This window comes from Candidatus Kapaibacterium sp. (assembly GCA_023957315.1).
In the GTDB taxonomy this organism is placed as follows: Bacteria; Bacteroidota; Ignavibacteria; order Kapaibacteriales; family UBA2268; genus PGYU01.
On sequence record JAMLHE010000013.1, the window covers coordinates 1 to 93,824 of the forward strand.

Genomic DNA, 93,824 nt, shown 5'->3' on the forward strand with positions numbered 1-93,824 from the left:
TCCGAACTAGTATGGGTTGAAAACCGTTTAGATGAACTGTGGATAGGGGTGAAAGGCCAATCAAACTCGGTTATAGCTCGTACTCCCCGAAATGTATTTAGGTACAGCCTCGCATTAGTGTTCCGGAGGTAGGGCTCTGATAGGGTTAGGGCCATTACAGTGGTACCGACCCCTGACAAACCACAAATGCCGGAAACATGATGTGCGGGAGTGAGGCCGTGAGAGATAAGTTTCACGGCCGAGAGGGAAACAACCCAGACCAACAACTAAGGTCCCCAAGTAAATGCTAACAGATAAAGGATGTTGAGTTGCTGAGACAGCCAGGATGTTGGCTTAGAAGCAGCCATTCATTTAAAGAGTGCGTAATAGCTCACTGGTCGAGCGATTCAGCGCCGATAATTTCCGGGACTAAGCATTTCACCGAAGTTTTGGGCTCATTTAATTATGAGCGGTAGGGGAGCATTCTATAGGCGTTGAAGGTGTGATGTGAGTCATGTTGGAGCGTATAGAAGAGCAAATGTTGGCATAAGTAACGATAATTATGATGAGAATTCATAACGCCGAAAGTCTAAGGTTTCCTTGAGCTCTGTTCGTCAACTCAGGGTTAGCCGGCCCCTAAGGTGAGGCCGAAAGGCGTAGTCGATGGGAATCAGGTAAAATTATAATATTCCTGAGCCACCAAATCAATAAAAGTGACGCAAGTAAAAGTTATTGCGGGGTTAATGGCTATCCCCGTAATGAGCAAGCTTGCCGAGAAAAGCGAGATTTGGTGACCGTACCGCAAACCGACACAGGTAGACGGGTTGAATATACTAAGGCGCGCGAGTGAGTCGCGGTTAAGGAACTCGGCAAATTAACCCCGTAACTTCGGGAGAAGGGGTACTCTGGCAACAGAGTCGCAGTGAAATGGCCCAGGCGACTGTTTAACAAAAACACAGCACAATGCTAACTCGTAAAGAGGACGTATATTGTGTGACACCTGCCCGGTGCCGGAAGGTTAAAAGGAGGGGTTAGCGTAAGCGAAGCTCCGAATTGAAGCCCCGGTAAACGGCGGCCGTAACTATAACGGTCCTAAGGTAGCGAAATTCCTTGTCGGGTAAGTTCCGACCTGCACGAATGGTGTAACGATCTGGGCACTGTCTCAACCGCGAGCTCGGTGAACTTGTGGTACCGGTGAAGACGCCGGTTACCCGCACTGGGACGGAGAGACCCCGTGCACCTTTACTATAACCTAATATTGGGTTTGGCTATAACATGCGTAGGATAGGTGGGAGGCTTTGAAGCAGTGCTTGCGGGCATTGTGGAGCCACCGGTGAAATACCACCCTTGTTATAGCTGAATTCTAACCCGGCGAAGTGGATTCGCGGGAACAGTGTTAGGCGGGTAGTTTGACTGGGGCGGTCGCCTCCTAAAGAGTAACGGAGGCTTACAAAGGTCACCTCAGCACGGTTGGTAATCGTGCTAAGAGTATAAAGGCAGAAGGTGGCTTGACTGTGAGACTTACAAGTCGAGCAGGTGCGAAAGCAGGTCTTAGTGATCCGGCGGTTCCGTGTGGAAGGGCCGTCGCTCAAAGGATAAAAGGTACGCCGGGGATAACAGGCTGATCTTGCCCAAGAGTTCACATCGACGGCAAGGTTTGGCACCTCGATGTCGGCTCATCGCATCCTGGGGCTGGAGAAGGTCCCAAGGGTTTGGCTGTTCGCCAATTAAAGCGGTACGTGAGCTGGGTTCAGAACGTCGTGAGACAGTTCGGTCCCTATCCAGTGTGGGCGTAAGATACTTGAGGGGACCCGCTCTTAGTACGAGAGGACCGGAGTGACCGGACCTACGGTGTATCTGTTGTCACGCCAGTGGCATTGCAGAGTAGCCATGTCCGGACAGGATAAGCGCTGAAAGCATCTCAAGCGCGAAACCTACCCCAAGATTAGGTATCTCTAAGGATCCAAGTAGATGACTTGGTTGATAGGCTTTAGGTGTAAGCGTAGCAATACGTTCAGCCGAGAAGTACTAATAATCCATGGGCTTACCGAATTAATGAGTTGTTATACTCATCGCTCGAATGCGTTTGACGATTTTTCCTTCCTCAGCCAAATTAATTTTTTGCTTGGTGCTTTTGCCGCGGTGGGTACACCTCTTCCCATTCCGAACAGAGAAGTTAAGCACCGTTGGGCTGATGGTACTGCATGGGCGACTGTGTGGGAGAGTAAGTCGGTGCCAAGCTAATATAAAAAAACCCTGTATGATTCATTTCATGCAGGGTTTTTTTTGTTGGTGTAATTGAGATAAAAATATCTATATTTGTAGAACTTGTTTTTCAAATATTCTATACTTAAAATCTATATGGAAAATTTAATTATCATTGCATTGTTTGGCATATTAATAGTGCTAATAATCATTCTTGTTTTATTAATATTGAATTTCAAAGCTATAATGGCTAGTAATCGAGAAATCAAAGAATCAATATCTAAAGTTGTTGAGACTTTAAATGAAGTAACAAAAATTGATTAAATCAATATAATCTGATGATTGATATAATAAAATATTATAAGGATTGTGTTTTTGCGGATTCGACTGACTCTATAATAGCAAGGGTCGGAAATAATAACGGCAATCCGTTAGAATATATTAGATTGGAAAGTACCGAGCTTATATTTGAAAGGGAACAGCCCGGCTTAAATGATAACGAAATGGAACAAGTGCAATTATTTATTAGTAATGTGATACATGCTAATAATCAACAAATTGACTTTTGGTATGGATATCCAATTGTTTTTTTCTCAAAGAACAACAAAGATTACATTCTCCCATTATTTTATATCCCACTTAGTTACAGTAATGATTTTACTCCGTCTTTTGTACCAACAGAAAAGATAAGATTGAATCAATCATGTTTAGACATATTACAAATTGATGTTGAAATCGCTCGAAATCTTGCTGAATCATTCGGTTTATTCGCAGAGACAAATACCCCACAAAGCTTTTCATTATTTGCCCATCAATTTAACCAAAATTTTGAGGATATTCCTTTAAATGTGCGTCAAAACCCAAGTATTTGGTTTCAGCAAATTATTATTCGTTCGGAAAAGTCTAATTATACAAGAGGATTGATTGAAGAACTTGATATTTTATCTAGGAAAGATAAAGAGCAATTTAATAAATCTTGCCTTTCCAGCTTTTTTGGTCAATATGCACCTGAAGAATGTGAAAAGAATCAAACTGAAGATATTTATGAAATTTTTAGTTTGAATGAATCGCAAAGAAAAGCTGTCACTTTGTCATTAAAAGAAAGAATTACAGTTATACCAGGTCCCCCTGGCACAGGGAAATCACAAGTTGTAGCTTCAATAATAGCTAACGCTTTTTTGAAAAAGCAGAAAGTTCTATTCGCAAGCAAAAATCATAAAGCTGTCAGAGTAGTCGAAGAAAAATTAAATAATTTGTTGAATAATAAATTGCTTTTAAGGCTGGGTAATAGAGATAATAATGGTAATGAGCTATTACCTGATTTTATTCAATATCTTAATTGGTTAGATAATCCAAACCATGGGAACGAATTTAATAATGATATTTCACAATTGAATAAAGAATATAAAAATTTGATTGAGGAACGAAAAAAAATTGAATCACAATATCATAATCTTTTAGATATTAAAAGAGATGTACTGAATTATTCTATTACAATCAAACGCGATGAAAATTTCCGAAGTATTTTTGAGAAGTTAAACAAAAATACTGTAGTTCGAGGGCAGCTTTTAAATCGAAATATTAAAAAAATTGCGAATTACATACGAATGATGTCAAAAGTTAACCAATTTGCAAAATTTGAAGACTTAATCAATAGATTAACAGAGATTAATAAACAGATAGTAGAGACATCTGTACTAATTTTGAAATGCGAATATAATCAGTTACCCCAAATAGTCATTGCGAATGGTAATCTACAAATACTTCATAATCTGATTAATATTCAAAATAGTATTTTGAACGGTAATTTGAATTCACAAGAATGGGGACATTTAGTTAATCAAAGAGATGCCTACTATCTTCAAACCCCCCTTTTGTTTCCTGCATTTAGCGTTACCAATTTAAGTATTAAGGGGCAATTCCCGCTTGAAGCCGGTTGCTTTGACTTAGTAATTATTGATGAAGCGAGTCAATGCGATATTGCTTCAGTTATTCCTCTTTTGTATAGAGCAAAAAGGTGTGTCATTCTCGGGGATAAAATGCAACTGAAACATATCCCAAATATGCCAAATACTTTATCAGTTCGATATCTTTTGAAATATAATTTAGAATCAAGGTTCGATTTTTGCGAATCTTCCCTTTACGATTTTGCTTTATCAAGTGTAAAAGAAGATTCGAAAATTACGCTTAATGAGCATTTCAGGTCACACATTGATATCATAACATTTTCAAATAAACATTGGTATTCAAATCAATTAATGGTCTCGACAAATTATAACAATCTTGTTAGTCAAGAAAAAATTGGAATTGAATGGGTAGATGTACAAGGGGAAGTACGAAATGAAAATGGAACAAGTGCTTTTAATCAAAATGAAATTAACAAAGTCGTTCAGGTGGCTAATAGCTACTTGAACAATTCGGATTTTCACGGTGATATTGGGATTGTTTCTCCATTTAGGACGCAAGCAAATAAAATTAGAATAAGTTTGCCTCCAAACAATGCAAGATGTTTAATTGATACAGTTGTAAAATTTCAGGGCGATGAAAAAGATATTATTATTTTTTCACCGGTATTAAGTAATCCTATCCCGCATAACGTATCTTGGTATTTGAAGGAAACATGGCATTTGTTGAATGTCGCTATTACAAGGGCAAAATCGAAATTAATAATTGTCGGAGATAAGCAAGCTTGTTTGAATTCCGGAATAGAACATTACGTTGATATCGCCAATTATGTTGACAATTTGCAAAATGGTACAAACCCATATTTACAAGATGATACTTTAAATGAATCAGAATATGAAAAAATGCTTAGAATTGCTATGCGTCAAAATAATATAATTCCACATCAGCAATATTGGATTGGTCCTTATAGAGTAGATTTTGCTTTTCCCGAACCTGTGAAATTAGTCGTGGAAGTTGATGGATTGCAGCACAGAGAAAATGAAAATTTTGATATGATTAGAGATTACAGATTAAGAAATCTTGGTTGGGAAGTTTTAAGATTCTGGACCTTCGAAATTCGGGACGATTTGCAAAATTGTATAGAAAAAATCAAAGAACATCTACTACGAATTAATCATTGATGTAGTCTTTGTTTTTTTCCCTCACACCCTCAACCGTCCCCGGAAACCACGAGAACCGTAGTAGGATTCGGCACCATTGTGATACATGAAGACTTGGTCGTAGCGACGGTCACAGAAGATGGCGCCGCCCAGATTGCGGATTTCGGGCGGAGTAAGCACCCAACTCGAAGTTTTCGTGTCGAAATTTCCGAGCAACTGAAGCTCGCGATACTGCTCCTCCGTCAAGATTTCGAAGCCCATTTCCGCCGCCATCGAAAGAGCATCATTTTTGGGCTTGTGCTCCTTCCGCGAATCCAGCGCCCGGCGGTCGTAACAAATGCTGCGACGCCCCTTGGGACTTTCCGGCGAACAATCCACGAAAATGAATTCGCCCGACTTTTTATCATGCCCGATGACATCCGGCTCGCCACCGCTTTGTTCCATCTCATTGAGCGACCACAACTTTTCGGCATTGCCCTCCAACTTCGCCAGAACGTCAGCCCATTTCAGCCCCGAATGTCGCTTCATATTCTTCTCGAAACGTTCTTTCAAAGTCTTGAGCAATTCGTCCCTTTGCTCGTGCGACAAAACCTTCGCATTTATTTTAGTCATCACACATTTTCCTATCTTTTCAAAAATACTAACTCAGCCAAAAGTGGCTAACTCAAATATAAGGAAAAAATTGTGATTTATCGTTCCGTTGTAAATACTCTAATTCTCTCGTCGTTTACGCAAAGTTATGATGTCCATTCGTAGGTATTTTTATCAATAGGCAATTCAGAAGCCTTAGATAGCTTAGAATAACCATAAACTAAAACTACTATCACCGCAAGTGCCATAAAAAGGAAAGCAAGAATATAAAGGGCTTTGTTCTCTATTATATTAACAGATACATTGAGGGTTAAATGAAAAAGTGATGCGATAAGCAAACTACCTCTTGAATTGTTGCAAGCCCAAGTTACTAAAACAGTAAAAGAAACACCTATGATTGCATAAGCCAAAAAAGGAATTTCCTCAAATCCTATACCTGCAAACCAAAGCGGAGAATGCCATAAAACCCATATTAATCCAAGTAAAATACTTGCTCTTAAGGCGCTCGTCCTCGATTGCAACCTTGGCAATGCAAACCCACGCCAGCCAAGCTCTTCACCCATCGCTCCGGTAATCGTAATCATAATCATCAATGCAATCAAGCCGACAGGATCATACATGATGTCATTTACAGGAGCAACGCCAAATAAAAGCTTATAAATAAAAATGCTCATTGCCGCTAAGATTAAAGGAAAAGTGGTAACAATATACCAAAAAGCAGAAACTTTAAATTTGAGCCATCCTTTCAATAGCTCCGTGATTCCACCATTGCGTTTCAGTACTATTGCTAAAACTAAAAATGCAGCAATATTAGGAACCCAGGAACCTATGATGAGAAAAGGTTCAACCGGTATTTCCAAATCAATCCAACCATAGTTTTTAGCTATTGCAACACTTATTAGTCCCCATGCAAGTATGAAGGCAATAATAAAGAAGCTTATTAAGGGCTTATTGTTAGAAGATTTCGTTTCCATAACACATTCCTATTAGTTTATATTAATTCCTTGTTAAAAAATTTATTCACCAATATCTTAGAATTCTTATTGCCACATTAAAACTTGTAGTTTGTGAATCAAAATATTACTATTTACTATATCACCTTCTCCAACTTAACTAATTTATCTACAAACTCACAATTAATAATTTGCAAAAATAAAATATTTGTTAAATATTACCAAACAAAAAAGCCCAATACAATTTTGCATCAGGCTTTATATTTAAAACAAACTTGTGTCCCGTCTGTGTTACAAAGACGAGAGCGTTACACAGTTGCCTTCATTATATTTTCGAATCTTGTGTTGCTAATAGGGTGGTGACTTATGATTTTGCCCTCGTTTAAAATGCAAAATGTTCCAAAAGCGCAGGGCGATTGTTGGACAGATTCTGCATCATCCATTTCAATCAATGTGGGCTTGAGATTCATATTTTTCGCTGTCTGAATTATTGAATCAACATTTTTGACGGAATATGGGCATTGTGGCGACCGAGTAATTATCAAACCATCGGCATAATTATCAGTTGAATTAATTTTAAATTTTGGATTTTCATATTTATTATTAAATTTGAGTGCTAAAAGTTCAAAATCTGGTGCCGCCGCTTCGACTGAAGAAAATCCCTTTTTAATAAAAATATCTTTATTTGCCATAAATGAACCTTTGCGAGTAATAACAGCGACTCCTTTCATCTTCTGAGTTTTAGAATCATTTATGCATTCATCAATTAGTGCTGAGGCATATCCTAAGCCTTTGAACGCTTTTTTGAATCCTACGAAAATGCAATGGATAAACATATATCCCGTGGCGTCAACCGGGCGGTGAGCGTATTCGCCCGGAATGTATTCGAGCATTCCTTGGTATCCACCTGATTCGGTGATTATTGCCTTTATCCGCAAACCTTTGGGATAATATTTGGAGACCCACTCAACTTTTCGTTGTAATTCTAAATGTTTGTTTATATCTTTGTAACCACAAACACCATATTGAGCAATGTTTTCCGGTGTGAGGTCAATAATCTCAAAATCTTTATTATTTAATTCCATAGTTTTCATCTACATCTTATCAATAAATATCAACAAAATTAAGTAAATTTCAATTATCTGCAAAATCAATAGCCTTTATTACTCTTTGCAATTCATCTTGATTGTCCAAATTTATGATTATTAGATTTTCAAGTTTGCCATTTAACTTCAGTTGCTCAATTTCAGATTGTAGAGGGGAATCATCAAACCATAAGAAGTCATTTGTCATATCAATTGCTTCTGTCTTTAGCGTAGTCCAAGTGGTCGCTTTTATCGTAGAAATCATTTCCATTATATTCTCATCAAGGAATTTGGATAAATGCTCAAGCACTTTCCTAGATTCACCTTTGCAATGCGTCGTAAGCCAATAGCAATCAAAGGATTTAGTGAGATAATCCAGAAATTCGTGCAAACCGTCTGCCTGCCGCGTATTTCGTTTAGTTAAGATGACGCCATCAATATCAATATATGCTTTTATCATTGTTTATATATCAACCTTTCACTTCGCCCTGTGGAAAAAAATGATTATTTGCCCCACAGATTAAACAAACACCGCGATGAACACATAACAAATGACCGCACGAGCCGCAAGTCCACTTCTCTTTTTCTTGCAAAATAAATTCACTTAGCCCTATTTCGCTAATTGTCCTCAGGTTTTGAATTGGGCTTTCTCCGTATTTGGTGATATATCGCTTGTCTAAATCTTTAATTCGTCGGCAAGGAAATTTTTCGCATGTATTACATAGCAAATTTTCATCACCATCCTTTTCCGGACAAGATTTTATACTACAAACTGTGCAATGATAGGGTTTATTCCCGGTGCTTAAACACCCGACGCACTTATTTTTCTCTCTTTGGAAACCCATACAGAGGTCGCAGATTACTCCGCACGGGGCGATGCTTGCGTTTTTCATATCTACCTATCTACCTATCTACCTATCTACCTATCTACATCTTCTCAATAAATGACTTTACAAACTTACAAAAAAACTTGGAATAACAATAAACCACCAACCTACTTCTTCCTAAGCGTTGTAATATACTTAGAAAACCTGGTCTTTCGCTTCTTAATCCATTTGCCGATATGATGGTCATCTTCATCTTTGTTGCTATAATTCTGCTCACCTAACAACATCGAAAAGGGTTTGAGTTCGGTGTATTCGTCGCATACCACTTTCAGCATGGCAGTTAAAGGCAAAAACAGAATCATACCCGCTATTCCCCAAACCGAAGCACCAATAATGATGCTTAAAATTGAGCTGAATGCGTTAAGTTTCAGATTGCCGCCCACGATTTTCGGCGTCAGGAAATTACCCTCGACAAACTGCACAAACCAAAAGTAAATAGCGATGGAAATTGGCATCCAAATCGATTCATACGATATTAAAGCATATAAGATTGGAATTGACGAACCCAAAAAAGTGCCGACATAAGGGATAATTGCTAAGACTGCGGCTAAAAACCCAAATAGGAAGGGGCTGTCAATGCCAATTATCCACAGCCCGAGACTGTTCATAAACCCCAAAATCAGTACAATTATCATCATCCCGAAAAGGTATTGCTGCCCAACCTGCTGAACATTTTTGAACATTTTCAAAGCCCTATCCCTGTTCTCCGGCGCATAGAAACTGACCATCGCCCGCACAATGCCTTTCTTGTAAATCAGTATCAGGAAGGTGTAAATGATTGCCGACAATATGCCGAAAACGATACTTGCCGTGCTATTGAAAGTTTGGCTTAGCAATGCTCCGGACGACTCGGTAATCCAAACCTTGAACTTCTCTAATAGCTCATCCTTTTCCAGATGCTGAAAAAAGCCAATGTCCTTATTGATGAATACAGTGGCATCGGCAAAGATATTGAGGATTTTTTCTTTAAAATTGCTTAAGTTTTCCGAGAGTTGGATGATTTGAGTAGAGAAGAGAAAAGCGGCACCACCAATAATCAGGAACACACCCGTAATCGAGAGCAAAGCCGACACAATTTCGCTCGTGCCCCACGATTCGAGCTTCTTGGCTACCGGATAGAGTATGAACGCCAACAAGAAGGCAAAAGCGATTGGAATCAGCACTTCTCTTGCCACAATCAAAATCGTAAACAAGCCAATCACTGAGGCTACGACATAGAATAGCTTTTGAAAAGATATATTCATAATCAATTTAGTTTAAATTTATATAATCAGTCCCAAAAATTTGCAAAGAATTTGTTAGCTCTTCCCACACTTTTATCAAAGACCAAATTCTAAGTGAACTATTGTAATGGGGTTTGGGGGGGGATCCTTTCAAGGTTCATATATTTTATGGAGTTTGTATTATTTGAATCATTGTCTTAATAGAGCTGTCTAATTCAGTTTCTTTGAATTGCAAATTGTTATTATTTTCAGGATGATGTATAGTATTTCTTATGTAAGTCATTAGCGTTATATCATACGGAGTACTTACTTGTCCATTATGTAGCTTTTTCCATTGTTTAGATTTCGTCTGGCCTTTACTTATAAAGAATTTTTCAATATTTGCCTCTGTTAACGCTGCGTTCTTTTCTTGTAAATATCCGTAAAGTTCATTGTGAAACTCAAAGGTTGGCAAGTTATATGCTTGAAAGTTAATTTCACCCCATGATGGACTCCAAGGAAATAATCCAAAGTTATTACCCGTGTTTTCAATTTTTATATTGCCTGTATCCTTTTTTGTAATTAGCACTTCAATATTCTGATTAGCAATACTATTCTTAAAAAAATAAGGAGAGTGTGTTGATACAAATACTTGATTATTCATAGAAAGTCCAATCAAATAATTTAGGAATTTGTTTTGCAGTGTCGGATGTAAATGCAACTCCGGCTCATCTATAATGACAATAAAATTTTCTTTTGACAAGGAGGCTAATGTTTCAAGAAATAAGAGTGAAATTATCATTTCAATTCCTGAACCAAGTTGAGAAACAGGTACTTCTAATTCGTCTAATTTTTGATTGAGATATGCAGTGTCAAATGGTGCATTCCCATCAAAAAATGAAATGCCTATTTTTTCTATACCTAAATTTTCAAGCTTGTTATTTAAACTTATGAACGTCTTCTCTATTGACTTTTCGTCGACTTTCTGGATAATTTCATTTTCAATTGATTGTTTTCTTGTAATAAAATTATCTAGAAGTGGGGTGATTTGTTTTTCACTTTCTTTTCTTAATTCCTTTATAAACCGCCAATTAAAATCATCATAAACAGATGAAATTGAAGAATTAAAACCTTTTTGGATTTGCTTTTCTCGATTTTTACCATAGTAATAGCTTCGTGGCAGCCCTTCAGTTTCAATAGGAAAGTTTAAAAGTCTATTATCAAATTTGAATTTTGTTTTATTTTTCCTAACAATTTCCCAACCTTGTTCATTAATTCTCGGTCTAACTGGAACAACTATATGTTCAACTACCACAATATCAGAAAATGCTTTGCCACTGCCAGCTCTGTCACGTTTTTTTACTTTCAAATAAACTTTATTGCATTCAATTTCCTGTTTTTGAAAACCGTCAGGCAATATTGCTTTAAAAGGTGTTTGAAACTCTAATGTAATTTCAATCGGATTGTCTTGTCCTTTGTAGAAGTCAGTATGCTTAATTCGACCTGATAAAAAACTTGGAGATAGAGCAAAATTCACTGCTTCTAAAATTGAAGTTTTTGAAGTCCCATTATTACCAATCAACATTGAAAGATTTTTCAACTTAAACGCTGGTAAGTCCTCAATACCTCTGAAATGTTTAATTGAAACTGTTTCTATTTTCATAACCTATCCATTTGATTGTAAGAGTGCTTAATAATTATATTAATTACAAAAGTGACCTATTATTAAGCAAATTATTGTAATTAAAGTTTTTTATTTCCTACTTCGCTCTTTTTCATTATTTCTTCAATCGTAATAATGAGTTCATTTATATTATATCCTTTCATAACATAGATTAATGTGCAATTGTTTTCTTTGCAAAGCCGTTCTTTTCTTTGATCACGTTCTACAGATTTTTTGTATGCCTCATGACCACCAAAAAAGTCAATTGGTTCATAATGCTGTTGCCCCTGATATTCGATAGCAATGTTGTGTTTGGGAAAATAAATATCTATATGTTGACGACCAAGCCAATTGGGTGAAGCATGATGAATAACTTCATCTTTAACAAAATAGTTAGTGAGCAAATAGAATAGTTCTGTTTCACTAATCCAACCTTCTCCTACTTTGGGCATTCCAATAGCTTCTCTGTATAAGTCCTCACCTTGTTTTAAGATTAATCTACATTGATTAAAAATAGCCTTTTCGACAACGTGAGGTAATGGATTTTGATAGCCTGATTTTAATTGGTTGTCATCAATTGTTTTGTAGTGCTCATATTCAGCCATGGAGAAAAAAAAATCTTTGTAATAGTCTCGACTATATTCGTAAAAATTTCCTGTGTCTTGACTTTTCAATTCATCTAAAAATGATTCATTGCTATTAATACCATCCATTTTATTAATATTAATAGGTAAACCATTTTGGAGAAATAAGTCAAAAAATCTAATTCCTTTATCTAACTTATATCGTTTCAGCCGTTCTTCTGCAAACGGTATAATATTGTTTATATTCTTTTGCCCAAACTCAGTTAAATGCCTAAACCCAGCGAGCTTGATAATCAGCTCTGCATCTAATAGTTCACGATTTAGCTTTTTCTCGTACTCAATGATTTTTTTAACATTCAAATGATTGTCCTGTGAAATTATTTTCCAAGCATTTTCAAAATCACCTGATGTTTCCAATTTTGTGATTAATGCAGAATCTGTATATCGTGATGTATTAGGATAATATTTTGCAAGTGCTTTTAAATGATTTTGTAATTCATTAGTCGGTAAACTATGACTTGAGAGTAAATCGTACAAGAGTATGAATGAATAATTATCATTACCCTTAAGATCAATATACTTTCCTTCTAGGAAATGATTCTTGAAATCATTATAGAAGTTTAATTGTTCTGGATTTGCATCAAGAATATCGCTGTAAGAATAAATGTACTTATTATTCCAAGATGGAACTTCTTCTTGAAAATCATAGTATCCCATTTCACTCTTAGGGATATGATTTTCAATTGTATTACTATCATTCCAAAACTTGATTATACCCTTTACCGTCACTTTGGTAAGGTCAATATCCTTTTCGACACTTTTGGGCAGAAATAAGTCACCACCAACATACTCTAAACAACCTAAACTTTTGATTTTGGTATCTCTTAAACTTAATTTTCCTCCCACTTTTTTTAATGAACCCAAATCTTCTATATTCGAATATCTCAAAATCAAATCTTCACCAACATATTCTAAGTTATCTAATGATTTGAGGTTCGAGAAAGACGAAAGTGAAGTAATAAAAAAACTGTTCTTGACAAATTTCAAACAGCCCAAATTCTCAATAATAGAATCGTTCAATCCGAGAGTACCATTTATTTTTTCAATGTAGCCCAGTGATGAAATTTCATCTCCTTTGATGATAATATCTGAATAGATTACATTTGCTTTTGTTATCTTTTCTAATTCGCGAATAGTAAATATTTCTAAAGGCTTATTGTACATTGTTCGACGTTCTAAATTCCCACTTCACTTATCTACATCCCTTCAATAAATGATATTACAAACTTACAAAAAAACTTGGAATAACAAAAAAAATACTACTCCGGCACCCAGACGGAGACGGAGCCGCCTTTGCAGCGGAATTCTCCCCAGCCGGCTTTGTTGGTGGTGATTGTGCCTTCGATTTGCTTGGTGATGTCTATATAGGCGGTGTCGGGGGAGCCGGTTTCCATGTTTTTGAAGCCGTCGTCGCCATTGCTGATTAGAACTGCCATTCCACGCTGTTTGGCGTTTTGCCCGATGCGTGTCCAACCGATGCAGTTTGGGTGGTCGAAATAATCGTACTGGTCACCGTATGCGTGCTCTTTGCGGACTGATAGGAAGCGGTCGATGAGCCACTGGTGGGATTCCATCCATATTTCGTACTCATTTCCGTCGGTGCCTCTGTCCTTGTAATTGGCGCCATAGTAATCGGCTGCAAATACGCAGGGATAGCCGTCGCGCCGTAACAGTATGAGCGCGTATGCGATGGGTTTGAACCAGGCTTCGACGACGGATTCGAGGAATTGCAGTTGCTGCGTGTCGTGATTGTTGACAAATGTCACTGCAAGCGTGGGGTGCTCTTGCACTAGTGTGTCGTCGAAAATGGTCTGCAGATTGAAGTCTTTGCCTTGTTTGCCGGCAGCCGCAAAATTATAATGCAGATGCACATCAAAAAGCATCATGCTTCCGTCGGTCTCTTTGATGAAGTGCTCTAAGGCTTCGCTGATATTCGACCAATACTCGCCCACTGCAAAGAGCTTTCGCCCGCTGTGCTTGCGGATATGGTCCAGCCACTCGTGAAAAAATTCGGAATCCACATGTTTTGTGGCATCAAAGCGGAACCCGTCCACTCCCGTCGTTTTCAAGTACCACTGCCCCCAATAAAAGAGCTCTTTCCGGACATCGGGATTATCGAAGTCGAGATTGCATCCCATCAGGTAGTCGAAATTGCCCAAAGTCAAGTCCACGCTATCATTGAAGGATTTTCCTTCAAAGAGGTAAATCGCATCATTTCTATCATCAAGCTCGTTATGGTCAATAGCGTTAAAATGCCACCAATGCCACTTTAGCGTTGAATATTTATCGCCTCGCCCGGGAAAATTATACTGCGTCCAAGCGCGAATTTCTTGACATTCACCTATTGCTTCTTTTCTGTTCCGGGGATTGAATGGGATGGCTTTGAAGACTTCGGCTTCATCGGCACCAAGCTTATGATTGAAGACCACGTCGGCATACACCTGCATACCCGCTTTCTGGGCTGCTTTTATGCCCGCGAGATATTCGTCGCGAGTGCCGTATTTGGTACGAATGGAATCCTTTTGGTCGAATTCGCCCAAGTCAAAGAGGTCATAGACACCATAGCCGACATCCATTCCGCCTGCTGCACCTTTGTATGCGGGGGGAAGCCACAAGGCAGTAAAGCCAGCCTCGGCGAGCTTTTTAGAATCGTCCGCGAGTTGTTTCCACAAAGTCCCATCACCGGGGGTGTACCAGTGGAAATACTGCATCATTGCACCATTATTCGTTGACATATTTGCTTTATAGTAATTAGTGATTTTCGCTTGTGCTTATCATCTAACTACACGCTTTTACAATGATATAATTGTGGTGGGGAGTCTCGTCAGGTGTTACACCTGACGGGGAGAAGATAATTTTAGTCGAACTCATCCTTAATTCGAGCTAAAAAGGTCGGATTGCTTATTCTGTCTGCAAGTAGAATGGCAAGTCCTTTTATTTTATTCGCCTCTTTCAAGTTATTTTCTGATTTATAAATGTCATAAACCGTTTTGAAACAACTCATATAGTTTGTGTTTTGATAATTCACATTTACCTGATTTGGGTCTGTTGAAAAATTATAAAAAATATAGTCTAACATGAAAATTTCTTGATATAGCAGTCTGTTTTTCTCGGCAAGGTCAAGTTTAGTTGTTGAGTAACGAAAAGCGAGTCCTGACACATAAAGTTGTTTTTCAAAATCATTGTATAGGTGGTTGAATAATGTCATTCCCAAGTATATTGGCTTATTTTCATTGTAATTAATAAGTATGTGGGTAAGAACTTTTTCCCAATTTAACCGATACTCGTCAATGTTTATTTCGCCTAAGTCTAAGGCTTTAACTTTTAACTTATTGAGGATAAATTCTCTATAGTTATCAAGTAGCAGAAAATCAATGTTAATCACAGTAACATCACTTCGTATATTCATCGCATCTTGTAGCATCCATGCCGGATACGTATCATTGTCATGTTGGGTGAATAGAATTGCATTGCTATCAAGTGACATCAAAACATTATAGTTGTAGTTTAAAAGCTGATTAGAAATATAATTGGTTTTATACCACTCTTGATTTGTTTTTTTTCTCAATGTACTATCCACGCTACTTTCAGCATATGAAATTACACTTGAATGAATACCTTCAAAATTTGGATTCATCTTGTAGGCTTTCATGAGGTTATCATAATTACCAGTCCCAATTCCTTGTGTTAAATAGGATAAATAATAATAGGTGAATGTCTGCGGAATGTATTGTTTCATCAAACGTACTACATCACCTCCTTCCATTAAATAGGGCGATTCATTAACAAAATCGGAGCGCCAATCTGCTGTCCCGTGAGCATTTCTGCATGCACGAAAGTAATTGTACCAATTATTCTCTGATAAGCTGTCAAGTTTTAATTCTTTTGCCCAAAGTTCTGCTTGTTCAACATAATAAGCATGTGGTTTTGATTCACGGGCAAATGAAACTTGCTGTTCAGGAATATTTTGCCCATAAGTCCAAGAAGGGGTTAGTAAATAAATAAAAATTATAAGTATGCTTTTTATTTTCATATGTGTTCGTCTTCTTATATATATTCATTACAATTTCATTAACGCAATAGTTTATTCATTATTGAATACATTTGATGTTATATCATTTTTTGTTCCCGTTAGGTGTTACACCTGACGGGACTACTAAATAGATTTCTCGCCAATTACTAACTTTTTCAGGAATTGCACAAATAAATCATTGTCGTTCAGCGAGGGCACCATGTCAAGTTTTTCGCCGCCATGACTTTGGAATAATTCGTCGTAATCTATGCCGAGCTCGACAATTGTTTCGAGGCAATCTGTGGTGAAGGATGGCGCTACGATTAATCCGCGTTTTTTGCCTTGCTTGGCATATTCGATTATTACTTCGTCCGAAAATGGTTTCAGCCATTTATTTGTCAGACGCGACTGAAAAGAGGTGATGCTTTTTTCGGGTGCAATGCCGGTTTTCTTGAGTAGCAATCGCGTAGTTTCGAAGCAACAAGCTTTGTAGCAATATTGTCCATGCTCGGGGAATTCGTTTTGGCAATTGCAACTACTTTCCGGGATTTCAGGGTGAACGCGGTTTATGTGCGATAGTGGTAATCCGTGATATGTGAAAATAACAAAATCGTATTCGGCGACATTAAATGTTGAAATATTTTCGGCAAAGCAATTTATGAAATCCGGGTGGTTGTAAAATTGTGATATTACATTTATTTTCGGAATTACGTCGCGATTGGCTAAGCTCTTGTAAATTAATTCGATTACCGTTCCTGTAGTCGAAGACGCATATTGAGGAAAAAGGGGAATAAAAATTACTTCGGAATATTTTTGCAATTCATTGGATTTAATTAATTTTTCGAGACTCGGATTTTGGTAACGCATTCCAATATGTACATCGTAGGATTCCCCGAGTTCTTTGCGTAATTTATCAGCTAAGTTTTCGGTCAAATAAAGTAGTGGCGAACCTTTTTCATCCCACACTTTTTTATATAATTTAGATGATTTTGGCGAACGAAACGGAACAATTATAAAATTAACTAACAATTTCCTGGAGAGCCAAGGCAAATCTATTACTCTGCCGTCGCCCAAAAATTCGTGCAAATATTTCGCAACATCGAAAACCTTTGTCGAATCGGGCGTGCCCACATTTACCAAAACTACTGCTTTTTTGCTCATTATTTTATCTCTTTAATTAATTTATCTGCAATTTGTCTGCCCTGTGCTATTCTATCTGCCATCCCAATTCCGCTTCTGATATTTCCTGCCAAAATTAATCCTTTAAATTCGTTTTCTATTCGAGCGATTTGCTCAAATCTCAGTTGTGATGATGCTTCGTATTGCGGAATTGCTCTTTCGTAACGGAAAATCTTGAGTAAATCCGGCTCCGGAGTGCTATGCCCAAGCATATCCGCTATTTCGGATTTAACGATTTGTGTTATTTCGCTGTCGGACTTTTCGATTATATCGGGGCGTCGCTCGCCTCCCATAAAAGCTGATATTAATGCTCCACCTTTTGGGGCGCGGTCATGGAAAAGAGACGAAATAAATAATAATCCCAAAATATCACGTTTTTCGACCGAGGGCACTAATCCGCCAAATGCTTTTAATTTAATTCCTTGCCAATTTTTATATCCGGCGATAAGCTGCACAACTTTTGTATATTTAAGATTTGCGATGTCAGAAATATCTATTTCAGGATGATTTCTGAATATGTTTATTAGCGATGCTGCACCTGTTGTAGTGACTATATTATCGGCTAATATTTCATTTTGTTCGCCATTAATATCATAATTAATCTTATATGGCTGATTTTTGGGATTAATTTCTAAATTATTGATATTTAATAATATATTTTTATTGCCGATTTTATTTTCAAGTGCATCAATAAGTTTTTGCATACCCAATTCCATCGAAAAGATTTCCCGTGAGACTTTTTGTATGCTTGGGTTTTTGGGTTCAAATTTCTTTTTTATTGCACCGCGAATAAAGCTGCCATAATTTTGCTCCAAATTGTACAATTTTGGAAGTGCATGGCGAGTAACAAGCTTATAAGGATTCCCCGCGTAAATGCCGGAAATAAATGGGTCAACAGCATAATCCAAAAAGCTTTTCCCAAGCCTTCGGAGAACTAAATCCGCTACGGTTTCATCGGGATTTTTCCCTTTTGGCAAAAATGGTTCGGTGAGTAGTTTTAATTTATCTCCCAAACTGAACAATTTCGTTTTGATTCCCGCCGGAATTGTTGTTGGCAAAGAATGCCATTTGCCCTTTTTCCAAATCCATCTATCGTTTGAGTTGGGGTTAGCAATTTCGAGATTACAGTCTTTCTTTAGCTCGTCGAATAATTCCACAGCTTCGATTGAAGATATTATGCCTGAGTTAGGACCTGTCTCGAATACGAAGCCGTCTTCGGTGATTGTTTGGATTACACCTCCAACTCGTTTATTCGATTCCAAAAGTAGAAAACGGACACCGGCTTTTTTGAGATAGTATGCCAAAGTCAAGCCTGTCAAGCCGCCCCCGATTACTACAACATCATATTTCTGACTTTTTTCCATATCAGACAGATCTCGAATATTTACCATGACCTGATTCGAAACATGGGTCTAAAACCGCTGCAACATTACGAATAAAAATGACTCCCAGGTCGGTAATTTCGATTATGCCGTCGTGAATGCGAATGATACCGTCATCTATGAAATGTGCTAATTTGTCAGAATCGAAATTAATTAAGGATTTTATTTCATCGGCACTGATACTCAAATTCATGGCAATTTTGTCGAAATCTAATCTTTTGTTGCACATGAAATAGTTGATGACTTCGCGAATTACGATTTCGTTAGCACTCAAATTATAGCCTTTGATAACCGCAAATTCACCTGATTGGATGCTTTCGATATACTCTTTCGTCGTTTTAATATTTTGGATATACGACTTCTCTAATTGCGAAATTCCCGAAACTCCGAAGGCGTAAACTTGCCCGGTAGTGCGTCGGGTACAATATCCCTGAAAATTACGGTGCAAATCATGATTAACGCCGGCTTCGTATAATTCATCGCTTTCGAGCACAAAATGGTCTAATCCGATTTGCTTATAACCGGATAATGATAGTTCTTTGGATGCCCTCAGAAACATTTCCATTTTTTCAATCGGGTCAGGAAGTCCAATTTTTTCGAGATAATTTTGGCTTTTATTTACCCAAGGCACATGTGCATAGGAAAATGTGACTAATCTTTCGGGGCGAAGTTCGGCAGCTTGTCTGATTGTATCGACAAATCCGTTAACTGTTTGCCCGGGCAATCCGTATATGAAATCGAGATTGACCCCAATTTTGGGATTTGATGATTTCAAATAGCTGAATAATTCGTCAAGCGGGATTTTCGAAGGGTCGCGATTTGAATACTCTAATACCTTTTCGTCGAAATCCTGAATCCCAAAGCTGAATCTGTTGAATCCGGCTTGAATTAAAATATCGAGATATTCATATTCAATATATGCAGGATTGCATTCGATGGCTATTTCGGCATTTTCGATAAAATCAAATTTTTCTCTTAATTTGTCAACTATTTGTACCAAATATTCTGCCTCGATGGCATTTGGAGTGCCGCCGCCAAAATGAATTTGAGAAATTTTCCGATTCGAATCCAGATGCTTTGATGTCATCTCAATTTCCGAGATTACAGCATTAATGTAATCGGTAATTGGGTCTTTTCTCTTGAGCAAAATCGCATTGCAGCCGCAAAAATGGCACATCTTCTTGCAAAATGGAATGTGCACATAAACTGATATATTTTCCGGTTTCCAATTATTTGATTCTTTCAGCGCTGAGATATAATCAATACCGGTGAAGTTGTCTGCGAACTTGGTCGCCGGCGGATAAGATGTATATCTCGGAACCGGTTCTCTATATTTATCATAAAGTTGTTGCATCTTTTTCGGTTTCTTCTAAGTGATTTCTAAATATCAATATTACTACAAAAGTAAGTATTACAAGTCCGGTCTCGATATAAAACAATGTTCTATATCCGTACATATCTGCAAGTCTGCCGCTTTGGGTTGCTATTATAAGGCTGCTCAGATGTGTAATTACAATTTGAACCGTAAAGTCTGTGCCTTCTTTGCCCGGGCGAACTCTATCCATTGACGAAGTATAGATTAAAACTGTGGATACTCCATAAGCCATCCATAGAACTATGATTCCAAAATAGATGAAATAGCTGTGAACGGGTTGGAAAGTGATACAAACGAAAAATAGACTGATGAACATGCTTATTGACAAAAACATCAGATAAACTTTCAGTCTGTTAACTCGTTTGATTATCCATCCTGCTCCCACAGCCGAAAGTGCCGCTACCAAAGTGCCGACAATTCCTACTGAAACGCCGATTTCCTTAGCATTGAAACCCATATCAACCAAATATGGTTTGAGCATCGCCAATATGCCTACGATTCCTGAATAGTAAAGAATCAAAACCAACACATGCCCCAAAATTTTCTTTTGTTTGAAAAAAGCAGGGATATCTTTAATAGATGCTGTGGACCGTTCAGTTTTTACTATCTGCCCGTTTTTCTTGAAAAAGAACAATGGCACTAATGCAATTACAACGAAAATCGCCAATCCGAATAATAAGAGTTGCCAACCGTAGTAATGATAAACTATCAGAAGGAATCCGCTGCCTACTAAAGTGCCGACAAAACTGCCGGCACTTTGCATACTATTTCCAAATCCTCGTTCCGATTTTTTCAGCAGCAATATTGCATACGCATCTGTAGCTATGTCCTGTGTGGCAGATGCTACAAATGCAATAACAACGAAAATGATGATAAGAGTGAAATCATACTGCAAACTCAGAAAACCGATTCCGAAAATTATTGCCGCATAGAGGAATTCGGAAATGAATATCCAACGCCTATAGTCAGCCGTAGTGTTCGAGTATCTGTCAATCGAAGGCGCCCACAAAAATTTTGCTATCCATGGCAACTTAACCAACTGAATCAACGCAATTGATTCGAGTGAATAATTTTCTTGACGCATAATCACCGGGACTATCGTCGAGAAAAAGCTCATCGGAATTGCTTGAGCAATGTATAATGAAAATAAAACAGAATATTTTTGGAAATTACTTTTTTCTATCATTAAAATTTAGCCGATATCTTGACTCCGAGCCTCTGCGGCTTGCCGTGTTGGACAAAATTTCCTAATTGCGCCGCTTCGAAGTAAAATGCCCAATAATCTTGGTTGAGTATGTTTCTGAACCACAAATCAACATCTATAACATCGGTGATGAGTGAGATAGTTCCGTCCAATAATCCGTAAGAATCCTGAAATGTGGTGTTCGCTTCAGTCCAGTAGTGTTTGCCTGTCATTCTATACAAAGCGTTAATTCTCAATCCTTTGAAAAAGCCATCTCCCAAAACGAAAGTTTTCGAAGCGTGCATTGACATTGTAAATTGAGGAACATAAGGTATGTAATTACCACTATGATTACGAGCAGTATCCACAATATAAGAATCAAACCTTGCATCGGTATAGCCGAATGTCAGTGATGTCTCAAACCTATCGAATGGGGTAGCCCTCATGCTGAGTTCTACGCCTTTGCTTGTCGAGCTTCCTGCATTTTTCAACATCGAACCTCTGCCACTTGGCACGGTTTGGTATATCTGTTGATTGCTCCAGTCAATATAAAATAATGCAAAATCGGTGTATAAATTACCATCAAAGAGATTGAGCTTAATGCCTGCTTCATAATTTATACTGTGTTCAGGGTCGAAAGTTAAATCTTCGGGACGCTCAAATGTAGTGTTAAATCCGCCGGTTTTGTAACCCTTAGAAATCGTGGTATAAACTTGCGTAAAATAACTGAACTCGTATTTAATCGAAAACTTTGGCATTATTTGGAATGAAGTCAATTCAGGGTATAATGTATCGGCTAATTGTCTTAATGTATTATTCGCATCTACTCTGGCTTTGTAAGTTAATTCGTCATATTCGTAATCAGCCCTTATGCCGGCGGTTATAGATAAATTTTTCAACAACACATCGTAAAGTGTTGATTGGTGGAACAATGCTCCACCAAGGATGTCATGGTAATATTCGCGATTAGTGAGCGAATTGTTGGAATATACCTTGATGTCAACAAAATTGTCAAATCCTTGATAAAATCCATATGCTCCAACAAGCCATTCATATGTTGACCGTTCCTTGGATTTTAGTATAATCTCTTGCGAAAACATCTTATGCTCTTGCTTTTGGACCACAAAGAACATTGATTTGTCGCTAAAATCTTGGTCAATTGCATTATTGTCATTCATTAACTGTAACGACGATGTGGAAATTAACTCGATTTTGCTTGAATTTACTTTGAATATGAAAGCATTTGAAAACAAATCTCTGTCATATGTACTGCGCTCGTTGTAGTTTATATCAGCAATTACACCGCTTGCGTTGTCAAACTTGGCATAAGGATATGCCCCTTGTTTGCTCGTCTCGAAGCTTGTAATATTTTCGAAGACGAAGTAATCTGTTGGTTCATGAATCAATCTGAGCCTTGAGCCAATAGATTCAATGTCGTCCACTTTGCTGTCGTTGAATTTATTGACGAAAAATCCATCTTCGCTCAAATAATTCATGCTGATTGAGTAACCGAAAGTGCGACTTAATGCTCCGTAGTGATTTGCTCCGGCATTGAGCAAGCCATAGCTGCCGGCATTCAAAGACAATTCAGTCCCTTGGGTTTTAAGAGGCGACTTTGTAAAGACATTTATAATACCACCCATCGTATTGCGACCGTACAAGGTTCCTTGTGGTCCGCGTAATACCTCAATTCGCTCTACATCAAATAAGTCGAAGTCAAACGCAGCCTTCTCGAAAAAAGGAACATGGTCAACATTCAGCCCAACAGATGGCGAATTAATGCGGCTCCCGATTCCGCGTATATAAACAGGGGAAGTCAGCTTTGAGCCATATTCAGGCATGAAAAAATTTGGGGCTATCGAAGTGATATCCTTCAAGCTTCTGATGCCATTATCACTAATCATATTTGCCTCGATTAATGTTATCGAGCTCGGTAGAAGTAGGATTGACATAGCATCCTTAGGTGCCATGATTGTTACATCTTCGATTAGGTATCTTTTAATCTCTGTACTATCAATCTCCTTAGATGTTTGAGCTAATGAGAATGAATTTATCATAAGTAACAGTGACAAAATTGTTGCGATATTGCAAGCTGTATTCATATATTTCCTCTATAAAAATCATAAAAATTAATTAAAATTATTACATATAACACAAACGTAAAAATAAGCTATTTACCTCAATCGTGCAAGTTGATTTTTGTATAGCCAACTCAGAAATGTTTAAAATATAATATACTTATGAAATAGAATTCTGTAATGCCCGATTAGGTCGAGCGTTTGAGCCAAATGTCTCCCGAAGCGACGTCTGACAAATTACATTGCCGGATAGTTATGTGACACTTGAACCCAATATTTGCTCCTTAACAAAATCATAGCATTTTCAAAATTTGATGAATTTTTTGTCCCGTCAGTTGTTACAACTAACTGAAGATCTTTTCAAGTCAGTTGTTACACCTGACGGAATAGAAATGGCTAAGGAAATGAGTATATTTCTTAAAATATTTCTCTTGTTTCAAATAAATTTCGTACTTTTATCAAGTTTGATGTTACTGATTTTTTAATGGACATAACTTATGAAATGGATTTTATATATAGCAATTATGATGATGGTGATTTCTTGCAAAGTCAATCACCATTCTCAGAAAAATGATTCAGTTCTTGACAAGCCTCGAGTTGACAAAATCATCTTCCTCAATCTGAACTTCAGTTATGATTCTTTGCTTATGAGTACAAAAGCCGAACTGATTGACTACAAAATCGTCGAAGGCAAATTGAAATCGGAGTTTACAAGCTTTGTAAATTTCGAAGGGACAGCTTTGCGAATAGCGTTTTACGATGATTCGGCAAATTTGTTAAAATCCATAATTATTAATAATCCGCTCTTTCAAAATGCTGAACATTTCGTTGAAAGTGGTGAAATTTCAAGAACGTTTGTGAGATTACCGGAAACCGAATTTTCGCTCAGAACACAATTGCCCAATACTTGTTCATTCATTACTGTAAGCGAAGCGGGCGATACAGACCAGATAAATGGAAATATTCTATTGAAAATAGCAGTTGGAGATTAATAAAATGAAAATGCTAATTAATTTGTTGATTTTTATAACATTTGGCACAATCAACGCTCAAAATTTCCAAGTTGACACATTGTTCATGAACGGCAGCATCGATGCGCGGATTAATATTGTTATACTCGGCGATGGTTATTTGGAGAGTGAATTGCCGGATTTTGATAAACATGCTAATAATTTTATTAATTATATGTTTACCGATAGACCCTTTCTGGAATATAAATCATATTTTAACGCTTTTACTATCAGAGTGCCATCGAATGTTTCGGGAGCTGCTATGAGTCCGAAAAATCTTATTGATAATTATTTCGGCTCTACATTTGGCTACGCCGGAATTGACCGTCTGCTTGTACCGACGCAAGCTTCAAAGGTTATGAGTGTTTTGGCAGATAATTTCCCTCAATATGACCAAGTAATTATGCTCGTTAATTCTACTAAATATGGTGGCTCAGGCGGTTGGATTGCTACTTCGTCTGTTCATCAAAGTGCGGGCGAAGTTGTTTTGCACGAAATTGGTCATTCCTTTGCCGGATTAGCTGATGAATACTATGCAGGAGACCAATATGCAAGAGAGCGAGTAAATATGACTCGAGAAACTTCTCCCGGGAAAGTTAAATGGAAAAATTGGTATGGTGATGAAGGTATTGGGATTTATCAGCACTGTTGTGGCGGGAAATCTGCAGAATGGTACAAACCTCATGAAAATTGCAAAATGCGAAGTTTGAGCAAAGAATTTTGCTCGGTTTGCCTCGAAACAATTATAGCCCGAATCCATAAACTTACTAATGCAATAGAATTGTATTCACCAACTTCTACGACTTTAGAACCTGATAATTACCCAATCAATTTTGAATTACAATTGATTTCGCCCGAACCTAATTCATTGAAAATTGAATGGCTTGTAAATTCGAATATTTATGAAATCAATAATAATCAAATCAGTTTGCAGCGGAGTGATTTATTAGACGGAAATAATACAATTGCTGTCTATGTAAGAGATACGACAGAGTTTATTCGGATTGACGATTATGAAAACATAAATATAAGTGCTGTAATTTGGTCATTGAACAATGATTTGACCGATGTCGAATATATTAATTCTGAACAATATAAAATCAATGTCAGTATTTTCCCGAATCCTACGAGCGATGTTTTATGGTTGAAATTTGGCGAGATTCCGACTAGAAATCTTCAAATTAATTTGCAAGATATACTCGGCAGAACTTTGCAAAGCATTAATACTCAAGATTTACAATCCAATGATTTTATGTTTGATTTGTCAGAATATGCTGAAGCGGTTTATATGCTGAGTATCGTTGAAAATGGTCACCCAATTATAGTTAAGAAAATTATTAAAAAGTGAATGAGATAAAAAATAATATTTTGCTCTTTCCCAAAAAACTATTACGTTTGTGTAGCTTTTAAATATATTATTGAAATAAAATGAAACAATGGTACGAATTGCTTTTCGAGAACTACGGAAATCAATACGAAAAAGAAAACTTTACCCAAGGTACCTCAGGTGAATGTGATTTTATTGAGCAAGAGATGAATAATGCAAAAAATCTCAAAATTTTAGATGTCGGATGCGGTACCGGACGACATTCCATCGAATTAACTCGGCGTGGGTACAACGTGACAGGGATTGATTTGTCGGAATCAATGCTCGAAAAAGCGCGCGAGAATGCTTTGAATGCTAATCTTGAGATTGACTTTGTCAATTGTGATGCTCGTGATTTGCCTTTTGATGCAGAATTTGACCTAGCAATTATGCTTTGCGAAGGTGGCTTTCCGCTCATGGAGACTGATGAGATGAATTTCGAAATCCTGAAAAATGTCGCTAAATCACTTAATAGTAAGGGTAAATTTATTTTTACTACATTGAACGGTTTATTCCCACTATTCCACTCTGTACGTGATTTTCAAGCGTCACAAAGCCTCGAAGGTAACGCTTCTTATAGCAAGAACTCATTCGATTTGATGACATTTCGCGACCATAATATCACCGAATTGGTTGATGACGCGGGCAAAACAATGACCTTGGATTGCAACGAGCGCTATTACGTCCCAAGCGAGATTACTTGGTTGCTCAAATCTTTGGGCTTCACGAAAATCGAAATATTTGGTGCAAAGCTGGGCGCTTACTCCAGAAATGACAAATTAAGCACCGAAGATTTTGAGATGCTGGTTGTGGCTGAGAAGTAGGGGTTTGGGTTTCGGCTGTGAATAAAAAAATTCAACCCCTTTCGGGGTTGGATATTTACTTTCGACTTTTCCACCAGCTTCATAGGTGGTTATTGATATTTAACCCTTTCAGGGTTTTTAATCTTTTAATGATTTCGCAGTTTTTTGAAAATCATATTTTAGTTTGTCTTTGTTTTCTGCTAATGTCCAACTCATAACCTTGTAGAAATGAGTTTTCGTTTCAACTACTGTTATTAGCATGTAGAAGGCGTTTGCTTCATCATTCCATTCCAATTCTAATTGTGCACAAGGATTGCCATTTGAATTGAACGTAGTAGCTTTGCTTGTTTTGCGATTTTCAGAATCAACCATATAAGCAACTATGAATTGGTCGAGAAAATCTGCAGCATCAACAAATTTGATTCCAATGCTTTCGAGTTGTGCTTTTTCATCTTCAATAACCATTGTATATGCTTCACGCTGAATATTTTGGTATTGCATTGAAGCAACATCATTCAACGTATAAGTTTTTGTCATATAGTCAGGTATATCAAGCGTGTAGCAATGACCACCCTTTTGAGTGCTGTATGATTGAGCCATAATAGTTGATGGCAAAATGATGATAAACACAAGTAAAAATATATTTTTCAATGCGCAACTCCTATTCAAAAATTATAAAAATTACAATGGCAAATATAATAAAACAATTGAATCTATAAAATTAAAATTTAATAATTTATAACTTTAAATTAAGAATCTAATTGCTTGAGCATCCACAATTCCCTTTTTCCGATTTGCAAAATTGGACGTAAAGTGGCGAGTGCAGTTTTGCCTATGCTGCGTTTGAGATATTCATATTCTGTGATTTTATCTTGCAATTCCGGGTCGTGCGGTCTCTGAACTGATTGTTCTTTGAGCATGAGATAGCTTTTAAATTGGATTGAAAGCTCAAGATTGAGGCGAATAAAACAAATTATATCAAATATTATAAATTGTGAAAATTTGCTCTTAATTTGTTCGATAAATTGTCCTAATGAGGTGTTCTTCAAATCACCGGAATTAAGCATTTCGAGGAATTTCAAATCCGTATCAAATTCGCTCCCAATCCATGACTTGATGTAGCGGTCACTAAGTTGAAACAGTAATGTAGCGCCGCTTGTGAAAATAATTATTACTAAAGCCGCTTGAAGTTCGGGGCTTATCAAAAAGGAATTATACATAATATGAATAGCAATTGCAGTTGTTAACGCAATTAAAGAGGATAAAACAATATCTTTCTTGCGAATATCATTTAGATATAATAATATTGTAGCCGCTAAGCCTGTAGAAGCAGCGTGCATAATTGCAGTTCCAAATCCTCGTACTATTTGCTGCATAAACGTTGGTTCGGGTATTTTAATATAATAATAGTAGATATTCTCGGTAAATGCAAATCCACTGCCTATTATGAAACCATATATCATAGTATCTGTCAGAAATCCTGCTTGATTGCGGCGATATAATATGAAGAATATAGAAAATTTCAGGATTTCTTCAATTATTGGTATTATAAAATTAATATGTGGCTGCACCGGTAAATTAGTTACTGATGCAGCGGAGTTTATAGGATATGCAAGAACTGCAAGCACAGCACTTATTAGAAATATTATTATCGCATATTTCGATTTTATTAATTTGAAACTATCCAAATAAATCAAGATAATAGTAAATAATATTACCGGTAATATTGCAATTAGTATTAACATATTAAAATTTTAGTGAAATCATGAATTCATCATTCGGTTTTGAAAAACCGCTAAATGCCCGTGCATATCCGAATGATAGATATGTCTTGAGTAAATAGAATGTTGAAATTTCGAAATCTATTTGTGCACCCAAATTATAGAATTTGTTTACCGATTTAATACTCTCATTTGCAGTAGCGAGTGCCATTGCGAATAGCGAGAGACGTGCATAAGTAGCATAAAAAGGTAGAAATCCAAATTCTCTGAATCGTACAGGAGCCAGATTTAGCTCAAATGTTCCTTTTGCAAAAGTATTACCGGGTATTGAATTTATCTTAACTCCCGGAAAGCTCGTATTTTGGCGGTATCTGCTAATTTCATTATTATCAAGATAATTATTGCCAAATGCTCCAAAATAAAAATAATTAAACGGGCTATCATCACTCCCGAAGGATTTTCCGCCATGAGCTCTAAGCCATAGTGATGAATTTCTCCATGGCATCAAAAAACCATATGATGCATTGGTAAAAACTTTGAAAAAATTCAATTGGTCCACATAATCATTGGTCATATCAAAATTCAAATCATAACCGGCTTCGTCTTCAACTGCTCCCAAAGACTTTCTCAATACATTATATTTCAGATTAAATGCCAAATGAAATAATTTATCAGTTTCTGTATTTATATTTTGATATTGTGGCAATGTTTTGAGATTGAAAAAAGCTCCTCCAAGAATGGAATATTCAAATTGTTCCGGTTTTCGATTTTGTATGATATAATCATGATATTTAATTGTAATAAATTGTCCTTCGCGGCTTCTTTTTGTAGGTCCAAATAAATCATAGAAATCGGTTTTATTGTGTGCAACGGTTAATTCCCAGAACCAATATTTCAACTTCAGATACAAATGTAGGCGTTCATTTTCGGGAATTAATTGATTATATGAGTATGAAATATTTAAGTCCGTTGTGCTTAAAAAAACTTTGTCCATTAGTTTAGCCCGGAATCCAAACGAAGGGAAATCTTTGTAGCCTTCTACAATTGGAATTATTGATGCAAGGCGTTGACTTGTAAATGGTTCGTAAATGCTTTCAGTAACGCCAATTGAATCCAAATTTATCGCAGAAATTGATGGTAAATTCCATTGCTTTAATTGAGGGTTTTTCTCAAGAACGTCCATGCCCAAAAATTTAATCGAATTAGCATTAACATTATTATCTTCTTTCAAAATAACCGGTAGCATACCATTCAGGGTATAACTATACGCAAGGAGTGAATCATTTCCGATTGGTATTGGTCTAAAATAACCGCGTTCAGTATTGCTTATAACTTCAATATCTTTACTTTCAATATTTATTTTGAAAATGTTCGAAACACCTGTCAAATATGAAGTGCCGTATAAATACTTACCATCTTCGGAAAATACAAAATTACTTCCGGAATTTCCTTCAAATGCATAAATAACTTCAAAATTATTATTTCCTTGAATTATATCTTTCAAAAGGAATAAAACTAATTTCTGATTCCCGTCAGTTGTGGAATATGTTGCGGATAAATAATTCCCGTCTCTTGAAATGTCGAGGTCAAATAAATTATTCCCAAATGGTAGTGTATAAAATTCTTCTATTTTGTCATAGGGTGGTAAAAGTCGCGATAATATGCTTCTGCCATTATAAACTCTGATTCCCCAAAGTGATTTATCTGCTTTGTTGAAAGCGAAATCTCCAAATCTTTGAAAATCCAATTTTTTAATAATTTTTCCATTATCTCTCGAAATTAGCACTAAATCACGATAATTATTATTATTTTCGGTCATAAAAATTGTACGGGAATCTTCATCATAAGTAATTGCAGTTACAAAATGCAACCTTGGAGACATCACTGGTGCGATTTTGCGTATATCACCTGTACCCAGATTAATTTCTGCTAAATGTGCTAATTGTCCCGGATAATTAATTGCCAAAATAATTGAATTGCTGTTTTTATCATAAAACTGCCTCGAAGCAGAGCCGAGCGGTATATCAGTAATTTCTCTATGTGTAGTTATTTCATTTTCTAAAATTCGATTAAGATTCTCATTTTGGTAATTATTTTCAAAATCAATCCAATTTTTCCATTCTGAAATTAAATCATTACCATAAACATTTTTGAATTGTGTGGCAAAAAAGCGGCTACTCGAATCACTTCGGTTATAAAATTCGAGTAGTTTATCAACTCCATGTCTATCCGCAAGATAACTTATAAACCGTGCCCCATAAAGATAGGCATTTGCTCCCACTTTAAAATCTACTGTTGTGCCCTCTGTTTCGAGCCCAACAGGCAAATAGAAATAAGCACTATCCAAGACCATCGTTCTGAAAACCATCTCGTCATATCCTCCGAGAGCTCTTCCGTATCCGCCATTCATGAAGGTTTCAGCAAAAATAGCAATTCCTTCCAGGTACCATCGTGGGCTGTACCATCGCGGTGTTGCCAAATAACTGTAAATCATGGAAAGTGGGTTGCTATTGTCATTAATCGGCTTACCGAAGAAAATTGTTCTAAAAAAAGAATCACTTTTCTCGGCTTTGTCGCATACAACTATATGATTTAATTCATGTGTTGCGAGCCACTGCATTCGTTCATTTGCGGGCATAATTTCATAAATGTTATCAAATGGATTAATACCCAAAGTGACAAAATTATGAGGCAATGTTATCGCACCACCGTTACCGTAATCGCTGAAATCATGCACGAAAACGGATATTATCTCCTTAGAATCATAATCAAACAGCTTTCTATTCATTTCATAGCCATTTATGAATGACTTGGCTGTATGTGGAATCAAATATGAATAACCGCGTCCATAATAGATAAAATCAAAATTTCCGACTTTGTAGCTGTAAATGTCAATATTTTCACTGCCCTTGCAAATAGTTGGTTGTAAAGGATTGATAATAAAAAAACAAAAAATACTGTACAATATCCATCTGCGGTTTTTCATTTATCCTTAAGTTTATCCAAAATAATTTAACAAACTTATTAATTTATATTTGCAAATTTCAACCATGTAAAGTATAACATTTCAATCAAATAAAAAAGCGATTTTAATCAAGTAGAAAATCTGTAATGTGTGTGATAAGAATCTCCGGTCTAATCCTATCAATCGGATGAATGACATTGGGCAGAACAGCCAAAGTGGCGTTTTTAAGTCTGCGATAAACTGAAATGCTTTCTTCGATACTTACCATCACATCTTTGTCGCCAACCATGATTTGTACCGGACATTTGATATCACTATAATCTTCAATTTTGAGAGCCTGATTTTCTCCAAGTTCAAGCATCATTTTCGCTGTGGCGTTGACAACATTTTCCCAATTCTGTTCGCCGTATTTGTCTATCAAAGTTTGGACAAAGGCAGGGATTTTGTCTTTCATTTTTTGAGGTTTCAACATTGACGCTTCCAATGCAGCACTATCCGGATTCCAATTGAACTTTGTACCGAGAGTCATGATTTTGCCAATTCGTCCGGGATATATTTTCTCGTGGTGCAAAGCAACGTAACCACCCATACTGTATCCGAAAATGGCAATTTCATCTGGTGGTGTGTCTTCAAGGTGCTTTGTAATATAATTGCCTAAGTCGCCCGAAAATTGCTCTATTGTAAATGGATGAACAGGGTGAGTGCCATCATGACCCAAGAAATCAAATCTATGTATGTGGAACTGCTCTGAGAGCCCGGAAGCAAGAGTGTCGAATTGCTTATGATTGCCCAAAGCACCGTGTAAAAGTATCAAATTTTTCATCTATATTTAAAATTAGTTTATCAATTTAGCTTTGACTAAAATACGCAAATCCAAAGTTTTTTGCAACTAAATTTTGGTAAATATTTATATAGAAACTTCACACAATCTTAATATTTTTGTGTAAATTCATAGATATTTTGTTATTTTTGCACTAAATTTATGAAAAAAATGAAATATGATGAAAGTTAGAAACTTCCGAAACCTGATAGTTATTTCACAATTATATATCACTTTTATATTTATCTGTACCGCTTTTCGTTTGATTTTATTCATTTCGGAAATTGACAGATTGCACAGCATATCCTCAAGTTTCCCCAATATTTTATTGGCATTTATGCAGGGTGTGCGATTCGATATAGTGATTGCAGGATATATTTTGCTTCTCCCATTCTTAGTGCTGACGGTTATGTCCGTTATTAACCGAAGAAGTGTCATTGTTGATATAGTGTTGCGTTCATTTGTGTTCTTGGCTTTCAGCTTAGTATTTCTAATTTGTGCTTCCGATATACCCTATTTTGGTCAGTTTTTCCAAAGATTTTCTGTTGGTGCTTTCCAATGGGCGGATAGTCTCAGTTTTGTAAGCTCAATGATATTACAAGAACCGAAGTACTTCCTATACGCAATTCCGTTCCTTGCTTCAACTATAACTTTGTATTATATATTAAGAAACATCTTTAATTATAAATTTGAATCGAAACCGGAAAGAGGGTATTTCATAAAATCAATCATTGGAATTTTGGCTCTTTTGCTGATTATTGTCGGTATTCGTGGTCGGATTCACCACAAGGCGCCAATATCCGTTGGTACTGCTTATTTTTGTGACGATGCGTTTTTGAATCAACTCGGTCTTAATCCTACTTTTACTTTATTACGGAGTTATCTCGACCAACTTGATGAGCGAAATTCAACAATAGAGCTGATGGATGATGATTTAGCTATCAATAAGGTTCGGTCTGACATGAAAATTCAAACACTATTTAAGAGTTCGCCGATTGCACGCTTAGTAAATTATGACTCAACCAAATCAGCTAAAATGAACGTTGTAATTGTTATCATGGAGAGTATGTCTGCCGCTAAAATGAGACGACACGGTAATGACAAAGAGCTCACACCATTTTTAGACAGTATCTCAAATCACGGTTATTATTTCGAAAATGTTTACACATCAGGTATTCATACTTTCAGTGGCATATTTAGTACCTTATTTTCCATGCCTACAATTTACAGAAAGCATCCCATGAAAGAGGCTGTAATCAAAAAATACAATGGAATGGCGACAAGTTTAAAATTGCATGGCTATTCAACAGCTTATTTCACAACGCACGATGGACAATTTGACAATGTTGAGGGTTTTTTGCGACATAATGATTTTGATTATGTTATTACTGAGCACGATTTTCCCGGACATGAAGTAAAATCTACTTTAGGTGTTCCTGATGATGTTATGTTCAAATATTCAATATCCAAATTAGATAATCTGCATTCTGAAAGAAAACCATTCTTCGCCACATTCATGACTTCGAGTGACCATGGTCCATACTATGTTCCTGAGTATTTTCATGCCAAAAGTAAAGATATTAAGTTGCAATGCGTTGAGTATGCAGATTGGTCACTCAGGCAATTTATTAAGCTCGCATCCGAGAAAGAATGGTTTGAAAACACATTGTTTGTGTTTGTTGCAGACCACGGAGCCCCTCTCAGAGCTGATTATGATATATCTCTTGATTATCATCACACGCCACTTTTATTTTACTCGCCCAAAAATATCACAAATCACAATTCTTATACTCAATTGGGCAGCCAAATTGATGTGTTCCCGACGGTGATGGGATTACTCAAATTACCATATCTTAACAATAGTTTAGGCATTGATTTACTTTCGGAAGAGAGACCATTTACAATTCTGAATAATGATGACAAGATTGGAGTTATCAATCACGAATACCTTTTGATTTTGAAAAAGGATATTAGGACCTTGTTCAGATACAGCCAAAATGACAAGAAAAACTGTTGTGATGAGGAAAACCAATTGGCAGATGAGATGGAGCTATACGCAAGGTCGCAATTGCAAACTTACCAATATCTGCTGAAAACTAATAAATTGTACATCAATAAAGAAGCAGCACCTACTACTGAACTGAATTTGAAAATTAAATAGAAATTAAAGTCCAACAGAATTGAAATCGGATTTGATTCTTCCTAAGACATCCGAATAAAGTTGTTCGCCGAAAATTTTGTTATCTTTTATATCTTCTACTTCCACTACAGTTTTTTCTACATAAAAGACTATTTTGTTTTCATTTTCCGGGTCGGATTTGGCTATAAGTCTTGATTTGACAAATGAATTGTTCCCTTCATTTTGGTAATACCAACTTGTAACTATATAGCCCGGAAGCCCTTCTTCAATTCTTAGATCATTTGAGCGGATGGCTTTCTTTATAATCGAATATGCTTTGGTAAAAGATGCTCCCGAACCGATTTGTGATTCTGATTGCTTAATTGCATTATTATCATCTGGCAAGAACATTACATCGAGAATAGTCGTCAAAGTTTTGATGTTTTGCGGTTCGCTTTTCGATAGAATTAACTTGTAGCTAATTAACTCCGCTTCAGATGTATTTGCATCTAACGCATTCGAAATTTCTTGGTTGGAAACGTTTTGGGTATTTAGCTGTGTAAACAAAAACCAACCCGATAATAAGATAAATACCGTCGCCAATGGATATTTCAGCAGCTTAAGCCCGGAAAATGATTTGGATTTGGAATCAATTTCCGATTGATGCAAGCCATTCAACCCCATCTCAAGCTCATGTTGAAGTCGCGTTTTTGGTTCAACACTTGCTAAGCTTTCATCATCATTCTGCAAACTCGTTAAATACGAGCTGATGAGTTCTTGCTTATTTCCAGATTCGACTTTTTTCGTTGTCATATTATCTACCCTCTACGGATTTAGACGAACATCTGTAAAATCTAATTTTGTTTTTTCATCTATACTTACAATAAAAATAGTAAAAAAATTTGAATAAACAAACTATCTTTCTTGCGCCCTAACTTTTATTTTAACTTGAATACCTCCGTTTACAGATTTATTTGCAAGTATTGCCTGCTCGATATGTGGGTTGAACGGCACAGCATCATCTTTGAAAGGCAGTATAGTACCATATATTCCAATATCTGTATCATCTGTACCGTAATCTTTGCCTGCTGAATCATCTTTAAGGTGATAATCTGCTGTAAACGAATGATTACTATTTTGAGCGTGCATCTCAAGATGATTATGAATATTCTCATTCGTCAGTGAGTTTGCATCAACATTATCAGTTGAACTGATTTGTGTATATGTCGTTAATAGATTATTATAAGTTCTGTTGCTGTTGGAAGTGTTAAAGAAATAACTCTGTAAATGAAATAGGTTATTTGATAAATTATTGTTGTGTGAATTATCCAATCTGCTTGTAACAGAATTCAAGAATAGGCAGTTATTTATGATTGAGTTGTTGAGATGCCTGAATGTATAAAAGGTTTGGCTACCTGTTACAAAAGTGCTAATACACCTAGATATGGAAAAATTAGTCAATTTCTTTGTTGCCGTGCCCGATATTTCATTAAAAATACATTCATCAATCATCCATCCGTCAATATTGGCATCTGATTCAATTTTTGTGAAATAGCAACGCCAAACAACGATATCATCTGCTGCACCATTCAATATAGCAAACTTCATTCCAATAAATGCTGTGCCATCGCCACCTGCGACAACTTTTATGGTGTTGCTAATTGAAGTAGGCTCTGTAGCTACGACTCCCATAGGATTATATCCTGCACCGATGAATTGCAACTTTTTATCAATTACTGTTGCTGAATTACAAAATGAGAATACTCCACCAGAAAGATATACTACAGCATCAGGCGAGGCTTCGTTTATGGCTTGGTCTAAGCATGTTGTATAATAAACCGTAATATCTTCACCTTCTTGGACGACGATACACTCTTGAGCGTTCAAACTTAATGCAGTTAAAGCAACAATAAGTGCTATAAAAAAAACTGTGGTTTTCATTTTAGACTCCTTAATAAATTGATGGTTTAATTTCCTTGATAAAATAAAGTTGATGATTTGATTAAATAAATCTGATAGCCTTGCCCCGGAAGCATATTTTCAATATCGTTTATGCCGAACTCCGGATAGAAAATCTGTCCTAAATTGTTTTTTGCGATTATCAATGCTTCATCGTCAGTCAGTGACATCATTGCTGTTTCGATGTTTTGCGGGGTCGTTCTGAAGTATGATATGATGTTCCATCCTGTATTCAATTCAATCGGGTTATCTTCAGGCACAATCTTAAAACCTTCAAGACTCAATGTCGCAGCATTAGTCATGTAAACTTGATAACCTTCTAATATGTTCCAGTTACCGATGTCGTTTATGCCGAATTCCGGATAATAAATCTGCCCCAGATTGTTCTTAACTATGACAACATCGTCTTCAATTGGCATTAGCATGCTTGCAATGTCGGCATCCTGTGGATTGATAAATGTGGATATTATATTCCATCCGGCTGAAAGAGATATGTCCTGATTAGCAAGTCCCGTTATAAAGTTCCACTCCTCAGACCACAGGCTAATGTCAGCACCCTTGATGGAGCGTACCCGCCAAAAATATTTGTAGCCAAAATTCAAATTTAACAATTCAAATTCTACAATATCATCTGTCAACTCTTCGATGTCGTCTATATCTACAATCGTCGAACTGAAATCTGATTTTGTCGAAACTTGCAATTGATATTTTTCAATTGCGGCTTGGTCAGCCCATTGAAGATTGAATTGTGTAAGCGATTCGTTGTGATTGTCAGCAGGGGCTATCAAATACGGCGCTGCTATGCCATATTCATCGAAGAAGAATTCTTGCGAAATTGGAACACTCCAAATTCCATTTTGGTCCATAAATTGAATCCCAAACATGTGATTTTGTTGCTCTTCGATTGCAGGTATCTGTAAGTTATTGGCGAAATCAATTTCTACCATTGGGCTTTTAAATTCGGCATATGTCGTACTTGCACTATCATTGTTAAACCAATAGCGATATGCTTTTATAGTATTGCCCCCGGATATAGCTTGAGACCCTATATTATAAAAATATCTTGTCAGTGGTGTGCTCCAGTATCCGGCTTTATCTTTAAATCTAATTGTTATGGCATTAATTCCTTGTGGGAGTGAGTCAACTTCAAAAGTCTCGTCCAGCAAGAAAAGCTCGACACCTGCAAAGTTTGCCGTTGTAACATTTGCCGTATCATTGCCGAACCAATATTGGTATGATACAATTTCATTGTCTGTAACTAAATTCTCTGTACCGGTATTATAAAAATATCTTGTCAAGGGGATGCTCCACAATTCACCGGAATCCTTGAATCGAACTGTAAAAGAGTTTAGTCCATGAGTTAGATTCGAAAAATCAATTTTGTCGTCGAGGAAAAAGAATTCCTCACCTGCTATGTTTACAGTGTCTCCGTTTGTATAATCATTGCCGAACCAATATTGGTAAGTGACAATTTGATTGGTTGCCGGCAAGCTTTGGGTTCGGTAGAACATCCTTGTCAGAGGAATGCTATACATATTGGCATTTGTTTTGAACCGGACAGTCACAAAATGCAGTCCTAAAGGCAATCCTGTCACATCGATATTTCCATCCCATATAAAGAAGTTAGTTTCTGTGATGTTTACTTTTATTTTGTTGGTAATCACTCCATCTAACCAATATTCGTAACTACTCAATTGACCGTAATCATCAGGTAAATAGTAAAAATTTCGAGATAGAATTTTCCAATTGTCAGCTGTATCTCTAAACATAAAATTCAATCTATGGACACCTACGTTCAGGTTGGCAACTTCGACATCAATAATAGTATCTATAACAAGAAGTTCGACAGGCTCATCGAGAATCGTTTCAACCGCCGAATCAAAGTCATCATCAAACCAATATAACCATTTATCAATATGATTTGCATTTGTATTAGCAACAATGATGAGTAACAACAAGCATAATAGAATTCTTTTCATAATTTCTCCGTTTCAATTTGAAGAATGATTTATCTAATTTTGATTTATTTGCTTTGTGCTTCGATTTTCAGTTTTACTTTGATTCCACCATTTAAAGATTTGTTAGCAACTACAGCTTCCTGAATATGTGGGTTGAAAGGCAAGGCATTGTCTTTGAAGGGGTCGTCAGTGCCGTAAACACCAACGTCATACCCGTCTGTGCCATATTCTTTTCCTGCCGATTCGTCTTTCAGATTATAATTGTTACTAAAAGAAAAAGGTGTGTTATTGCCAGAGCCGTAACTCACAAAATGGTTTGCTGCACTTTGATTTATAAGTGTGTTGGAATCAACATTGTTGGATGAACTTAAAGAATTAAAATTGGTAAGTATGCAATTAAATGTAAAATTATCTGAACAGAAATAGTAAAAATATCCTACATGAGCGGAAAAGATATTATTTGATATTATGTTATCATACAGTCTATCGAATCTGATGTAGGGGTCGCCGAGAAAAGCATTGTTGTTGATTTGAGAGGAATTGACATATCTAAGAGAATACGTGTTCGTACTATGAAAAGTATTGATAAAATTTTTCATAATAATGAAATAAGATGATTTGAATGCTGATGAATTTATCCCATCAAAAATACTTTCCTCTATCAGCCAATTATTAATGTGTGCTTGTGGCACCAAAGTCGTAAAGTTGCATCTCGAGATTGTAATATCGTCAACAGTAGCTTGTAACTCATTAAATTTTAGCCCCGTGAGAATAGTACCTTCAGCACCGGGTCGAAGCTTCAAATTTCCGTTGATTTTTGTTCGATTTGTTGCTGTTGTTGCGACGGGATAAACTCCGGCTCCAAAAATAGTCAGCTTCTTGTCAACCACTGTAGCCCCATCACAGAAGGAAAAGTTTCCGCCGGAGATATAGATAGTTGAGCCATCGAGAGCATCATTAAAAGCATCATCCAAGCAACTATCGTAATAGATTGTCATATCTTCGCCGTTCTGGACAATTATGCACTCTTGTGAATTTGCATTGATTACACTAATATATGTTAGTAAAATCAAAAGTCTTAGAAATATTTTCATCATATACCTCGAAAAATTTGTAATTAAAGACTAATCTATCGGTTTGAAGTCAGGAAATTGGATTACCTAAGACCCTATAAATCATATTTCGTCTGAAATAAAAATTAAAATGTCAAATCAAACATGATTCTAAAATATATAAATATTGGTAAATAAAAAAAATATTTTTGATTTCTTGAAAAATTATAAGCATTTGAAATGTTGATAATTAGCCAATTTGATATAAATATATTTATTGTGAATTTATTCTATTTTAAAATGAATAAAAATCACTTAATAAATAACCCTGACTATATTAAACGATATTAATTTCACAAGCAAGTATAAAATATTAAGAAAAATTAATTTGCACAGTAGTATTTTTTTTTTTAAGTTTACATATCACTTTCAAAACATTTTTTTAGGAGCTAATTATGAAGAATTTCCTACAAATTGTACTTTTGGTTATCTTTGTCGGTATAATACATATATCGGCGCAAGTCCCCAACCAAATCAGTTGGCAAGGTGTACTCACAGACGCTCAAGGCGATGCCTTGCAAGGACAAAACGAAATAATTATCAGAATTTTTTCGAGCGATGACAATGTTAACGACTTAATACCACTTTGGACAGAGACTTATAATTTGAATTTAATGGACGGATTGGTCAATTTAGCTTTAGGAGATAATCCGGGCAATCCAATAAATTTGAATTTCAACCAAGCATTATGGCTTGAAATAGTGGTCAATGGCGGCAATCCACTCAATAGAATAAAATTGACCTCAGTGCCATACAGTATTATGTCTAAAGATGTCGAAGATGGTGCTGTAGTACGTTCTTTAGGCAAAGATGAGCAATTGAAAGACGATATCAAATTGGTGGAAGGCAAAAATGTTATCATCGAAGACAATATGCCAAACGAAAATGACATTAGGATATCCGCACTACCCGAACTGAAAATTGAACAGAACATTGATAATAGTACGAGTATATTTATCTGGAATCCGGTTACGAATATTTACAATATATGGATTATAGTTTTCCCAACCGGTGAAGTATGGTGGTTCCGTGAACTAATAATCTACGAAACGCTAATTATCAAACATGAGGAAAGCGAGCGTAGTGTTGAAATTACGGCTGGTGAAGGTATCACTCTCCGTGGTCCCGACGGAGAAATAACAGGCAGATGGAATACAGACGGAACATCTGAACATATGGGCGAAGAGACATTCCATGGTGGGATTAAAATTCCTTTAGTGGGTGGTGGCGAAATCCTAATTGATGACGAAGGTATAACAATTTATGATGCAGAGGGTAACGTGGTAACTGATTTTGCACCTGACGGCACTTCATATCATAGTGGTCTCGAAACTTTTGAAGGAGGGATTGAAGTTCCATTAGCTGGTGATGGAAAAATCCTAATCGGTGACCAAGGAATAAAAATTTACGATGCTGAGGGGAACGTGCTTACAGAATTCGCACCGGACGGCACTTCTTTGCATAAAGGGCTCGAAACTTTTGAAGGTGGGATTAGTGTTCCTCTCTTGAGCGGTGGTAGATTTGATATTGATAAATGGGGATTTAACGTATATGATGTTGACGGATTCTTAAAAGGTGGACTTATACATTCTGAAGAAGGAGTCTCTTTCGGAGTACTTAGCTCTAATGGCTACATCACTATGGATGAACAAGGGTTGACTATTAAGGATAATAATTCTAATGTGATAACACAATTCAAAATGGACGGAACTTCATTTCATAGTGGTAAGGAAACTTTTGAAGGTGGGATTGAAGTTCCTCTCTCAAACGGAGGCAAATTAGAAATTCATGAATCTGGAGTTTCTGTTTACGATGCTGAAGATAATTACAAAGGCGGGATTTTGCAAGATGAGCAGAAGACATACGTGGGTGTCAAAAGTGATGAGGGGAAAATATGGATGGGAGAAGACGGTTTAACATTATGGAATGCTGATGATGAAATAGTCGGTTCTTGGAATTTCGACGGCACTTCTTTTCATAGAGGTAAGGAAACTTTTGCCGGAGGAATTGATGTCCCTCTCACAGATGGAGGGAAAATGCAATTTAATATCGGAAGTACACCTTTACAACTATCTGGTTTGGGCGGAAACGATGTCTTAACTGTATCGCAAAATGGTGCCACTGAACAATCCGGTATAGGTACTTTTAAAGCAGGAATTGAAGTGCCTCTAACAGATGGTGGGACAATTCAAATTCATCCCGGTTCTACACCTTTATTAATAAATGGTTCGGACGGAGACGATGTCCTAAGTGTATCAAGTGATACTAATGGCACGAGCCTTAATATATTAAATGACCTTGGTAGTCTGAAATTTGGTTCAACGGGAATTGTAGTTTCTAATACTGATGCGATAGTAGCAACAGTTAACTATGACGGTTCTGCTTCATTCGGCGGACCTGTTACCATAGGAGATAAGGTGACGATTCTTAATAGTGATGGTGATAAAAAGTTTGAGTTTGACAATAGTGCACTTTGGATATTTAATACTACGGGTACTTGCACAAATTTGATGGGGCAGGATGGCAGTACTGTGCAATTGGGCTTAGCACAATTCTGGGGCGGTTTCCAAGTTGCAAACGGAAATACACAATTGAAAAACACTACTATTACAGGAACTTTGTCAACATCAGGCGCATTAACAGTGAATAGCAGTGCATCACTTAGCGGAAATTGCTCTGTCGGGGGTAATCTTACTGTTATAGGCGATTTAAACGTTACCGGCAACAAGAATTTCCGAATTGACCATCCCGACGACCCGTATAATAAGTATCTGTTTCATGCTTCTATCGAATCAGACGAAGTGTTGAACCAATATTCCGGAAATGTTATTACAGATGCGAATGGTGTAGCAATTGTCACTTTGCCGGATTACGTCGAAAAAATCAATATTGATTTCCGATACCAATTGACTGTAATTGGTGATTTTGCTCAAGCAATAATCTCGAAAAAAATTCAAAATAATCAATTTGAAATCAGAACAGATAAAGCAAACATGGAAGTGAGTTGGATGATTACTGCCAAACGTAACGATTCCGTCCTACAATACAGACCTTTCCAAGCAGTTCGTGATAAAAGTCCTGCTGATAGAGGTAAATTACTTTTTGATTTGAACAAATTATCTAATTTAGGAGATTAAAATGAAAAATCTATTTTTAATATTTGTATTATTTGCATCTGTATCGATACTACAAAGCCAAGATTATATAATCAAAAAGCATGTTTTCGGCTCAAGTGCCCAAACGGCATCAAATTCTGAACATGTTTTCAAAAGCACTGTTGGGCAATCAACTGCCGGATATGCTGAAAATGAAGACATCAAGCTATTTTCGGGCTTCTGGAAAGAGACACTCTCAACCATAAATTTGCATTCTGTGAATCTAATAGCAGGCTGGAACATAATTTCCACCTACCTCACTCCGATTAATGCATCAATTGAGATGATATTTTCGCAAATTGTGGACGATATTGTAATAGTCAAAAATAATATCGGTCAAATCTATTATCCGGAATTTGGCATCAATGATATTGGCAATTGGAGCATTTACGAAGGGTACCAAGTATATACAAGCCAATCTATAACACTTGAGATTTTGGGGGCAGTTATTTCCCCTCAAGATACGCCAATTGATTTAGGCATCGGGTGGAGTATTGTGCCCTACTTACGTTCCGGACAGATGAATATCGAAGATGCTATGGTTACTTTGACCGATGACGAAGCTCTTGTCATTGCCAAGAATAATCTCGGGCAGATATATTACCCGGCTTTCGGTATCAACGACATCGGGAATATGCTCGCGGGGCAAGGCTATCAGATTTATTTGATTAAAACTGGAACTCTGACATACCCGTAAAATTGAGCAAAGTCAGTTTGTGCATTTAACTAAGCTTTTACTTTTTGCGGAAAAGCTTAGTTATTGTTGTGCTGATTTCATCATAATCTTTCAGGGGAACTGAAACTGAAGTTGAAATGAAAGTATCTTCCGTCGAATCTATAAAAACAGATTGCTTCGGATAAATGACTATGAAACTATTCTTGCTTGATAGCTCGTTGAGGTATTCAGGTATTTTGTTCATTTGGCTATTGTACGAAATTCCGTTTTTACGGCTGAATACGATAATCAGATTATCATCAAACTTTAAGTCTCCTGTAATGATAGGGAAATTCCTCCAATCATTCATCGTAATGAATTCTGAAGATATTGGATGCAGCTTATTGATATTGCGAATGTAATTTAAGGTGACATCATGAGCATAGAATACTAATTTGGAGCCTGTATTCCGAGCGATGTTCCAAATTTTGATTAGCCAAAATGGAAAACCAATTTCCTTTTCGGCATTTCTGGGAATTACAATCAGATGGCGTTTAATAGTGTTCAGTGGTTGAACGGCATTATAAATTAAAGTTGTAGTATTGCAAGATTTTAGTATTTCTTCGGTTAGTTCTCCTAAAAAAGAATGTGTCAATCCCGTTTGTTTGTGTAATCCTATAATCAAATCGGTGATTTTCTTTTCTTTAACGACGTTTGTGATTCCGTTTACGATATCGAGGTCATATCTCAGAATCTGCTTGAAGACGCTATCAGTCGAAGAAGCACATATAGCTGCTTTTTCTAAAATTTTCTTAGCTCTCCTCTCCGCAAACTCATCAGATAAAGAATTTGCAATCACATTCAAGCCATACAATGGTGTTAAACTTTTCTTTGATTTTATTGTTACGCTAAGATTGATTAACTCGTTTGCATTTTCAATATTATTCATAGGAATCAAAATGCTTTCATCTAAACTATTCAATTTTGTGTCGCTTTCTGTCAATTCTTGTAATGCTAAATTCTGTGCACCCTTTTGAGTATATAGCGAAGCAATAGTCGAAGTTACTAATATCATCAAAATCGTGCCATTAAGTACGCTATCATTCAAAAGTCTGATTGGCGCTCCGGAAGTATCGTAGCCTAAAATTATATTATAACCAACCAATACTGCCGCAAGAACTGCTGAAGCTTTAGAATTACTTAGTCCAAAAATCAATCGTCGTTCATCAAGACTATATTTGAATGATTTTTGTGCAAGCCATGCAGCTAAAAACTTGCCTGTTGTAGCAATTACCGTCATAGTTACAGCAACAAAAATCGTATCAAAATCTTTGATAAAGGCTCTGAAATCCACCAACATCCCAACTCCGATTAAAAAGAAGGGGATAAAGAGAGCATTGCCGGCGAATTCAATCCTATTCATCAATGCTGAGGTTTGAGGAATCAAACGATTAAGTGCCAATCCGGCTAAAAACGCACCAATTATTGCTTCAACTCCTGCTACTTCAGCTAAGAACGCTGCTAAAAACACTAAACCAAGCACAAAAATGTATTGGGATATATTATCAGTATAGTTCTTGAAAAACCATCTTCCAAGTATTGGAAATCCAATCATTACAATCAAAGCAAAAATCGAAATGGACACTGCGAGTTGAATCCAAAAGTTCTCATCTAAAGTACCGGTAGTCATATTAACAATTACGGCAAGCACCAATAGGGCTAAGGTGTCTGTAATTATCGTTCCGCCAATTGTGATTGTAACAGCCCGATTTTTAATAACTCCAAATTGCCCAAGAATGGGATAAGTCAATATAGTGTGCGAGGCGAACATACTCGCTAAGAGGACAGATGTAGGTAAAGAAAAATTTAAAATATAAAAACCTGTCACAGTACCCAAAACCATTGGTATCAAAAAAGTATAGAGACCGAATATTATACTTTTGTTACTGTTTCGCTTGAAATCGCCCAAGTCAATTTCCAAACAAGCAAGAAACATGATATAAAGTAATCCTACCGTCCCAAACAAAGTTATACTACTATCACGCAGCATTAGATTTAGTCCGTTAGGACCAATAAGAGCACCGGCGATAATAAGACCGATTAGGTGTGGAATTTTCAGCTTGTTGAAAAGTATGGGCGCGAAGAGTATGATGAACAATATCAACGCAAATATCAAAACCGGATTACTCAACGGCAAGCTTAATTCTAAAAGCTTTTGGGGCATATTATATAATGTTTATTACTGTTGTCAAAATTAGCCCCTATATAGTTGAATTTTATTTCAATATTTGTATATTAATTTTTTCATAATTTCATTTGACAAAGTTAATGATAAAAGTTTTAATTTGCAAATTGATTGCTCGGAGAATTTTTTTAATTTAATTTTGACATAAATTTTTCTTTAAAAATCCAAAAATATGTTTATTTTTACATTATGGGATATAATGATAATAATACTGCTGTTGTGCTTTTGAGCGGAGGAATGGATTCCGCAGTTTGTGCGGCTTTAACTGTTTACGAAGGTTATCAACCTGCTGTTCTTCATTTGAATTACGGGCAGCGAACTCAAAAGCGAGAACTCAAAGCTTTTCACGAAGTCGCTGACCATTATGAAATTAACAAACGCTTGATTGTAGATGTTTCGTACTTGTCGCAAATTGGCGGCTCGAGCTTGACAGATACATCAATCGAAATCGAAAAAGCCAAATTTGATAAAGACCATATTCCCAATACATATGTGCCGTTCCGCAATGGGAATATTATAGCAATTGCCGTTAGTTGGGCAGAAGTAATCGGCGCCCGAGCGATTATAATTGGTGCAATGGAGCAAGATTCCAGTGGCTATCCCGATTGCCGTTCGACTTTCTTCGATGCGATAAATTTGGCAATAAAATTGGGCACCAAACCCGAAACTGAAATCCGCGTGCTCACCCCGATTATTGACATGACAAAATCCGAAATTATCAAACGTGGCACTGAATTGGGCGTACCTTTCGAGAAAACTTGGAGTTGCTACAAAAATTCTGATTTGGCTTGTGGTGTATGCGAATCTTGTGCTTTACGTCTGAAAGGATTTGCCGGAGCCGGTTATCGCGACCCTATCAAATACGAACCGAAGAGCTAATTAAAAAGCGTACCGAATCCCGAATCCACCACCGATTCCAATATAGCTTGTTCCGCTTGGATTTCGGTCTATGAACTTAGTATCATCTGACACTTCTGAGGTCTGATAATGCAATCCAAGTTCAATATTCAAAACAAGTCTATCCATAACTTTGTGCTCTAATCCACCGATCAGTCCAAAATTATAAATTCGGTTCATATCCTTATTGATAACTTTTGTAATAAGGTCATTTTCGCGAATGAATTTGAAAGTCCTATCTTCAATATACCAAAAAGATACAGTCGGTGCCACGTAGTATCTGGTGTTTTCGGTTTTGTGCAAGTTAAACTGATATTGAATTCCCAAACTTGCGTAAAAATCCAAGTCATCAGGCGGAGCGTCTGATTGATAATAAGTAAAGAATGTGAATGCCCAAGCATTGTGTGGGGAAGTTTCGACTTGGTAATTCAAGCCAATCCCGGAAATTGTTGAGAGCGCGATGCCGAATTGGTGCTTAGGGTATGAGCGCTTTTGACTCATCGAATCATAAGTTGAAAAAAACATCAATATAATTATGGCAATCAAAAACTTTCTAAGCATCGAATTCACTACGTTAAAAACTATTGTCACGAAAATAGATACTAAATATTGATATTACTTGTCTTGTAATTCATTTATCCTTAACTCTTTTTATTGCAATTTTGCTTATTTTCGAGTTGAAAATAATTTAAATTTGCGAATTGAGGTTTGAATGAATAAAACGTTGATACTAATTGCAATAATTCTTATGATTTCATGTGCCGAACTGTTGAGCCAAACAGGCGGAGTGAAAGGTGTACTCAGGTCTGCCGAAGACGATAGCCCGATTATCGGCGCTTCCGTTATGGTGCAAGGCACTACAATGGGCACTCGAACCAATACTTTGGGCGAATACACTTTAGAGGGAATTCCTCAAGGCAATCACCAAATTCTTTTCAGGTCAATCGGCTATAAAGAGACGATAATTGAAGTGGTTGTAAAAGCTCAATCTATGGCTTTAGTTAATGTGAGACTCGAACCCGCTGAAATCATGAGCGAAACTGTACAGGTAATAGCGTCCAGAGCTGAATTCCGCGAAACTCCTGTTGCATTCTCGAATGTTTCTAAGCAAGATTTGGAGCTAAATCCGGGAACAATGGAAATACCGCTAATTTTGAGCGAAACACCAAGTCTTTATTCATCGGAAGGTGGCGGCGGTTTCGGCGATTCACGTATGAATTTGCGCGGATTCAAGCAAAACAACGTGGCTGTTATGGTGAATGGGGTGCCCGTAAATGATATGGAAAACGGTTGGGTATATTGGAGCAATTGGAACGCACTCCGTGATGCGAGTGCTTCTATTCAGGTCCAACGCGGACTTGGTGCAAGCCGTATAGCTAATCCCTCTGTTGGCGGTACTGTCAATATCATTTCAGATGCCGCTGACAACAGACGCGGTGTCAAATTGAAGCAAGAATACGGTAGCTCAGAATTTCTTAAATCTACGATTGTTGCAAATTCCGGTAAAATGAATGATTTCGCAGTTACCTTTATGGGCTCGCGTACTACCGGAAACGGAGTTATAGACAAAACCTGGATTGATGATTGGTCATATTATCTTGCTTTGAGTTACGATGTGAACAAAAATCATAAATTGGACTTCTATTTAGTCGGAACACCCCAACAACACGGGCAACGTTCCTTCAAGCAAGGAATGGCAGTGTTCGACAAAGATTTCGCACTGAAAAACGGCATGAATGAAGAGTTTGTAATCATCGAAAATGAACGCGGAATCACTTATAATGAAAATTGGGGAAGGATTGCAAATCCGGGCAAAGAATATTATAACGGCGAAATTCATGATGCAAGATTCGAAGATATGCTAATGACACGTCAAAACTATTATCATAAACCGCAGATGAATCTCAATTGGCTTTGGACACCGAATGAATCTTTCAGCTTAACAAATGTGTTCTATGTTTCATTAGGCTCCGGTGGTGGTGTCGGCAATCAAAGAGTCGGAGGTACGAGTTTCCCGCTTGATTCAAATCGCCAAACGGATTTGCAGGGAGTTTATGAATTTAATTCCGGCAATAGCCGTATTGACCCGAATTACGACCCAACACGCAAGAAATCAAATTACATTCTGACAAATAGCGTAAACGAACACTTTTGGATAGGTTACCTCGGGACTGCAGATTTTACAATCTCGGAAAACAGCAAATTCCAGGGAGGCATTGACTTCAGATACTACGAAGGCTATCACTGGCGCGAAATTAGGAATTTATTAGGCGGTGATTATTACATTGATATGGCTGATTCGACAGTTGATTACAGAGCCAATCCTCAAGCTGCTGTCAAAGGTCTGGGCGATAAGATTGGCTATCACAACGATGGAATCATTCGCCAAGCCGGCACATTTTTGCAATATGAATATAAAAAACGAAATCTGACTACATATGCTAACGTAACAACTTCGCTGAATAGCCAAAAAAGATTAGATTATTTCCGCCGCCCGGATATGCCCGGCTCTAACGAAAGTGATTGGCAGAACTTTTTGGGATTTACAGTGAAAACAGGTGCAAATTACAATCTGAGCAAGATTTTCAATGTTTACGGCAATGTTGGCTATTACAGTTTACCTCCACATTTAAATAATATTTTCAGGCTCGACAATACTGTTTATAATTCTGTCGGAAATGAAGAAGTGATGGGATTTGAATTAGGTGTCGGTACTTGGACACGAGAATTAAAAACGAATTTGAATCTCTACTATACAATTTGGAATAATCAGACTTTACGGTATAGACGATTTGACGAAAACGATAATGAATTCAATTTCACTCTTCCGGGACTTGATGCTTTGCATATGGGAGCCGAATTTGATATGGAATGGAGACCGATTAGAGATTTGAGATTGCGTGGCATGGTTTCGATTGGGAATTGGACTTGGACAAGCGATATTATTGGGGAATATTCTCCTGAGCAATCACCAAATACTATATTTCCCGTTGAAGCATATTTGGACGGGATTAAAGTTGGTGACGCTGCACAAACTTCGTTTTCTTTTTCAGCGACTTATTATCCAATTCGTCGGAGTTCGATTAGTTTGAGCTATCGCCACTTTTCAAACTATTTTGCTGATTTCGACCCCGAATTCAGAACTGCTGCACAAAAGGGCATTCAACCTTGGGAGCTTCCTTCTTATGGCATATTTAACTTGTTTACGCGATTCACGATTCCAATGCGAGCTATTGTTGGTGTCACTTTGATGGCAAACGTGCTGAACATGCTGGACACAAAATACATTGCCGATGCAGATGACGCCAGAATCAATTCCGGTGGCGACCCCGCAGATAGAGCAAGAGTGTATTTCGGACGCCCGCGAACATTTGTTATAGGTGTCGAGCTCGAATTCAGATAGTCCTGTTTTTATCGTTTCCGGCTCAAACTTATCGGCATAAGCCCTGAGCTATAACTGAGCATTTGCCAAATATAAGCAAAGGCATCTGTCATGTCGTCGTGATTTGAGTTAGGGAATGCGGTCAATTCATGCTCGAAATCGCTCAACCATGCCGCATTTGCTTTGAAGAATACTTTGCCCGATTCGACAAGTGCCGACATCGGTATAGCGCGGCTGAATTTGTCCCTGTCAGGTCTCAATTCCTTTACGGGCAAACCCATTTCTCTTGCATTTTGAATCAATGCCGTTTGATATTGCACAGATTCAATCCCAATCAATGTCAGATTGTGGGATTGGTAAATATTTTTGATTAAATCAATATGCTTGTTGGGTGCGATTCGCTCTGCAATAACGTCCACAATAAAAATGTCTCGCTCGGGCGAAACAGCAAATATGATTACAGCCGTAAAATCCGAACGCTCGTTAGTACTTATTGCTAAATCTATTGTTGCATATTTCGTGCAACTCGTCTTGATGACCCTTTCTAATGTGTTGTTTTTGATGAAGAAATTAGCGTCATCGGTGAAGTAATTGAATTTTGTGCGTTTGAATATTCCATCGCCCATCGGAGTTGGGTTTTGCATATAAAGCGACGAAAACCAATAAGCTCCAATTGATTCTTTGATTTTCAGCAATTGCTCTTTCGAGAATCGCTCTTCCCAAAGTGCATCGCTAATTTCCCTACCGATAGAATCCTTTTCTTGAGCAATTGCCGGAAGTGAAATCAATTTCCATTCATCAGGATTATTCATCAGCAATCGTCCTGTCAAATCGTCCTCGTGCCATCGTGTCATCACAAGTATGATGCACCCGCCGGGTTCAATCCTTGTGAAAACCGTAGAACGAAACCAATCCCATAGCAAATCTCGTTGGTGTTTGCTGTTGGCTTCCGCATCATTTTTAATCGGGTCGTCAATAATTAGCAAATCGGCGCCGCGTCCGGTGAGAGCACCACCGGCACCAACGCAAATCATTCCTCCGTGAGTGTCTTTCAATCTGAAAATATTTGCTGCAAACGATGATTTATCGGTTGATATGCCGAATCTTTCGCCAAAATTCTCAACCAAATCCCTCACTTTTCTGCCCCAGCTTGTGGCAAATTGAGATTCATAGGTAGTGAGAATAACCGTTTTGTCGGGATGATTTACCAAAAACCAAAAGGGCAAATATTTGGAGATTAATTCCGATTTGCCATGTCTCGGAGGCATATTCACAATCATTTTGCCATTTCCCGCGGCAATCATCTTCGTTAATTCTGCATCCAAGAATTGAATATGCTTTGGCAAAGCGAAATTAGGTTCAAGATTGTATGCCAACCATGCCGGACTCAGCTTCGGGTCGAATATTCTTTTGTAATCTATCATTAAAAGCACAAAAATCGGACGGAAATAGCCCAAATACAAATCATTGATTTGAAATTCATTACTAATAATTGTACTTCTCGATTCAGAATAATTTAGAATTTTGCTGTAAAATACGTACTTTTAAATTTGGATATTTCATTACTTGAATTTTTATATATTCGTCATAGAATTTGATTCTAAGAGCTAATAATGCAAGATAATAAAGACAGTAAGATACAAGAACTCGAGGCAATTGTAGATAATTTTGCGGATTCATTGGCGGAAAGCTTGTTTCACGCTACCCAGATATTGTCCAAAATTGTCGAAACGACAGAAAGATACTACGACGGCAGCCACTCTCGATTTGTCGCCGATAGGTCTGCTCTTGTAGCTACGGAATTGGGGATGAATGAAGCCGATGTAACGACTATTAAGATTGCGGCACAACTACATGACATTGGCAAAGTTGGAATGCCGGACACTTTGTTGTTCAAATATCAAAACGAAATGAGCGACAAGGAATTAAACCAATACAGACAACATCCGGAACTCGGTTATAATATTTTGAAACTTCACCCGAATTTTAGTGAGATTGCCCAGATTATACTTCAGCATCACGAAAAGATAGATGGAAGCGGGTTCCCAAGATTTCTGACACGTGATTCAATTCACATTGGCGCCAAAATAATTGGAGTGGTTAGTTATTATCACAACCAACTTCATTTACGGCAAAGAGCCAAAGGGGAGAATTTTCAAGGTTCAGTCCAATACAGTAGCACTTCGGCATTTTTGACTTCTACTCGAGAAAGATATAACTCCGCGATGAATTACCTAAACCGTAAAGCCGGAGTATTGTATGATAAGAAAATTGTTTCAATTTTTACCGGAATAATCGAAGCAGAACGTCGTGAAATGGGGCTTAGGTCTATCATGAGATTGCCTATTAACGCAATCGAGCCGGGCATGGTTTTTGCCGAAGATTATTTCACTTCTTTTGGCATGCTGATTGCTGCCAAGGGTGAAAGTACAACGAAGGAATCAATCAGAGCGCTTAGCAAATTTTTTGATTCAGGGGAATTGCCACATAGAATGTTAGTAATGAAATAGATAAAGTAGAAATACCATGAGAATTGGAAATTTGACTGATGAACAAATGCACGAAATTGATTTTTCGGGGTTAACTGTGCTTATCGTTGATGATGATGAGACTTTTAGGAAATTCCTCGAAAAAGTAATAAGCAAGTTCTTGAAAGCGGAAGTAGTCCATGCCTCAAATCCTAAAGATGCCTTCGAAATTATGGAGAAGAGCGTACCGGATTTGATGATTTTGGATTTGCAGATGCCTGTCATGGACGGCATGACTGCACTTCATTATATCCGAACTAATGATTCGACTTCAGATTTGCCCGTCATTATTTGCACAGCGCTGGGCTTTGAATCATTGATTGTCAGACTGTCGCATCAAAAAATTGCATCATTCATTGTCAAACCCGTCACTTTCGAAATCATTCTCGAAAAGATTTATAATGTTTTAGTTAATTTAAAATCAAAAGTTAGAAATGATGATTGATGCTGCTAAAATTAATTCAATTGCCAATATTCCAAATATTATTCTTGTTTTTGGCGATGAAGAAATGCTGATTGAGGAATTCCGCAATAAATTACTTAATATATTAGTTGATGACGAAAATAAGAAATTTAATACTGATATTTTAGATGCTTCAAATACCGAATTGATGAAAATTATTGAAATCGCCAGAGCTTACCCTATGATGAGCGATTACCGAGTTATTGTTGTCAAAAATTTCGAAAAATTATTTTCCGGCAGAGCATCAAAAAAAATCGAAGAAAATTCCCCAATAAATAAATTAATTGACAATCCGCCACCTACGACTTATCTAATAATGGAAGCCAAAATTGATTCGGCAAGCGGAATTTCCAAAGGCTCAAAAAATGGTGTGCTTTCAGCTGCCGGGCAAAAGAAATTAGCTTCCGTCAAATTCCCATTTAAAAGATTTATTAACGAAGCGGCTTGGATTGAATTTCCGCGAATTTACGAAAGTGCATATCCGAGATGGATTATCGAAAGAGTGAAATTTCGCGGAAAAATTATTAACGAGAAGGGCGCTGAATTGATTGCAGCTCGTGCTAAACGTAATTTACGCGATATTAATTCGGAAATTGAGAAATTAATGATTTATGCCAACGATAAAAGTAATATCTCACTCGAAGACGTCTTATTTGTAACGGGTTACAATCATGACTATAATGTGTTTGAATTGCAAAATCAAATTGGCAGAAAAAATATTGGGAAATCAATCGAAATATTGACCAGATTGCTCGCCGATGACCGTCAAGAAATGCTGATTTTGAGCATCTTGACAAGATTCTTTGTGATAATGTTCAAATATAGCGAACTAAAAACAAAGGGCATGAACGAGTACAGTTTGGCAAGCGCATTAGGCGTATATCCCGGGCAATTGGGCGATTATTCCGTTGCCGCAGAAAAATACTCGCTGAATGAAATTACAAATGCACTAAAAGTGCTGTGCGATACTGACGAAATGCTCAAATCCGGTAAGGGCGAGAGCATCACAACAATGATTATGATGATTGATTCGATTATTAATGCAAATAACAAAACTGAAGCAGGTGTGCGATGAAAAAAACTGAAATCTTAGTGCTCGGTTCGGGATTAGCGGGATGTATTGCGGCTTTGGCAGCGGCTGATTACGGTCGCGAAGTGACAATTGTGACCAAAGAAGACGATTTGTTGAGCGGAAATACGCCTTGGGCTCAAGGTGGAATTATCTACAAAGGTGTTCGCGACACTCCCAAAAAGCTAAAAGCCGACATCATGGCTGCGGGCGACGGGCATTGTTGGGAAACTGCAGTCAATCAATTATGCGAGTTGGGTCCAAAATTAATCGAAAAATATCTATTCGACCGCTTGAATGTAGATTTCGACCGCGATAAAGAAGGCAAAGTCCATCTAACTGCCGAAGGAGCGCATTCGGAGCCACGTATTATTCATTCAAAAGATAGTACCGGACAATCGATTCACGAAGCTGTCATTCGCGAAGTTAAAAAAAATCCGCATATTAAAATACTGACAAATCAGACAGTTGTTGATTTGCTGACTTTGTCGCATCATTCGACAAATACATTGGATATTTACAAAAAGCCTGCTTGTTTTGGGGCTTACGTTATTGATAACACTTCTTCAAAACTATATCCGATATATGCCAATGAGACTATTCTTGCTCTCGGCGGTGTTGGTCAAATTTATCTCCATTCAACAAATCCGGCAGAAACAACCGGCGATGGCATTGGAGTGGCATGGCGAGCAGGTGCTCGGTGCTTTAATTTGCAATTTATTCAGTTCCACCCGACGACATTTTACAATCAACGAGATAGATTCCTAATCTCCGAAGCTGTTCGTGGTGAAGGTGGCATATTGATTGACAAATCCGGCAAAGAATTCATGAAAGATTTTCACGAATCGGGCTCATTGGCGCCGCGTGATATCGTTGCCCGTGCCATTCATCAAACTATGCTCGAAACGCATCATCCATGCGTTTACTTGGATATTAGCTCCAAAGATTCGACTTGGGTGAAGGACAGATTTCCGTCAATTTACAAGCATTGCCTCACAGGCGGTGTGGATATGACAAGCGAGCCTATTCCTGTCGTTCCGGCAGCACACTACCTTTGTGGTGGTGTTGGAGTTAGCCTCAAAGGCAAAACCTCTCTCCAAAGGCTTTATGCAGTGGGCGAAGTGTCTTGCACCGGCGTTCATGGCGCTAACAGGCTTGCTTCTACGTCATTGCTCGAATGCGTCGTTTGGGGGCATATTGCGGGTTCGCAAGCGGCTCTGAATAGCGAGGATAATGATTATTTCCCCGATATTTACGATTGGAAGGAAGAAACTGAATTCATTGACCCTGCTTTGATTTCGCAAGATTGGCTGACGATTAAAAATACTATGTGGAATTATGTCGGATTGGTTCGCACAAGGCAAAGATTGCTCCGTGCCACAACAATATTGCGACATTTGCAAACCGAAATTGAGCAATTTTACCAAAAAGCGAGAATGACCAAAAAAATCATCGAATTGCGTAATGGTGTCCAAACTGCAATTGCCGTAACATCAGCCACTTTGGAAACCAGAGTTAGCAAAGGCACGCATTATATCACCGATTAAAATATTTTTTGCTCTCGACACTCAATATTCTTTATGATTGAAATTCATAACATATCGAAAAGCTTCGGACCAAAAGTTGTCCTTCAGGGAGTCAATTTGACTATTCCCGAGGGCGATTCTATTTGCATTATCGGCAAATCAGGCTCAGGCAAAAGCGTATTGCTCAAGCATATCGTCGGTTTGCTCTCGTCGGACGAAGGCTACGTCAAGGTGGATGGCGAGCGTATGGACCAGCTCACAAAATGGCAGCTTTTCATTCTTCGCCGCACAATGGGATTCGTATTCCAAGGAGCGGCATTATTTGACTCGCTGACTGTTTTCGAAAATGTGATTCTGGGGCTTTACGAACATGGCGAGCGCGATATCGAAACCCTCGAAAATGAGGCTAAGCGAGTGCTATCGGCAGTGCAGCTATTGCCCGAAATAAACAGTATCGGCGATTATGAATTTTCGCGAGAGTGGAATATATTGAAAAATATCAAGCCGTCCGATTTATCGGGTGGTATGAAAAAGCGCGTCGGTGTGGCTCGTGCACTTGTTGGCAATCCCAAATATATTTTCTACGACGAGCCGACCACCGGGCTTGACCCCGTGACTTCCGAGCAGATTGACTTGCTGATAGCAGATTTGACCAACAAATTGAATGTGACTTCAGTTGTCATCACTCACGATATGTTTTCGGTGTTCAAAATTGCGAAATCGGTGGCAATGCTCCACGATGGAAAAGTAAGATTTTCAGGTACGGCAGAAGAATTACAAAAATCGGAAGACCCCGTAGTAATCGAATTTATCAGTAGGTTTATGTAAAATGGCAAATATAGAAGCAGTTAGAGAGCGTAAGCAAAGGCTCATCACGTCCAATCGTAAAGCAAGGTTCGAGTACGAAGTGGTCAGTACGCTCGAATGTGGAATCGTATTGACCGGCACGGAAGTGAAATCATTGCGTACCGGACGATGCAGTTTGCAGGATTCGTACGCAGCTATCGAAGTAAACGAATTGATTATTTACAACATGCACATCAACGAATATGACCACGGCAATCGCCAAAATCACATACCCAAGCGTGACCGTAAGTTGCTTGTTCATGAGCGAGAATTGAATAAATTGCGTAATGCCGTCAACGAGAAAAGCATGACTCTTGTGCCGCTTTCGATTTACTTTTCCGGGCATCTTGTCAAAGTGGAGCTTGCATTAGTGCGGGCAAAACGCAAATATGACAAACGCGAAACCACCAAAAAACGCGAAACAGAACGCGAAATCAGGCGCAGTTTTAAGAGATGAGAAGGCTCTAAGCAAGATAGAGAGAGAAAGAACAAGAATTTTAGGACAAAATAGAAAAAAAGTAAAATATTTTCAATTTATATTTGGAAATAAGAAATTTTTTATATATTAGCAATGTACAATCATTCAAAATGGAAATTTGATGTTGAAAATTTGTAAAATAGGGATTTCTACAGAGCTACAGAGCTACAGAGCTACAGAGCTACAGAGCTACAGAGCTACAGAGCTACAGAGCTACAGAGCTACAGAGGAGCGACGAGATGCTAAAATCTTATTGTATCCTATTGCACAGAACTTTTCCACATTCAAATACACTTGAAACACACAAGAATCATAGTCTCAGTTTAATAACCAAACTCTCGCAAAGTTCATTGACATACTATAAATCGTATTCGCTCATAAACAAGCGAGGTCGGATATGATTGTCAGCTAAGCACCTGAAGCACGGGGAGCTTTTGGGGGTGACTTATACCCACCGCGGGAAATTTTATATTTATTGGTTTTTAAAAAATTTTATTAATAATTATGGAAATTAATCTATGAAAAAGAAAAATAATTATATGCTAATAGTAACAATGTTAGCTTTTGCTTCGATTTTGTTTTTTGTGCCAAAAAACTCAAATTCGCAAACAAATTGTGCATGGGAATGTGATCAAGGTCAATGGATACCTGCAGAACCTGGTTTGGCCATGTATTATGTTTCAGGTTATACATTAATAGGGCATGAAGATTGTATAGGTTGTGAAATCCGCGTTTATTATAGATATCGGCAAGAAATATGCTCAGATGGCACAACACAAATTCAATACGCAATTAAAAAAATAACATTAACCGACTGTGTAGGTTGTTATATGGTTGATGGGCTTATTGATTTAGCAGTTTCTAGTTTTGTAAGACAAATGATTTCAACACATGGCCATCCTGGGATTAATGAGCTTGTAACTTTTAGTATGGGTACTTGTTGGAAAGGAGAATGGCATTTGATACACCCATCTATGCCCCCTGAATATATTTGGGAGCCTTGTGCGGAGGATTGTTGCAAATACGAATATTTACTTATTTCTGAAGGAGGAATTTGGCCACCAACTATAATTCAAACCGTTCATGTTCCTTATACTGATTGTTCTTTTACTAATGACCCTGATTGTAGATTGGCTTGTAAAATGCAAGGTTGGTTAGAAAAGAAAGGTATCGAAGATAACTCTATTGATATGGGGCGCAGTCATGTTTTTCCTAATCCATCTGAAGGTTCTCCAACCATTTCATTTACCAATAGTGAAACGGGAATATTCGATATCCAAATTATAAATTCACAAGGCAAATTAGTAAGAAAGTTTCAATTTCAAAAAAATTCAGAGCAAATTGAATTTGCCATTGATTTAGAAGGATTAGCAAATGGACGATATGGATACATAATAACACACAACGGAAATATTAATTCAGAAGGTAGCATCAATTTGAATAAATAATTTTTAAATAACAATAAGGGGCGACTTTTATGTAGCTCCTTAATTAAAGGACTTGATATGAAACTCATTTATTTATGTATATTTGGTATTGCTGTACAAATATTGTTCCTTAAAATGAAAGCTAAAGCTGATGATTACAACTATATTCACAACCCGGTATTGCATTCAAATTTGTTGCCCGACTCAACCGATGCACCGTACGCAACGCGGGAAATAATCAGAATAAATGAAACTTCTCTTATCGCAGCATTAACCACTTCAATGCCATTTGATTATTATTATAATATTTTCTTACGTAGCGATAATAATGGTCAATCGTGGTATGAAATTAATAAATGGTCGAACGATTATCATGCAGGAATAAATACAATTATCTGGGGTATGGATTATAATAATAATGGAGTAATATTAGTAGCGCACACACACCACGAAGCTAAAGGTACTCCAATCGGAAGAATCTATAAAATGAATTTGCAAGATTATTCACTTGATACCCTATATACGGGATATTCAATGTATAACCCAAAAGTTAAATTTTTAACAGATTCGCTTGTTTATATTGTTTCACATTATGGAGCTATTTACTCAGAAGACTGTGGCAATACTTGGAATGAAGTTAAGGTTGTGGACCAAAATAACAAGCAACTTACAAATTTCTATGCATTTCAAATTATTGACAAAAACCATTTATATTTTACAATAAATGTAATTGAAAATGAAGAAAGGAAAGACTATTTTATTCGTACTACTGATGGGGGTGTATCATGGGAAACGACCGAAATGCCGGTTAGAATTGATGTCGTTGAATTTATTGACACAAAAATTGGTTGGATAGGAGCCAGAAAATCTAGAAGTCCAATTGGTGGTGACATTGCAGATTTTTCATTTCATCTTTATAAGACAGAGGATGGAGGCGATACCTGGATAAATAAAGTTGACTCCTCTTTTTATTTCGCCACAACAAATTTCAGACTCCCAAATGGTTTTGGATATATTAAATTTTATAATGAGAATGTTGGAATATTTTCATCTTTTACTCCAAAATATATGCCAAGCAGCTATACATTGGACGGTGGTAAGACTTGGAAAAGATATTCACTTTCGCATACAATCACTGGATTCTTTTATTTAAATGAATTGGAAATTTTGTTATTGCCTTTTATTAACGTAGATTTATATAATTTAAAGATAGACCCGACTTCTGTCGAGTATGATAATTCAAATTTCGAACATTTGATGATTTTCCCAAATCCTGCTACAGACTATATTACGATCCAAACTTCGGAAGTTTCCGATGTTAAAATCATCAATACTCTTGGTGAATGTGTAATGACCGTAGAGACACTGGATGCCGTGCCTCTACAAAGAATTAATGTGTCGCATCTGCCTCTTGGCATGTATTTCATTAAAATAGGAAAACAAATTCAGAAATTTATAAAGTTGTAGATATAGTTACCTCTGGTGTAACTCAAGACGAGACAAAATAAAATTGCAGATATTTTAATCAAGAGTAAAACCTGACGGACAAAATAAATTAAAGATAAATAGGAGAAATCAAATGAAAATATTTTTATTAACAATTATGGCAATGCTGTTATCAATACAATGCTTGGAAGCAGATAATGATACTTATATTCATAAACCTATCGCTTATTCCAAACTTCTGCCGGACTCTGTCAATGCCGATTACGAAGTGAGAGATATAATCAGAATTGACGAATCAACACTTCTCGCAGCTATAAGCACCCAAGCAGGGGTTCCGTATTATTTTAATATTTTCATCCAAAGTAATGACAATGGTCAATCATGGTTCGAAGTTATTAAATGGTCGGACGCCTGGTCTGCAGGAGAGAACCGAAGAATTAACAGCATGGATTATAACCAAAATGGTGTAATAATAGTCGCCAATAATTCGAGTGGGATGGGGCCCAATATTGGCTGTATATACAAAATTAACTTCAACGATTATACATTGGATACGATATGTACAGGGTATCAAATAAACTCACCGGAAGTTAAGTTCATTACTGATTCATTAGTTTATATTTTTTACAACCATGGATTGATAAAGTCAAACGATTGTGGCAATACTTGGGAGCAGGTCTTGATTAAGGACAATAATGGAGTTGTGCATCCTATGAGGGAATTCCAAATTATTGACAAAGACCATTTATATTTCTCTAGCGATATGGGACAAAAGCAATCTAATTTCATACGGACGACTGATGGCGGTCATACATGGAATACGAGCGAACTTCCGGCGAGAGTTAGTGCCATGAATTTTATTGATTCCGAGTATGGTTGGATTGCAGGTTGGAAGGCTAACAGCGAGCTCGGCGGCACAATTGCGGACTATTCGTATCATATATTCAAAACTGAAGATGGTGGACAAAGCTGGGAGAGTATTTTAGATTCAAATTATTATTATGATACCCCCAATTTCAAACTTCACGATTTTCGATGGATTAAATTTATTAATGAAAATGTGGGTATTTATTATTTAAATCAGAATTCACTTTTTCCTGATAGTTACACATTAGATGGCGGAAAAACTTGGAAATTATGGGAATCGTTCACACAATTAACAGGTATTTTCTTTTTGAATGAATTTGAAATTTTACTTACACCCAGATACGACTTAAATGTTTATAATCTAAAAATAGACCCGACTTCCGTCGAGACTGATTATTCAAATTTAGACAATTTGATGATTCACCCCAACCCGGCAACGGAATATATTGAAATCCAAACTTCGGAAGTTTCGGAGATTAGCATTTTGAATTTGCTTGGAGAAATTGTGTCATCAATCAATTTGGAATCACAAAGCAATAGAATTGATGTTTCATCTTTAGCACACGGAATGTATTTTATCAAAATCGGAAACAAAGTACAGAAATTTATAAAGTTATAGTTTATCCTCCCGTCAGGTGTAACACCTGACGGGACTATTCTTTGTTGTCTCTCCATTCGACAGGCTCAGGGAACGAAAATATAAAAATTCTTTTACATATTTTTCCAATCAAAGTACAACTTTATCGTATAATATTTATATTAGTATGTATAAATATGTAGAAGTTAAATACTTTTTGAGGTGAATTATGATTAAGAGAATTCTTTTACCTTTAGATGGCTCTGAATATAGCAAGAAGGCGCTCGAACTTGCGATATGGCTCGCTAAGTACCACGATGCAGAATTGACCGGCATGGTAATCTTAGATGTGCCCGGCATAAAATACTCCTTTGGTTCAATTCCGCTGGGTGCCACTTACTACACCAAATTGCTAAGCGATTCGCGTTTGATAACTGCAAAAGAACGGATTAACGGGCTAATCCATAATTTTAATGCCAAATGTGAAAAGCACTCCGTTCGTTACGCTGACTACAAAATCGAAGGCGTCCCGAGCGATGCCATTCTCGACGCATCTAAATATTACGATGTGATGATAGTCGGCAAACGGACTTTCTTTGAGTTTGATAGCGAGGAAACCGATGGTCAATCATTCGAGAAGCTCTTGGATTACTCAATTACACCCGTGATTGCAGTCCCTAAGGAGCTAAATTTAGAAAAACATACGAATGAAGCACGTAAGTATCTTATAATGTTCGATGCAAGTCTCCCGTCATGCCGTGCCTTGCAAAGGTTTGCTCAAATGGCTGTTACGGGCAATATCGAAGTCAAACTTTTTATGTCGCATGATGACGAAGACTACCGGAATCATGAGCTAAGTCAGGCAAAAGATTTGCTCAATGCTCATGGATTTGATAGGGTTACTGCCGAAGGTTCGGACATTGACATCAAAAAGCTGTTCACACCGGAAGAAATGAAAGAATATGACGGCGTAGTGCTGGGTTCTAATTCAAAAAGCACTCTTGCCACATTTTTCACCGGCAGCTTCACTCGCTACGTTATCGAAAACAGCAAGAGAGTCGTATTTATCGGGCAGTAAATAGATATTTTGCGAATAGAAAAGTAGCTGTTACCTCACCCCGACCCTCTCCGAATGTGAGGGCGGAAGACAAACAAAAATACCCAGAAAGCCTTTCCCCCTCTTGCAAGAGGGGGATTTTGTTTTTATGAATTTTTGATTGAGTGAAAAAATAAAATGATTCGGCACTAAATTATTTTTTTGTCGATGTACTTTGAATTGATGATTCGCAAAGTACCCATGTAATCCATCTTGAATTGCAGAAAATCGCCAACTTTGTACTTATTTTCATTATCACCAAGGTCAATCACCAACATATCCGAGCTTGCACCTACGAAGCTCATATCGGGGTCAATCGGAGTAATGTGGCGCTCATCAACGTCGAGCAAACCAATATCAATTATTGCTCGGTAGGACTTTTGCCCCACCAAATCTTGGTTGAATTCAAAGCTGTGCCCGTCAACATTTGTCCCGAAATCACCCATTGGCACAACAGGTTTTTCGATTAATTCGATAATTTCGGCATAAAGTCTGAAAACGTCGTTGTTCATTTTATTCAGTGGCTTGTCGTTATAGACATCTGTCCCGAGAAATAAGGTTTCGCCTACGCGAAAATGATTGATACCTTTGGGTAGTAATTTCTGAAAAATCAACGGTATTGTAACTGATGAGCCGCCCGAGACAAATGGCAATGCACGGTTGAATTTTGCTTCAATCAATTGCTTGTACAAACTGAGCTGAATCAGCTTGTCCGGATTTGGCAGCACTCCGTACAAACACGATAAATTGGTGCCGATTCCGACAACTTCGATGTTTTTGAGCTTGAATACATTTGAATAGAAGTTTACAAAATCATCGCCCATGACGCCTTCACGTAGCTCGCCAAGTTCAATCATTATGATGATTTTATGTGTTTTCTGCTGTTTTTGGGCTTCTTCGGATAGCAAGCGTATTGTTTCAATCTGAGTGTTCATGCTGATATCGGCATATTTGACAACGCTGTTTACTACGTTGCTTGCAGGGGGCTTTATGTAAACCGTTTCAATCTCGGGATTGATAGATTTGACCATTCTCAGATTTGAAATTCGCGAATCGCAAACTTGTTTGATATTCAGCTTCAGCAGGACTGCAAGATAATCTTTGATACCGCATAGCATCTTAGTCACAACAGACCATTGTATGCCGTTTTTGTTGAATAATTTTTCGAGATAATCGAAATTATGTTTCAACTTTTTTGAATCTAAAGTAACATAAGCCATTTTATTTTATCAGTCTCATTTCTAAATATTTACTCGTAAACCCAAGTTTTTCATAGAGATACCTTGCAGGATTTTCCGGTTCGACATGTAGTGCAATATTGCCTTTTGCAGCATTGATAGCTTCAGTCATCAATTTCTTGCCGACGCCCTTGCCTCGCATATTTTTGTGCGTAGCGATGTAAACGAGAATGTTTTCGGGGATATAACCCTCCATGCCCGTTTCGTTGACCACGACAGCGCATGACATTTCTGTACCTTCGCGGCTCACCATAACAAATCCACCCGGAGATAGGCTCTCTTTGATGGCATAGTTGATAGCTTTTTCGATGTCAACTTTCTTGTCACCGAATTGGTCTAAATTGTGAAACAAGAAATCAACAATTTCTTGCTTTTCAGCCACTGATGGCTTCATTTCGGAGTTAAATAATTTCGTTTCAGTCATAATAAATACTCTCACAAATTAATAATATTATCTAAACAAATAGCATATAATATAATTTCCGACACTAATAAAAAATTTATAAATATCAAAATTATGTATATGAAAATGAATAGATTACTAAAATACGCATAATAATTGGATTAACCAAATAATTCACGAATAATCATCATAATTATCGCAAATTAATTGTCAAATAATCCCTATTTATAGTATATTTCAGCGATTATTTGGAGCAATATTTTTAAGAATATTATCTGTTGAATATTGTTAGATTCGTTCCAAATTCTGCCTTGTTAACTCGCCTTTGGTGTCACCTGTGTTGAGCGTAGTCGCCGGCTCGAACAACATTAAGGCAACCTCTTTCTCAGCGACGGGGCGATGCTCGATTCCACGCGGAACAATCAGGAATTCATCTTTTTTGATTGTCACTGTCTTGTCGCGAAATTCCATCTTCAGCTCTCCATCGAGAACGTAGAAGAGTTCGTCCTCATTTTCGTGCTTGTGCCAGACGAATTCGCCTAATAGCTTTGCGAGCTTGACATGTTGCCCGTTCAATTCGCCTACGATTCGCGGATTGTAATAATCGTCGAACTTCGCAAGTTTTTCAAATATATTAACTTTATTCATATTTTACTCTATTTTGAAAATTGCTTAGTAAAATAATGCAATATAAGTGATTATTGCAAATTATGAAAAATAAAAAAAAAGGAGAGCGTTGCCCTCCTTCTTGTGGTTATTATCATGATTTCAAGTTAAATTTATTCTATTACAATTCTTTGCAAAGTCTGCTCGCCGTAATGCGTTTGGGCTACGAGCAAATACATTCCGGGAGTTAACTTTGCCAAATTGAAATTCTCGCGGAATTCACCTTTGCGAATTAGAGTTTCAGGCGAAAGTGTCAGCAATAATTTCCCGGTTAGGTCATGAATCGTGAGTTTCACTTTTCTATCTTCTTTCAGTTGGAAATTGACAGAAACCGGACCGTTTGTAGGATTTGGGTAAACCAACATGTTTTCGATTGCTCCGCTGCACGAGCGCCAAACGTCCATTATAGTTTCGGAGCCTGTTTCGGGAGCCGCTTTGCAAATATCTTCACTGCTGTTAATCGCTTCAATTTCGGCTTCGAGACGCGATTTGATGTTATCGGGTACTACTTCGAGTAGTTCATCTGTAGGTTCAAACCAGAAGATTATATCTGCGCCGCCACCCGGGACATCAAATCGGACAGGAATTAATTTATTGACAGTCAATTCAGACAGCATTTTGAGGCGTCCGTCAAGATGGAAATAATTCTCTTTGGGCAAAGTTTCTTGTTTAGTCATAGTACTTTCCGGCAACATAATTTGTATTCTTTGCGATGTGTTTAATTCCGCACTATCTAATAAATCAATTTTCGAACCACTATTTTGCCGCTTAATTATGATTCTTTTATCAATATTATTGCTACTATCAGATTTATCTAAATCAATTTGAATTCTCTTGGTGGTCAATAATGAATCAACATCTATATTATCAGAATTATTCATATGTATAGATAATTTATTTATATCTATCTTAAATTTACCTAAATTATCTGTATCACCAAGATGAGATAAGAATGAATCAATGGATGCAGGAGACATCTGTTTCAAAATCTCTAAATCGAAATCAGCTAAATCATCAATTCTTTCTGTATAAAGTACTTGATTTTGACTACCTTCATTCCATTTAGGATAATTACTATCATTTTTGTTTAGAAACGCTATTTTCACATTTCCATTAGCCGAAGTAATTAGTTTAGGTACTAATTTATGGTCAGAATCATTAGACTCAGCGTTGGATAGGAATTGCGTTTTCATATCCGGAGCTATCGCAACTTTCATCTTGCCACTTGTAACTTCATAATTATTAGTTTCCGAGTCAAATTTAATATTATATAATTCTAAATATTCATACGGCAAAGTAATTGCATTGATTCCGTTAATTTTGTCTGTTGATTTGGGCAAATCAACTTTATCATCAACATTGTATGTATTTATAGCGACATCATCGTGCTTAACTTGACGTCTATTGATGTCTTTATTTTCATCGTCGGGTAGTTTTTCTATCACATCGGGGGTGGATTTTGCAGTTGATATTTCAACCGAGGCTTGCTTATTTTCGGACACTTGTTTATCAGAATCAATTACATTGAATAGTACCAATCCCGAAATAACAAGAGCTGCCATTGAACTTAAAATAGTCATTTTATTTACTCCGTAATTAAAAATACCTGTACTCACCGGATTTACGGTACTTGTGTTAATGAGTTCGCGAACCTCATTATCGTTCAAAACCGGTTCCAGATTTCGAGCTTTATCAAAAATATTATCAATATTTGTATATTTGTTATTCATATTATATACCTATTTTCATTAATTTATCATTATTTTTTGAAAATTCGCTTCGTTCAGTTGAGTAATTCTTGTTCATTTTATGTGTAATTCTATCATTCATCAATTCGCTTAATTTCTCTCGCCCTCTTTTCAATCTGGATTTGACTCCCGAAATTGTTCCACCTTGAATTTCTTTGATTTCTTCGATTGTAAATCCTGAAATTTCGTACAAAATGATTGCTTCCTTCATCTTTTCAGGCAATTTGTCCAAAGTGTCATATAGCACTTTTATATCGTGAGAAATATCGGGCATCGGGTCGTGATTGATTAAGTTATCTGTTGCCATATCATCCAATTCCTCAAAATTCTTCATTTTAGACTTACGCTTACGATGCAATCTCACCGCTATAGTAAAGATGTAACTACTGAAAGCCTCTTTGTTCTTAATCTTGTCAAAATTTTCGTACGCAGCCAACACAGTATCGCTAACCAAGTCTCGCGCATTCTCAGCATTGCGAGTGATGGCTCTCGCAAAACCCGAGAGCTTGAATTTCACTCGGTCATAATAAATCATGAACTCGTTTTGTTTACTGTCTATCAAATCAATTTCCAAATTTTGTTCTCTACTCATAATATAAGTGTCACAAATTCTAAAAAAGTTTCACGCAATCAGTAAAAAATCTCAAAATACTTTTACTAAGAGCTATTTCAATGAATTAGAATCCTGTTACTATTCATAAAATGATTAGACTCATTTCTTCAAAACAAATTTTTCAAAAATTCTTTCAAGCAAAATATTTTTTCATGCCCTCTAATAATATAAGTGGTGCAATTCCGTAAAAAGTTTCATGTAGTTTATAATTTAATAAAGTTAATATGAAATTTACAAAATATGCCTTTTTTACTCTGATTTTAGCTTTCGTAGCTTGTTCATCGGTTGATTCGGGCTCGCAGAAGAAGAATTTGCTTTGGAAGGTCGAATCAGGCGGCAATGTCGTCTATTTGCTTGGCTCTATTCACATCGCCGATGAAAGCTTGTACCCCTTGGATACAGTAATAATCGAATCTTTCGAGGAATGTGAATATCTCGTGCTCGAGCTGGACCCGAGTGCTCATAGTGCTTTCGACATTTACAAATATATGTCCTACGAAGGCGATACATTGCTGAAGAATATGATTACAGCCGACCAATACGCAAAAATCAAAGAATACATGGACAAGCACAATGTTCCCGAGATGGCTTTCGGTAGCTTCAAACCATGGGCAGCTGTGATGACACTGCAATCCTTGGAAATGCTGAGTAATGGCTTTTCGCAACACGAAGGCATCGACATGCACTTCCTCGAGAGAGCAAAATCGTCCGGCAAAATGGTGAAAGAGCTCGAATCATTAGAATTTCAAATGTCAATGATGAATAGATTGAACGCTTATACCGGCGAATATTTGGATTATACATTAGCCGAGCTTGAGGATACCAAAAAATATGTAAAGGAGCTGATTGACGCATGGAAGCAGGGCGATTCTGACATGATTTACAATATTTCTCAGGAAGGCAATCAGCATGAAGGATTTGAACAAGTGATGGAAGATTTGAATTACTCGAGAAATGTCACTATGATGAAGAAAATCGAGGAATATATCGCCTCGGGAGAGAAGCACTTCATTGTGGTCGGCTCGCTTCATTTATTAGGTGAACGTGGAATAGTACAGCTTTTGGAAAGCAAAAATAAATATAAAATCAAACAATTATAGGAATAATCATTAAATGTTAAAAAACAAAATCACTCTAATCACAGGTGCGTCAGCCGGAATTGGCAAAGCGTGTGCGGAAGTATTCGCAGAAGCAGGTTCAGACCTGATTTTAGTTGCCCGAAGAATCGAATTGGCAGAAGAATTAGCAAGCAATTTGAGCGAAAAATATGGCGTAGAATGCATCGCCATCCAGCTTGATGTCCGAAATTACGACGAAGTTGCCGACCGACTGGGAAATTTACCCGAAAAATGGCAAAATGTTGACATTTTAATCAATAACGCCGGATTAGCCCGCGGATTGGACAAAATCCAAGATGGCAGCCTTGATGATTGGGAAGAAATGATTGACACCAATCTAAAGGGCTTGCTCTATGTGTCGAAATTGATTTTGCCCGGAATGGTAGCACGCGACAGCGGGATGGTCATCAATATTGGCTCAATAGCAGGCAGAGAAGTCTATCCCAAAGGCAATGTTTACTGTGCCACCAAACACGCTGTCAGAGCGATTTCCCAATCAATGGTTATAGACCTAAACGGCACAAATGTCCGCACGTGCAACTTAGACCCGGGCATGGTCGAAACCGAATTTTCGCTCGTCCGATTTCGCGGAGATGCACCAAAAGCGGAGCAAGTTTACAAAAGTTTCAAACCATTAAGTGGGGAGGACGTTGCCCAAATAGCACTATTTGCAGCCAGCAGACCGCCACACGTCAACATTCAGGACATCATGGTGACTGCGATATCCCAAGCGAGCGCCCAAATTGTTAATCGCACAGGCGTCTAAAAATTTCATTTGGAAATAACAAAATTTTGTTATACTTTTGCTAACTGCATTTAAGCCAATGTATCTTTAGAAACGGAGAGGTGGCAGAGAGGCTGAATGCACCGGTTTGCTAAACCGACGTAGTGGTACAACCGCTACCGAGGGTTCGAATCCCTCCCTCTCCGCTAAGTGAATTCATAAGCCCTTGTAATATAATATGTTACGAGGGCTTGTTTTTTGTTTCCAACATATTACCGGATTCATATTTAAAAATATACTTAGTAGGGACCCTAACAGCATTCAGCCCGAACAGTTGGTCATTCTGTGACGAAGTCGAAGAATCAAGTTTTTGTGAAAGAGGTGGTTTCTTCACTTCGTTCAGAATGACGAAAGAGATAGTTCAGACAAGCTTTTTCCGCCAGGTGTTACACCTGACGGAGAAAAACAAACACTTGTAGGGACAAAACAGCATTCTGTCCCTACAATATATTTATCCGCTTCCTGAACCTGTCGAAGGGAAGAGTGCATCTAAGAAACGCCTCGTTATGTTAAACATAGGCATACACGAAGATGCAACATTAACTTCTATAAAAAATGCTTTTTCTATTTTGGTTAAAGTTTTTGGAGTATAAATGAATTAGAAATTCTTCAATTGCAGAAATACTACCAAAAACACAAATTAAAAACATCAACAAATCTGATTGAATAAAAAATGGAACCAAGAATAAAAGAATGGCTGTTATTTTAATTCCAATAGTATGAAGTATTCCCAAAGTCTGATATTTGAATAAGACGATGATAATAGATATAAGTCTTAATATTGCAATTGCAGCAATGCAAAGAATGACATCATTGGATACATCAATATAAGGGTACAAAACAACCCCTAAGACCACAACCCAAAAAATGTCAGCCATAGAATCGAGTTTCTCACCCAGTTTAGTTTCTACTTTGAATTTTCTAGCAATGTATCCGTCAAGCACATCGGTAATACCACATAAGAAATGTACTATTAAAAACTCTATACTAAACGGCTTTAAGAAAATTAGCGCAAGGACAAGAAATATTCGTGTAACTGATAGCGAATTTGGCAATATCTTAATATCAATATTTTTTAGCATATTTTCATTCAAATTGGAAATTGTATAATCATCTGCTTTGAAACAGAAGGACTCCACTTTTAAAGAGGAGTCCACCAAAAATCGATTTTTTACACCATACCGGAGATTCAAGAAGGGTATAACATATTTCTATTCCTCCCGAATAAGACGGACAGACAAGCCATAATTTCTTTGATAACCGGAAGTATATATTTTTGTACTTTCGTATTCTAAACCCCTGTAAGTGGGCCAATTGTTCCCTGTAAATTCGTCTTTATAATATGACCACCATTGAGCATCATATCCTTCACCAAAGAAATGTCCATTGGCACGAAAACCTGCGGGAAAACCATAAAATCCACTTTTATTAAAATCAGGATGTTCGCTTATGAGGTCTGGTCCCCAACCATCCCACAAATCTTTGCCACCTGCTAATTTAGCTCCCTCAGTTGTACCTCTTTCTCCTTGTTTATCTGCTTCTTCCTGACTCATTCCCAAATACATTTCCAACTCTTTCCAATCATCGTCACTTGGCACTCGCCAACCCACAGGTGCTAAACCCCGTGGATCATTTACAGCCCAAAAGTTATATAACTTTCCGTATAATTCAACATTTTTGGGGTCATTATGTAGATAGCACCAAGCTCCTGTTGTCAACTTGTCCCATTCTTGCGGATCTTGCACTTGAGGTATCTTATCTCCATTTCTGTAGTGTGATACATCAAGATTCCTTGTCATCCATGTTTGGTTACCGATTATTACAGCATCTGATTTCGGGCGGTCTCCGGCTCCCAGCCAATCCGGAGGAAAGAGATTGATTATTATTTCTTCGCCATCTAATAGCAACAATATCCCTCCTACAAGTCCGTATTCCTCATTAAATACAAAAGTAACTTTCTCTGCAATTAAAAAGTCTTTCAAGTTCTCTTCAACTCTAATAGTTTTTAGTTTTCCCATATTGGTTTCCCAATCAGGCACTGAGCTTTTGTGTACAACTCTTCGTTCTCGATAAATTCCTTCATCGCATGTGAAAGCATATACATCTCCAACTTTAGAAGAATATTTGACTAATGTGTTCGGTTTACTTAAATCACCTTTAGAAAGATAAAAGTCTTGGATTCCCTCGCTGGTAATTTTTAGCTTTAAATCATGACCTACTTTAAACCCTTCTGTGCTATTAGTATCAAAAGTAATACCACGTTTTGTAGCATAATCAAATATTTCATTATCGCTGATAATATCAGGCATGTATTTTGATTTCAAAGTCATAAAATCTTCCACACTGATTTCAGCTATGCCTTCTGTAGTGACAATACCTTGGTTATTAGAAGTTATTTTTATTGATCTCTTGATTTTCTCAAATTCCGGGCTTCCCTTTTCGATAATTACCTTAAATTCATTACCCGGTTTTGTCAAATCAAGTTCGGTTTCGCCGCCTATATCAATAACTCCGTTGCCACCGTTTTTGTCTGGACCACTTGATTCATCACACGCAAATAAGCCTATCAGTGCTAAAACTGATATTAAATAAAATACTTTAATGAAACTGTTCATTTCAAAAACTCCTTAATAGTTAAAAAATTAATTTTGTTCTCTATTTGTAGTGTTAACAAATAACATAATTAATTCAGACAAAAAATGAGACAGAAAGATTATAAGAAATCCGTAAATTGGCATTAGAACAATCATCAAAAAACCTGTCCCAAGAAAACTAACTCCAATGATTTTATAAAGCAATTCAACTTTCTGACCTAATAAGATTGATGTAGTTGAAGCAAAGACAAATCCTATAATGCCAACCCACAATCCCGACCAAATCCCAAATGTTCTCAATAGATGTATAAACTTGTAAATCAAAATAGGTTGATTGATTGTATCATTATTATAAGGTATAGTTTTTCTCATTTCTCGCCATATTAAAAAACTTACCCATCCCATAATAAGAAGTGCTACCCACAATATCATGAAAGATAAAGTAAATTTCATCGGTATTTTAAAAATACTGTTTGAGTAGGCGAGATATAACACATATAAAGGGAAAATCAAATTTGTAATTGCAATCAAATCATAAAGCCATAGGAATGGTTTATCAAAGAAATCTCTTTTCTCAATTGATATAAGTAACCTCCTAATCCTAGAAACTGTTTGTTTCGGCATAGATCAATTCCTAAATATTAATGTACAAAATACTGGGTTCTCATATTTGGCGAAGTCACACTAATATGAGAAGATAAATAGAGCCACTTGACCGTGTGATGCCACATACGGATTCTTTAGAAGCAAGTCATTAGGTAGTTACTAATGGATATTGAATAGGTATAAGTATTCCATGTTTACTTTTTGATATTATATCCATTTTATGATAGAAAAGAATGTAAAATTATTAAAACTTATTAACAAAAACTTTAACAATTTGTATCGACATACACATTTTTCAAAGAACATCTTAAGATTTTCACTTAATCATTAATTTAAATATAAATAATATTCACATTACTTACAAACAAAATATTACTTTATTTATGCTTTAAGTAGTAAATATATCATGGGGAAAACTAAATATATAATTAATATCCTCTATATTATCTTTTATATCAATACAAACTATTATTTATTTAATACTAATTATTATGTTAGACTTGTTAAATTATATAATATGATGCTGAATAGTACTATTTTATCAGACATATTCAGCATCTATGAAAGAAATATTTAAATATAAATTCTAATTCTCCGGATATGTCAACGTCGCTCCGCTTATTAGGTAAATCTGATAGCCTTGCCCCGGGAGCATATCGCCAATCATGTTGATATCGAAAGCGGGATAGAAGACGTTGCCCATGTTGTCCTTTGCGATTACGAGTTTATCATCAGCAACGAGCGAAGCAAGGGCAATCTCAATATCCATAGCATTATCGCGTAGGTATGCGAGCATATTCCAACCCGTTGTGAGAGTGATTTCAGTCGTTTCAGGTACAACTTTCTCGCCCGAAATCGTGAGTGTTTCAGCGCTCGACATATAGACTTGATAGCCCTGCTTCACGTCCCAATTTCCAATATCGTTAATATCAAACTCGGGATAGTAAATCTGCCCGGAATTATTCTTCACGATGACGGTACTTCCCTCAATTGCGGAGAAAACATTTTCGAGTGCAGCAAATTCCGGTTCAACATATGTAGAAATCAGATTCCAACCGAGGTTGAGTGTAATGTTGTGTTCGAAAATATCTATTGATTCAAAATCAATTATTTTAATATTTTGAATTGATATGCTCTCGACCATACCATTTTTGAAATATATCATTAACGAATCATTTGCAGAAACTGACCCTACAATACAACGAACTGAAAAGCCTTTAACCCTACTAGTGTACCAACTGTCTAGAATAGAGCTCCAGTTGATCAAGTACCTCCAATAGGCGCCCGACCCTTGGCTTGCAGAAGCCGTCCACCAGTTACCTCCTGAATTTAGACCGTTGAAGCCACCATTTAATTCACGTAAACCGCCAGGAAGAGAGGAAAAGCCACTGCTGTTATTAGAATTTAAGTTATTTCCAATACAACAAGTTGCATTATTAGTATTCCACCTCTCCTTTGCTGCAAGCGACTTTGCGATAAGGTGATTGTTATTGTTGCACCAATATTGGTTATTAGTTCTTAAATAGGAATGTAGTGTTGACCAATCCACTTCACTCGGTATAAGATAGCCGGATGGTGCTAATCCACGTGAATCATTTACTGCATACCAGTTATACAGTTTCCCGTATATTGCACCGTTGGCAGGGTCATTGTCGTAATAACACCAGGCACCTTCATTTTTATTTCCAGCATCTACCCAGTCTGCATCACTTACTGCGTGTCGTATTGTATCGCCATTTCGGTAATGACTTAAATCAAGATTTTTAACCATCCAAACTTGATTGCCAATGGTTACAGTTTCGAAATTGTCCTGATTTTGAATGAATATGATACTGTCTATATCTGATACTAAATAGGACTTAGTTAAGTCAGAATAATAAATGTTAAAGTACTTTAAATCATTTCCGGTTAGAAATTTCAACGAATCTAATGCCGATATCTGATATGATGCAGATGAATCTATCTTGTAATATACTTTCATTGTATAGTTATTATTGAATTTTTTAATCTCTAATTTATCGATATCATTAATATCATATACTATTGTATCATTGCTAGCATTTGTAGAAAATTTTATCATAGTTTTTGAAGCTGAATATGTTACTACAAATGATAAAAACAAGATACATAAAGCTGTTATAACTCTCTTCATAGCGAACTCCATAATTTAAAAAAAAATCAAATCGTCAATCTCAAATATCTTGTTAATACAATGTTGAATAATGCTTTAGAAACATAAATCAAATTGTTTGTGAATTCAAGAATAATCCTTCACCTGAGAAAAAAATGAAGATTTAAAAGTATCCTTCCGAAGCTTGCGAACCTTCGGAAAGATAAAATTATTCTAATTCTCCGGATATGTCAACGTCGCTCCGCTTATCAGGTATATTTGATAGCCTTGCCCCGGGAGCATATCGCCAATCATGTTGATATCGAAAGCGGGATAGAAGACGTTGCCCATGTTGTCCTTTGCGATTACGAGTTTATCATCAGCAACGAGCGAAGCAAGTACAATCTCAATATCCATAGCATTATCGCGTAGGTATGCGAGCATATTCCACCCCGTTGTGAGAGTGATTTCGGTCGTTTCAGGCACCACTTTTTCACCCGAAATCGTGAGTGTTTCAGCGCTCGACATATAGACTTGATAACCCTGCTTTATGTCCCAATCTCCTATATCATTAATATCAAACTCAGGGTAGTAAATCTGCCCGGAATTATTCTTTACTATGACAGTGCTTCCTTCAATTTCGGAGAAAACGTCTTCGAGTGCAGCAATCTCCGGCTCTACATAGGTGGAAATCAGATTCCAGCCTGTATTTAGCGAAATACTTTGCGCAGCCTCCACAGTCGTAAATGACCATACTTCCGACCAATCACTATAAATGTCCTCATATTCTGCTTTAATTCGCCAATAATAAGTTTTTAAATCAACTAAATTAATTTCATATTGAGTTACATTTGTAAGCGAATCATACACCATAATATTGGAAAAATCATTTGTATCTGATATTTGAATATAATATTTGCTAATGTACGGAATAATATTCCATTTTAAAATTGTATCAGTTTTTATGTTTGAATTATTGGCAGGGGATTTTAATATCGGTTTGGAAACTTCAAATCCTTCATAAATAAATGTATCCGACACTGCGACACTCCATTTTCCAACTGAATCCATATATTGCATGTGTAACACGTGCAAACCCAATGTATCCAATTCGGGACATTGCAAATTAATTATTTCTGAAAATGTTTCTTCTTTATTATCTAATATTAATGTAAAAATAGTTTCAAGATTGTTATCAAACCAATAGCGATATCCGTAAATTTTATTCGACGAATATTCGATTTCATTAAATTCAGTATCATCAGGAATGTAAAAATAGCTGGTTTGAGCAATAGACCACTTGTCATGGTTATCTTGGAATCTGATTACGAATTTGTGAATTCCAGAGTTTATATTCTCAAATAAAAAGTTAGAATCAAGATTCAAAAGGGATGTATTTGGGTTTATCGCCCCATATTTTCTATCAACATAATTATCATCAATCCAATATTCATAAGCTGTGAGAGTATTATTTGGATAATTATAATTATCCATTAATGAATCATTTGCAGGTTTGTAGAAAAAACTTGTTTGAGCAACTGACCACTTGCCAAAGCTATCTTTGAATCTGATTACGAATTTATGAATTCCTGAATTTATGTTCTCAAATAAGAAGTTAGAATCAAGATTCAAAAGAGATGTATTTGGGTTTATCACCCCATATTTTCTATTTACAAAATCATCATCAACCCAATATTCATAAGCTGTGAGAGTATTATTTGGATAATTATAATTATCCATTAGTGAATCATTAGCCGGTTTGTAGAAAAAACTTGTTTGAGCAACTGACCATTTATTTAAACTATCCCGAAACCGAATGTTGAATGTATGAATTCCTTGAACCAAATGTGTTAAATCTATGTTTTCTGATAAATATAGATTGGAATCTGCATCGTTAATTACATTTTGAATTCTATTTTCAAAACCATAATCAATCCAATATTCATAATTTGTTAATTTATTTGCAAAAATAACATTAACGGAAAGAAAAATAATGGAATATAGTAAAATGTTTCTCATTTTTCATTCCTATTCAGTTTGAGATTCAACTTCTACGTTCACTTCAAGCGTTCCATTCACAGTTTTATTTGCTGAATTATAGCTCTTAATGTATGGAATAATTGGAATACCTAATTCTTTGTATGGATAAGTACCGCCATAAATCCCTAAATCAGTGCCGTCAGTTCCATAATCCTTTCCTAAACAATTTTCATTAAGGTGATAATCGAAATCTTCAGAAAAACTATAAATATCCAATGTATCAACAAATATCGAATCCTTGTTTTGATTAATAAGGCAATCTACATTGTAATTATCAACTCCCCAATCAGTCTGATTATAAACAGACAAACAATTTACAAAACCGTTATTTAAGCCCAGACTTTTAAGTTCATAAGTATTCAAGAATATGCAATTCTCAAAAAGGTTAAAAGCAGAATTAGACGCCCAAAATAAACCTTTTGAACCATTGACATCAGGATAATGCAGAATACAATTAATATAACTTGTATTGTAAGATTCAAAAATAAGCCCATAAATTGTAGAACCTGGATTGGGGTCAATTATCGAATTGTAAACTTTGATACCTACAGCTTTCGAAGAGATTGTTGGATTATACAAAACGCAATCTTTGAAAGTGTGAAACTTCGATGTATCTGCTTTTGCCACATCCAGTCCCCTGATATTACATTTTCTAAACATTAAATTGGAAACTTTGTGAGTTGCAGTATATGAAATTCTGAGTACGTTACTAATATATACTCCTTCTAATAAAGTGCTGTCGCTTCCTGAATTAAAAATAACAATCCCCAAAATAGTCTTTCCCGTTTCATTTGTTGCAGATGAATAGAAACCTGTCCCGTATATGTTAAGTTTTTTTCTAATTGTGATAGTTGTGCCGGAAAAATCATAGCCGGGTAGATACACGTCCGAACCAACTGCTGCCGAATCAAGTGCTTTTTGCAACTCGGTAACCTGATACAATTTTGCATCATTGCCATTTTGAACAATGATAGCTTTGTAAGAATATAAATTAATTGTCGAAATGACAATAATTATCAAAATCATCAAAACCCTATTCATAAAAGCACTCCCAATATTTTTAAGAATATATTAAAATTCTATGTATTATTCATTAATAGGACTTGTATTTATAATTCACATATACTTTCACACTTATGAACAAAACACTTAGGCAAATATAACTAAAAAATTATAAAAAACAAATCAGAAATCTCATTCATTCAAAATAAAAAATTATATACAACTAAACAATCGAATATTTTCATTTGTCTATATTCATTTTGTTTCTGATAGGAAAAATTTGATTTGCGGCAATATAATAGGCAGAGTTTGGAGACTGCGAGTTAGGGGTATGAGTTTACTACATATAAAAAAACCTTCCGAAGTTTGCGAAACTTCGGAAGGTTAAAATTATTCTAATTCTCCGGATAGGTCAGCGTTGCTCCGCTTATCAGGTAAATTTGATAGCCCTGACCGGGGAGCATATCGCCAATCATGTTTATGTCGAAAGCGGGATAGAAGACGTTGCCCATGTTGTCCTTTGCGATGACGAGCTTGTCATCAGCAACGAGCGAAGCAAGGGCAATCTCAATATCCATAGCATTATCGCGTAGGTATGCGAGCATATTCCAACCCGTTGTGAGAGTGATTTCGGTCGTTTCAGGTGCAACTTTCTCGCCCGAAATCGTGAGTGTTTCAGCGCTCGACATATAGACTTGATAACCCTGCTTTACGTCCCAATCTCCAATATCATTAATATCAAACTCAGGATAATAAATCTGCCCGGAATTATTCTTTACTATGACAGTGCTTCCCTCAATCTCGGAGTAAATGTCTTCGAGTGCAGCAAATTCCGGTTCAACATATGTAGAAATCAGATTCCAACCGAGGTTTAAATATATAATATGCATACCATCAGCCGTTTTACCGATTGTGTACCAAAATCCCGAACCTATAATATTATCTACGTTCTGGATTTTGCCAATTGCGGGCTGTCCTAATGTGCTCCTAAAATTATAATCGCTGTTGGAAACAGTCGTAGCAGAGCTACCAACTACATGATTTTTAATTTGATAGGTCTGTGAATGCAAATTAATTGCAAAAAATAAGAAAATTAAGATTAAGTGTTTCATTATTAATTCCTATTTATTTTCAGAAAATTTTATCAAAAGTTGTTCAAGTTTCCGCTCGAGTTCATCAATTTTGGTATTTTGCGATTCAATTAATTGTTGTTGCTCTTTAATTGCTTCTGCCAATACGGCAGTCATTTCGGCATAATTAATTCCCATGTAGCCATCGGCAGGATTGGTAAAAGAAAGTTCGGGCATAACATTTTCAAATTCTTGTGCTATAAAGCCAATGCGAGTGCCATATTCAGGGTTACTTTTCCATGTAAAACTGACGCCACGCAATTGCATAACTCGCTCAAGACTATTCTCTAAAGTTTCAATATTTTCCTTAAATCGAATATCCGAAGTTGCAGTTGTGAGCGTACCGTCGGAAGTGCGGTTAACAACACCCGCATATGCCCCTGAACTGATACTGCGAAAACGGGCATTACCGTTTACATCAAGACGCTGACTTGGACTGCTTGTACCTATACCAATATATGCGTTGGACTGTTTAGCAAACAGAGCAACAGAGTATGCACTGTTATAGATAGAAAGCCCTGCAGCGCTTGAGTTATTAAAGATGTGCCACTTTGTTGTATCTCCCTCATAAAAACGTAAACCGGCATCTTCATCTAAATCCGACTCAAGATAAATAAAACTGCTCGGGTGCGATGAACCTTTAAGGTGCAATCCTGCACTCGGGCTATCAGTTCCAATACCAACACGACCATTTTTTAGTACCGTTAAGGCATTACTTCGGGTAGAATTTCCCGTACCGTTGCCGATTACAAACAAGCGGTCATTTACATTCCATGATACACCGGATGAAGGAGTGTATGTTGTGTTATATCTTCCTATAACAGTTTCATAAGCTGATGGAGATTGTATTTGATTACCTAAAACAAATGAGTAATCACCTGATGATTCAGAATAAATCCCCATAGCCGTGGAGATATATCCTGATGCTATTGTAGAATACCCCATGGCTAAGGAATTATATCCTGATGCTTTAGAAGAATTCCCCAAAGCTGTGGAGATACTTCCTGATGCTATTGTTGAATATCCCAAAGCAGTAGAGTAAACATTTAATGCTTTTGTGTTGTATCCCATAGCGACAGAATAGTCACCTATGCTATCTTTATCCCATTGAGTAGAACTTACTCTTCCGACTCTGAATGATGCCTTATCAGGATACCACATCATGCGGGTACCTGCACCAGATGTCGGCGGGTCACTTGGACCAGAGCCTTTAAATTCACCTTCAAAGAGTATATTTCCTTCATCTGTGTCGGTAATATGGAGAAGAGCAGCAGGAGTCGCAGTTCCAATTCCAATTCGACCGTTTTTCAAAATCGTCATTGCATTACTTCGTGAAGTACTTCCGGTGCCGTTGCCAATTACAAAAAGTCGGTCATTTACATGCCAAGCTGAAGGCGTAGAGGGAGTATAATCAACATTCCATCTTCCCAGAACTGTTTCATATCCTGACCTTGCCTTTGTATTTGAACCCATCGCTGTAGAAGCATAACCCGAAGCTGTTGAGTTCTCTCCCATAGCCGTTGAAAATGTACTTGACGCCGTTGTACCTCCACCCATTGCAGTAGAAACATCTCCTGAAGCGATTGTATTCCCTCCCATTGCAGTAGAAATGCCTCCTGAGGCAGTATTAGCATACCCAATTGCAGTAGAATAATCTCCGGCTGCATCTGAATTACTCCCGGTTGCTGTTGAATAATCCCCGTAAGCATAAGTGCTATGTCCCATTGCAATGGAATAATCTCCCGATGCGGTATTATTATAGCCCATAGCTACAGAATGGATTCCAATATTTGCTTTGTCCCATTGAACACCTATTACAGCGCCTGCCCTGAATGCCGCTTTATCCGGATACCACATCATACGTGTACCCGCACCACTTGCAGGAGGGTCACCGGGATCAGTTGATTTATATTCTCCTACAAATAGAATATTGCCTTCGTCTGTTCCCGTACCGTTGGTATGGAGTAGTGCTGTGGGGGTTGAAGTGCCAATACCTGTACTACCATTTTTCAGTACTACCATTGCATCAGTTCTTGGTCCGCCAGGTGTGCCGTTGCCAATCACAAACAAACGGTCGGTGGAATGCCATGATGAGACGGATGTAGGAGTGTATGTTGTGTTAAAAGCTCCAATTACAGTTTCATAAGCAGATGGAGATGAAACGCCAAATCCCAAAGCCGTAGAGTAATATCCTAATGCCATTGCACTAACCCCCATGGCAGTTGTGTAGTTCCCTGATGCTGTTGTACCGGCACCTAAAGATGTTGAGTAATGCCCTGAAGAAGTTGTGTTCCACCCCAAAGCAGTAGAGTGATTTCCTGATGCCTTAGTGTTATATCCCATGGCAACAGAATAATTACCGATGTTATCTTTATTCCATTGTGTACCGGTCACACTCCCAACCCTGAAAGCAGCTTTATCAGGATACCACATCATACGTGTACTTCCTTCTGAAGTTGGTGGGTCACCCGGTGTGTCTTTAAATACACCTACATGTAGTACACTACCTTCACCTGTTCCTATGCCATTAGTATGTAGCAAAGCAGTTGGGGTAGAAGTGCCAATCCCTAAATTTCCATTTTTCAAAACTGTTAATGCATCTTTTCTTGAATCGTTTGCAGTGCCATTACCGATAACAAATAAACGATCAGTTTCACTCCAATCTGTTATTGAATTTGGAGTATAATCCGTATTAAATCTTCCGATGACTGTTTCAAAACCTGATTTAGCAGTTGTTTCTGAACCTAATGCGATAGATTTCGAACCGGATGCGTCGGTTGAAGACCCAATGGCAGTTGCACTATATCCTGATGCTGTTGAGTACCAGCCCAATGCAGTTGAAGAATTTCCTGATGCTGTTGTATTTATACCCATTGCACTTGAAAAATCTCCGGAAGCTATTGTATTTGAACCAATTGCTACGGAAAATTTTCCAATATTATCTTTGTCCCATTGTGTACCGGTCACACTCCCAGCCCTGAAAGCAGCTTTATCAGGATACCACATCATACGGGTGCCTGCTCCTAATGTCGGTGGGTCGCCCGGTGTGTCTTTGAATACACCCACATGTAGCACATTACCTTCTCCATCACCAAGTCCATGAGTATGTAACAGGGCAGTAGGAGTATAAATGCCGATACCGACATTTCCGAGACGACCGATATTATTTGATACATTTCCACCGTTGTCCCAAGTTGGGTCGCTTTCTGAATACTCAGTTAAATAGCCTTCATCAGCGTGATTGCCCCACGAATAGGCTGTATTCCAGTTTGTAATATCAGTATTTAATATGCCCGATGCCGGACTTGCGGAAAATAGCGGGTCAGTTTCTGAATATTCTGTTAAATATCCTTCATCAGCGTGATTGCCCCATGAATATGCTGTATTCCAGTTTGTAATATCAGTATTTAATATGCCCGATGCCGGACTTGCGGAAAATTGCGGGTCAGTTTCATTTGCAGACTCTGCCGTCTTGGAATGCAAAGCATACGGCACAGAACTAAGTTTAATCCTCGGAAGCGGACTGCCGCTCCCAACGGTGATTTCGAGCCAGTATTCATCGGCGAAATTAATACTAAAAGGTGTAACGCTTCCAAGAGTAAGATTAACAAGTCCGTCAACGATTACTACATTGCTGTGTGTTTCGCTCCAAATAGCGGTGCCGCCCGTAGCGACATCGTATAACTTGACAGTCAGGCTATAAGTGCCCGAAAGATTTTTTGAATCAGCATCCTGCAAAATCCCCTGCCAGCTAATGGTTTGGGGAATTTGAGAATATAAAGAGCCACAAAAAATCAAGAAAAATGTGAAAATCAGTACAGTCTTTTTCATTGTACTTTCCCTTTTATTTATTTATTTTCAGAAAATTTATGCAAAAGTTGTTCGAGTTTCCGCTCGAGTTCATCAATTCTCTTCTCTTGCTCCTCATTTATCGTTAGTTGCTTATCAATTCTCTTATTCTGTTCATCTATAATAGCTTGCTGCTCCTTCATAGCTTCAACTAATACAGCGGTCATCTCAGCATAATTAATTCCCATAAAGCCATCGGTAGGGTTAATAAAAGCAAGCTCGGGCATAACTTTTTCAAATTCTTGTGCTATAAAGCCAATACGAGTACCGTATTCGGGATTACTTTTCCATGTGAAACTGACACCGCGTAACTGCTTCACCCGCTCAAGACTATTTTCTAAAGTTAAGATATTTTCCTTAAATCGAATATCTGAAGTAGCAGTGGTGAGCGTTCCGTCGGATTTACGATTTAATACTCCGTGATATGCATCAGAAGCTATACTGCGAAAACGTGCATTGCCATTTACATCGAGGTTTTGGGTGGGCGCAGAGGTATTGATACCCACTTGCCGTCCTTTTACAATCATAGCAACAAACCAGTTCGGGTCATACCCATCGCAACGCAACGAATATCCATCACCTTCCTGAATAGAAAGAATAGTTCCATCGCTTGAGTTAGTGGAAGCCCTGAGTGCTAATCCCGATGAATGAGTATTCTCAAAAAAGCCCGTAGAATTGGTTCCGCCCGAGACGCTTGAAACTACCCTAAGCCTATTACCGCCCGGATTAATTGTACCAATTCCGGTGTTGCCATTTTTCAAAACAGTCATTGCATTATGCTTGTTGGATTCACTTGTTCCGACGCCTATCTCAAATATTGGGTCGGTTAAAGTCCAATTATTGGCTTCACCATTGCCAATATTATATCTCCCAATAGCTGTTGATGCCAATGCAGATGCAGTTGTTTGATGCCCAATAGCCGTGGAATAATTTCCCGAAGCGTTTGTGCTGCTTCCCATTGCCGTGGAATGATTTCCCGAAGCGTTTGTGCTGCTTCCCATTGCCGTGGACCAATCTCCCGAAGCGTTTGTGCTGCTTCCCATTGCAGTTGAATAATTTGCAGAAGCGGTTGTGCTGGCTCCCATTGCCGTAGAAAAATTTGCCGAAGCGTTAGTTCCGCTTCCAATGGCAACGGTATAAAATCCCGAAGCGGAAGCACCAGAACCAATTGCCGTGGTACGAAATCCCGAAGCGGTAGTATTATATCCCATTGCCGTGGAAACATCTCCCGATGCTGTTGTTTCTAATCCCATTGCCGTGGAATAATATCCCTTTGCCTTGGTGTCATAACCCAATGCCACGGAATAAATTCCAATACTGTCTTTGTTCCAATTTGTACCGGTTACATGTCCAACCCTAAATGCACCCTTATCGGGGTACCACATCATACGGGTTCCAGTTCCCGAAACTGGCGGGTCGCCGGGATCTGGGAGCTTACTCTGACCAACAAACAGCACATTGCCTTGGCCTGTGCCTGTTCCGTTGGTATGAAGAAGTGCCGTTGGAACATCGGTGCCAATTCCTGTATTTCCGCTTTTCAGTACTGTAATGGCATTGCTTGGTGTGCTGCTGGTACCGTTCGCCACCACAAAGAGGCGGTCTGAAGCATCCCAAGTATTCGCTTTTTTGGGTGTATATTCTTCGTTGTAGGCACCAATAACTGTTTCGGCATACGATGGGATGGTGCGCTCAAATTGAATCCTATTACAGCGGAATAGTCGCCGGTTGCACTGTTTTCCATGCCCATTGCCACTGATGCCTCGCCTGTTGAGTTCAGGTAGCCGCCGATTGCAACTGAAAAATTGCCGGAGGCATTCACCTCGGTTCCCATAGCAAAAGCATAATCGCCATCGGCAGAAGCCTCGGCTCCCATGGCAAATGCATAATCGCCGGAAGCCATTCCGCCATTACCCAAAGCCACTGAAGCTTGCCCGGAAGCCGAGTTGCTTCCACCGGCTGCAAATGAATAGAGACCTTGAGCAATGCTGCCATATCCCAGCGCAACAGAGTAGTTGCCTATATTGTTCTTGTCCCATGCAGTACCACCAACATAGCCTGCTCTGAAAGCACCCTTGTCGGGGTACCACATCATACGGGTTCCAGTTCCCGATGCTGGCGGGTCGCCCGGGTTAGTTCCTTTGTATTCACCTTCGTGCAAAACATTTCCTTCTCCCTGCCCTTGGCCAAGTGTGTGCAACAAAGCCGAAGGTGTACTGGTTCCGATACCTATGTTGCCATTTTTTAGCACAACCATTGCATCGCTTGGCGAGTCAAAACCGCTTCCAATTACAAACAGGCGGTCATTTGGATTCCATGAAGTGGTTGAACTCGGCTCATAATCAGTGTTCCACCCTCCCACTGCTGTTTCAAAAGCAGATTTGGCTGTTGCGCCATTTCCAATTGCCGTGGAAAAAAATCCAGAGGCGGTAGTGGTAAATCCTAATGCCATCGAATTTTTCCCCAGAGCTTTTGTATTGTACCCAATTGCAGTGGCATCCGATCCCCTTGCCTTGCTATTATAACCCATCGCAATAGAATAGATTCCTATACTATCTTTATCCCATTGGGTAGCAGTTACACCGCCAACCCTGAATGCAGCCTTGTCAGGGTACCACATCATACGTGTGCCGGCTCCTTGAGCAGGAGGTTCTCCCGGATCAGTTGATTTATATTCTCCCACAAACAACACACTCCCCTCTCCGGTGCCGATGCCGTTAATGTGTAGCAAAGCAGACGGTGTTTCAGTGCCAATTCCAACATTGCCTTTCCTATATATAGAAGAGTCAGGATTTGCTTCACCATTCCATTTGGGGTCTGTTTCAGTATAACTTTTTAGATAACCTTCTGTTGAATGGTCACCCCAACCGTGTGCATTATTCCAGTTTGAAATATCGGTATTTGATATTCCTGCTGATGCACTTGCACTAAACACAGGGTCTGTTTCGGTAAATGATTTCAAATATCCTTCAGTGGAATGGTCACCCCAAGAGTGGGCTGTATTCCAGTTCAGAATATCGGTATTTAAAATGCCCGCTGCGGGGCTAGCGGAAAATAGCGGGTCCATTTCGGTAAATGATTTCAAATATCCTTCAGTGGAATGGTCACCCCAAGAGTAGGCTGCATTCCAGTTTGTAATATCAGTATTTAATATGCCCGATGCCGGACTTGCAGTAAATAGAGGGTCGCTTTCGGTTATAGAACCCGTTATACTTTCTGCCGTCTTTGAATGCAGTGCATACGGCACAGAACTAAGTTTAATCCTTGGAAGCGGAGTGCCGGTTCCTACGGTGATTTCGAGCCAGTATTCATCAGCGAAATTAATACTAAAAGGTGTAACGCTTCCAAGAGTAAGATTAACAAGTCCGTCAACGATTACTACGCTGCTGTGTGTTTCGTTCCAAATAGCGGTGCCGCCCGTAGCGACATCGTATAACTTGACAGTCAGGCTATATGTGCCCGAAAGATTTTTTGAATCAGCATCCTGCAAAATCCCCTGCCAGCTAATGGTTTGGGGAATTTGTGCTGATAAATTCAAAACAGAAAAAAATATCGCTGTAATTATGAGGAAAGTTTTTTTCATAAATCACCTTAAATTTATTTATTTGACAATAATAGCATCAATTTTTCATATTTAAGTTTTAAATTATCTATTTCATTTTGTTGAATATTAATTTTCTTACTCTGTTCATCTATAATAGCTTGCTGCTCTTTAATTGCTTCTGCCAATACAGCAGTTATCTCAGCATAATTAATTCCCATATAGCCATCGGCAGGATTGGTAAACGCAAGTTCGGGCATAACTTTTTCAAATTCTTGTGCAATAAAACCAATACGAGTACCGTATTCGGGGTTACTTTTCCAAGTGAAACTGACACCACGCAACTGCATGACTCGCTCAAGACTATTCTCTAAAGTTACGATATTTTCCTTAAATCGAATATCTGAAGTAGCAGTGGTGAGCGTTCCGTCGGAAGTGCGGTTAACAACGCCAGCATATGCACCTGAACTGATACTTCGAAAACGTGCATTGCCGTTTACGTCAAGGCTTTGAGTTGGGGCTTTGGTGCCTATACCAACCTTGCCATCGGGATTGATGCGAAGCAATTCGGCACCTCCTGCTCCGGCATAAAATCGAGTTTCACCGGTGCCTCCATCGAAGTTAAAATAGAGAATACCGGTATCGAATGCGTTTATAATTAGGTTGTTATTTGTTGAAGCCCTAATGGATGGGCGCGAGGGTGTATTTACATAGCCTGAGTAAAGGTCTAGGTAGCCGCCAATACTAAGTTGCTGGCGGGGTGTAGTTGTTCCAATACCCACTCTTCCATTGGAACTGATTCGCATTAGTTCAACGGAGGAGTTCCCTGCAAAGAACCGTGCCTCACCGCTGCCTCCATCATAATTAAAATAAAGATTTCCAGCGTCAAATGAACTAATATACAGATGTCCATAATTTGCCCTGACTGTTGCTGCTGTTATAGCGCTGCTACCTCCTGAATAAAGATCAAGATAATTGCCTATGCTGAGGTCTTTCCTAGGGTCATAACCCTTGATTGCAACATTTCCATTTTTTAACACTGTAAGGGCGTTGGCTGAGAAAAAACCTGTTCCGTATCCCACCACAAACAAAGGATCTGTAGCTTTCCAGTTATACGGATCGCCAAAAGCCAGGTTCTTTTGGCCTACAGTAAAGCAACCATAAGCCTGGGAAGTAAGATCCAAACCTATTGCAGTTGAATACCATCCGGAAGCGACTGATCCAGAACCGATTGCGGTGGAGTAATATCCGGAAGCAGTGTTGTTTTGTCCCAATGCTATCGAATAATTTCCCAGGGCAGTTGAGTTTTCCCCAAATACAAGGGTTCCGGGTCCTGAAGCGTTAACAGTCTCTCCAGCAGCAAAGGAACCATCACCTGAGGCGATTGCATTTCTACCAAATGCCATTGAAAAAAGACCGATATTATCCCATTGGGTTCCATCTACATAGCCAGCTCTAAAAGCAGCCTTATCAGGAATCCACATCATCCGAGTTCCTGGACCTGATATAGGTGTTGGTACATTGAAGTCCTTTAGATTACCTTCAAAAACCACATTCCCTTGTCCGGTGCCTATTCCGCGGGTGTGCAGCAGGGCTGTTGGCGTGTCAGTGCCAATTCCTGTATTTCCATTTTTCAAAACGGTCATTGCATTGTTTTTACTGGCTGCAGATGTGCCAATTCCGATTTCAAATACCGGGTCAGTAAGCACCCAACTGTCGGGCGTGCCTCTGTCGGGTGTGCCTCCGCCAATATTGTGTTGTCCAATGGCAAATCCTGCGTAATTAGAGGCATTGGTATAAATTCCCGTGGCAAAGGACGCATAAGCTGAAGCTTTTGTTCCCAAGCCAAACGCAGCTGAATATGGTTCCGATGCAGTGGTTCCTTCTCCTGCTGCCATGGAAGTTTCGCCTGAAGCCGTTGAGTTGGATCCCATGGCTATCGACCAGTCGCCCGAAGCGGTAGTCATTTCTCCTGCAGCCATTGATGCCCAGCCGGATGCAATAGTACTGTTTCCAAAAGCGCTTGAATAATATCCTGTTTGGATTTTATCCCATTGCGTATCGCTAGTATAACCCGCCCTGAAAGCTGCTTTATCGGGGTACCACATCATACGTGTGCCTGCTCCGCTTGCGGGAGGGTTGCCAGGGTCTGTATAATTGATCTGCCCCGAAAATAGTACGTTGCCGCCTCCATCGCCATGTGTGTGGAGCAAAGCGGTTGGGGATGATGTCCCAATTCCCACATTACCGCTTCTACTAATAGTACCTGTTGTATTGGCATTGCCGCTCCAGGTCGGGTCTGTTTCATTTGCAGACTCTGCCGTCTTGGAATGCAGTGCATACGGCACAGAGCTAAGTTTAATCCTTGGAAGAGGAGTTCCGCTCCCAACGGTGATTTCGAGCCAGTATTCATCACCGAAATTAATACTAAAAGGTGTAACGCTTCCAAGAGTAAGATTAACAAGTCCGTCAGCGACGGCGACATTACTGTGTGTTTCGTTCCAAATAGTGGTGCCGCCCGTAGCGACATCGTATAACTTGACAGTCAGGCTAAAGGTGCCCGAAAGATTTTTTGAATCAGCATCCTGTAAAATCCCCTGCCAGCTAATGGTTTGGGGGATTTGAGAATATAAAGAGCTTCCAAAAATCAAGAAAAATGTGAAAATCAGTACAGACTTTTTCATTTTGCTTTCCCTTTTATTTATTTATTTTCAGAAAATTTTTGCAAAAGTTGTTCTAGTTTCCGCTCGAGTTCGTCTATTTTCATTTGTTGCTCTTGAATAGCTTTTACAAGTATTGGAGTGAGTTTTTCATAGTTTAGCCCCCAAAGTTCACCGTTTTCATTTTCAGGTACGCTGACAATTTCAGGAATTATTTTGAAAATATCTTGGGCAATAAAACCAATATCGCTTGCCCCAATATCGGAAATTACTAATTTACCATCGTCAAATTTTGAATTATGTTGGAAATATTTTACCGGTTGAAGCTGCAATATTTCGCTAAGTCCATATTGAATTTCTTCAGTGGCAGTTTTAATCCTTTTATCGCTGTAAGTAGTCCAAGCATTTGCGCGTCCTCTGCCGATGCCATCACTTGTACTATTTGGTAAATGTAGGGCAAATGTAGGATTTGTCACAGTTTGAATACCAATTCTGCCATTTTTGAAAATAATATTTCCACCTTGATAGATGTAAAAGTAATTGTTGGCATTATCACTTCCAATTGCACCAACGTAAGAGTTTCCGCTATAAAAGGTAAGCTCCGATAGGGCTGTGGACGCAGATGAAACTCGCAATTTAGCAGTTCCGGTAGAATTATTTATATGCAAAAGCTCACTTGGTGATGCTGTTCCTATGCCTGTTTTTCCATTTTTTAAAACTGTCAAAGCGTTGCTTCGTGAAGTAGTGGAAGAGCCATTTCCGATTACAAATAAAGGGTCAGTTGCTTCCCATCCATATAAACCGCCGCTAATTAAATTATATCTGCCTAAGACTACTGAATATGCAGATTGAGCAGTAGTGCTATTTCCCAGAGATGTGGAATAAGCTCCCGAGGCGGTGGTCTCGTATCCCATAGATGTTGAACTAGATCCTGATGCGGTGGTTTCGTAACCCATAGCAGTAGAAGAATTTCCGGATGCTTTTGCATTATATCCAAATGCTACAGAATTATATCCAATATTATCTTTATTCCATTGTGTACTTGCTACACGTCCTGCACGAAAAGCCGCCTTATTTGGGTACCACATCATGCGTGTTCCCGAGCCCGATACAGGTGGCTGATGAATATCATGGTCTAAATATTCGCCAACAAATACAACATTACCGCCACTGAAACCTGTTTCATGCAAATGAAGAAGTGCTGAGGGACTTGATGTACCTATCCCTAATTTTCCGTTGATGTGTACATTCCCCGTGAAGTGTCCTGCCCATAATGCGCCGCTAAAATCTTTAAACCCTATTGCACCTCTGTGATTGCCGTCATAACTACTTCCTAAAAGAGCTGCTGAATTAGTAAAATTTAAGGAGCTATAACCGGCAATACCGGCTGTATAATTATTGCCATAGTAAGAACAACCTTTAATTGCAGCATCAATACCGATTTGAGACCAATTTGTTCCCCCTTTATGTGCTTCTACAAATCCTTCTCTATATCCATAAATTACAGCTTTGTCCGGACCATATCCGGTATTTTGTTCGGAGTGAACAAACAATTTATAGCTATTATTATTAACAGCGTTGATTGCAATACTACTGCCTGAATTTTTTAAAAAGTAATCAGCTACCCATTCAGCCCCGTTATGTCTTAGAGAATATAAATTTGAACCTGCGGGCAAAGATTGTCTTGTTTCCCAAGTAGCAGTGCCATTGGCGTCGCTTGTCAGCACTTTTCCTGCGCCCGGATTGCCGCCACGAATACGCACTTGCCCGCTAACATCAAGATGATGTGTTGGGAGTTCAGTACCGATTCCAACTTTACCGTTTTTCAGCACAGTCATTGCATTGCTCGGCGCCCAATCACCCAAGCCGTTGCCTATTACAAACAAGCGGTCATTTTCACTCCAACCGAATGCATTTACAGGAGTATATTCAGTACTAAAAGAGCCCAAAACTACTTCAAAGCCGGAATGAGCAGAAGTGTTTCTGCCCATAGCTAATGAAAAAGCGCCCAAGGCTTGGGTTCCATATCCCATGCTAAATGAATAATTACCGGATGCAGTAGTACTATGTCCGGTTGCGGTGGTAGCGATTCCTGTTGAAGATGTATTATTTCCGAAAGCCGTTGCTACATTTCCCGATGCTAAAGTACCCGCTCCAAATGCAAAAGATGCATATCCTGAAGCAACTGTTGATGAACCAAAAGCCATAGACATATCATCGCTTGCTATAGTATTGTTACCCATAGCAATTGAGGAAATTCCAATATTGCTCATATCCCAATGACTTCCCGTTACATAACCCGCCCTGAAAGCTGCTTTATCTGGATACCACATCATACGTGTGCCTGCTCCGCTTGCGGGAGGGCACCGGTCTGTGGATTGATCCCGAAAATAGCCGATTGCCGTATCTGTCTTCATGTGTATGGAGTAAAGCAGTTAAGGGATGATGTCCCAATTCCCACATTACCACTTCTACTAATAGTACCTGTTATTATTAGTATTGCCGCTCCAGGTCAAGGTCAGTTTCGTTGCAGACTGCCGTTTTTGAATGCAGTGAATGGCAGATGAAAGTTTAATCCTCGGAAGAGGTTCCGCTCCCAACGGTGATTTCCGAGCCAGTATTCATCACCGAAATTAATACTAAAGGTGTAACGCTTCCAAGATGAAAGATTAACGAGTCCGTCAGCGACGGCGACATTACTGTGTGTTTCGTTCCAAATAGCGGTGCCGCCCGAAGCGACATCGTATAACTTGACAGTCAGGCTAAAGGTGCCTGAAAGATTTTTTGAATCAGCATCCTGCAAAATTCCCTGCCAGCTGATAGTTTGGGGAATTTGAGAAAATGAGCTCGTAATACAAAAAAGTATTGCTGCAAGGAAAGTACATTGTTTCATACTTAGACTCCCTATTTGAAATATTTAGAATCAAAGAACACATAATTGATTAAAAATTAATCAATTAGATATTTTAAAAATAGTAAACTTTTGGATATAAACAAGAAAAATTTCAATTAAATTATAAAATTCCTTGATTTTGTAGATTCATTATTTTGCATAGCATAAGCTATTTAAAATAATTAATTTAATGTTTGAATAAAAATTAAAATATATTTAAATAAAATGCTCAACCTATGTATGGAGTAAGCGATATAGATATTTAACCCCTTAGGGGTAAAGTACTCGGGCTCGTGTGTGTAACAGCTATAGATATAAAATCCCTTCGGGGTATGTTTTTATAGCAAAGTGATTATCCGCAGAAGTTAATGTCCCGTCAGGTGTTACACCTGACGGGATGGTTAGTCAGAACTATGATTTACATGATGAATATGATTGATATGAATTAAATATTGAAAATCACACATATTAGACTTCGGAAGTCTTAATAATTAACATCAAGATGCTTATTAAATTCATCTATTTTGAAAATTAGACTTCCGAAGTCTTCATCTGTCACATCTTCACAAACATTTGCGTTTGGCTGCCAATACAGAGATAATACACACCACGAGAGAGATGTGAAATATCAATTCTTTGTAGAGACAATTCATGAATTGTCTCTACGGTCATTACACATTCACCCAGAGTATTGTAGATTTTAATTTCAGCAGCTTCATCAACCCTACGGTTAACCGTAGGGTTGATATCTACAGCTATTTCTATATATTCCGAAGCCGGATTAGGGTGGATGGAGAAAGCATACTCATTTCTTTCGTTATCCGCAATGCTGCTAACGACTGGTTTTATCATTGATACAAATAAGTTTCTATAAGTCTGTGTTCCACCTACAATCAAATTGCCGTTTGGCATTTCTTCTACTGTCAATGCGTTCGAGCTATTGGGATAATATCTCCAGCTGAAATTATTGACTATATCTCCATTTTGGTCAATGATATTAATAAATGCGTTTGTTATATATTGACCATCAACAGGTTCCGGTGCCAAGTATGTTCCATGGTAAGCAATATGACCGTTATTTAAAGTTTTTATGCCGTATAATAATTCTCTCTTGTTCATCTGTATTGGGTCTGCCCAAGTCAATTCCCCATCAAAAGTAATAAAACCATACATGAAATACTTTTCTTCTTTATTTATTACATCTCCGCCAACTATATAGCCATTGTCCAAATAAGGTGTTAAAAAGTAAATACTGCTGGAATCAAAGCCAGGTGGATTTAATTGTAAAGCCCAATTGATATTACCTGACATATCAAAATTCAACATCGTATTTCCGACTGTTGGATTTCCCCAAATTGAAAATGATGTAAAACTATTGTTGCTATAATTCAAATATATCATAAAGGACCAAATATCAAAATCTAATTCTTCAGTATTAACAGGAGTAATATTCAATATATCAAATCCATCGTTAAATTCAACTAATTTAAGAGATTCATCTTTTTTACTTCTTCGACCAAAAGCAAAGTTTCGTTCATTAACTCTTAAAAGTTTGTATTCAAAACTCATGTCAAAAGCTGTTGTATCAAATTCTTTTCTCAAAATTAGAGAACCATCTGCAAGAGAATAAAAGTCAAGAGTCCGTTGAGTATTTATAAGTCCGAAGTCAGCCAAACTTATCAAAAGTTTATCATTATCAATAATTTTAATCTCTTGAATATTAATTCTTTTGGGCAAAGAATCCGGATATGTTATCATCTTTTCCCATCTTTTTGTGCCATCAAGATTCAAACAATATATAGCAATTTTACTAAGCCAATTATCCATTTCAAATAATTCGAAAGCACTGATTATACAGTCATCACCTAATTTTGTGTAGTTTTTACCCGAAAGTGTCAATTCTTCTGGTATATCAATTTGATATTCCCATAAAACCTCAGGTTCAGATGAAAATAGTAATTGAATTGTAAACAATTGAAAGAATACTATGTATAATAAATATTTCATTATAGTTCCTTTATATTTTTAAAAATTTTAGTTTTATATTACCTAAGACGATTAAATAAGTCCCTGAAGCAAGGTCACCAACATACAAACTATCTATATAAATAATGTCTTCTTTTATAAGTAAACCATTTAAATCATAAATCTCAATCTTCTGGGGTACATTTAATTCTAAATTGAGATTAATTATATCATTAGCAGGTTGTGGATATATTACTATTCTCGGATATTTTTTAAATGGTTCTTCTAAATTAGTTAAATCCAATTTAAACCTAGCGATATATGGTAAACCTGCTTGTGCATCGGTTCCGTATATCAGATATTCATTATTACCTAAATATGCTAAATATTGAGTATAAGGATACTCAAATGTTGTTGGATTATCTTCTACATACTCGTAAACAATATTAAAATCTTCATCCAAGAAAATCAGTACTCTATTGTAAGTCCGTGGTAAAGCTATCGATGCTTGTCCTCCTGCTAATACGAACATGTTTAGCTCTTCAATATAGTTCATTGCAAACATACTAAAAAATCTGTAGTAAACAGAATTCGGAACATTGTCTTTGAATATGGTCCAGTTTAGTATCTTTCCGTCGGGACTTATTCTTATTAATCCCTCCATATTATGTTCATCGCTTGCTACAAACTTTGATATTATATCTCCGTTTTCAAGTTCAATGGCATTCATTACACCAAAATATTGTGTATTTATATTTAATACTTCGTCGTACAGAGACCAAATTATTTTTCCGTTTTTGTCTATTTTAACAGGGATTGGACGCAAAAATTTCCCATTCGTATGATTAAATGAATTTATATAAGCAAAATAATTTCCATCTTTTGTTGCAATTG

General features: G+C 37.6%; 68 protein-coding genes, 1 tRNA gene and 2 rRNA genes. 25 read left to right on the forward strand and 46 right to left on the reverse strand.

All coding sequences use genetic code 11. The features are described from left to right. The 3 genes from M9949_11965 to M9949_11975 form a co-directional block, all read left to right on the forward strand. Positions 1 to 2,031: ribosomal RNA gene (locus tag M9949_11965) — 23S ribosomal RNA — on the forward strand; the annotation flags it as partial. A gap of 72 nt (positions 2,032 to 2,103) precedes the next feature. After that, a 5S ribosomal RNA gene (gene rrf, locus M9949_11970) occupies positions 2,104 to 2,220 on the forward strand. A gap of 467 nt (positions 2,221 to 2,687) precedes the next feature. Continuing rightward, positions 2,688 to 5,270, forward strand: a complete 2,583-nt coding sequence (locus tag M9949_11975; protein MCO5252117.1) for an AAA domain-containing protein — start codon at positions 2,688 to 2,690, stop codon at positions 5,268 to 5,270. Positions 5,271 to 5,291: 21 nt separating this feature from the next. On the opposite strand, the gene M9949_11980 is transcribed toward M9949_11975, so the two are convergent. The 15 genes from M9949_11980 to M9949_12050 all read right to left on the reverse strand — a co-directional run bounded on the left by M9949_11980 (position 5,292) and on the right by M9949_12050 (position 23,507). Next, positions 5,292 to 5,861: a DUF4256 domain-containing protein gene (locus M9949_11980; protein MCO5252118.1), complete on the reverse strand. Its 570-nt coding sequence runs from the start codon at positions 5,859 to 5,861 to the stop codon at positions 5,292 to 5,294. Positions 5,862 to 5,986: 125 nt separating this feature from the next. Next, positions 5,987 to 6,814: a CPBP family intramembrane metalloprotease gene (locus M9949_11985; GenBank protein MCO5252119.1), complete on the reverse strand. Its 828-nt coding sequence runs from the start codon at positions 6,812 to 6,814 to the stop codon at positions 5,987 to 5,989. A gap of 287 nt (positions 6,815 to 7,101) precedes the next feature. Beyond that, positions 7,102 to 7,878, reverse strand: a complete 777-nt coding sequence (locus tag M9949_11990; protein MCO5252120.1) for a YoaP domain-containing protein — start codon at positions 7,876 to 7,878, stop codon at positions 7,102 to 7,104. A gap of 49 nt (positions 7,879 to 7,927) precedes the next feature. Beyond that, positions 7,928 to 8,338, reverse strand: a complete 411-nt coding sequence (locus M9949_11995; GenBank protein ID MCO5252121.1) for a hypothetical protein — start codon at positions 8,336 to 8,338, stop codon at positions 7,928 to 7,930. 10 nt (positions 8,339 to 8,348) lie between these two features. Beyond that, positions 8,349 to 8,771 (reverse strand): DUF3795 domain-containing protein, encoded by a 423-nt coding sequence (locus M9949_12000; GenBank protein ID MCO5252122.1) that lies wholly within the window; start codon positions 8,769 to 8,771, stop codon positions 8,349 to 8,351. Between the two features lie 101 nt (positions 8,772 to 8,872). Continuing rightward, positions 8,873 to 10,009 carry an AI-2E family transporter gene (locus tag M9949_12005; protein MCO5252123.1) on the reverse strand — a complete coding sequence of 379 codons (1,137 nt, stop codon included), beginning with the start codon at positions 10,007 to 10,009 and terminating at the stop codon, positions 8,873 to 8,875. Positions 10,010 to 10,154: 145 nt separating this feature from the next. Further along, positions 10,155 to 11,630, reverse strand: coding sequence for an ATP-binding protein (locus M9949_12010; GenBank protein ID MCO5252124.1), 1,476 nt, complete (start codon positions 11,628 to 11,630; stop codon positions 10,155 to 10,157). An 80-nt stretch (positions 11,631 to 11,710) separates the two neighbouring features. Then, positions 11,711 to 13,438, reverse strand: a complete 1,728-nt coding sequence (locus M9949_12015) for a hypothetical protein (protein ID MCO5252125.1) — start codon at positions 13,436 to 13,438, stop codon at positions 11,711 to 11,713. A 95-nt stretch (positions 13,439 to 13,533) separates the two neighbouring features. Continuing rightward, entirely contained in the window at positions 13,534 to 15,009 is a 1,476-nt protein-coding gene (locus M9949_12020) for an alpha-amylase (GenBank protein MCO5252126.1), read from the reverse strand. Positions 15,010 to 15,131: 122 nt separating this feature from the next. Then, positions 15,132 to 16,307, reverse strand: a complete 1,176-nt coding sequence (locus M9949_12025; protein ID MCO5252127.1) for a hypothetical protein — start codon at positions 16,305 to 16,307, stop codon at positions 15,132 to 15,134. Positions 16,308 to 16,430: 123 nt separating this feature from the next. Continuing rightward, positions 16,431 to 17,447, reverse strand: coding sequence for a ferrochelatase (gene hemH / locus M9949_12030; GenBank protein ID MCO5252128.1), 1,017 nt, complete (start codon positions 17,445 to 17,447; stop codon positions 16,431 to 16,433). Next, on the reverse strand, positions 17,447 to 18,829 hold the full coding sequence (gene hemG / locus M9949_12035; GenBank protein ID MCO5252129.1) for a protoporphyrinogen oxidase: 1,383 nt from the start codon (positions 18,827 to 18,829) through the stop codon (positions 17,447 to 17,449). Before hemG ends, hemH begins: the two co-directional genes overlap by 1 nt. A gap of 1 nt (position 18,830) precedes the next feature. Continuing rightward, entirely contained in the window at positions 18,831 to 20,201 is a 1,371-nt protein-coding gene (gene hemN / locus M9949_12040) for an oxygen-independent coproporphyrinogen III oxidase (protein ID MCO5252130.1), read from the reverse strand. Further along, positions 20,185 to 21,408 (reverse strand): MFS transporter, encoded by a 1,224-nt coding sequence (locus M9949_12045; GenBank protein MCO5252131.1) that lies wholly within the window; start codon positions 21,406 to 21,408, stop codon positions 20,185 to 20,187. Before M9949_12045 ends, hemN begins: the two co-directional genes overlap by 17 nt. Beyond that, a complete protein-coding gene (locus M9949_12050; GenBank protein MCO5252132.1) occupies positions 21,408 to 23,507 on the reverse strand; it encodes a TonB-dependent receptor in 2,100 nt (699 codons plus the stop codon). Before M9949_12050 ends, M9949_12045 begins: the two co-directional genes overlap by 1 nt. Before the next feature lie 473 nt (positions 23,508 to 23,980). On the opposite strand from M9949_12050, the gene M9949_12055 reads away from it, so the two are divergent. From M9949_12055 to M9949_12065, 3 genes are all read left to right on the forward strand, one after another. Next, the gene (locus M9949_12055; protein ID MCO5252133.1) at positions 23,981 to 24,475 is read left to right on the forward strand and encodes a hypothetical protein; all 495 of its coding nucleotides are present in this window, start codon (positions 23,981 to 23,983) and stop codon (positions 24,473 to 24,475) included. Between the two features lie 4 nt (positions 24,476 to 24,479). Then, positions 24,480 to 25,841, forward strand: a complete 1,362-nt coding sequence (locus tag M9949_12060; GenBank protein ID MCO5252134.1) for a M64 family metallo-endopeptidase — start codon at positions 24,480 to 24,482, stop codon at positions 25,839 to 25,841. An 80-nt stretch (positions 25,842 to 25,921) separates the two neighbouring features. After that, positions 25,922 to 26,683 carry a class I SAM-dependent methyltransferase gene (locus tag M9949_12065; protein ID MCO5252135.1) on the forward strand — a complete coding sequence of 254 codons (762 nt, stop codon included), beginning with the start codon at positions 25,922 to 25,924 and terminating at the stop codon, positions 26,681 to 26,683. A gap of 117 nt (positions 26,684 to 26,800) precedes the next feature. Here the strand turns inward: M9949_12065 and M9949_12070 are convergent, their stop codons facing one another. From M9949_12070 to M9949_12085, 4 genes are all read right to left on the reverse strand, one after another. Continuing rightward, entirely contained in the window at positions 26,801 to 27,313 is a 513-nt protein-coding gene (locus tag M9949_12070; protein ID MCO5252136.1) for a hypothetical protein, read from the reverse strand. A gap of 98 nt (positions 27,314 to 27,411) precedes the next feature. Then, entirely contained in the window at positions 27,412 to 28,407 is a 996-nt protein-coding gene (locus M9949_12075; GenBank protein ID MCO5252137.1) for a PrsW family intramembrane metalloprotease, read from the reverse strand. Position 28,408: 1 nt separating this feature from the next. After that, entirely contained in the window at positions 28,409 to 31,369 is a 2,961-nt protein-coding gene (locus M9949_12080) for a hypothetical protein (GenBank protein ID MCO5252138.1), read from the reverse strand. 103 nt (positions 31,370 to 31,472) lie between these two features. Then, positions 31,473 to 32,171 (reverse strand): alpha/beta hydrolase, encoded by a 699-nt coding sequence (locus M9949_12085; protein MCO5252139.1) that lies wholly within the window; start codon positions 32,169 to 32,171, stop codon positions 31,473 to 31,475. 175 nt (positions 32,172 to 32,346) lie between these two features. On the opposite strand from M9949_12085, the gene M9949_12090 reads away from it, so the two are divergent. Next, the gene (locus M9949_12090; protein ID MCO5252140.1) at positions 32,347 to 34,329 is read left to right on the forward strand and encodes a sulfatase-like hydrolase/transferase; all 1,983 of its coding nucleotides are present in this window, start codon (positions 32,347 to 32,349) and stop codon (positions 34,327 to 34,329) included. 3 nt (positions 34,330 to 34,332) lie between these two features. Here M9949_12090 and M9949_12095 read toward each other — a convergent pair whose 3' ends face one another. The 4 genes from M9949_12095 to M9949_12110 all read right to left on the reverse strand — a co-directional run bounded on the left by M9949_12095 (position 34,333) and on the right by M9949_12110 (position 39,301). Further along, a complete protein-coding gene (locus M9949_12095; GenBank protein ID MCO5252141.1) occupies positions 34,333 to 35,100 on the reverse strand; it encodes a hypothetical protein in 768 nt (255 codons plus the stop codon). A gap of 102 nt (positions 35,101 to 35,202) precedes the next feature. Next, on the reverse strand, positions 35,203 to 36,228 hold the full coding sequence (locus M9949_12100; protein ID MCO5252142.1) for a hypothetical protein: 1,026 nt from the start codon (positions 36,226 to 36,228) through the stop codon (positions 35,203 to 35,205). Positions 36,229 to 36,254: 26 nt separating this feature from the next. Then, entirely contained in the window at positions 36,255 to 38,225 is a 1,971-nt protein-coding gene (locus M9949_12105) for a hypothetical protein (GenBank protein MCO5252143.1), read from the reverse strand. Between the two features lie 44 nt (positions 38,226 to 38,269). Then, the gene (locus M9949_12110) at positions 38,270 to 39,301 is read right to left on the reverse strand and encodes a hypothetical protein (protein MCO5252144.1); all 1,032 of its coding nucleotides are present in this window, start codon (positions 39,299 to 39,301) and stop codon (positions 38,270 to 38,272) included. Positions 39,302 to 39,711: 410 nt separating this feature from the next. Between M9949_12110 and M9949_12115 the strand changes: the two genes are divergently transcribed. Together M9949_12115 and M9949_12120 are read left to right on the forward strand one after the other, a co-directional pair. Continuing rightward, entirely contained in the window at positions 39,712 to 42,453 is a 2,742-nt protein-coding gene (locus M9949_12115) for a hypothetical protein (protein ID MCO5252145.1), read from the forward strand. 1 nt (position 42,454) lies between these two features. Then, positions 42,455 to 43,168, forward strand: coding sequence for a hypothetical protein (locus M9949_12120; protein ID MCO5252146.1), 714 nt, complete (start codon positions 42,455 to 42,457; stop codon positions 43,166 to 43,168). 37 nt (positions 43,169 to 43,205) lie between these two features. Here the strand turns inward: M9949_12120 and M9949_12125 are convergent, their stop codons facing one another. Then, positions 43,206 to 45,350, reverse strand: a complete 2,145-nt coding sequence (locus M9949_12125) for a cation:proton antiporter (GenBank protein MCO5252147.1) — start codon at positions 45,348 to 45,350, stop codon at positions 43,206 to 43,208. Positions 45,351 to 45,560: 210 nt separating this feature from the next. Here M9949_12125 and queC point away from each other — a divergent pair, with 210 nt between their 5' ends. Next, the gene (queC, locus tag M9949_12130) at positions 45,561 to 46,250 is read left to right on the forward strand and encodes a 7-cyano-7-deazaguanine synthase QueC (GenBank protein MCO5252148.1); all 690 of its coding nucleotides are present in this window, start codon (positions 45,561 to 45,563) and stop codon (positions 46,248 to 46,250) included. Here queC and M9949_12135 read toward each other — a convergent pair whose 3' ends face one another. Then, positions 46,251 to 46,829 (reverse strand): hypothetical protein, encoded by a 579-nt coding sequence (locus M9949_12135; protein MCO5252149.1) that lies wholly within the window; start codon positions 46,827 to 46,829, stop codon positions 46,251 to 46,253. 151 nt (positions 46,830 to 46,980) lie between these two features. On the opposite strand from M9949_12135, the gene M9949_12140 reads away from it, so the two are divergent. Next, a complete protein-coding gene (locus tag M9949_12140) occupies positions 46,981 to 49,671 on the forward strand; it encodes a TonB-dependent receptor (protein ID MCO5252150.1) in 2,691 nt (896 codons plus the stop codon). Between the two features lie 8 nt (positions 49,672 to 49,679). On the opposite strand, the gene terL is transcribed toward M9949_12140, so the two are convergent. Beyond that, entirely contained in the window at positions 49,680 to 51,074 is a 1,395-nt protein-coding gene (gene terL / locus M9949_12145) for a phage terminase large subunit (protein ID MCO5252151.1), read from the reverse strand. A 189-nt stretch (positions 51,075 to 51,263) separates the two neighbouring features. Between terL and M9949_12150 the strand changes: the two genes are divergently transcribed. The 11 genes from M9949_12150 to M9949_12200 all read left to right on the forward strand — a co-directional run bounded on the left by M9949_12150 (position 51,264) and on the right by M9949_12200 (position 61,955). Beyond that, positions 51,264 to 52,160, forward strand: coding sequence for an HD domain-containing protein (locus M9949_12150; GenBank protein ID MCO5252152.1), 897 nt, complete (start codon positions 51,264 to 51,266; stop codon positions 52,158 to 52,160). 16 nt (positions 52,161 to 52,176) lie between these two features. Then, positions 52,177 to 52,623 (forward strand): response regulator, encoded by a 447-nt coding sequence (locus tag M9949_12155; protein ID MCO5252153.1) that lies wholly within the window; start codon positions 52,177 to 52,179, stop codon positions 52,621 to 52,623. Next, on the forward strand, positions 52,613 to 53,716 hold the full coding sequence (gene holA, locus M9949_12160) for a DNA polymerase III subunit delta (protein MCO5252154.1): 1,104 nt from the start codon (positions 52,613 to 52,615) through the stop codon (positions 53,714 to 53,716). The genes M9949_12155 and holA overlap by 11 nt, the downstream gene beginning before the upstream one ends. Further along, complete coding sequence (gene nadB, locus M9949_12165; GenBank protein ID MCO5252155.1) at positions 53,713 to 55,257, forward strand: L-aspartate oxidase; 1,545 nt, start codon at positions 53,713 to 53,715, stop codon at positions 55,255 to 55,257. Before holA ends, nadB begins: the two co-directional genes overlap by 4 nt. A gap of 33 nt (positions 55,258 to 55,290) precedes the next feature. Beyond that, positions 55,291 to 56,064, forward strand: a complete 774-nt coding sequence (locus M9949_12170) for an ATP-binding cassette domain-containing protein (GenBank protein ID MCO5252156.1) — start codon at positions 55,291 to 55,293, stop codon at positions 56,062 to 56,064. A gap of 1 nt (position 56,065) precedes the next feature. Then, positions 56,066 to 56,539 (forward strand): SsrA-binding protein SmpB, encoded by a 474-nt coding sequence (gene smpB, locus M9949_12175; protein ID MCO5252157.1) that lies wholly within the window; start codon positions 56,066 to 56,068, stop codon positions 56,537 to 56,539. A 142-nt stretch (positions 56,540 to 56,681) separates the two neighbouring features. Further along, a complete protein-coding gene (locus M9949_12180; protein MCO5252158.1) occupies positions 56,682 to 56,858 on the forward strand; it encodes a hypothetical protein in 177 nt (58 codons plus the stop codon). Positions 56,859 to 57,078: 220 nt separating this feature from the next. Continuing rightward, on the forward strand, positions 57,079 to 58,008 hold the full coding sequence (locus tag M9949_12185) for a T9SS type A sorting domain-containing protein (protein MCO5252159.1): 930 nt from the start codon (positions 57,079 to 57,081) through the stop codon (positions 58,006 to 58,008). Positions 58,009 to 58,065: 57 nt separating this feature from the next. Continuing rightward, positions 58,066 to 59,454: a T9SS type A sorting domain-containing protein gene (locus tag M9949_12190; GenBank protein ID MCO5252160.1), complete on the forward strand. Its 1,389-nt coding sequence runs from the start codon at positions 58,066 to 58,068 to the stop codon at positions 59,452 to 59,454. Positions 59,455 to 59,566: 112 nt separating this feature from the next. After that, a complete protein-coding gene (locus M9949_12195) occupies positions 59,567 to 60,919 on the forward strand; it encodes a T9SS type A sorting domain-containing protein (protein ID MCO5252161.1) in 1,353 nt (450 codons plus the stop codon). 187 nt (positions 60,920 to 61,106) lie between these two features. Then, positions 61,107 to 61,955 (forward strand): universal stress protein, encoded by an 849-nt coding sequence (locus M9949_12200; GenBank protein MCO5252162.1) that lies wholly within the window; start codon positions 61,107 to 61,109, stop codon positions 61,953 to 61,955. A gap of 167 nt (positions 61,956 to 62,122) precedes the next feature. Here M9949_12200 and M9949_12205 read toward each other — a convergent pair whose 3' ends face one another. The 5 genes from M9949_12205 to M9949_12225 all read right to left on the reverse strand — a co-directional run bounded on the left by M9949_12205 (position 62,123) and on the right by M9949_12225 (position 66,620). Further along, the gene (locus M9949_12205; protein MCO5252163.1) at positions 62,123 to 63,193 is read right to left on the reverse strand and encodes an alanine/ornithine racemase family PLP-dependent enzyme; all 1,071 of its coding nucleotides are present in this window, start codon (positions 63,191 to 63,193) and stop codon (positions 62,123 to 62,125) included. A gap of 1 nt (position 63,194) precedes the next feature. Beyond that, positions 63,195 to 63,635 (reverse strand): GNAT family N-acetyltransferase, encoded by a 441-nt coding sequence (locus M9949_12210; protein ID MCO5252164.1) that lies wholly within the window; start codon positions 63,633 to 63,635, stop codon positions 63,195 to 63,197. Positions 63,636 to 63,902: 267 nt separating this feature from the next. After that, positions 63,903 to 64,262: a cupin domain-containing protein gene (locus M9949_12215; GenBank protein ID MCO5252165.1), complete on the reverse strand. Its 360-nt coding sequence runs from the start codon at positions 64,260 to 64,262 to the stop codon at positions 63,903 to 63,905. A gap of 131 nt (positions 64,263 to 64,393) precedes the next feature. Next, entirely contained in the window at positions 64,394 to 66,010 is a 1,617-nt protein-coding gene (locus M9949_12220) for a T9SS type A sorting domain-containing protein (GenBank protein ID MCO5252166.1), read from the reverse strand. A gap of 1 nt (position 66,011) precedes the next feature. After that, positions 66,012 to 66,620 (reverse strand): RNA polymerase sigma factor, encoded by a 609-nt coding sequence (locus M9949_12225; GenBank protein MCO5252167.1) that lies wholly within the window; start codon positions 66,618 to 66,620, stop codon positions 66,012 to 66,014. 245 nt (positions 66,621 to 66,865) lie between these two features. Here M9949_12225 and M9949_12230 point away from each other — a divergent pair, with 245 nt between their 5' ends. The 3 genes from M9949_12230 to M9949_12240 all read left to right on the forward strand — a co-directional run bounded on the left by M9949_12230 (position 66,866) and on the right by M9949_12240 (position 68,689). Beyond that, positions 66,866 to 67,741, forward strand: coding sequence for a TraB/GumN family protein (locus tag M9949_12230; GenBank protein ID MCO5252168.1), 876 nt, complete (start codon positions 66,866 to 66,868; stop codon positions 67,739 to 67,741). A gap of 13 nt (positions 67,742 to 67,754) precedes the next feature. After that, the gene (locus tag M9949_12235) at positions 67,755 to 68,525 is read left to right on the forward strand and encodes an SDR family NAD(P)-dependent oxidoreductase (protein MCO5252169.1); all 771 of its coding nucleotides are present in this window, start codon (positions 67,755 to 67,757) and stop codon (positions 68,523 to 68,525) included. 74 nt (positions 68,526 to 68,599) lie between these two features. Next, a tRNA-Ser gene (locus tag M9949_12240) sits at positions 68,600 to 68,689 on the forward strand. Between the two features lie 393 nt (positions 68,690 to 69,082). On the opposite strand, the gene M9949_12245 is transcribed toward M9949_12240, so the two are convergent. From M9949_12245 to M9949_12315, 15 genes are all read right to left on the reverse strand, one after another. Beyond that, on the reverse strand, positions 69,083 to 69,625 hold the full coding sequence (locus M9949_12245) for a CDP-alcohol phosphatidyltransferase family protein (GenBank protein ID MCO5252170.1): 543 nt from the start codon (positions 69,623 to 69,625) through the stop codon (positions 69,083 to 69,085). Positions 69,626 to 69,754: 129 nt separating this feature from the next. Continuing rightward, on the reverse strand, positions 69,755 to 71,158 hold the full coding sequence (locus tag M9949_12250; protein ID MCO5252171.1) for a fibrobacter succinogenes major paralogous domain-containing protein: 1,404 nt from the start codon (positions 71,156 to 71,158) through the stop codon (positions 69,755 to 69,757). A gap of 27 nt (positions 71,159 to 71,185) precedes the next feature. Further along, positions 71,186 to 71,509 carry a hypothetical protein gene (locus tag M9949_12255; GenBank protein ID MCO5252172.1) on the reverse strand — a complete coding sequence of 108 codons (324 nt, stop codon included), beginning with the start codon at positions 71,507 to 71,509 and terminating at the stop codon, positions 71,186 to 71,188. 820 nt (positions 71,510 to 72,329) lie between these two features. Further along, positions 72,330 to 73,895: a fibrobacter succinogenes major paralogous domain-containing protein gene (locus M9949_12260; GenBank protein ID MCO5252173.1), complete on the reverse strand. Its 1,566-nt coding sequence runs from the start codon at positions 73,893 to 73,895 to the stop codon at positions 72,330 to 72,332. A gap of 192 nt (positions 73,896 to 74,087) precedes the next feature. Then, positions 74,088 to 75,872, reverse strand: coding sequence for a hypothetical protein (locus M9949_12265; GenBank protein MCO5252174.1), 1,785 nt, complete (start codon positions 75,870 to 75,872; stop codon positions 74,088 to 74,090). Positions 75,873 to 75,881: 9 nt separating this feature from the next. Beyond that, complete coding sequence (locus tag M9949_12270; GenBank protein MCO5252175.1) at positions 75,882 to 76,934, reverse strand: hypothetical protein; 1,053 nt, start codon at positions 76,932 to 76,934, stop codon at positions 75,882 to 75,884. A 356-nt stretch (positions 76,935 to 77,290) separates the two neighbouring features. After that, positions 77,291 to 78,007: a hypothetical protein gene (locus tag M9949_12275; protein MCO5252176.1), complete on the reverse strand. Its 717-nt coding sequence runs from the start codon at positions 78,005 to 78,007 to the stop codon at positions 77,291 to 77,293. Positions 78,008 to 78,016: 9 nt separating this feature from the next. Then, positions 78,017 to 81,856 (reverse strand): tail fiber domain-containing protein, encoded by a 3,840-nt coding sequence (locus M9949_12280; protein ID MCO5252177.1) that lies wholly within the window; start codon positions 81,854 to 81,856, stop codon positions 78,017 to 78,019. A 17-nt stretch (positions 81,857 to 81,873) separates the two neighbouring features. Continuing rightward, complete coding sequence (locus M9949_12285; protein MCO5252178.1) at positions 81,874 to 83,460, reverse strand: tail fiber domain-containing protein; 1,587 nt, start codon at positions 83,458 to 83,460, stop codon at positions 81,874 to 81,876. Next, complete coding sequence (locus M9949_12290; protein ID MCO5252179.1) at positions 83,412 to 85,454, reverse strand: hypothetical protein; 2,043 nt, start codon at positions 85,452 to 85,454, stop codon at positions 83,412 to 83,414. The genes M9949_12285 and M9949_12290 overlap by 49 nt, the downstream gene beginning before the upstream one ends. A gap of 14 nt (positions 85,455 to 85,468) precedes the next feature. Then, positions 85,469 to 88,096 (reverse strand): tail fiber domain-containing protein, encoded by a 2,628-nt coding sequence (locus tag M9949_12295; GenBank protein MCO5252180.1) that lies wholly within the window; start codon positions 88,094 to 88,096, stop codon positions 85,469 to 85,471. A 17-nt stretch (positions 88,097 to 88,113) separates the two neighbouring features. Further along, the gene (locus tag M9949_12300) at positions 88,114 to 90,408 is read right to left on the reverse strand and encodes a tail fiber domain-containing protein (protein MCO5252181.1); all 2,295 of its coding nucleotides are present in this window, start codon (positions 90,406 to 90,408) and stop codon (positions 88,114 to 88,116) included. Positions 90,409 to 90,590: 182 nt separating this feature from the next. Then, positions 90,591 to 90,965, reverse strand: a complete 375-nt coding sequence (locus M9949_12305) for a hypothetical protein (protein ID MCO5252182.1) — start codon at positions 90,963 to 90,965, stop codon at positions 90,591 to 90,593. 555 nt (positions 90,966 to 91,520) lie between these two features. Then, complete coding sequence (locus M9949_12310) at positions 91,521 to 92,972, reverse strand: T9SS type A sorting domain-containing protein (protein ID MCO5252183.1); 1,452 nt, start codon at positions 92,970 to 92,972, stop codon at positions 91,521 to 91,523. A gap of 10 nt (positions 92,973 to 92,982) precedes the next feature. Continuing rightward, on the reverse strand, positions 92,983 to 93,824 hold an 842-nt coding region (locus tag M9949_12315), incomplete at its 5' end, for a T9SS type A sorting domain-containing protein (protein ID MCO5252184.1).

Excerpts from the sequence above, each read along its gene's own strand:
- M9949_11975 (MCO5252117.1), top strand. The coding sequence starts at position 2,688 with ATGGAACAAGTGCAATTATTTATTAGTAATGTGATACATGCTAATAAT.
- M9949_11980 (MCO5252118.1), bottom strand. The coding sequence starts at position 5,861 with ATGACTAAAATAAATGCGAAGGTTTTGTCGCACGAGCAAAGGGACGAA.
- M9949_11985 (MCO5252119.1), bottom strand. The coding sequence starts at position 6,814 with ATGGAAACGAAATCTTCTAACAATAAGCCCTTAATAAGCTTCTTTATT.
- M9949_11990 (MCO5252120.1), bottom strand. The coding sequence starts at position 7,878 with ATGGAATTAAATAATAAAGATTTTGAGATTATTGACCTCACACCGGAA.
- M9949_11995 (MCO5252121.1), bottom strand. The coding sequence starts at position 8,338 with ATGATAAAAGCATATATTGATATTGATGGCGTCATCTTAACTAAACGA.
- M9949_12000 (MCO5252122.1), bottom strand. The coding sequence starts at position 8,771 with ATGAAAAACGCAAGCATCGCCCCGTGCGGAGTAATCTGCGACCTCTGT.
- M9949_12005 (MCO5252123.1), bottom strand. The coding sequence starts at position 10,009 with ATGAATATATCTTTTCAAAAGCTATTCTATGTCGTAGCCTCAGTGATT.
- M9949_12010 (MCO5252124.1), bottom strand. The coding sequence starts at position 11,630 with ATGAAAATAGAAACAGTTTCAATTAAACATTTCAGAGGTATTGAGGAC.
- M9949_12015 (MCO5252125.1), bottom strand. The coding sequence starts at position 13,438 with ATGTACAATAAGCCTTTAGAAATATTTACTATTCGCGAATTAGAAAAG.
- M9949_12020 (MCO5252126.1), bottom strand. The coding sequence starts at position 15,009 with ATGTCAACGAATAATGGTGCAATGATGCAGTATTTCCACTGGTACACC.
- M9949_12025 (MCO5252127.1), bottom strand. The coding sequence starts at position 16,307 with ATGAAAATAAAAAGCATACTTATAATTTTTATTTATTTACTAACCCCT.
- hemH (MCO5252128.1), bottom strand. The coding sequence starts at position 17,447 with ATGAGCAAAAAAGCAGTAGTTTTGGTAAATGTGGGCACGCCCGATTCG.
- hemG (MCO5252129.1), bottom strand. The coding sequence starts at position 18,829 with ATGGAAAAAAGTCAGAAATATGATGTTGTAGTAATCGGGGGCGGCTTG.
- hemN (MCO5252130.1), bottom strand. The coding sequence starts at position 20,201 with ATGCAACAACTTTATGATAAATATAGAGAACCGGTTCCGAGATATACA.
- M9949_12045 (MCO5252131.1), bottom strand. The coding sequence starts at position 21,408 with ATGATAGAAAAAAGTAATTTCCAAAAATATTCTGTTTTATTTTCATTA.
- M9949_12050 (MCO5252132.1), bottom strand. The coding sequence starts at position 23,507 with ATGAATACAGCTTGCAATATCGCAACAATTTTGTCACTGTTACTTATG.
- M9949_12055 (MCO5252133.1), top strand. The coding sequence starts at position 23,981 with ATGAAATGGATTTTATATATAGCAATTATGATGATGGTGATTTCTTGC.
- M9949_12060 (MCO5252134.1), top strand. The coding sequence starts at position 24,480 with ATGAAAATGCTAATTAATTTGTTGATTTTTATAACATTTGGCACAATC.
- M9949_12065 (MCO5252135.1), top strand. The coding sequence starts at position 25,922 with ATGAAACAATGGTACGAATTGCTTTTCGAGAACTACGGAAATCAATAC.
- M9949_12075 (MCO5252137.1), bottom strand. The coding sequence starts at position 28,407 with ATGTTAATACTAATTGCAATATTACCGGTAATATTATTTACTATTATC.
- M9949_12080 (MCO5252138.1), bottom strand. The coding sequence starts at position 31,369 with ATGAAAAACCGCAGATGGATATTGTACAGTATTTTTTGTTTTTTTATT.
- M9949_12085 (MCO5252139.1), bottom strand. The coding sequence starts at position 32,171 with ATGAAAAATTTGATACTTTTACACGGTGCTTTGGGCAATCATAAGCAA.
- M9949_12090 (MCO5252140.1), top strand. The coding sequence starts at position 32,347 with ATGATGAAAGTTAGAAACTTCCGAAACCTGATAGTTATTTCACAATTA.
- M9949_12095 (MCO5252141.1), bottom strand. The coding sequence starts at position 35,100 with ATGACAACGAAAAAAGTCGAATCTGGAAATAAGCAAGAACTCATCAGC.
- M9949_12100 (MCO5252142.1), bottom strand. The coding sequence starts at position 36,228 with ATGAAAACCACAGTTTTTTTTATAGCACTTATTGTTGCTTTAACTGCA.
- M9949_12105 (MCO5252143.1), bottom strand. The coding sequence starts at position 38,225 with ATGAAAAGAATTCTATTATGCTTGTTGTTACTCATCATTGTTGCTAAT.
- M9949_12110 (MCO5252144.1), bottom strand. The coding sequence starts at position 39,301 with ATGATGAAAATATTTCTAAGACTTTTGATTTTACTAACATATATTAGT.
- M9949_12115 (MCO5252145.1), top strand. The coding sequence starts at position 39,712 with ATGAAGAATTTCCTACAAATTGTACTTTTGGTTATCTTTGTCGGTATA.
- M9949_12120 (MCO5252146.1), top strand. The coding sequence starts at position 42,455 with ATGAAAAATCTATTTTTAATATTTGTATTATTTGCATCTGTATCGATA.
- M9949_12125 (MCO5252147.1), bottom strand. The coding sequence starts at position 45,350 with ATGCCCCAAAAGCTTTTAGAATTAAGCTTGCCGTTGAGTAATCCGGTT.
- queC (MCO5252148.1), top strand. The coding sequence starts at position 45,561 with ATGGGATATAATGATAATAATACTGCTGTTGTGCTTTTGAGCGGAGGA.
- M9949_12135 (MCO5252149.1), bottom strand. The coding sequence starts at position 46,829 with ATGCTTAGAAAGTTTTTGATTGCCATAATTATATTGATGTTTTTTTCA.
- M9949_12140 (MCO5252150.1), top strand. The coding sequence starts at position 46,981 with ATGAATAAAACGTTGATACTAATTGCAATAATTCTTATGATTTCATGT.
- terL (MCO5252151.1), bottom strand. The coding sequence starts at position 51,074 with ATGATAGATTACAAAAGAATATTCGACCCGAAGCTGAGTCCGGCATGG.
- M9949_12150 (MCO5252152.1), top strand. The coding sequence starts at position 51,264 with ATGCAAGATAATAAAGACAGTAAGATACAAGAACTCGAGGCAATTGTA.
- M9949_12155 (MCO5252153.1), top strand. The coding sequence starts at position 52,177 with ATGAGAATTGGAAATTTGACTGATGAACAAATGCACGAAATTGATTTT.
- holA (MCO5252154.1), top strand. The coding sequence starts at position 52,613 with ATGATGATTGATGCTGCTAAAATTAATTCAATTGCCAATATTCCAAAT.
- nadB (MCO5252155.1), top strand. The coding sequence starts at position 53,713 with ATGAAAAAAACTGAAATCTTAGTGCTCGGTTCGGGATTAGCGGGATGT.
- M9949_12170 (MCO5252156.1), top strand. The coding sequence starts at position 55,291 with ATGATTGAAATTCATAACATATCGAAAAGCTTCGGACCAAAAGTTGTC.
- smpB (MCO5252157.1), top strand. The coding sequence starts at position 56,066 with ATGGCAAATATAGAAGCAGTTAGAGAGCGTAAGCAAAGGCTCATCACG.
- M9949_12180 (MCO5252158.1), top strand. The coding sequence starts at position 56,682 with ATGTTGAAAATTTGTAAAATAGGGATTTCTACAGAGCTACAGAGCTAC.
- M9949_12185 (MCO5252159.1), top strand. The coding sequence starts at position 57,079 with ATGAAAAAGAAAAATAATTATATGCTAATAGTAACAATGTTAGCTTTT.
- M9949_12190 (MCO5252160.1), top strand. The coding sequence starts at position 58,066 with ATGAAACTCATTTATTTATGTATATTTGGTATTGCTGTACAAATATTG.
- M9949_12195 (MCO5252161.1), top strand. The coding sequence starts at position 59,567 with ATGAAAATATTTTTATTAACAATTATGGCAATGCTGTTATCAATACAA.
- M9949_12200 (MCO5252162.1), top strand. The coding sequence starts at position 61,107 with ATGATTAAGAGAATTCTTTTACCTTTAGATGGCTCTGAATATAGCAAG.
- M9949_12205 (MCO5252163.1), bottom strand. The coding sequence starts at position 63,193 with ATGGCTTATGTTACTTTAGATTCAAAAAAGTTGAAACATAATTTCGAT.
- M9949_12210 (MCO5252164.1), bottom strand. The coding sequence starts at position 63,635 with ATGACTGAAACGAAATTATTTAACTCCGAAATGAAGCCATCAGTGGCT.
- M9949_12215 (MCO5252165.1), bottom strand. The coding sequence starts at position 64,262 with ATGAATAAAGTTAATATATTTGAAAAACTTGCGAAGTTCGACGATTAT.
- M9949_12220 (MCO5252166.1), bottom strand. The coding sequence starts at position 66,010 with ATGAATAACAAATATACAAATATTGATAATATTTTTGATAAAGCTCGA.
- M9949_12225 (MCO5252167.1), bottom strand. The coding sequence starts at position 66,620 with ATGAGTAGAGAACAAAATTTGGAAATTGATTTGATAGACAGTAAACAA.
- M9949_12230 (MCO5252168.1), top strand. The coding sequence starts at position 66,866 with ATGAAATTTACAAAATATGCCTTTTTTACTCTGATTTTAGCTTTCGTA.
- M9949_12235 (MCO5252169.1), top strand. The coding sequence starts at position 67,755 with ATGTTAAAAAACAAAATCACTCTAATCACAGGTGCGTCAGCCGGAATT.
- M9949_12245 (MCO5252170.1), bottom strand. The coding sequence starts at position 69,625 with ATGCTAAAAAATATTGATATTAAGATATTGCCAAATTCGCTATCAGTT.
- M9949_12250 (MCO5252171.1), bottom strand. The coding sequence starts at position 71,158 with ATGAACAGTTTCATTAAAGTATTTTATTTAATATCAGTTTTAGCACTG.
- M9949_12255 (MCO5252172.1), bottom strand. The coding sequence starts at position 71,509 with ATGAGAAAAACTATACCTTATAATAATGATACAATCAATCAACCTATT.
- M9949_12260 (MCO5252173.1), bottom strand. The coding sequence starts at position 73,895 with ATGAAGAGAGTTATAACAGCTTTATGTATCTTGTTTTTATCATTTGTA.
- M9949_12265 (MCO5252174.1), bottom strand. The coding sequence starts at position 75,872 with ATGAGAAACATTTTACTATATTCCATTATTTTTCTTTCCGTTAATGTT.
- M9949_12270 (MCO5252175.1), bottom strand. The coding sequence starts at position 76,934 with ATGAATAGGGTTTTGATGATTTTGATAATTATTGTCATTTCGACAATT.
- M9949_12275 (MCO5252176.1), bottom strand. The coding sequence starts at position 78,007 with ATGAAACACTTAATCTTAATTTTCTTATTTTTTGCAATTAATTTGCAT.
- M9949_12280 (MCO5252177.1), bottom strand. The coding sequence starts at position 81,856 with ATGAAAAAGACTGTACTGATTTTCACATTTTTCTTGATTTTTTGTGGC.
- M9949_12290 (MCO5252179.1), bottom strand. The coding sequence starts at position 85,454 with ATGAAAAAAACTTTCCTCATAATTACAGCGATATTTTTTTCTGTTTTG.
- M9949_12295 (MCO5252180.1), bottom strand. The coding sequence starts at position 88,096 with ATGAAAAAGTCTGTACTGATTTTCACATTTTTCTTGATTTTTGGAAGC.
- M9949_12300 (MCO5252181.1), bottom strand. The coding sequence starts at position 90,408 with ATGATGTGGTATCCAGATAAAGCAGCTTTCAGGGCGGGTTATGTAACG.
- M9949_12305 (MCO5252182.1), bottom strand. The coding sequence starts at position 90,965 with ATGAAACAATGTACTTTCCTTGCAGCAATACTTTTTTGTATTACGAGC.
- M9949_12310 (MCO5252183.1), bottom strand. The coding sequence starts at position 92,972 with ATGAAATATTTATTATACATAGTATTCTTTCAATTGTTTACAATTCAA.